A 111,476-nucleotide genomic window follows, 5' to 3' on the forward strand; every position below is an offset into this window, starting at 1 on the left:
GGGGGAGGGGGGGGGGGGGGGGTGGTGCGGGGGGGGGGGGGGCGGGGGCCCCCCCCCCCCCCCCCCGGTGCACCGCCGGCCGGGGCGGGAAGTCCACAGTGGACACCGCCTCGGCCGGCGTCGTTCGCTTCGGCGGCCGACGAAGCGTCGCGGGCCTAGGTTCGGGGCATGGACGAATTCCGTGCCCTGCACGTCCCCGGGTCCCCGCTGCTGCTGCCGAACGCGTGGGAGTTCGGCGTCGGCGCCTTCCTCGCCGCCCAGGGGTTCCGCGCCCTCGGCACGACCAGCCTCGGGGTGTCGGCCGCGGCGGGGGAGCCCGACGGCGCGCCGTCGACGCGGGACACGACCGTCGCGCTGGCCGCGCGCCTGGCCCGGCTGGACGCGCTCGTCAGCGTCGACATCGCCGACGGCTTCAGCGCGGATCCCGCCGCGGTGGCCGATCTCGCCGAGGAGCTGGCCGGAGCGGGCGCGGTGGGCGTCAACCTCGAAGACGGCCGCGCCGACGGCTCCCTGGCTGCCGTCGACGTTCAGTCCGCGCTGGTCACGGCGGTGAAGGAGCGCGTGCCGGGGCTGTTCGTCAACGCCCGGACCGACACGCACTGGGCGGGTGACCGTTCGGTGGCCGAAGCGGAGACGCGGGTGCGCGCGTACGCGGCGGCGGGCGCCGACGGCGTCTTCGTGCCCGGCCTGGCCGACCCGGCCGACGTCGAGCGGATCGTCGCCGTGGGCCTGCCGGTGAACCTGCTGTTCCTACCCGGGAAGGTGACGCTCGCCGAGCTGGCGGAGCTGGGCGTGGCCCGGGTCAGCCTGGGGTCGCTGCCATACCGGATGGCGCTCGCGGCGGCGGCCGAGACGGCGTCGGCGGTGCGGGACGGCCGGGAGCTGCCGCTGAGCCCGCCGAGCTACGGCGACGTCACCGCGCTGCTCCCCGTGAACCCGTAATCGGCTTGCCCCGGTCTGCTTCGCTCGGAGCATGCACGCCTTCGGAAGCGACTTCGCCGTCCCGCCCGGTTACCTGAACACCCCCAGCGTGGGCGTCCCGCCCGCGCCGGTGGCCGCCGCGGTGGCCGAGTCGGTCGACCGCTGGCGGACCGGCGCGAACCGGCCGGGGGACTTCGACGAGCACGTCGCGCGGTCGCGGGCCGGGTTCGCGCGGCTGCTGGGGGTGGACGCCGGGCGGGTCGCGATCGGCGCGTCGGTCTCGCAGCTGGTCGCCAACGTCGCCGCCGCGCTGCCCGCCGGCACCCGCGTGCTCGCCGCCGAAGGCGACTTCACCAGCGTGACCTTCCCGTTCGCGGCGCAGGACGTCTCGATCACCGAAGTGCCCCTCGAGCTGCTGCCCGAGCGGGTCGAGGGGCACGACGTCGTCGCGGTGAGCGTCGTGCAGTCCGCCGACGGCCGGATCGTCGACCTCGCGGCGCTGCGCGCGGCCGCCGAAGCCGCCGGGGCGGCCGTCATGCTCGACGCGACCCAGGCGGTGGGCTGGCTGCCGCTGGACGTCGCCTGGGCGGACTGGGTCGTCGCGGCGGGGTACAAGTGGCTCCTCTCGCCCCGCGGCAGCGCGTGGCTCGCGGTGCGCCCGGACGCCCGGCAGCGGACACGGCCGGTCGCGGCGAACTGGTACGCGGGGGAGGACCCGTGGACGACGGTCTACGGCCTGCCGCTGCGCCTGGCCCGCGACGCCCGCGCGTTCGACCTCTCGCCGGTCTGGCTCGCCCAGGTCGGCGCCGCGGCGGCGCTGGAGTACCTCGGCGGGCTCGACCTCACGCAGGTCAGGGCGCACAACACCGGCCTGGCCGACCTGCTGCTGGAGAAGCTCGGCCTGCCGCCGCGCGGCACCGCGATCGTGGCGCTCGACGCCGACCCGGAGCGGGTCGCGGCGGCCGGGATCGTCTCGAGCGTGCGGGGCGGCCGGGTGCGCGTCGGATTCCACCTCTACAACACCGCTGACGACGTCGAACGCGTCTTACACGCATTCGAGTGAACGCCGCCGAGCCGGTGAACTACCGTATGGCCCCGTGGTTGGTGCGCATTTCACCCCAGGCCCGTCCGACACGGCCCCGCTGGGCGCGGTTCCCCCGCAGCCCCGCCCGCCGGCGCCGGGCCCGCCGGCGCGTGACACCCGGTCCCTGCTGCTCAAGGGTGCCGGGCTGGTCGCGATCGCCGTCGTCTCCGGCCTGCTCTGGTTCCTGATCCGGCACGACTCGACGCCGGCGGAGCCGGTCGCGCAGCCGCCGGCGCAGAGCACCGGGCAGTACCAGTTCACCAAGGTCGCCGGCCCGGACCGCGTCAACGACTGCACGGCGAAGGCCTACGGCCAGACCCAGAAGTTCTTCCAGGACACGCCGTGCCAGTCGCTGGCCCGCGCGCTGTACACGACGGAGGCCGGCGGCGCGAAGGCGCTGGTGTCGGTGGTCGTGGTGGGGATGCCGGACTCGACGAAGGCGAAGGCGCTCAAGACGCTGACCGACAAGGACGACACCGGCAACGTCACGGACCTGGTGCGGGACAAGACCTACACCGGCGGCGGCGCCCCCAGCGTGAGCGGCAAGAACTCGGCCTACTCGTCGAAGGTCGAGGGCACGAGCACGACGATCGTGCTGGCCGACTTCTACGACAAGCACACGGACAAGAACCTGATCGAGAAGATCGCGGACGACGCCCTCCGCCTGTCCGCCGAGCTCCAGGGCTGACCCGCCCCGAGCGCCCCAATGTGGCCTTCGGTGCGTTCAACGCACCCAAGGCGGCCTTCGGTGCGTTGAACGCACCCAAGGCCACATTGGGGCGCTTGACCGGGCCGGTCAGCTCGCCTGGCCGGGCATGGCGATCGCCACCGGTTTCTCGCCCGCCTCGGACCGCCACGGCGTCCCGCGCCGCGAAGCCGCCACCAGCGCGTGCAGCGCCGTGGTCCGCAGGCCCGCGTCGTCGGTGTGGTTCACCACCGCGAGCCAGGCCGACGCGCAGTCCGCCTCGGCCGTCGCGACCACCAGGGCCGCCGACGCCGAGTCCGTCACCGGCTTCTTCGGCACGTACGCCGCCTCAGGAGCCACCGGGGTCGCTCCGGACGCCGCGAGCATCGTCTGCACCAGGTCACGGCGCAGGGCGTGCTCGGCGGCGCCGCTCTTCTCGGCGTCCCCGAAGTCGGCCGGCAGGAACGCGCCGACCAGGCCGTACACCCAGACCGCCGCGTGCTCGGCCGCGAGCGCGACCTGTAGCGGGTCGACGGCCTCGGCGGGCACGGCGCCGCCGGACCCGGTGAGCGCCGGGGCGTCCTCGCCGGGGCCGAGCGCGGGTGCCGTGCGCTGCAGCGCCGCGCACCCCGCCGCCACCGCCGCGACCAGGCCGGCGCGGTAGCGGGGCAGCCCGCCGACGAGGTCTTCGGCCTGCTTGCGCGCGGTCGCCAGCCGCTCCTTCAGCTCGCTCAGGGCCGCCGGCGCGGGCGGCGGCGCGGCCGACGTCCGGGGCCGGTTGAGCCGCTCCACTTCGGACTTCAGCGCGGCCGCGTGCGCCGCGCGGGCGTCGGCCAGCTGGCCCGCGGCTTCGGCGTCGGCGCCCTTGGCCAGCGCCCGCGCGGCGGCGGCGTCCGCCTCGGCGGCGGCCAGCAGCGGCTGCAGCGGGTCGGGGCTTTCGTCGTAGCCGAGCCCGCACGCGGCCAGGGGGACGGCCAGCGCGGCCAGCGCCCCCGCGCGGAGGGCGGCTCGACGGGTCAGGTCGGTCGGTCTTCCGGTCACGTCGGCCCATCCTGCCAGGCCCCGGGCCGCCCCCGCCGCTCGCGCGTGCCGAGGGGGCGACCGGATAAGCTGGTCCACCACCGACCCGAACGCCCGGACCCGAACAAGGAGAGCCCCACGTGCCAGGAGAACTCGCCAGCCGGCTTCAGCCGATAGTGGCCGAAGCCGTCACCGCCGCGGGTTTCGACCTCGACTCCTTCGAGGTGCAGCAGGCCGGCCGGCGGCAGCTGGTCAAGGTCGTCGTCGACTCCGACGACGGGATCGGGCTGGACGAGGTCGCCGAGATCAGCCGCACGGTCTCCGCGGCGCTCGACGAGAACGACCACGTGCTCGCGAGCGCGTACACGCTGGAAGTCACCTCGCCGGGCCTCGACCGGCCGCTGACCCAGCAGCGGCACTGGCGCCGCGCGCGGTTCCGCCTGGTGAAGGTCACCCCGGCCGAAGGCACGGCCTTCGTGGGCCGGGTCGGTCACGCGGGCGAGGACGCCGCCCGCGTCCTCGAGGGTGGCAAGCTCCGCGACGTCCGCTACGCCGACGTGGCGAAGGCGGTCGTGGAGATCGAGTTCAAGCAGCCGCCCGCCGAGGACCTGAAGCTGTTGGAAGACGACGCGTCCGGCATGATCGGCGCCGGTCAGGCCGAGACGGAGAAGGGGTCGAAGTGAACGTCGACATCGCCGCGTTGCGGGCGATCGAACGGGACAAGGACATCCCCTTCGAAACGGTGATCGAGGCCATCGAGACGGCTTTGCTCACCGCGTACAAGCACACCGAGGGCCACCAGCCGCACGCCCGCATCGACATCGACCGCAAGACCGGCCTGGTGCGCGTGCTCGCGCGCACGCTGACCCACGACGGCGAGACCGACGAGGAGTGGGACGACACCCCCGAGGGGTTCGGCCGGATCGCCGCCACCACCGCGCGCCAGGTCATCCTGCAGCGGCTGCGCGACGCCGAGCACGAGAAGACCTTCGGCGAGTTCTCCACCAAGGAGGGCGAGATCGTCGCCGGTGTCATCCAGCGCGACGCCCGCGCCAACGCGCGCGGCATGGTCGTGGTCCAGGTGGGCGACACCGAGGGCGTGCTGCCCTCGGGCGAGCAGGTGCCGGGGGAGTCCTACGAGCACGGCAGCCGGATCAAGGCCTACGTGGTCACGGTGGCGCGCAGCAACCGCGGCCCGCAGATCACGCTCTCGCGCACGCACCCGAACCTGGTGCGCAAGCTCTTCGCGCTCGAGGTGCCCGAGATCGCCGACGGCACGGTGGAGATCGCCGCCGTCGCGCGCGAGGCCGGGCACCGCACGAAGATCGCGGTCAAGTCGACGGTGCCGGGGGTCAACGCCAAGGGCGCGTGCATCGGCCCGGTCGGCGCCCGCGTGCGCAACGTGATGAGCGAGCTGGCCGGCGAGAAGATCGACATCATCGACTTCTCCGACGACGCGGCCCGCTTCGTCGGGAATGCGCTGTCGCCCGCGAAGGTTGTTTCCGTCCGAGTGGTGGACGAGCGGGCCAAGACCGCTCGTGTCGTGGTGCCGGACTTCCAGCTGTCGCTGGCGATCGGCAAGGAGGGCCAGAACGCCCGCCTCGCCGCCCGGCTGACCGGCTGGCGGATCGACATCCGCAGCGACGCCGCACCGGTGGACGACGAGGGTGATCAAGACCACGCCAGTCCGTCGCGGCCCGCCGCGACAACCGGTTCGGCTGAGTGAAGGTCGAAGCGCTAGACTCAGGAGTGGTTCAACGCCCGCGGCGGGTAGCCGAGCACCAGCCCCACCGGAACGCTCCGGTGCGGACTTGTGTCGGTTGCAAGCGGCGGGCATTGATCGGTGAGCTGCTGCGCGTGGTCGCGGTGGCCGGGCGGGTGGTCGTCGACGAGCGTCGGCGGCTGCCGGGCCGGGGAGCTTGGCTGCACCCCGACCCGGACTGCCTGGTCAAGGCCGAACGGCGGCGAGCCTTCCCGAGAGCCTTGCGGGCTCCCGGGGCGCTCGACGCCCGCGAGGTCCGCGAGCACGTCGGGCGCACCACTACGCACCACGAAGCCGGGACGCTCCCGGCTTCGCGAGGAACCAAGGAAGCAGGTCGACCCGTCATGAGTCAGCCGTGAAGCTGAAGCCATGAACGCGAGACAATAAGGACGAGGTCAGCGGGTTTTCCGCCTGGCCTCCCCTAGATGAGGAGAGCTGTGCCAGGCAAGGCCCGCGTACACGAGCTCGCTAAGGAGCTCGGCATCACCAGCAAGGACGTTCTCGCCAAGTTGAAGGAACAGGGCGAGTTCGTGAAGTCCGCGTCGTCCACGGTCGAGGCGCCCGTCGCCCGCCGTCTCCGGGACGCGTACGCGCCCAAGGGCGCCAAGAAGCCCCCCACTCCCGGTCCGTCGGCCCGTCCCGGGCCCCCGGCCGCCAAGCCGGGCGCTCCCGCGCCCAAGCCCCCGGCGCCCGCGCCGCAGCAGCAGGCCCCGGCGGCGAAGGCCGCCCCCGCGCCCGCTCCGCAGCAGCAGGTCCCGGCTTCGAAGCCGGCCGCGAGCTCCGGTTCCCGTCCCGCGGGCCCCGGCCCCCGGCCCGGTCCGCGCCCGCCCGCGCCCGCTCCGCAGGAGCAGGTCCCGGCGGCGAAGGCCGAGACACCGGCCGCACCCAAGCAGGAGACCCCGGCCGCGCCTTCGGGCAACACCGGTTCGGTCGTCCCGCCCAAGCCGCAGGGCCCCAAGCCCGGCGGTCCCAAGCCCGGTCCGCGCACCCCGCGGGTCGGCAACAACCCGTTCGGCGTCGGTTCCGGCGCCCCGCCGCGCCCGCAGGGCCCGCGCCCCGGTGGCGGTCAGGGCGGCGACACCCGCCCGCCGCGTCCCGGTGGCACCGGTGGCGGCGGTGACCGCCCGGCTCCGCGTCCCGGCGGTGGCGCCGGTGGCAACCGGCCGAGCCCGGGCAACATGCCCCCGCGGCCGAACCCCGGCATGATGCCGGGCCGCACGCAGCGTCCCGCCGGTCCCGGTGGCGGCGCTCGTGGTGGACCCGGTGGCGGCGCCCGTGGCGGCCCCGGTGGCGGCGGCGGTCGTCCCGGTGGCGGTGGCGGTGGCTTCCGCGGCGGTCCCGGTGGCGGTGGCGGCGGCGGTGGCTTCCGCGGCGGTCCCGGTGGCGGCGGTGGCGGCGGCGGCTTCCGCCCGGGTGGCGGTGGCCCCGGTGGCGGCGCCCCGGCCGGTGGCGGCGGTTTCCGCGGCGGCGGCGGTGGCCGTGGTGGCCCCGGTGGCCGTGGCGGCACCGCGGGTGCCTTCGGGCGCCCGGGTGGTCCCTCGCGCAAGGGCCGCAAGTCGAAGCGGCAGAAGCGCCAGGAGTACATGGACAACATGCAGGCGCCCAGCGTCGGCGGCGTCCGCCTGCCCAAGGGGCAGGGCGAGACGATCCGGCTGCCGCGTGGCGCTTCGCTGACCGACTTCGCCGAGAAGATCGACGCCAACCCGGCTTCGCTGGTGCAGGTGCTCTTCCACCTCGGCGAGATGGTCACCGCGACGCAGTCCGTGTCGGACGACATCCTCGAGCTGCTCGGCGGCGAAATGAACTACAACGTTCAGGTCGTCAGCCCCGAGGAGGAGGACCGCGAGCTGCTGGAGACCTTCGACATCACCTACGGCGACGACGCGGGTGGCGAAGAGGATCTGCAGGTCAGGCCGCCGGTCGTGACCATCATGGGTCACGTCGACCACGGTAAGACCCGCCTGCTCGACACGATCCGGAAGACGAAGGTCCGCGAGAGCGAGGCCGGCGGCATCACGCAGCACATCGGTGCGTACCAGATCGAGACCGAGCTCGAGGGCAACCCGCGCCTGATCACCTTCATCGACACCCCGGGTCACGAGGCGTTCACCGCCATGCGTGCCCGTGGCGCCAACTCGACCGACATCGCGGTGATCGTGGTGGCGGCCGACGACGGTGTGATGCCGCAGACGGTCGAGGCGATCAACCACGCGCAGGCCGCCAAGGCCCCGATCGTGGTCGCGATCAACAAGATCGACAAGGAAGGCGCGAACCCGGACAAGATCCGGCAGCAGCTGACCGAGTACGGCCTGGTCGCCGAGGAGTACGGCGGCGACACGATGTTCGTCGAGATCTCCGCGCGGCAGAACATCAACATCGACGGCCTGCTCGAGGCGATCCTGCTGACCGCCGACGCCGCTCTGGACCTCCGGGCCAACCCGGACATGGAGGCCCAGGGTGTCGCGATCGAGGCGCACCTCGACCGCGGCCGCGGCCCGGTGGCCACCGTCCTGGTCCAGCGCGGCACGCTGCGCGTCGGTGACTCGGTCGTGGCGGGTGACGCCTACGGCCGCGTCCGCCGGATGGTCGACGAGCACAACGTCGACGTCACCGAGGCGCTGCCGTCGCGGCCCGTCCAGGTCATCGGGTTCACCTCGGTGCCGGGTGCGGGTGACACCTTCCTGGTGGTCGACGAGGACCGCGTCGCCCGGCAGATCGCCGAGCGCCGGTCGGCTCGCACGCGGAACGCGCTCAACGCGTCGCGCCGCAAGCGGGTCAGCCTCGAGGACCTCGACTCCGCCTTGAAGGAGACGAACAGCCTCAACCTGATCATCAAGGGTGACAACTCGGGTACGGTCGAGGCCCTCGAAGCCTCGCTGCTCCAGCTGGACGTCGGCGACGAGGTCGAGCTGAACGTGGTCCACCGCGGTGTCGGTGGCGTGACCGAGTCGGACATCGACCTGGCGACCGCGTCCGACGCGATCGTCCTCGGGTTCAACGTCCGCGCCCAGGGCAAGGCGACCGAGCGGGCCACCCGCGAGGGCGTCGACGTCCGGTACTACACGGTCATCTACCAGGCGATCGACGAGATCGAGCAGGCTCTCAAGGGCATGCTCAAGCCGGAGTACGAAGAGGTCGAGCTGGGCCGCGCGGAGGTTCGCGAGGTCTTCAAGTCCTCCAAGATCGGCACGATCGCGGGTTGCCTGGTCATGTCCGGCGAGATCCGGCGCAACGCGCGGGCCCGGCTGCTGCGCGACGGCACTGTCGTCGCGGAGAACCTGCCGATCAGCTCGCTGCGGCGGTTCAAGGACGACGTGGTCGAGGTCCGCGAGGGCTACGAGTGCGGTCTGACGCTCGGTTCGTACGGCGACATCAAGGTCGACGACCAGATCGAGACGTACGAGCAGCGCGAGAAGCCTCGCGCGTAAGGAAGTTCGACACCGGGTGTGCGTTCTCGCGCACACCCGGTGTTTCCCTACTACACCACCAAAACTGCTTATGTTCGTCGGAGCCCTCGAGCTCGACATCCTGCTCGGTGACGTTCACTCGCTGAAGCAGAAGCGATCCGTGGTCCGTCCGGTGCTGGCCGAGGTGCGCAAGCGCTTCGCCGTGTCGGTGGCCGAAGCCGGTCACACCGACCTGCACCGGCGGACCCTCATCGGGGTGGCCGTGGTCGCCGAAGGTGGCGAGCACGTGCGCGACGTGCTCGACTCGTGTGAGCGGTACGTGGCGAGCAGACCGGAGTTCGAGCTGCTCACCGCACGCCGCCGGCTGCTCGGTCCGGAAGACTAGGAGAGAGACATGGCTGATCCTGCTCGGGCTCGCAAGCTCGCCAAGCGGATCTCGCAGATCGTGGCGTCCGCGATCGAGCACGAGGTCAAGGACACCCGGCTGGACTACGTGACCATCACGGACACGAAGGTCACCGGCGACCTGCACGACGCCACGGTGTACTACACGGTGCTCGGCGAGAAGCTGGACGTCCCCCCGGACTTCGCCGGCGCCGCCGCCGCGCTCGAATCGGCGCGCGGGATGCTACGCACGAAGGTCGGGCAGGGCACCGGGGTCCGCTACACGCCGACGCTGACGTTCGTCGCGGACACGATTCCCGAGGAGTCGAAGCGGATCGAGGACCTGCTCGCGAAGGCCCGTGAGGCCGACGCGGAGGTCGCGCGCCGCTCGGCCGGCGCGCAGCACGCCGGTGAGGCCGACCCGTACAAGGCGCCTCGCGAAGAGGCCGAAGACGACGAGTTCGCGGAGGAGGAGAGCCGGGGCTGACCCCGTGCTCTCCCGCCGCGGCCTGCTCGCCGGCGGCGCGCTGGCGCTGCTGGCGGGCTGTTCGGCTGCCCCGTCCGGGCCGCCGCCCGGCCCGTCGGCGGTGGACGCACCGTCCCGGCCGACCGCGCCGCGCGACCCGGTGACGGTCCAGCGCATGCGGTCGGTGGCCCGCGGCGCCGACGTCGACCTCGTGCTGATCACCCCCGCCGGGGTTCCGGCGTCGGGGCTGCCGGTGTGCCTGGCCCTGCACGGCCGCGGCGCCCGTGCGCGAACCTTCCTCGAGCTGGGCTTCCCGGACCTGCTGACGGCGGCCGTGCGAGCCGGCGCCCCGCCGTTCGCCGTGGCCGCGGTCGACGGTGACCACTACTGGGTGGACGTCGGCTCCGGCGACGACCCGCAGCGCATGCTGACCGAGGAGCTCCCGGGCTGGCTGACCGCCCGCGACCTGCGCCCGGCGTCGGCGGTGCTCGGCATTTCGATGGGCGGCTTCGGCGCACTCCGGTTCGCCCGCGCCCACCCGGACCTCAAGGCGGTGGCCACGGCGAGCGCGGCCTTGTTCGTCAGCTGGCCGGATGCCCGCAGCCGCAAGGTGTTCTCCGGTGAGGACAACTGGCGCGCGGAAGAACCCTTGCTGCACCCCGGTGAGCTGCGTCCGGACGCGCTCGGCGTCTGGTGCGGGGAGTCCGACCCGTTCCTGGGCGCGGACCGCAAGCTCGTGAAGGCGGTTTCCCCGGCGGTGTCCCGGTTTTCCCCCGGCGGGCACGAAGACGAGTACTGGCGCGGCATCCTGCCGGACGTGCTGAAGTTCGTCGGACAGCGGCTAGCGTGACGCGAAGAGGATCGCCTGGGGCACTTCGGCTCCCGGGTTCAGCCGCCACTCGGCGTCGACGGTGAACCCCGCGTTCCGCAGCCACCGGGCCAGGTGCGCCGGCTGTCGCAAGTGGACGTTGACCCGCATCGGATGCCCGTAACCCTCGGTCTTGAGCCGGGTTTCGTCGCCGACGTGGAAACCGATCACCAGCCGGCCGCCGTGGCGCAGCACTCGCCGGAACTGGCCCAGGGCCACCGGGACCTCGGCGTCCGGCACGTGGATCAGCGACCAGAACACCAGCACCCCCGCGACGGACGCGTCCGGGAGGGCGAGGTCGGTCATCGAGCCGACCTCGAACCGCAGCTCGGGGTGGTTCCGCCGGGCCAGGTCGACCATCGCCGGGGACAGGTCGACGCCGGACGCGTCGACCCCCAGCCCGGCCAGGTGCGCGGTGAAGTGCCCGGGACCGCAGCCGACGTCCACCACCGGCCCGTCGGCCTGCGCGGCGAACACCGAGAGCGCCGCGCGCATGTGCGGGTGCTTCTCGAGGGCGTCCGACACAAACTCGGCGTAGTTTTCCGCCACCGTGTCGTAGGACGAGCGGGTGTCCGCGAGCCAGGTCACCGGGCGCGCAGCCCGTCCAGGACCATGCCGAGCGCGCGCCGCCAGTCCGGGGTCGCCGTCGCCGCGGCGAACACGATCGCCAGGTCCGCACCGCGGAAGTCCCGCCGCAGCGCCCCGGCCTCCTGGGCCCGGGTGATGATCCGGTTCATCCGGGAAGCGTTGTCCTGCTTGGCTTTCTCCAGCCCGGACGTCGGGTCGAAGGCCCGCGAGCAGATCTCGGTGAAGCCGCGGTCGGACACCTGCATCAGGACCGACCGTTCGAGGAAGAGCACAAAACCGTCCCAGGGGTCGTCGCCGGCGAGCGCCTCGTCGGCGACCGCCCGCGCTTCCTCCAGCGTCGGCAGGAACGCGGCCTCGACGAGGTCGGCCCGCGTCGGGAACCGGTTGTAGAGCGTGCCGATCGCGACCTCGGCGCGGCGGGCGATCTCGTCGAGCGGGGCGTCCACGCCCTTGGCCCCGAACACCTCGCGCGCCGCCACGACCAGCGCCTCCCGGTTGCGCCGGGCGTCCGCGCGCAGGGGGCGATGCTCGACGGTCACCTCCGGAGCATACCCAAGGTGGCGGCACCCTCGGGTTCGGTTCGTGACCTCGCGCTGCGGCGCGAGGTCGCCCACCGGGAGCACAATGGGGTCAGCGGGAGTGGCCCGCACCGAGGCAGCCCACCGAGGGGAGGTCGGGTTCGTGCACTCCGATCTCTCGCCGTCGGGCCGCACCGGAGTCCTCCTGGTCGGCACCCGCGGGCAGCGTGGTCCCGGGGAGGTGCTGATCAGGATCCGGGGTGGCTTGGAAGCCTTCCTGGCCTGGTCCGACACGGAGCTGCCGAAGGGGACGACCGTCCTGGTCGTCGAAACCCGGGGCCGGCGCACGGTCGATGTCGTGGCGTGGGACGCCTCGGATCCCGTTTCCTGAGTGTTCGCAGAAGGACAGGCCATGTTCGGTTACCGCGTTCCGGCCCCCAACGAGGCCATGCTGATTTCGGGCGGCAAGAACAGCAAGGGTTCGTCGCCGTTCCGGGTCGTCACCGGGCACGGCGCGTTTGTCATGCCGGTCTTCCGGAAAGTCCGGTTCCTCACGCTTTCCATGTGTGAGGCCGAAGTGACCGAAGTGTGCGTCACGAAACAGGCGATCGCCCTGACCGTGCGGGCGGTGATCGCGTTCAAGGTCGGCAACGACACCGAGAGCATCGTCAACGCCGGGCAGCGCTTCCTCTCCGACCAGGACCAGATGTCGGTGCTGACCGGCCGGATCTTCTCCGGGCACCTGCGTTCGATCATCGGGTCGATGACCGTCGAGGAGATCATCACCGAGCGGCAGAAGCTCGCCACCGAGGTGCTGGACGGCTCGGCGGTGGAGATGGCGAAGATCGGCCTGTCCGTCGACGCGCTGCAGATCCAGTCGATCGACGACATGAAGCTCGGCTACATCGCGGCGATGGCCGCGCCGCACAACGCCGCCATCCAGCGGGACGCCCAGATCGCCCAGGCCGTCGCGAACAAGGCCGCGGCCGAGGCCGAGCAGGAGTCGCAGCGGACGCAGGCGGAGTACGCCCGGCAGACGTCGATCGTGCAGGCGCGCTACCGCGCCGAGGTCGAGGCGGCCCAGGCGCAGGCCGCCCAGGCCGGGCCGCTGGCGCAGGCCAAGGCACAGCAGGAGGTCATCGACGCGCGCACCGAGCTGGCCCAGCGCGAGGCCGAGCTGCGGCAGCAGCAGCTGGTGGCCGAGGTGATCAAGCCGGCCGACGCGGAGGCCGAGCGGATCCGCATCCTCGCGCTGGCCGACGCGGAGAAGATGCGCGTGCAGGCGGAGGCGGCAGCGTCGAACAACCGCGTCGCGCTCGACCGGATGCTCATCGACCAGCTGCCGATGATCGTCAAGGAGGCCGGGCGCGGGCTGGCCGGCGCGAACGTCAACATCCTCAACGGCGCCGACGGCCTGGGCGAGATGGCCGCCGGGCTCGTCGGCCAGGGACTGTCCATTCTGGACTCGGTGAAGCGCGGGCTGAGCACCCCGCCGCCCGAGCCCGCCGGGGCGCCGGAGGAGAACGGGCAGGCGCCGGTGCCGGGTGAGCTCACCCAGTAGCGCTTTGTCGACTCAGGAGGCGGGCTTCACCGCGACGACCAGGTCACGCAGGATGGCCTGGTCGACCCGGTGGGTGAACTCCGCCCACGGGCCGCCCTCGCGGACGTCGAGCCCGGCCTTGCGCAGCACCTCGGTGAGCTCTTCGCGGGGCAGGACCGTGGTGTTCCAGGAGATGCCGAGCGCGCCGCCCGGGCGCAGCACCCGCGTCCACACCGGGACCGCCGCTGCCAGCAGGTCACGCGGGCTGCGTTGCAGACCGGCTTCGCGGTGGCTGCCGTGCTGCACGCCGTACGGGGCGTCGGTGACGATCACGTCGCACGAGTTCGCCCGCAGCACCTCGTCGGTGGTGAGCGTGTCGGCCTGGAAGTAGGTGAGCTTGCGGGTGTCGCCGGTTTTGTAGTCTTCCTTGCTCAGGGCGTACTCGATGTCGAGCCGGCGGCCGAGGCGGACCTTGTTGCGCCGCAGCTGTCCCGAGTCGGCCGTGTGCTTGACGCGGTTGTTGCGCAGCCACGTCTTGATGAACGCCTCGTAGGCCTCGAAGTCCTTGGCGTCGACGTCCAGGCCGGTGGCGTGCAGGCCGTACATGATCGCCTGGTTCAGCGTGGTGCCGCGGCCGCACAGCGGGTCGAGCAGGTACTTCGGCTTGTCGCCGAAGGGATCCGCGGTGGCCAGCAGCGTGACGTTCAGCAGGAGCTTGGTGAACGACTCGTTGGTCTTGCCGGCGTACTTCAGGATGGTCAGCAGGTCCGAGCCAGCCTTCGCCAGCGGTGTCACGGTGACCGGACGGAGGACGCCGTCACCCAGCTCGAACAGCGCGTAGAGCGAAGACAGGTTCGACAGCAGCGCGATGTCGGGCTCGCCGAGCGCCGCCGAGCTGGTGAACCGGGCGTAGCCGACCCCGCCGAGCTCGACGTCCTCGATCCCGGACAGCTCGGCCGACAGCGCCGCGCCGAACACCGCCAGCTCGGCCCGCAGCAGCGCGGGCGCGGAGGCGGCGTAGACCCGGTTGGCGGACGGGTGGACCAGGATCACGTACTCAGGCATCCCGCAGAGCGTAGCGTGACGCACCGTGACCCCTACTTTGGCGCAGGACATCCGCGACGCGGCGGCGCTGCTGCGGTCGGCCACCGACGTGACCGTGCTCGGCCACGTGCGCCCGGACGCGGACGCTCTCGGTAGCGCGCTCGCCCTCGGCCGGGCACTGCGCCGGCGCGGCGCTCGCGTCCGGGTGTCCTTCGGCGAGCCCGACGAGGCCCCGGAGACACTGCGGTGGCTCGACGAGGACGGCCTGCTCACCCACCCGGACGACCTGCCGGACACCGAGGCGCTGCTGGTCTGCGTCGACACGCCGGTGCCGAAGCGGCTGGGCCGGCTGGCCGGGCGCGTCGAGCTCGCCGGGTCGGTGCTGGTCGTCGACCACCACGCGACCAACACGTTCTACGGCTCCTGCAACGTCGTCGACGAGACCGCCGAGGCCAGCGCGATCCTGGTGCTCCGGATCCTGGACGAGATGGGCGTCACCCTCGACGAGCCGATCGCGCGCGGGATCTACGCGGGGATCGTCACCGACACGAGTGGTTTCCGGCGGGCGAGTCCCGAGACGCACCGGATGGCGGCGCGGCTGCTGGAGGCGGGCGTCGACGCCGAAGCGGTGGTGCGGCGGATCGTCGACGAGCGGCCGTTCACGTGGCTGCCGATGCTTTCGGCCGTGTTGCGCGAGGCCGAGCTGGAGCCGGAAGCCGCGCAGGGCAAGGGTTTTGTGCACGCGGTAGTCCGCGTCGACGAGGCGCGCACGGTACGCGGCGAAGAGGTCGAGTCGGTGATCGACGTCGTCCGTTCGGTGCGCGAGGCGGCCGTCGCGGCGGTGCTCAAACAGGACGTGACGAACCCGGCGCAGTGGCAGATCTCGTTGCGCTCGATCGGAATCGACGTCTCGGCGGTGGCCTCGGAGTTCGGCGGCGGCGGGCACCGGCAGGCCGCGGGCTGCACGATCGCGGGCAGCGCCGAGGAGGTCCTGGCCGGGCTGCGGGCCGCGCTGGAGCGGGCGCCGCTGCTGTGAGATTCCCGTCAGCCGGAACTGTCGGTGGCGGCGGTTAGAGTCCGGTTCGTGGTGAACGTGGACGAGATCGAACGGGTGCCGGCGAAGCGCGTGCTGGGCCTGGCCGTGCCGGCGCTGGGCGTGCTGGCCGCCGAGCCGTTGTACGTGCTGGTCGACACGGCCGTGGTCGGCCACCTCGACGCGCTGTCGCTGGCCGGCCTCGCGCTCGGCGGGGTCGTGCTGGCCCAGGTGTCGAGCCAGCTGACGTTCCTGTCCTACGGCACGACGTCACGCACCGCCCGGCTGCACGGCGCGGGCCGGCGCGGTGACGCGGTGCGCGAGGGTGTGCAGGCGACGTGGCTGGCGCTGCTGGTCGGGCTCGTCGTGCTGGCCGCCGGGCAGCTGCTGGCCTGGCCGATCGCGCGGGTGCTCTCGGGCAGCGATGTCACGGCCGCCGCGGCCGTGTCGTGGATCCGGATCGCGTTGTTCGGCGCGCCGATGATCCTGGTCACGATGGCCGGCAACGGCTGGATGCGCGGGGTGCAGGACTCGGCGAAACCGCTGCGGTACGTCCTGGCGGGCAACGGGATTTCGGCGGTGCTGTGCCCGGTGCTCGTCTACTGGGCGGGGCTGGGCCTGGAGGGCTCGGCGATCGCGAACGTCGTCGCGCAGGTGATTTCGGCGTCGCTGTTCTTCGCGGCGCTGGTGAAGGAGAAGGTCGGGCTGCGGCCCGACTTCAAGGTGATGCGCGCGCAGCTCGGCCTCGGCCGCGACCTGGTGCTGCGCAGCCTCGCGTTCCAGGCGTGCTTCGTCTCGGCGGCGGCCGTCGCGGCCCGGACGTCGACGGAGGCGGTGGGCGCCCACCAGATCGTGCTGCAGCTGTGGTCGTTCCTCGCGCTGGTGCTGGACTCGGTGGCGATCGCCGCGCAGTCCCTGGTCGGCGCGGCCCTGGGGGCGGACTCGGCGCGTCAGGCGCGCGGGGTGGCCGGGCAGATCACCCGGTACGGGCTGCTGCTGGGGTGCTTCCTGGGGGTGGTGTTCGCGGCGCTGTCGTGGGTGCTGCCGCACGCGTTCACGTCCGACCCGGGGGTGCTGGCGGAGATCCCGCACGCGTGGTGGTTCTTCGTGGCGCTCCAGCCGATCGCGGGGGTGGTCTTCGCCCTGGACGGCGTCCTGCTCGGCGCGGGCGACGCGGCGTTCCTCCGCAACGCGACGCTCGGCAGCGCGGCCCTCGGTTTTCTCCCGCTGATCTGGGCGTCCCTGGGCTTCGGCTGGGGCCTCACGGGCATCTGGATCGGCCTCTCGCTGTTCATGGTCTTCCGCCTGGCGGCGGTCCTGGCCCGCTGGCGCTCCGGAAACTGGGCCGTCACCGGCGCCATCCGCCCGGCCTGACCGTGCGCCAAGAGGCGTCACACGTGATTGGGCGGGCATCACGCGTGATTGGGCGGGCATCACGAGTGATGCCCCTCTGATCACACGTGATGCCCCTTCAATCACGTGTGATGCCTCTCTGATCACGCGAGTTTCGGGGTCAGGTTCGGGACTGGCGGACCCGGCGGTCCACCAGGCGGCGCAGGATCGGGGCCGCTAGCGGGCCCAGCGCCGCGAGCAGGGCCACCGACCGGTCCGGGTACACCGCGTACCGCTCCCGCTCCACCGCCCGGACGATCGCCGACGCCACGGCCCCGGGCGCCATCGGGCGGATCGTGCCGCTGATCGCCGCCGTCGCCGCGGGCTTCCAGCGGTTCTCCTCCGCAGCTGCGGGGTGTCGACGTCCGGCGGGTACACACACGCGACGTGCACCCCGGCCGGGTTCAGCTCGTCGCGCAACGCCTCCATCAGCCCGCGCACCGCGAACTTCGCCGGTGCGTACGCCGTGTACCCGTAGATCCCCAGCACCGCGGCCGCCGACGAGATCGCGACGATCGAGCCGCGGCCCCGCCGGACCATCGGCGGCGTCACCGCACGGACCGCGTGCAGCGTCCCGAAGTAGTCGACCTCCACCATCCGCCGGAAGACCTCGTCGTCCAGCTCCAGGAACTCGCCCGGACGCGCCTGGCCCGCGCACGTCACCAGCACGTCGCACGGCCCCGCCGAAGCCACCAGCTCCGCGAAGACCGCGGACACCTCCGCCTGCACCGAGACGTCGGCGACGGCGGTCCGGACCGAAGCACCGCGTGACTTCAGCGACACCGCGGCCTTCCGCAGCCGCGATTCGTCCCGCGCCACCAGGGAGACCGACGCGCCGCGCGCGGCCAGCGCCGCCGCCGTCGCCAGCCCGATCCCGCTGGACCCGCCCGTGATCACCGCGTGCGCCCTGTGCAGCCCGGTCACGACACCACCCCCGAATGTGAAGAACATTCAGATACAACCATGTGGTGAACGCCACCGGGATCACAGCTATGTTTCGTCGTTGCTTAGGCGCTACAAGTAGTAGGGACGGCAGCGCAGGCGTCCGCACGGAACGAACGCCGAAACCCTGGAGGAACTTGTGCCGCCCGCCACCGGCCGCGCCACCGCCCGGTCCTGGCTCATCTGGCTCGCCGCCGTCACCGTCTACCTCCTCGCGGTCTTCCACCGCACCTCCTTCGGCGTCGCCGGCCTGCAGGCGGCCGAGCGCTTCGGCGTCGGCGCGGCCGCGCTCGGCACCTTCACCGTCCTGCAGGTCGGCGTGTACGCCGCGATGCAGATCCCGACCGGCGTCCTGGTCGACCGCTACGGCCCCCGCCGCGTCCTCACGGTCGCGGTGCTGGTGCTCGGCGCCGGCCAGCTCCTCCTCGGCATCGCCCACTCCTACGGCCTCGGCCTGCTCGCCCGCGGTGTGCTCGGCCTCGGCGACGCGCTCACGTTCGTCAGCGTGCTTCGCCTGGTCGCGGCCCACTTCCCGGGCCGCCAGTACGCGCTGCTGACGTCGTTCACCGCGGCCGTCGGGTACATCGGCAACCTCGCCGCGACCGTCCCGCTGTCGCTGCTGCTCGACTCCGCCGGCTGGACCCCCACCTTCCTCGCGGTCGGCGCCCTCACCGTCCTCTACACCCTGGTCGTGACGCTGCGGGTCCGCGACGTCCCGGCCGGCGTGGAGCAGCCGGCCCGCGAAGCCGTCCGTCCGCGCGAGCTCGGCCACCAGGTCGCCGAAGCGTGGCGGACGCCGGGGACGCGCCTGGGCTTCTGGGTGCACTTCAGCACGATGTTCGCGCCGAACGCGCTGACGCTGCTGTGGGGCGTGCCGTGGCTGGTGCAGGGCCAAGGCCAGTCGAAGGCCACCGCGAGCGCGCTGCTCACCGTGTTCGTCTTCGGCTCGATGGCGGGCGGCCCGCTGCTGGGCGGCCTGATCGGGCGCCGCCCGTCGCTGCGGATGCCGCTGGTCGGCGGGTACATCGGCGGGGCCGCGCTGGTCTGGGCGGTGCTGCTGAGCTGGCCCGGGCAGGTCCCGGTGGCGCTGCTGGTGCCGACGTTCGCGTTCCTCGCCCTCGGCGGCCCGGCGTCGATGATCGGCTTCGCGCTGGCCCGCGACTACAACCCGCTGGCCCGCGTCGGCACGGCGACCGGCGTGGTCAACGTCGGCGGTTTCGTCGCGACGACGATCGCCGCGCTCGCGGTGGGTGTCCTGCTGCAGTGGACGGGCGGCAGCTTCCGCCTCTCGCTGCTGGCGATCGTCGCGATCCTGGCGCTGGGCACCTGGCGGATGCTCACCTGGTGGCGCCGCACGCGCGCCCACCTGTTCCTGGCCGAGGCCCGCGGTGAGGAGCTCCCGGTCCGCATCACCCGCCGCCGCTGGGACGCCGCGCTGCCCGAGACACCGATCGTCGCCGCCTGAGCGCACCTGATCGTTCCGCGAGACCCGGCCGCTAGGGTTGCCGCGTGTCGAGCCCGAAACCGCCCCGCCGCCCCGCCCCGCCACCCGGCCTGCTCATCGTCGACAAGCCCGCCGGCATGACGTCGCACGACGTCGTCGCCCGCGCCCGCCGGATCATGGGCACCCGCAAGGTCGGGCACGCCGGCACGCTCGACCCGATGGCGACCGGTGTGCTGGTGCTCGGCATCGAACGCGCCACCAAGCTCCTGGGCCACCTCGCGCTCGACCGCAAGACCTACCTCGCCACCCTGAGTCTCGGCAGCAGCACCACGACCGACGACGCCGAGGGCGAAGTCCTCTCGAGCGCGGACACCCAGGCCGTGGAAGACGACGCCATCGCGCGCGGGATCGCCAAGCTCACCGGCGACATCCAGCAGGTGCCGAGCGCGGTCAGCGCCGTCAAGATCGACGGCAAGCGCGCCTACGCCCGGGTCCGCGCCGGCGAGGACGTCGTGATCCCGCCGCGTCCGGTCACCGTCTACCGCTTCGACGTCCTCGCGATCCGCCACGAGGACGCCCGCGTGGAGGTCGACGCCGTCGTCGAGTGCTCGTCCGGCACCTACGTCCGCGCGCTGGCCCGCGACCTCGGCGCGGACCTCGGCGTCGGCGGCCACCTGCGGGCCCTGCGCCGCACCACGGTCGGCCCGTTCACCCTGGCCAAGGCGAGGACCCTCGACCAGCTCGAGGAGACGCCCGAGCTGAGCCTGGACCTCGACGCCGCGGTCGCCGCGGCCTTCCCGCGGCGCGACCTCGACGCCGCGACGGCCAAGGCGGTCCGCCACGGCCAGCGCATCCCGGCGGCCGGCGTCGAGGGCACCTACGGCCTCTTCGGGCCGGACGGGCGGGTGCTCGCGCTGGCGGCAGATGAACAAGGTGTGTCCCGAGCAGTGGTCGTGTTGCTGCCCGCCTAGGGTGGGCCCGGAGAGACGGGAGTCTGACGTGCTGCGGTGGCGTGGGCTGGGGGACCTTCCCGGCGGCTGGGGCCGGTGCGTGGTCACCATCGGCGTGTTCGACGGTGTGCACCGCGGGCACCAGGAGCTGGTGAACCGGACGGTCGCGGCGGCGGCCGAACGCGGGCTGCCGAGCGTCATGGTGACGTTCGACCCGCACCCGTCGGAGGTGCTGCGCCCGGGCAGCCATCCGGCGCAGCTGACCACGTTGCGGCGCAAGGCGGAGATCGTCGAGAGCCTCGGCGTCGACGTCTTCTGCGTGCTGCCGTTCACCTTGGAGCTGTCCCGGCTGCAGCCGGAGGAGTTCGTGCACGAGGTGCTGGTCGACCGGCTGCACGCGGCCGCGGTGATCGTCGGCGACAACTTCACCTTCGGCGCCAAGGCCGCGGGCGACGTCGCGCTGCTGCGCACGCTCGGCCGCCGGTTCGGGTTCGCCGCCTACGGCGCGGAACTGCAGGGCAAGGAACTGTCCGAAGAGGACCAGTCCGCCATCACCTTCTCCAGCACGTACGTCCGTTCGTGCATCGACGCCGGGGACGTGGTCGCCGCCGCCGAGGCGCTCGGCCGCCCGCACCGCCTGGAGGGCATCGTCGTCCGCGGCGACGGCCGGGGCCACGAGCTCGGTTACCCGACGGCGAACCTGTCGACACCACGCTTCGCCGCCGTCCCGGCCGACGGCGTCTACAGCGCCTGGTTCACCCGCTCGGCGGACCCGTCGCGCCGCCTGCGCGCGGCCGTCTCGGTCGGCACCAACCCGACGTTCTCCGGGCGCGAGCGGACGGTCGAGGCGTTCGTCCTCGACGTCGACGAGGACTTCTACGGCCAGCACGTGGCGATCGACTTCGGCACCCGGCTGCGCGACCAGGTGCGGTTCGCCGACTCGGCCGGGCTGGTCGCGCAGATCGACGAAGACGTCGTCGCGACGAGAAAGGCACTGGAGCTGCCCCCGGACGCCCCGACCGGGGGCGAATAGGGGCGTTTCGCGTTCACGCACGTGACAGCGGTGGCAAGATGCTCAGGCAGAGCGGGCGAGCGGGTTTAGGGGAGCGGAACTGGTGGAGGACCACAAGATCGTCCAGCGGAACATCGCGCTGCAGCGGGAGTGGTACGGCGAGCCGCTGGGTGACCGGGTGCGCCGCCTCGTGGTCGCGTTCGACGTTTCGCAGGCGTTCCTGGCCGAGGTCCTCGGCATCAGCGCCCCGATGCTCAGCCAGGTGATGAGCGGACGCCGGGCCAAGATCGGCAACCCCGTCGTGCTGGCCAGGATGATCATGCTCGAGCGCAAGATCCTGGTGCCCGAGGTCGCCGCCGGCAACCGCGACGCGATGCTGGCCGCGCTCGAGGACGTCCGCGACTCCCGGCCCACCGTCGGCCGCGACAACATCCCGGTGGTCAACGACGACCAGGCCGTCCTCACCTACCTGCGCGACCTGGCCGAGGACGAAGACCTGGGCGAGGCCGCCAAGCGGCTCGACGACGACTTCCCGGCCATCGCCGACCTGCTCCGCCGGGCGGGCCACGGCGCCTGATGCCGGTCCTGTTCAGCGCGCTCGTCCCGCCCGCCGACGTCGTCGAGGCGGTCGCCGAGGCCCTGGCCGACCCGGACGACGGCCTGCGCTGGGAGCCGCCGGAGCGCTGGCACATCACGCTCGCCTACTACGGCCAGGACGACCTGGACGTCCGCGGGGCCTGGCTGGGCGAGCGCCTGGCCGGGCGGCCCGCGGTCGACGTCCGGCTGGAAAAGGCCGCGACGTTCCCCGGGGTGCTGTGGTTGACTGCCGCCGGAGCACAGCTGACGCCCCTCGCGCACGCCGCGGGGGCCGGCGCCGAAGCGAGGCCGTACCGGGCCCACCTGACGCTCGCGCGGTTCCCCCGGGAAGAACCGGAGCGTGCCGGACGTTGGACATCGGCGCTGGCCGGTTTCACCAGCCGGAGCTGGACCGCCACGCACGTCGTGCTGATGACCAGCGAGCGCCAGCCGGGCGGGAGCCGCTACCGGGTGGTTCGCTCGTTCGGGCTGGACGACGCCTGAAGGCCCTGCTCAGGGGCGCTTGCGGCCTGAATGGTAACGTCGTGACCGGGTCCGGCTGCAGTCCGTGGCGGCCGTGACCGTCTTCCCGGCGTTCATTCCGCGTCCGGGGCCGCACGGCACTGATCATCGAGGAGCAACACAAGTGGCGCTGTCCACCGAAGACAAGAAGTCGATCCTGGCCGAGTACGGCGTGCACGACTCGGACACGGGATCCCCCGAGGCCCAGGTCGCGCTGCTGACCAAGCGGATCGTCGGCCTCACCGAGCACCTCAAGGCTCACAAGCACGACCACCACTCGCGTCGCGGGCTCCTGCTGCTGGTCGGCCGTCGCCGCCGGCTGCTGAACTACGTGATGAAGGTGGACATCGAGCGTTACCGTGCGCTGATCCAGCGCCTCGGCCTGCGCCGATAGCTTGAACCCGAGGGGGAGTGACCACATCGGTCGCTCCCCCTCGGTCCGAAAAGAACAACGGCGCGAGCGCGCCCGAGGAACCGTCCGCCGGTCCTCGGTAGTGGTTCCCGGGAAGCGTCCCGGGGGCTTCGATCGAAGACCGGCACCTCTCCTCGAGCGTCCTCAGGCGAAACGGGTCCCAGGGTGGGAGACTCGCGCCGGATAGAAGGAACCAAAGAGGAGAAACATCTATGACCGACTCCACCGGAGTCACCGTGCACGAGACCGAAGCCGTGATCGACAACGGCCGGTTCGGCACCCGCACCGTCCGCTTCGAGACGGGCCGCCTGGCCAAGCAGGCCGCCGGCGCCGTCGTGGCTTACCTCGACGAAGAGACCATGCTGCTCTCGGCGACCACGGCGTCGAAGCACCCGAAGGACCACTTCGACTTCTTCCCGCTGACCGTGGACGTCGAAGAGCGCATGTACGCCGCGGGCCGCATCCCGGGCGCGTTCTTCCGCCGCGAGGGCCGGCCCTCCACGGACGCGATCCTGACCTGCCGCCTGATCGACCGGCCGCTGCGCCCGTCGTTCACCGACGGTCTCCGCAACGAGATCCAGGTCGTCATCACCGTCCAGAGCCTCAACCCGGACGACCCGTACGACGTGCTGGCCATCAACGCCGCTTCGGCGTCGACCCAGATCGCCGGCCTGCCGTTCTCGGGCCCGGTCGGTGGCGTGCGCGTCGCCCTGATCGAGGACCAGTGGGTCGCGTTCCCGACCTGGTCGCAGCTGGAGAAGGCGACCTTCAACATGGTCGTCGCAGGCCGCATCGTCGGTGACGACGTCGCGATCATGATGGTCGAGGCCGAGGGCACCGAGCACACGCTCGACCTGATCGCCGCGGGCGGCAAGGCGCCGGACGAGGTCTCGGTCGCCGAGGGCCTCGAGGCCGCGAAGCCGTTCATCAAGGTGCTGTGCGAGGCCCAGCAGAAGCTGGCCGAGGTCGCCGCCAAGCCGACCGGCGAGTTCCCGGTCTTCCTGGCCTACGAGCAGGACGCCTTCGAGGCCGTCGCCGCGATCGCGACCGACGACCTGGCGAACGCCCTGCAGATCGCCGGCAAGCAGGCCCGTGACGCCGCGACCGACGAGGTCAAGGCCGCCGTCCTGGAGAAGGTCGGCATCGGCGAGGGCGAAGCCTTCGAGGGCCGCGAGAAGGAGATCGGCGCCGCGTTCAAGGCGCTGTCCAAGAAGGTCATGCGCAAGCGCGTCCTCACGGACAAGATCCGCATGGACGGCCGTGGCCTCACCGACATCCGGTCGCTTTCGGCCGAGGTCGCCGTGATCCCGCGGGCGCACGGCTCGGCACTCTTTGAGCGAGGGGAAACCCAGATCCTGGGTGTCACCACGCTGAACATGCTCCGCATGGAGCAGCAGATCGACTCGCTCTCCCCGGAGACGCACAAGCGCTACCTGCACCACTACAACTTCCCGCCCTTCTCCACCGGTGAGACCGGCCGCGTCGGTTCGCCGAAGCGCCGCGAAATCGGCCACGGCATGCTCGCCGAGCGCGCCCTGGTGCCGGTGCTGCCGAAGCGGGACGAGTTCCCGTACGCGATCCGCCAGGTCTCCGAGGCGCTGGGCTCCAACGGCTCGACGTCGATGGGCTCGGTCTGCGCGTCCACCATGGGCCTGTACAACGCCGGTGTGCCGCTGAAGGCGCCGGTCGCGGGCATCGCGATGGGCCTCATCTCCGACGAGGTCGACGGCGAGACGCGTTATGTCGCGCTGACCGACATCCTCGGGGCCGAGGACGCCATGGGCGACATGGACTTCAAGGTCGCCGGCACCAAGGACATCATCACCGCCCTGCAGCTGGACACCAAGCTCGACGGCATCCCGTCGGAGGTGCTCGCCGCCGCGCTGAAGCAGGCGAAGGACGCTCGCCTCACCATCCTGGAGGTCATCGCCGAGGCGATCGACGGCCCGGACGAGATGAGCCCGTTCTCGCCGCGCGTCACCAGCGTGAAGATCCCGGTCGACAAGATCGGCGAGGTCATCGGCCCGAAGGGCAAGATGATCAACTCGATCACCGAGCAGACCGGCGCCGACATCTCCATCGAGGACGACGGCACGATCTACGTGGGCGCGGCCGACGGCCCGTCGGCGGAGGCGGCGATCGACCTGATCAACGCCATCGCCAACCCGCAGCTGCCCAAGGTCGGCGAGCGTTTCCTCGGCACCGTGGTGAAGACGGCCGCGTTCGGCGCGTTCGTCTCGCTGCTGCCGGGCAAGGACGGCCTGGTGCACATCTCCAAGCTGGGCAACGGCAAGCGGATCGCCAAGGTCGAGGACGTCGTCAACGTGGGCGACAAGCTCCGCGTCGAGATCGCCGACATCGACAACCGCGGCAAGATCAGCCTGATCGTCGTCAAGGAAGACGAGGCCCCCGCCGAGGGTGCCGCGCCCGCCGCCGACGCCGAGAAGGCCGACGCCTGATCAGCCCCGGCTAGTCCGGTTCAAGACAGTTCCGTCGAAGGCCTCCTCGTCGTTTCCGGCGAGGGGGCCTTCACGGCATCGTGAGTAAGGAACCCATGGCACGGCAGGTTTCCGGGCACGAGCAGCCCGTCGGCACCACCCGCACGCTGGAGTCCACTCCGGACGGCGCGGTCGTCAAGCGCAGTGTGCTGCCCGGCGGCCTGCGCGTGATCACCGAGCACGTCCCGGCGTCCCGCTCGGCCACGGTCGGGCTGTGGGTCGGCATCGGCTCCCGCGACGAGCCGGTGGCCGTCGCCGGCGCCGCGCACTACCTCGAGCACCTGCTGTTCAAGGGCACGAAGAACCGCGACGCCACGCAGATCGCCGAGGAGATCGACGCCGTCGGCGGCGAGTTCAACGCCTTCACGGCGAAGGAGCACACCTGCTACTACGCGCAGGTGCTCGACGCCGACCTCCCGCTGGCCGTCGACCTGGTCACCGACGTCGTGTTCGAGGCGCTGTGCACCGACCGCGACATGGACATGGAACGCAGCGTCGTGCTCGAGGAGATCTCGATGCGCGACGACGACCCCGAGGACCTGCTGCACGAGACGTTCGTCAGCGCGATCCTCGGTGAGCACCCGCTCGGGCGTCCGGTGCTCGGCACCGAGAAGTCGATCATCGAGATGTCGCCCGCCGCGCTGCGGAACTTCTACAAGCGCCGTTACACGCTGCCCCGGATGGTGCTGGCGGTGGCCGGGAACGTCGACCACAGCCAGGTGCTCCGGCTGGTGCGCAAGGCTTTGCGCGGCCGCCTGGACGGCACGGCCACGCCGGTCGCGCCGCGGGAGGGCCGCGCCCGGATCAAGACCCCGCCGAAGCTGGCCCTGCACACCGACGACACCGAGCAGGCGCACGTCATGCTCGGCCTGCGGTCGCTGTCGCGTCACGACGAGCGCCGTTTCGCGCTGTCGGTGCTCAACGCGGCCCTCGGCGGCGGCATGAGCTCGCGGCTGTTCCAGGAGATCCGCGAGCAGCGCGGGCTGGCGTACCAGGTGTACTCGTCGGTCGCGAGCTACTCCGACACCGGCCACATGTCCGTGTACGCGGGCTGCCAGCCGGAGAAGCTCGGCGACGTCGCGGGCGTGATCCGCGAGGTCCTCGACAAGGTCGGCGTCGACGGCCTGACCGAAGCCGAGGTGGCCCGCGCGAAGGGCCAGCTGCGCGGCGGGCTGGTGCTGGGCCTGGAGGACACGTCGTCGCGGATGTCGCGGCTCGGCAAGACCGAGCTCAACTACGCGCGTTATCTCGGCGTCGACGACACGATCGCCCGCATCGACGCCGTCACCACCGAGGACGTGTGTGCGCTCGCTCGCACTTTGTTCGCGCGGCCGGGCGGGGTCTCGGCGGCGGCGGTCGTCGGGCCGTACGCTCACGCCGACGACCTGCCCGACGACTTGCACGAGGTGATCGCTTCATGACCATCAACGTCGGTGTGCTCGGCGCTCGCGGCCGGATGGGCGCGACGGTGGTGAACGCCGTCGAGGGGGCAGGCGACATGAAGGTCGTCGCCGCTTTGGACGCGGGCGATGACTTCTCGGCGCTGGCCGAGGCCGAGGTCGTGGTCGACTTCACCCACCCCGACGCCGTGATGGACAACCTGAAGTACCTGATCTCGCACGACATCCACGCGGTGGTCGGCACGACGGGCTTCAGCGAGTCGCGGTTGGCCGAGCTGCGCGCGCTGCTGGAGCCGAAGCCGTCGCTGGGGGTGCTGATCGCGCCGAACTTCGCGCTCGGCGCGGTTCTGGCGATGCGGTTCGCGGCCCAGGCGGCCAAGTTCTACGCCTCGGCCGAGATCATCGAGCTGCACCACAACCGCAAGGCCGACGCGCCTTCGGGCACCGCCGCCCACACCGCGCGGATGATCGCCGCGGCGCGGGCCGAGGCGGGCGTGCAGCCGGGTCCGGACGCGACGACGTCGGAGCTCGACGGCGCCCGCGGCGCCTCGGTCGAGGACGTCCACGTGCACTCGGTCCGGCTGCCGGGTCTCGTGGCGCACGAGGAGATCCTGTTCGGGGGCGAGGGGGAGACCCTGACCATCCGGCACGACTCGCTCGACCGGACGTCGTTCATGCCGGGGGTGCTGCTCGGCGTGCGCACGGTGGTGGCGCGCCCCGGCCTGACGGTCGGCCTGGAGAACGTGCTCGACCTGTGAAGGCTCGCAACATCGCGCTGCTGATGACGGCGGCGCTGGTCGTCTACCTGGTCCTGCTCGCCGACCGGGCGTTCGCGCTGTTCGCGTCCGGCACCGGCGCGGGCATCGCGCTGGGCGTCGGGGTGCTGCTGCTGCCGATCCTGGGGATCTGGATCGTCGTGGTGACCTGGCGCAACGGCCTGCAGATCCAGCGTCTCTCGCGGCGGTTGGACTCCGAAGGCGAGCTGCCGGACGTCTCGGACCTGCCGCGCCGGCCATCGGGTCGTGTCGACCGCGACGCGGCCGACGCGTGGTTCCAGGACCGCCGTGCCGAGGTGGAAGCGGACCAGGAGAACTGGCGGGCGTGGTACAAGCTCGCGTACGCGTACGACATCGCGGGCGACCGGCGACGGGCCCGCGAGACGATGAAGAAGGCCGTGGAGCTGGAAGCCGCCGACCGCTGAGTTCCCGGGTGTCCCTGGCAGACTGGGATCAGTGACGCTGCTGCTGAAGCTCGTGCTCGCGCCGCTGCTGGTGGTCGGGTCGTCGCTGGCCGGCCGCCGCTGGGGGCCGGGTCTGACCGGTCTGCTGGTCGCGCTGCCGCTGGTGGCGGGCCCGATCCTGCTGATCACGTACTTGGAGCAGGGCGCGGCGTTCGTCGCGCGGGCGGCGTCGGCGTCGCTGCTGGGTCTGGTGTCCTTGGCGGCGTTCGCGGTGGTGTTCGCCCGGGTGAGCCGGACGCGCGCTTGGCCGGGCACGCTGCTGGTGGGCTGGCTGGTGTGCTTGTCACTGGATCTCGCGCTGTCGTTCGCACCGGTCCCGGCTTGGGCGGGGCTGGGCCTGGCCTGGGCAGCGGCCTTGGCGGGAGCGCGGCTGCTGCCTGCGCCGGGCGAGCCGAGACCGGTGACGCTCCCGTGGTGGGACCTGCCCGCGCGGGCCGTGGTGACGGCGGGACTCGTCCTGGCGGTGACGGCCGCGGCCGGCCGCCTGGGTCCGGACCTGACGGGTGTCCTGGCCCCGTTCCCGACGGCGCTGAGCGTGGTGGCGGTGTTCGCCCTGGCCCAGGGAGGCCCTTCGGCGGCGGCCGCGACGGTTCGCGGGGTCCTGCGCGGCCTCGGCGGGTTCGCGGTGTTCTGTTTCCTGGTGGCGGTGCTGGCCGAACCGGTCGGCGGGTGGGCGTTCGGGGTTGCGGCCTGCGGGGTTCTGGTGTGGCAATTCGCTTACAGTTGTCGTTCATTCGGGAAATGACAGCGCTTCGTACCATCACTGCCATGAAACCGACTTCTGCTTCGCCTGGTGCGAGGGCATTGTCCGCTTCGCTGCGCGAAGTACGTCAGGCGCGGAAATATGGGCTGCGTGAACTTTCACGCGCGCTGGAGATCGATCCGCAGTTGTTGTCCCAGTGGGAAAGAGGGCAGAGGGTGCCGCCAGTGGAGGAGGTGGCGCGGATCCTCGGCTATTTGCGCGTGGGCCGCGAAGTGACGAAGCGCTTGCTGCACTTGGCGAAGCACGCGAAGGACCCCAACTGGCTCGACTCGAACCCCTCCGACCTGCCCACGGCGCTCACCGGGATCATTGAATACGAGCGCACCGCCACGAAGATGACCAACTGGACTCCGGCGATCGTTCCCGGGCTCCTCCAGACCCCCGACTACGCCCGAGCCATCCTCAGCGCCGGGCGGATCGGCGAGGAAGAAGTCGACCGGCGCTTGGTGAAGCGTTTGCACCGGCAGGCGGTGCTCACCAAACCGGAACCCGTCCGCCTGCATGCCATCATCGGCGAAGCCGCGATCCGGACCAAGGTCGGCGATGAGGACATCATGTCCGACCAGATCGATCATCTCGTCGAAGTGGTGCAGCGGCCCAACGTCTCGCTGCGGATCGTGCCGTTGGATGCCGGTTACCATCCCGGCCTGATCGGTCCCTTCATCGTCTACGAGTTCGGCTCCCTGCCTGCCATCGTGCATCTGGAGCACCATCACGCGAGCGGCTTCCTGTACGAAGGTGACAGTGGCGGCACCTACCTCGCGCTGGCTAGGCTGATCACCGGCAAAGCTCTCGGCGAAGATGCCTCTCTCGCCTTGCTGCGGGAGGTCTCGCGATAGGTCGGAGGCAACGTGTTCACCTGGCGCAAGTCGAGTCACAGCGGAACCGAAACCGATTGTGTCGAGGTTTCGCTCTCCGGCACCGTCGGCGTCCGCGACACCAAGGCCCGCCGGCTCGGCCAGCTCACCGTAACCCGTGCCGCCTGGACCGCGCTCTGCTCCAAAGTCTTAGTGACTCAAGAAGTTCGGTGACTCCAAAGTCGACATGACTCAAGGGTCTTGGTGACTCCAAAGTCATCATGGCTCAAGAGGCTTAGCGGCTCCAAGCTTCCATGGCCAAAGGCTTAGTCGTTCCAAAGTTGCTGTGGCCAAAGGCGCCGTTTCTACGAAGTCCCTATGGCCAAAGACTTGGTTGCTCCGAAGTCTCTATGGCCCAAAAGTCTCAGTGACTCCAAAGCTTTAGCGACTCCAAGGTCTCAGCGACCCAAAAAGCTTAGTGATGCAACCATCCGGCGAACACCGCAGGTGAAGCGGCTATCAAACTGAAGCGGATCCACCTTCCGGCGAGCCCCGTGGTCAGGAACGTCGCGAGGCGCATCCGCACCAGCCCGGCCAGCACGCTCGTCGCCATGAAGGGCGGCAGGCCGACCAGCGAGCTCACCCCATAGGTGCCCGCCATCCAGTGCGGGTGACGATGACAGCGCTCGCGCAGCCGGTCGACCCAGCCCCGAATCCGCTTCGTCCGCAACTGCCAGCGCACCCGCCGAGCGGTCATCGGCCGTTCACGGTGCAGCCGGTCGTGCAGCGGCTTGGGCAGCTTGATCGTCCCGCGCGCGGCAAGAAAATACAGCGTCTTCCCGGCGATCTGCCCGATGGCCACCGCGGCCCCCAGCCACACCCAGTGCAGCCCGGGATGACTGGCGCACAGCCCGATCAAGAACACTTCGGCGTTGATCAGCGGCACGATGGCCGAACCGAACGCGACGCCCAGCGTCAGCAGGATCCAGCTCATCGTGTCACCTCCTGAAAAGCTCTCGTGTTCTCTTCACGTTATCAGTTCGAAATCTCCGGACACTGGGGTCAGCCCCCGTCTTCGGTGGGTGGTCAGCACCAGAAGATCACCTGCCCGACGGCTTCCGGACACCTCCCGCTGGAACGCTGGCGGCGTGGCCGCCGAGCAACTCCGTACGCCCGCTGACCGATTCGGCGCCCTCTGCCAGACCGTCGTGCGGGTGCTTCCGCTGGGTCTGTCGCGGATCGTGGCGCCGACGTTTCTGGGCTTCTGCCTCATCAACGGTCTGACGTTCGGCGTCGACCTCGGGTTGCTCACCGTTTTCCACGGCCTGCTCGGCTGGCCGGTGTGGCTCGCGATCACGGTCGCCTACGTCTGCGCGTTCGGGTTGAGCTTCGTGCTGAACCGGACGTTCAACTTCCATTCCCACGCCGCCGTCGGAATCCAGCTTGTCCTTTACATCGGTGCGATCGCTGTCAATTACGCGGCGTTTTTGCTGGGTGTGGGCGCGGGGCTGACGGCGCTGGGCGTCGAATACCACCTGTCGCGGCTGCTCGCGGGCGCCTGCGAGGGCGTCTTCATGTACTCCGTGATGCGGTGGGTGATCTTCCGGGACTCAGGTGAGGGCGAGATCGAGGGTGCCGGTGAGCCGGACCTCGCGCAGCAGCCGCTCGCCGGTGTCGAGGGTGCGGACGGTGGCGTCGGGGTTCCAGCCGGCCCGGCGGTAGAAGCCGAGCGAGGCGTGGTCGCCCTGGGCGACCCAGGTGATGCCGCGCGTGGCGCCGTCGGTCCGGAGGGCCGCGGCGGCGGTCGCGAGTAGGCGGCCGGCGTGGCCGCGGCGTCCCCAGCGCGGCTCGACGAGCAGCGTCGCGATCAGGCCGGTGGTGGCGGCGTCCTCGGGCAGGCCGCCCTCGGCGTCGGCGACCTCGCCGTCGGGCGCGCGGCCGGCGACGCAGAACCCGACGACGAACTCGCCCTCGGTGGCGACGTGGACGAGGCTGCCCGGGTAGTCGATGGTCTCGGTCCAGGTGCCGGCGAGGTCGGTCGCGTCCAGCTCGGCGAGCGCCTGCTTGCCGAGGAGGTCCTCGTAGGCGGCGTGCCAGGTGTCACGCTGGATGCGGGCGATCTCCGCGGCGTCGGACAGGTCGGCGGGGCGGACGGCGGCGTCGCTCATGAGTGCTGAATCTAGTGGTGCGCGTTTTTGTCGGTGGTGGGTGGCACCATGACGGGACCATGCAAACGATCAGCGTCACGACGGCCCGGAAGACCTTCCTGGCCGCACAGGGCTTCGCCGACCCCCGTCCGCCCGGTCCGGTTTCCCGGCGGCATCTCAAACGGGTGCTGTCGCGGGTCCAGCTGCTGCAGCTGGACTCGGTGAACGTCGCGGTCCGGGCGCACTACATGCCGGTGTTCTCGCGGCTGGGCGCGTACGAGCCGGCGCTGCTGGACAGCGCCGCGTGGGCGCACTCGGCGCGGCAGCCCCGGATGCTGGTCGAGACGTGGGCGCACGAGGCGAGCCTGCTCCCGGTCGAGGACTGGCCGCTGATCCGCTCGGGCGCGAAGCGGGATGGCTGGTGGAAGCACTACGGGCCGCTGATCGAGAAGTCCCCGGGCCTGGTCGACGAGATCCTGTCGGTGGTCAAGGAGCTGGGCCCGATCGGCGCGGGCGGCATCGAGCGCGAGGTCGAGGCGGACGCCCAGCGGCGCGGCCCGGGCTCGTGGTGGGAGCGGTCGGAGGTCAAGCGCGTCTGCGAGTACCTGTTCGGCGTCGGCCAGCTGACCACGGGCACCCGCCGCTCGTTCGAGCGGCTGTACGACCTGACCGAGCGCGTGGTCCCGCCGGAGATCCTGTCGATGTCGGTGACCCCGGAGGAGGGCGCGCGCGGGCTGATCGAGCGCTCGGCGCGGGCGCTGGGCGTGGCCACGGAGACGGACCTGCGCGACTACTACCGCCTGGGCCCGGCACCGGCCCGGCAGGCGGTGGCGGAGCTGGTGGAGTCGGGCGTCCTGGAGCCGGTCGCGGTCCAGGGCTGGAAGGCGGTGGCGTACCGGCATTCCGCTGCCCGGACCCCGCGTTCGGTGCCGGGCCGGGCGCTGTTGTGCCCGTTCGACCCGCTGATCTGGGAACGCGCTCGCACCGAGCGGCTGTTCGGGTTCCGGTACCGCATCGAGATCTACGTCCCGGAGCCGAAGCGGGTGTACGGCTACTACGTGTTCCCGTTCCTGCTGGACGGTTCCCTGGTCGGCCGGGTGGACTTGAAGTCCGACCGGGCGGCGGGCTTGCTGCGAGTCCAGGGCGCGTTCGCCGAGGAGGGCGCGGACTTGGCCCGGGTGCTCCCCGAGATGGCGGGGGAGCTGAAGCACATGGCGGAGTGGCTGGGGTTGTCCGACGTGGCCGTCGGAACGCGCGGGGAGCTGGCCAAGCCGTTGGCAAAACTGGTGCGCTGACCCGCTATCCCAGCAGCCGGCTGAGGGCCGCTCGGGCCCTTGCGGGGGCGCTCGGGTCGTGGTGCAGCTGCCGGAAGAGGTTGAGGGTGAGCATCACGCCCACGATGTCGTACAGCAGCTGGTCCGGGTCCGTTCCCCGGGGCAGCTCGTCCGCCGCCAGGCGGATCTGGAGGCGCAGGTCGCGGTGCCAGAGCTGGGTCATGCCCAGCACGGCGTCGCGGACCGGGCCCGGGCGTCCGTCCACTTCGGACGCTGCCGCCGTGAAGAAACACCCGCCGGGCAACACGTCTCGCTCGAGGTAGGAGACCCACGCCTCGCAGAGTGCCCTCAGCTTCGGCAGTCCCGGTGGCGCTGAGGCATGCACTTCGCGGCCGAAGAGCGCCGCTGCCGCGTCGATGACCGCCAACTGAAGGCCTTCCTTCGTGCCGAAGTGGCCCAGCAGCCCGGCCTTGCTCATGCCGAGCTCCGTCGCGAGACGGCCGATCGTCAGGCCTTCGAGCCCTTCGACGGACGCCAGCGCCAGGCTGTGGTCGATGATCCGCTGCTTCGTCTGGCGGGATTCGACAGCGGACTTCCGGGGGCTCATAACCGGTACTTTATCTTACGACCGATCGGTCGCTATAGTGTGCCGGGCATCGGACGAGCGGGGACGGGGGCACGAGTGAGCGAACTGGTGACGGGGGCGTCCCCACGATCCGATGCCCAGACGGCGCGCACCTCGCCCCGCCGCGAGGTGCGCGCCGTCCCCGGCGTGGTCTGCGTGCACGCGGCCATGAGCAGCCCGGCCACCTGGGAACCCGTGCGATCGGCGCTCGGTGGTGATGTCCGTTGCCCGGCCTTACCGGGACATCCGGGCGGCCCGCGGCTGGACGCCTACCCGCTGACCGCCTTCCGCGACGCGGTGCTGGCGGCCCTGCCGGACGAGGGCCGGGTGGTGCTGATCGGCCACTCGCTCGGCGCGTTGGTAGCGACCCTGGTGGCCAGGGAACGGCCCGGCCGGATCGCTCGGCTGGTCCTCGAGGAAATGCCCGTCCCGAGGCGAACCCGCGCCGACGCGCCACCGGCACGCAAGCGTTCGGCGGGTCTCGCGATGCGCGCGCTGGCGAGGGTGAGCGGAAAGTTCGACCCGGTGATGGTGCGGGACGTGCTGAGGGGACTGCGCGAACCGCAGCCGGAGTGGTGGGCGGGACTGGCGAGGATCACGGCGCCGACGCTGGTCCTCGCCGGTGGGCCGTCGAGCCACCTGGACCAGTCGCGGTACGAGCTGCTGGCGAAGGCCCTACCGACAGCCAAGACGACGACGATCGCGGTGGGCCACCGGATCCACGCGAAGGCGCCGCGGGAGTGGCTGGCGGCGGTCGCGGGATAGCGCAGTCGAGCGCTCAAGCCGAGCCGGAGTCTCGAAGCCGGCCGGTGCACGCACCGGACAGCCGCCAGGCGTGGCGACGGGCCGTTCCCGGCCCCACCGGAAACGGCCCGTCTTCCCCCTTACTCAGCCGGCCGCGCGCGTCACCACGGCGTTGCCGGAGCCCGTTCGCGCCCGGATCTTCAGCTTCACGCCGCCCTCCGGGGCGCTGTCGGACACGTCCAGCTCGCTCGACACCCGGCCGCCGCTGGAGGTCAGGTCGACCTCGGCCGCCGTGCCGGTGCGGATGCCGATCCGGACCTCGCCCGAACCCGTGATCAGGTCGAGCGTGCCCGAGCCCGCGTCGGCCACCGACAGGTCGCCGCTGCCCGTGCGGGCCATCACCTCGCCCGAGACCGCGCCCAGCCAGACGTCGCCCGTGCCCGTGGCCAGCGTCGCCGACCCGGCCAGCGAGGACGCCTCGACACTGCCGCTGCCGCTGCGCAGCTGGAGCCCGCCCAGCGTCGGGCCGAGCTTGATCGCTCCGCTGCCCGTGCGGATCGTCGCCGAGCCGTCGGCGCGGTCGAGCTTCACCTCGCCGGAGCCGGTCAGCAGGTCGACGCGGCCGGCCGAGCCCGTCACCGTGACGTCCGCCGCGCCCGCCCGGACCTCGACGTGCGAGCCCGCCGGCGCGTGCACCTTCACCGCGAGCGCCACGTTCCGCAGCTGCCACGCCTTGGGCGCCTGCACGACCAGGCGGTTGCCGAGCTTCTCGATCCGGCTCTGCCGCACCGCCTCGGCGGGGGAGGCGCCCGGGTCGACCCCCAGCTGGTCGCCGAACCGCTCGCCGACCCACGACAGCAGGCTGTTCACGCCCGCCACCCACGGCTGCTGCTCACCCTGGTCGTGCCGCAGCTCGACCCGCGCGCCGGAGTCCCCGTCGAGGACCACCTCGACGCGGCCGATCGTCACGCCCAGGTCCAGCTCCAGCGGCACGTCGGTCTCGAACTCGTCGACCCGCGCCAGCTCGTCGTTCGACGAAGGCGGCGGCGTTTCCCCGGCCGGCGGTGTGGTCTGGTCTTCGTCACTCATCGTCGTTCCCCTCAGCCTTCGACCCAGCCGTGCAGGCGCGAGCCGGACTGGCCGCCGCCCTTCCCGTGGTGCTTCGGGCCCGCGCCGAGCGAGCCGTGCCCCAGCGCCCCCTGCACCGCCTGGGAGACGAACGTGTTCAGCGAGACGCCCTGCGCCTGCGCCGCGCGTTCGGCCTGCCCCTTGATCTGCTCGACCAGGCGCAGGGTGATGCGCGAGATGTCACCGCCGTCCATCAGCGGTGGCATGGTGGTGTCACGTGGTGTCGCCCGGGGTGGCGGCTCCTCTTCGGCGGCTCCGGTGACGACCACGCGGACGTCCCGGCCGTCGAGCCGCACGTCCACCACCTGGCCCGGCAGCGCGGCCGTGACCTCGGCGGCCAGGTCGGCCAGTGCGTTCATCAGGGTCAGGCGGACGGCGGGTTCGAGAGCGGAGGACAGCAGCGCGGCCGCCCGCCGGGTCTGCTCGTCCCCGGCGGCAGCCGTGTTCGCGAGGTCCTCGCGAAGGTTGGCGATGTACGGCGTCAGGTCCATGACACCACTATGACGTCACTCGTGGTGTCAGTCAAGGAGCTCGTGTCCCCCGGGAGTGGGCGGCCGCGCGCGGATAGGCTGCGGGCGGGAGTCGTCGTAAGGAGTGCGGACGTGGCCGGAACTGGGGCACCGAGGGTGCAGCTGATCGCGAAGACGGAGTTCTTCCCGCCCGAGGACGTGCCGTGGTCGACCGACGCGGACGGCGGCGAAGCGCTCGCCGAGTTCGCCGGCCGGGCCTGCTACCAGTCGTGGGACAAGCCGAACCCGGTCACCGCGACCAACGCCGGCTACCTCGAGCACATCATCGACGTCGGCCACCTCGCGGTGCTGGAGCACGGTTCGGTGACCTTCTACCTCACCGGGATCTCGCGTTCGCTGACCCACGAGCTGATCCGGCACCGCCACTTCTCCTACTCCCAGCTTTCCCGCCGGTACGTGCCGGAGGGCGACGCGGCCGTCGTCGAACCGGCGGTGATCGCCCACGACCCGGCGCTGCACGCCAAGTTCGTCGCCGCGACCCGGGCGAGCGCCGAGGCCTACGCCGAGCTGCTCGCCGGGCTCGAAGAGAAGTTCGCCGACGCCCCGGCCGCGAGCCTGCGCCGCAAGCAGGCCCGCCAGGCGGCGCGCTCGGTGCTGCCGAACGCGACCGAGACGCGCATCGTCGTCACCGGGAACTACCGCGCCTGGCGCCACTTCGTCGCGATGCGCGCCACCGAGCACGCCGACGTCGAGCTCCGCGACCTGGCCGTCGCGTGCCTGCGGGAGCTGCAGAAGGCCGCGCCGAACGTGTTCGCCGACTTCACCATCTCGACGTTGCCGGACGGCACCGAGATCGCCACGAGCCCGAAGGTCCTGGAAGGCTGATGAAACGACTCGCGATCGACGTCCGGCCCGGCGAATACGCGGTGGTCCGGCTGCCCGCCGACGCCCCCGTCCCCGCGGAGCTGCTAGCTCCCGGTGAACCCGCGTTCGTCTCGGTGACGCGCACACCCGAAGAGCTTTCGGTGATCTGCCCGGCCGGGCGTGAGCCGGCCGGCAGCACGGCGGCCGAGGACGGCTGGCGGCTGCTCTCGGTCCGCGGGCCGCTGGAGTTCACGCTCACCGGCATCATCGCCGCGCTCGCGTCCGAGCTGGCCGGAGCGGGGGTGGCGCTGTTCTCGATGTCCACTTTCGACACCGACCACATCCTGGTCCGGGCCACCGACCTCGACGAAGCGGTGAAGGCCCTGCGCGAGTCGGGCCACGAGGTCTCCCACCCCTGATCCCGCTTCGCGGACCGGTTCACGGGTACCCCCGGCACGGGGGTGAGAGCCGTCACCCTTGAAATCGAAAGTTCGGCACGCCTAAACTTCGATTTGGGTTCCCCGACATCCGGTTGAGAGGCAGGCGCCATGGCTGTGACCGAGGCCGCGCGGCCGAAGCTGACGTCGCGCCTGCGCACCGGGTCGGCCCTGCTGGGCCCGGCGTTCGTCGCCGCGATCGCCTACGTCGACCCGGGCAACGTCGCCTCGAACATCAGCGCCGGCGCCCGCTACGGCTACCTGCTGGTCTGGGTCATCGTCGCGGCGAACCTGATGGCCGTCCTCGTGCAGTACCTGTCCGCGAAGCTCGGCCTGGTCAGCGGCATGTCGCTGCCGGAGGCCCTGCGCGCCCGGCTGTCCCGGCCCGCGCGGCTGGCGTACTGGCTGCAGGCCGAGGTCGTCGCCATCGCCACCGACCTGGCCGAGGTCGTCGGCGGCGCGATCGCGCTGAACCTGCTGTTCGACCTGCCGCTCGTGGTCGGCGGCCTGATCACCGGCGCGGTCTCGCTGACGCTGCTGGCGGTCCAGGACCGCGGCGGCCAGCGGACGTTCGAACGGGTCGTCACCGGCCTGCTGCTGGTCATCGCCATCGGGTTCCTGGCCAGCCTGTTCGTCGAGCCGCCGTCCGCGGCCGAGACGCTCGGCGGGCTGGTGCCGCGGTTCGACGGCTCCGGCAGCGTCCTCATCGCCGCGGCGATGCTCGGCGCGACCGTCATGCCGCACGCCGTCTACCTGCACTCGGGCCTGGTCCGCGACCGGCACGGGCTCCCGGACGTCACCACGCGCCGCCGGCTGCTGCGCGCCACCCGCGCCGACGTCGGCCTGGCGATGCTGCTGGCCGGCGCGGTGAACCTCGGCATGCTGCTGCTCGCCGCGACGAACCTCCAGGGCCAGGAGGGCGTCGACAGCATCGAGGGCGCGCACGGCGCTGTCGCGCAGGCGCTCGGCCCGGGCATCGCGCTGATGTTCGCGATCGGCCTGCTCGCCTCCGGCCTGGCCTCGACGTCGGTGGGCGCGTACGCGGGCGCGATGATCATGCAGGGCCTGCTGCACAAGCGGATCCCGCTGGTCCTGCGCCGGCTCGTCACGCTCACCCCGGCGATCGTGGTGCTGGCGCTGGGCGCCGACCCGTCCGCGGCGCTGGTCGTCTCGCAGGTCGTGCTGTCGTTCGGGATCCCGTTCGCGCTCGTGCCGCTGATCCGGCTGACCGCCGACCGCGACCTGATGGGCGCGGACGCCAACCACCGCTTGACGACGGTCGCGGCGTGTCTCATCGCGGCCGTCATCATCACCCTCAACCTGGTTCTGGTCTACTTGACGTTCACCGGCTGACCAAGAGCAGGGAGGCCGCAGCCATGGCCTGGATCTTCGCGCTGAACGCCGAATGCGGAGGGCGGGAGACCCACGCCCGGGACCTCGCACGCCACTTCGACGGCTGGCCGGCGCGTGTCTTCTCCGACGGCTCCGGCTGGTGGTGCGGTGTCGCCCCCGAAGGCGTGAGCCAGTCCGGCCCGCAGTCCGGCGAGGAGGCCACGGCGATGACGGCGGCCGGGCGGCGGCTCTACTGGCAGCTCCGCACCGCCCCGCCGGTCTACCGCTACGCCCTCGCCGGCGTCGAGACCGACCGGTTCCGCAGCTACGACGAGCTGATGGCCGAGGGCGCGAACCTGACGCGGTTCCCCGGTCTGGTCGTCAGCGAGGACATCTGGGCCGCGACCGGCCGGCGCGCCGAGTTCAGCGACTTCGCCCCCGGCTACCGGTGGCTCCCGTACCGCGGGGAGACCTTCAAGCGGACCTGATTTCGTGGAACCTTCGGCGGCGCGCGACGGTCCGACTAGCATCTGCGCGACCGCCGCTTGAAGGAGCACCGTGACCGACGAACAGACCCGGCCGTACCCGCCGCAGGCGCCCGTCACGCCTGGTCAGCGGGTTGTCGCCGGCCGTTACGCCCTGCTCGGTGAGCTCGGCCGGGGCGGCATGGGTGTCGTCTGGCGGGCCCAGGACCAGGTCATCGGCCGCCAGGTGGCGGTCAAGGAGCTGCGGCTGCCCGACGCCGAGTCCGCCGCGGTGTTCTCCGAGCGCGCGCTGCGCGAGGTGCGCACCGGCGGGCGGCTCAACGACCCCGCCGTCGTCACGGTCTACGACGTCGTCACCGACGGCGGCACGACGTTCATCGTGATGGAGCTCGTCGAGGCACCGTCGCTGGCGGACCTCGTGCGCCAGCGCGGCCCGATGCCGGCCGCGCAGGCCGCGCTGATGGGGGAGCGGGTGCTGGCCGCGCTGCAGGCGGCCCACGCGGCCGGGATCGTGCACCGCGACGTCAAGCCGGCGAACATCCTGGTCGGGCCGGACGGCCGCGTGAAGCTCACCGACTTCGGCATCGCCCACGCCGTCGACGACCCGCGCCTGACCACCAGCGGCATGATCGTCGGCTCGCCCGCGTTCATGGCGCCGGAGCGCGTCGAAGGCCGCGAAGCGCTGCCCGCGTCCGACCTGTGGTCGCTCGGCGCGACGCTGTTCTTCGCCGTCGAGGGCTCGATCCCGTTCGAGCGCGCGACCACCGCCGCGACGCTGCACGCGATCATGACCGAGATCCCGTACCTCACCCGCGGCCAGGGCCCGATCGCCGCGGCGATCCTCGGCCTGCTCGTCGCCAACCCCGACGCGCGCCTCACCGCCGCCCAGGCGCAGAACCTGCTGACCACGGCGCAGGGCGTGCGGCCGACCCCGCCGGGCGGCACCGCGATGGTCCAGCCGGTGACGCGGATGGCGCCGCAGCCGCCGAAGCGGAACCTCCGCGTGCTGTGGCTCTCGCTCGCCGCGGTGGCGGTCGTCGCGGCCCTGGCCGGCGGCTTCTTCGCGGGCAAGGCGTTCGAGACCCCGGCCGTCGACGAGCAGAAGCTGCCGACGGTGACGTTCGGCCTCGGCGGCCAGATGCGCGTCGACGCCAGCTCCAGCTACCCCTGCTACAACGCGGCGGTCCAGGACGGCGGGGTCATCAGCGGGGACAACGACGGGGACTGCAAGGACAGCCACACCCTCGAGATCTACGACGCCGGCGACGTCATCGGCACCACGAACTGGAACGACACCGACGCGGCGGTCGCGGCGTACCCGGGGCAGGCCGCCGCCACCGCGGCGGCCGAGGCGCGCTGCGCGACCTCGTTCCGCTCGTCGCTCGTCCCGGAGGCCAAGCGCGACGGCCTCAAGTACCGGGCGCTCGTGCCGACCCAGCAGGAGTGGCAGAGCGTCCCCACCGAAAGCGGCGAATACCCCACGCGCGAGTTCTACTGCGTGCTCGCCAAGGCCGACGGCGGCCCGATCTCCGCGCCGATCGTGACCAAGGTCAAGTAGAAGTTCCGCGACGAGCGGCCGACTCGCGGAAATCCTCCGCACTTGGCCGGGGGTGACCAGGTCGGCGCGGTTTTCGCCGGGCGGACGGGGTACCGTCTGGGCATGTCCACCCCACCTACCGCAGCGCCCGGACGGCCGTTCGGGCGTGTGCTCACCGCGATGGCGACCCCCTTCGACGCCGAGGGCGCACTGGACCTCAAGCGGGCGCAGGAGCTCGCCGAGCACCTCGTGGAGCTGGGCAACGACGGTCTCGTCCTCAACGGCACCACCGGCGAGAGCCCGACGACGAGCGACACGGAGAAGCAGGAGCTGATCCGCGCGGTGGTCGAGGCCGTCGGCGACCGGGCGACGATCGTGGCCGGCGCGGGCACCAACAACACCGCGCACAGCATCGAGCAGGCCCGGCAGGCCGAAGCCGCGGGCGCGCACGGCCTGCTGGTCGTCACCCCGTATTACTCGCGGCCCAGCCAGGCCGGGCTGTACGCGCACTTCACCACGGTCGCCGACACGACCGAGCTGCCGGTGATGCTCTACGACATCCCGCCGCGCTCGGTCGTCCCGATCGAGGTCGACACGCTGCTGCGGCTGGCCGAGCACCCGCGGATCGTCGCGGTCAAGGACGCCAAGGGCGACCTGATCGCCGGCTCCGAGGTCATCGCCAACACCCACCTCGCGTACTACTCCGGTGACGACGGGCTGAACCTGCCCTGGATCTCCGTCGGCGGCACCGGCGTGGTGAGTGTGATCGGTCACGTCGTCGCGGGCCGGATCCGCGCGATGATCGACGCCTACGAGAACGGCGACACCTCCACCGCGCGCACCAACCACCGCGGCATGCTTCCGGTGCTGCGCGCGATGTCGCGGGTCGGCGGGGTCGCGTTCAGCAAGGCGGCGCTGCGGCTGCGCGGCTTCGACATCGGCGCCCCGCGGCTCCCGATCGTGGCGCCGACCGCCGACCTGACCGCCCTGATCGCCGCCGATCTGGCCCAGGGCGGCGTGCCGCTGGGCGACACGGCGGCCCAGGACTGGCATGGTGAGCGGGTGGCACAAGCAGATTCGAGGGCCGCCTACGTGGCGCCGACCTCGCACACCAGCGTTGGGACCCTGCCTCGGTGAGCTCACTTCCCCCCGGTCCAGGCCCCACCAACGCCCCGCCCGCACTGCCCGCCGGAGCCCTGCGCGTAGTCGCGCTGGGCGGCATCGGCGAAGTCGGGCGCAACATGACCGTCTTCGAGTTCGGCGGCCGGCTGCTCATCGTCGACTGCGGGGTGCTCTTCCCCGAGGACGACCAGCCCGGCGTCGACCTGATCCTGCCGGACTTCCGCGCGATCGAAGACCGCCTCGACGACATCGAGGGCCTCGTGCTCACCCACGGGCACGAGGACCACATCGGCGCCGTCCCGTTCCTCCTGCGCCTGCGGCCGGACCTGCCGATCTACGGCTCGCGGTTCACCAACGCGCTGCTCGCGGCGAAGGCCAAGGAGCACCGGCAGCGGCCGAAGCTGATCGAGGTCCGCGAGGGCGAGCGCCGCGACGTCGGCGTGTTCAACCTCGAGTTCTTCGCGGTGAACCACTCGATCCCGGACGCGCTGGCCGTCGCCATCCGCACCCCGGCGGGCGTCGTCCTGCACACCGGCGACATCAAGCTCGACCAGCTCCCGCTGGACGGGCGCCTCACCGACCTGGCCGGGTTCTCCCGGCTCGGCGACGAGGGTGTCGACCTGTTCTGCGTCGACTCGACCAACGCCGAGGTCCCCGGGTTCGTCATGCCCGAGCGCGACATCGGCCCGGTGCTCGACGACGTCATCCGCCGCGTCGACCAGCGCGTGATCGTGGCCTGTTTCGCCAGCCACGTGCACCGCGTCCAGCAGGTCCTCGACGCCGCGGTCCGGCACGGCCGCCGGATCGCGTTCGTCGGCCGGTCGATGGTCCGCAACATGGGCATCGCGGCCGAGCTGGGCCTGCTCAACGTCCCGGACGGCCTGCTGGTCGACCTCGACCAGGCGAGCACCCTGCCGGAGAGCAAGGTCCTGTTCGTCTCGACGGGTTCCCAGGGTGAGCCGCTCTCGGCGCTTTCGCGCATGGCGCGTGGTGAGCACCGGCAGATTTCGATCCGCGCGGGTGACACCGTCGTGCTGGCCAGCTCGATGATCCCGGGCAACGAGACCGCGGTGTTCGGCGTGGTGAACGGCCTGACCCGGCTCGGTGCGAACGTCGTGCACCAGGGCAACGCGAAGGTGCACGTGTCCGGGCACGCGTCGGCGGGGGAGCTGCTCTACCTGTACAACGCGGTGCGCCCGAGCAACGTGATGCCGGTCCACGGCGAGTGGAAGCACCTGAAGGCCAACGCCGAGCTGGCGATCCGCACCGGCGTCGCGGCGGACAACGTGGTGATCGCCGAAGACGGCGTGGTGGTCGACCTGGTCGACGGCAAGGCCTCCCGCACCGGCCGCGTCGAGGTCGGGCACGTCTACGTCGACGGCCTCTCGGTCGGCGACGTCGGCGAGTCGACCCTGTCCGACCGGCTGGTCCTCGGTGAGGGCGGGTTCATCTCGATCAGCGTCGCGATCGAATCGGCCACCGGCCGCCCGGTCAGCGCCCCGACGGTGTCCGGCCGCGGCTTCTCCGACGACCCGAAGGCGCTCGCCGCCGTCGTGCCGCTGGTGGAGATGGAGCTGGCGCGCACGGAGGCCGAAGGCATCACCGACACCCACCGGATCGCGCAGGCGGTCCGCCGGGTGGTCGGCCGCTGGGTGGCCGACACCTACCGCCGCCGCCCGATGATCGTCCCGACGGTCATCCCGGTCTGAGTTCGGTCCGCGGAACGCCCTTCGCCTCCCCCTGGAGCGCGGAGGGCGTTCCGCGTTTCACCCGGCCAGCTTGCTCACCAGCAGCGCGAAGGCGACGGTGACGCTCTGGCGCACCAGTGCCCGGCGAGCCCGGCGCCGGTCGGCTCGTGTCGGCTTCATGCGGACCAGTGTTTCGGGCCCGCCGGGCGCGGACATCCCGCTCCGGGAGGGGCCGGATCCCTCCGCAGGATGAGGATTTCCCCTAAGGGGTACGGCTGTTAGGCCGTCCGGAGCACGTGGTGGCAGTCGGCCGCGGGCTAACCTGGGTCCCACCTCGCCTCGCGTAGAGAGGCCGCGCCGATGGGACGTCACTCGCCGGACGGAAGACGACGCCGGCTGCTGGTTCCCGTCGTGGCCACGGCGCTGGTGCTCGTCCTCGGGGCCGGCGCCTGGGTCACCGTTTCGGTCGTGACCGCGAAGCCGCCGTGTCAGCAGCCCGTACAGGTGCTGGTCACCGCGTCCGCCGACATCGCGCCTGCGCTTTCGCTCGTCGCGCGGGGTCTCGACCTGTCGTGCGCCTCGGTCGCGGTGGAGACCCGGGAGGCGACGCCGGCCGCCGAGCGGCTCGCCCTCTCCGACGGCAGCCCGCGGGCGCAGGTCTGGGTGCCGGACTCCACCCTCGCCCTGCGCCGCGCGCGTCAGCTCGGCGCCGCCGACGTGCCCGAGTCCGGGGCGTCGGTGGCCAGCTCGCCCGTCGTGCTCGCCGTCGCCGAAGACGTGGCCAAGGGCCTCGGCTGGCCCGAGCGCACGCCGAGCTGGACCGACGTCCTGGGTGCACCGGGGGCCGTCCCGGGGATCCCGGACCCGGCCCGCGACGCGGTCGGCGCGTCGGCGCTGCTCGGCCTGCGGGAGACCGTCCGGACGGCGGCCGAGCCCGCGGCCGCCTACGTCGCCCTGCTGCGGCGGTTTTCGGCGAACACACTCGGCGGCGAGACCGACCTGATCGCCCGGCTGCCGGGCTCGGGCGACCCGAGCGGCACGGCCGCGGTGACGACCTTCCCCGTGTCGGAGAACTCCTTGCTGCGCCACAACATCGAGGACACGGCGTCGCCCCTCGTCGCCGTCTACTCGACCGCCGTGCCGACGCTGGACTACCCGTTCGCCGAGCTGGGCGGGATCACCCCGGCGCAGCGACCGGTCGTCGAGGCGCTGCGGGACGCGCTGCTCGGCGACGCGGGCGCCGACGCCATCACGAAGACCGGCCTGCGCGCCGCGGGTGGGCAGGCGCTGCGCGACCACGCCGACGACCCGCGGGTGGCCCCGGCCGGCATCCGCACCGCGAACCTGCCGCCCGCCGCGAGCGTCGACGAGCTGCTCGGCCAGTGGGCCGGGGTCAACCTGAGCGCGCGGGTGCAGGTGCTGCTGGACGTCTCGGGGTCGATGAACGCGCAGGTGCCGGGCACCGGGCTGAACCGGATGCAGCTGACGACGCAGGCCACCGCGAAGGCCCTGCACCTGTTCCGGCCGACGACCCGGCTGCGCATGCTGGCGTTCTCGACCCGGCTCGACGGCGACAAGGACTACCGCGAGATCCTGCCGATGGCCGCGGTGTCCCAGCACCTGGCCGGCGGCGCGCTCGAGAAGCTGAGCCAGCTCAAAGCCACGCCGGACGGCGGAACCGGGCTCTACGACAGCATTCTCGACACGTACCGCACGGCGCGGCGGGAGTGGGAGCCCGGCCGGCTGAACCTGGTCATCGTGATGACCGACGGCCGCAACGAGGACCCGCACGGCATCTCCCGCGCGGACCTGCTGGCCGAGCTGGCGAAGCTGCAGGACCCGCGCCGCCCGATCCCGCTGATCGGCGTGGGTGTCGGCCCGGACGCGGACCAGCCCGAGCTGGACCAGCTGACCGCGGCGACCGGTGGGCAGGCCTTCGTCGCCCCGGACCCGGCGAAGATCACGGGTGTGTTCTTCGCGGCCCTGAGCCGGATCGCCGGTGGTTAGAGGTGCGGAATGACCTTCGCGAATTCTTGGTGGTCGGCCTCGATCACCGAGAAATAGCTGAAGCCGAACTTCCGGTGGTTGTACCGGACCTGCTCGGCGATTTCTTCGACGGTGCCGATGAGCAGGCTCGGCGCGTGGGAGATCTGCCGTGTCTCCATCCCGAGCAGGTTCGCGAACTCGGCGGCGGCCGTTTCGCGGTCGTCGGTGACGATCACCTTGGCGATCTGGAGGTTGAACTCGACGTCGCCGGCGCGAGAGCCCAGCGCTTCCTGGGCCACGGCGACGTGCCGCGCCACCTCGTCGTGCTCGGCGATCCGGAGGGTGACCCCGTCGGCGGCTTTCTCGATCCCGGTGAAGCCGATGATGTCCGCCACCGAAGCGGTGTAGCGCAGCATGCGGGGACCCCGGGCGCCGATCAGCAACGGCGGCGGGGGTGCGCCGGCCTCGGTCACGGCCGCGTGGATCGCGTCGACGATCGCCTCGAGGTGGGTGATGCGCTCGCCCGGGCTCTTCCACTGCAGGCCCGCGGACTCGACCTCCGTCCGGTCGTACCCGGTGCCGAGCCCCAGTTCGAGCCGGCCCCCCAGCAAGGTGGCCGTCGTCGCGACGTCCCGCGCGAGGATCAGCGGGTTGTAGAAGGCGGTGTTGAGGACGAGCGTGCCGGCGCGGGCCTTTTCCGTCGCGGCGGCGGCGAGGACCAGACCCGGGAAGGGCGACGGCGTCGCCGGGTGGTCCCGCGCGACGCGAGGGTCGGGCGCCACCAGGTGGTCGGGCATGGAGATCACGCTGTAGCCGGCGGCCTCGGCCGCGCGGCACTTCTCCGCCCACTTCGCGCCCGGCGCGGGGTAGGTCATGTTCACACCGAAGCGAAGCGGCCGCTGCGTCGGGTCGGTCATCACGCGCTCCTCAGTGTTGTGCGCCGGCGCAACGGGAACCCGGCCGCGTGGTACACCGCGTCGATCAGCTCGGCGGTGGCCACGGTGTCGTCGAGCCCGTACGGGAACTCCGCTCCCGAGCGCAGGTGCGCCCGGAGCGCTTCGAGCTGGAAGTAGTAGCTCGCGTCGGTGCCGAGCCGCTCGGTGCGTTCGCCGTCCGGTCCGGTGACGACGATCCGGTCGTCGAACTGGGGGAGGACCGGGTCGCAGACGAGCGCCTCGCCACGCTCACCGACCACCCGGGCGCTGCTCGACCAGACGACGTCGGCGTCCATGTCGCAGTGCAGGTAGCCGGTCGCGCCGTCGGGGAACAGCAGGTCGGCGGTGATCGAGCTGTCCACGCCGGGCGAGCGCTCGGTGCCCGAAGCCGTGACGACCTTCGGTTCCCCGCCCGCGAAGGCGCCCAGCTGCCGCTGGAGGTGCAGCGCGTAACAGCCGAGGTCCATCAGCACCCCGCCGGCGAGGTCCCACGACCACCGCAGGTCGCCGTCGGGCGGCGGGAGCATGCGCACCGACGTCTCGACGCGGGTGATCCGGCCGAGCTCACCGGAGCCGACGATCTCGAACAGCCGTCGCAGCACCGGGTGGTGCATGTTGTGGACCGCTTCCACCACAACGACTCCGGCGTCGCGGGCGACCGCGGCGACCTCCGCGGCCTCGGCCGCGTTGGCCGCGAACGGCTTCTCGACGAGGACGTGCTTGCCGGCGGCGATGGCCGCGCGGGTCCACGCGCCGTGCATGCCGTTGGGGAGCGGGACGTAGACCACCTCGACCTCGGGGTCGGCGAGGACCGCCGCGTAGTCGTCGTGGACCTTTTCCACCTTGTGGGCCGTGGCGAACGCCTGGGCCCGGCCGCGGTCCCGCGCGGCGACGGCCACCAGCCGGTCGCCGCTCGCCGCCGCGGCCTGGCCCATCGCGTAGGTGGCGATCGTGGCCGCGCCGAGGATCCCGAACCGCAGCGGATCGCCGCCGGGAGCTTTTGCGTCACTCACGAGCTACTCCTTCGGTCGGCGGGTCGCGTCGACGGTAGGGCGGCCGGATCCGCACCGGCGACTCCGTGAGTGCTCAAAATGGCGTCGAGTGAATCACTAGCGCCGGAAATTATGCTCACAAAATGACAATTCAGCGACTCGACCACGTCGGCGTTGTTGTCGATGACCTTCCGGCAGCGATCGCCTTCTTCCTCGAACTCGGCATGGAAAAGGAGGGCGAGGCGGCCCTGCGCGGCGACTGGGTCGACCGGGTCGTCGGGCTCGACGACGTCCGGGCCGAGATCGCCGCCGTGCGGACACCGGACGGCCACGGCCGGATCGAGCTGACGAAGTTCCTGACTCCGCCCGCCCACGACGGCAACCCGGACGCGCCCGTGAACACCCTGGGCGGCCACCGCCTGACGTTCGCCGTCGAAGACCTCGACGACGTCCTCGCCCGCCTGGCCACCCACGGCGCCCGGCTCGTCCGCGAAGTGGCGCAGGTGGAGGACTTCTGCCGCTACTGCTACGTCCGCGGTCCCGAGGGCATCATCGTCGGGCTGGTCCAGGAGCTCTGAGCCACGCTCAGAAGGTGGCGATCGGGTTGACCGGGCTGCCGGACGTGCCGGCGAACCGGATCGGCGCGAGCGCGAGCTGGAAGTCCCACTGACCCAGCTCTTCCGCCGTCGTCGCGCACGCCTCGAGGTCGCAGTTGTCCAGCAGCCACAGGCCCATCGCGACCAGGCCCACGGCGTGCACCGGCATCAGCACGTCGCGGTAGCCCGACGGCTGGACGTCCTGCGGGGTGTCCGCGCCGATCAGCGCGACCCCGCGTTCGTGCAGCCACGGCAGGCAGGAGGCGTGCCAGCCCGCCTGGGTGAACCCGCCGTCCGGGCCGGACTCGTGCCGGGAGCGGCCGTAGCCGGTCCGCAGGAGCACCGCGTCGCCGGGCTGCACACGCACGCCCTGGCGGCGCTCGGCTTCCTCGAGGTCTTCGGGGAACACCCCTTCGCCCGGTTCCAGCCACGGCACGTCACGGACCTTCGCGACGTCCAGCAGGACACCCCGCGTGACGATCCCGTCCGCCGCCGCCGTGACGGCGCCCCACTCCGAGCCCGACTCTTCGTCGACCAGCGAGTGCGGCCGCCCGTTGTACATCTTCCCGTCCCAGAAGATGTGGCACGGCGAATCGACGTGGGTGATCGTGTTGCCGTGGAACAGGATGCCGAGGTGCTCGTTCGAGTAGCCCCAGCGCCGGTCGTTGCGGAACAGCGCCGGCATGTGCTCGGCGCCCGGCATCTCGGCCGAGCACGGGCACGACGTCGTCGACCGCGCCATGTCGTCCGGGACGGCGACCTCCCACGCGCACGACACGCTCCTGCCGTGGCGCACGGCCCGCGCGGCCGCCAGCCGGACGTCGTCGGTGATGTGGTTCAGGGTGCCGATTTCGTCTTCGTCGCCCCACCGTCCCCAGTTCGACAGCGTCTCGAAGTAGCCGAGCACGTCGTCCTGAGTCGGCATCAGCCGCCCTGCCGTCATCCGAGCCTCGACTCCTCCGGTCACGCTGCCGGCGGTCGCCGGTCACAGAGAGCGTAGGGCACGCGCGCGGACCCCGCGTCCCGGCGGGGGGCCGCAGTCCAGGAGATGCCCGGGGGGCCGGGCGCGCCGGAGACTGGCCTGGATCTGACACGCGTCGACACTCCTGATCCGGGGTCCGGGCTTCGATGCACATCGCCACCCCGCCAACCAGAACGTCGCCACCACGATCCGATCTCCCACCACCACAACAGCACTCCCCGGCACCTGGATTCCCCAGCGCCCGAAAGACGTCCAAGGAGTTCCACCATGCGCGTGGCTTTCACCATCTGGCCGGCACCGGCACACCTGTACCCCATCGTCCCGCTCGCGTGGGCGCTCAAGGCGGCCGGCCACGAAGTGGTCGTGGCCACCCACCCGGCGATCGCCGCGGAGACGGCGTCGATGGGCCTGACGCCTGTTTCGGTCTGCGAAGCCGACAGCACCCCGCTCCTCGGGCCCGCTTCGCCGTACGTGACCGAGCGGGAGGACCTCGCGAAGATCACCGCGGGGCTGGACTTCGGCCCGGACGACCCCGACCGCGAGCACTGGGACGTGCTGACCCAGTACTACGTGCCGTCGATGTGGGACTTCCTGCCGTACCGGGCCGACCCGGCCACGGAGATGCCCGCCATGGACGGCCTGGTGAGCTTCTTCCGCACCTGGCAGCCCGACCTCGTGCTCTGGGACCCCTGCATGCCCGGCACCGCCGTCGCCGCGGTCGCGGTCGGCGCCGCGCACGCCCGGTGGTGGACCGCGCCCGACGTCTTCTGCCGCAGCATGGACACGATCGCCAAGGTCAACGCCCGCCCCGGCGGTGAGCACGTGGACAACCCGATCGCCGAGACCATCCGGGGGATGGCCGAGCGCTACGGCGTCGAGGTCAACCAGGAGCTGCTGGTCGGGCAGTGGACGGTGAACCCGCAGCCGCCGGCCATCGGTCCCGAGATCTCCGCCCACGTGCTGCCGATGCGCTGGATCCCGCACGTCAAGCAGCAGGTCCTCCCCGACTGGATCTACCCGAAGCCGGAGCGCCCGCGCGTCGCCATCTCGCTCGGCCTGTCCGAGCGGTCGTTCATGGCGGGCGGCTGGTCGCACATCCCCGCGCTGCTCGAAGCCGTGTCCACCTTGGACATCGAGGTCGTCGCGACCCTCAACGACAAGCAGCTGTCCGAGGTCACCAAGATCCCCGACAACGTGCGCGTGGTCGAGTACGTCCCGCTCAACCAGCTGATCTCGACCTGCGACCTGCTGATCCACCACGGCGGCATGGGCACCGTGCTGCCCGCCATCGCCAACGGCATCCCGCAGATCGTCGTCGACTTCGTCGGCAACGCGATCTTCGCGACGCCGGACTCCGGCGAGGGGAAGATGGGCCGGTCGCGGTACAGCCTCGGCCCCGCGCTGGCCCGCTACGCCACCGACTCCGGCGCCGGTCTCGTCATGAACATCACCGAGCCCGACCCCCTCGAAATGCGCCGGCAGATCCTCGAGGTCCTCGACGGCGAGTCGTTCAAGGAAGGCGCGAAGAAGATTTACCGGAACTGGCTCTCCACGCCCAGCCCGAGTGAGTTCGTTCCCGTTCTCGAGCGCCTCACCGCCGAACACCGGACCCGGTGACGACGGCCTGCCGATAATTGCAACGGCGAAGCAATAAGCGAGACGACGGCGGAATTCGGTCGCCGTACGGTGGCTCTACCGCAGAACCGTACGGCCCGAGTCGCTTCGCGCTGTCGTCCACCGAGTTTCCCATTGTCCAAAGGAGTTACGTCGTGAGTGACGGAAGAACATTCTGCCAGACGTGCGGGGACGTCGAGGTCCGCGAGTTCCTGTCGCTCGGCCTGCAGCCCGCGGTCCACTTCCTGGCGAACCAGGAGGAAGCGGAGAACGAGCAGGCCTGGCCGCTCGCGCTCGGTTTCTGCGAGCAGTGCAGCCTGGTGCAGGTCATGGAGTCGGTCAGCGAGCGCATCCTGTTCGCCGGCGACGACTACCACCACATGGCCGGGCTGACCGCCGGCTACCGCAAGCACCTGCAGGGGCTCGCCGACAAGCTCGCGGAGCTGTACACGGGGGCCACCGGCCGGACCGTCGTCGAGATCGGGAGCAACGACGGCAGCCTGCTGGACGCGCTGGCCGAGCGCTCGTTCGACGTCCTCGGGGTCGACCCGGTCGGCACTCCGACGGCCGCCGGCTCGCCCGTGGTCCGGGACTACTTCGGCTCGGCGCTCGCGGCGGACCTGCGCTCGAGCCGCGGACCGGCGAACCTGGTGCTGGCGCTGAACACGTTCGCGCACGTCACCGACCTGCGTGACGTCCTCGACGGGGTCACCGCGCTGCTCGCCGGCGACGGCCTGTTCGTCACCGAGTCGCACTACCTGCCGGACCTGCTCGAGGACCTGCAGTACGACTTCGCCTACCACGAGCACTCGCGGTACTACTCGCTCACGGCACTGGACGCGGTGTTCAAGCTCCACGGTCTCGAGGTCGTCCGGGTCGAGCGCATCCCGACCCACGGCGGGTCGATCCGGGTCTACGCCGGGTTCGAGGGCGCCCACGAGATCCACGAGTCGGTCACGCAGCTGCGTGAGTTCGAGAACGGCCTGAAGCTCGCGGACTCGATGATCTACACCCGGTTCGCCGACCGGGTGAAGGACCACCGCGACCGCCTGGTCGGGCTGATCCAGGAGCTGAAGAGCACCGGCGCCCGGGTGGCCGCGGTGTCCGCGCCGGCGCGGGCGATCACGATGTTCAACTACTGCGAGCTGGGGCCCGACAAGATCGACGTGGTCTCCGAAATCAGCCCGCGCAAGGTCGGCAAGCTGTTCCCCGGCACCCACACCCCGATCATCAGCCAAGAGGAGCTGTGCGGGGACGGGCAGCCGGAGTACGCGCTGCTGATGTCCTGGCACATCGCGGACGAGGTCATCGCCAACCTGCGGAAGTCCGGCTTCCGCGGCGCGCTGATCCAGCCGTTCCCCGAACTGAAGATCATCGACGGCTGAGTCCCGCGGTTGCCGCCCGGCCGCGTCCCGGCGGCGGCATCGACCCCGGTCCTCCGGACGGTTCAGGCACTGTGCCGTCCGTTGCCGGTCCGGCCTGCTTCAGGCCGGACCGGCAACCGGTCGAGCTTCGGCGGCGCCCCCGCCGAAACTCGACCGGGAGGTCCGCCGGCGACGCCTGGCCGGTTGAGCGTGTTCCACCATCGGTCGATCGCCCGCCTCGTGTCGGAAACCAACATCACCACCCACTGATTGTTAGTGTCTGACTACACGCGGAAAAAGTCAACCGTCTCACCGGCGAAAAAATCACGACTTTGGGACAGGGCCTGGGGGCTCGGACCTGGTGGTCGCTTCTCCTCCTTTGCCCGGTCGTCGTATTACCGGAAAAAAATGTGCCCGGCAAGTCGAAAGATGGACCGCACCACGCTCGGGCCGACAATTGTTCGACCGTTTTGCCCGGCATCCACGGTGTGACGACTTGACCGGCTGCCAAACGATTGTCAGACCGAGCTTTTTCTCTCGATGGAGACGAGATGCGAGCTGTATCCGACTACAAGGATCCCTCGGTGGCCGTCCTGGGCTTCGGCTACGTGGGGTCGTGCATCGCGGCCACGCTGGCCGACCTCGGGTTCGACGTCGTCGGCGTGGACGCCAACCCGGAGCTGGTCGAGGAGTTCGACCGCGGCCACTGCCGCTTCCAGGAGGCGGGCCTGGCCGAGGCGATCTCCCGCGCCCGCGCGGCCGGCAAGCTGCGGATCACCACCGACACCAGCGCGCTCGGCACCACCGACGTCGTGCTGATCACGGTGGGCACCCCGGTGCTCGAGGACGGGTCCCTGGCCGACGAACAGCTTCGCGGAGCCTGCGTCGAGGTCGGCAAGCACCTGCGCGAGGGCCAGCTGGTGGTGCTGAAGAGCACCGTCCCGCCGGGCACCACCCGGGGCGTGGTCCGGCCGATGCTGGAGGAGCAGAGCGGGTTGACCGCGGGCGCCGACTTCGGCCTCGCGTTCACCCCGGAGCGGCTCGCCGAGGGCACCGCCATGCGCGAGGTCCGGACGCTCCCGATCGTGGCGGGCGGCCTGGACGCCGACAGCACCCTCGCGGTCACCCGGTTCTGGCGCGAGACCCTGGGGGTCGAGGTCATCCCGCTGGACAGCATGGAGGCGGCCGAGGTCGTCAAGCTGGCCAACAACTGGTGGATCGACCTGAACATCGCCCTGGCCAACGAGCTGGCCAAGTTCTGCGCGCTCTACGGCGTGGACGTGCTCGACGTGGTCCGGGGGGCCAACACGATCACGAAGGGCAACGGGCGCGTCAACATCCTGCTGCCCAGCGTCGGCGTGGGCGGCTCCTGCCTGACCAAGGACCCGTGGATGGTGTGGGCGTCGGCTCGCCGGCACGGCGTCGACATCCGCACGGCGGCCGCGGGCCGGGACGTCAACGCCGGGATGCCCGAGTACACCGCGCAGCTGGCCATCGACACGCTCGCCGAGCTCGGCAAGGACCCGACGCAGGCCACGGTGGCCGTGCTCGGCCTCGCGTTCAAGAACAACACCGGCGACCTGCGGGCCACGCCCACGCAGGGGATGATCGAGGTGCTGCGCAAGACCGGCGCCACGGTGCGGATCCACGACCCGCTGGTCGACCCCCGCCTGGCCGAGGACCTGTTCGGCTTCGCGCTCACCGAGAACCTCGACGACGCCGTGCGCGACGCCGACTGCATCGCCGTGCTGGCGCTGCACCGGGACTTCGAGGACATCGACTTCGCGGCGCTGCCGGTCGCGGAGTCCTGCCTGGTGCTGGACGGCCGGGCCTACTACGGCAAGGACAAGATCGACGCGCTCAAGGACCTGGGCTACGTCTACCGGGGGATCGGCCGGGGCACCACGCCGGCCGTCGCCGGCAGTGCCCTGGGTGCGGCCGAAGAAGGGGAGTTGGCGGCATGACCAACGTCGTCGAGTTCTCGACCGGCCGCCGGGCCGTGGTCACCGGGGGCAACGGGTTCATCGGGGGCCACCTGGTGAAGCGGCTGGTCGAACGGGGTGACCGGGTCACCGTCTTCGACGGGGCGCCGCCCGCGCGGCCGGTCGCCGGCGGCCGGGTCCAGTACGTCCAGGGTGACATCCGCGACGCGGCCGCGATCTCCGCGGTCATCTCCGACGACGTCGACGTCGTCTACCACCTGGCCGCGGTGGTCGGCGTGGACCAGTACCTGGCCCGCCCGCTGGACGTCATCGACATCAACGTCATCGGCACCCGCAACGTGCTGGAGGCGGCCCACCGCGCCGGCGCGAAGCTGATCCTGGCCAGCACCAGCGAGGTGTTCGGCAAGAACCCGGCCGTGCCGTGGCGCGAGGACGACGACCGGGTGCTCGGCTCCACCTCCTCGACGCGGTGGGTCTACTCCTCCACCAAGTCGGTGACCGAGCACCTGACCTTCGCGTTCGTCCGCCAGCTCGGGCTGGACGCGACGATCGTGCGCTTCTTCAACGCGTACGGCCCGGGCCAGCGGCCCGCCTACATCGTCAGCCGGTCGGTCCACCGGGCGCTCAACGGCGAGTCGATGGTGGTCTACGACGAGGGCACGCAGACGCGGTGCTTCACCTTCGTCGAGGACGCCGTGGAGGGCACGATCCTCGCCGCGACCCACCCGGACTCCCGGGGCGAGGCGTTCAACATCGGCAGCATGGTGGAGACCACGGTCGGGGAGGTCGTCGGCCTGATCGGCGAGCTGACCGGGGCCCGGACCGAGGTCATCGACGTCGACACCACGAAGAAGCTGGCCTCCTACGAGGACCTGCCGCGCCGGATTCCGGACACCACCAAGGCCCGCGAGATCCTGGGCTGGGAGTGCCGCACGTCGCTGCGGGACGGCCTGGCCGCCACGATCGCGTGGGCCCGGGAGAACGACTGGTGGCTGCAGCAGCCCGACAGCGGGGCCGCCTGAGCGCTCATTCCCGCGTGATGCCCGCCGGACCGCGGGCATCACGCGGGGACCGCCGCCGGAGCACGGCGTACACGGCCAGGATCACCGCCAGGCTGACCAGGCTCAGGTACAGCTGGGCGCGGGTGTCCGCGTCGACGAACAGCATCGAAGCGACCACGACGAGCGTCAGCGCCAACGTCAGCCGGCTGAGCCATGGGTAGCCCCACATCCGGAGCTTCAGCTTCTCCGGCGCCGTTTCCTCCAGGCTGCGCCGCATCCGCAGCTGCGAGCCGCAGATGATCGCGTACACGAACAGCGCCACCGCGCCCGCCGAGTTGATGATGAAGGAGAAGATCTTGTCGGGGGAGACGTAGCTCATCACCACGGCGACGTAACCGACCGAGGTGGACACCAGGATCGCCTTCCACGGCACACCGCGGCGGTTCGTGTCCGCGATCCAGGACGGCGCCCAGCCGTGGCGGTGCAATGCGAACAGCATCCGGGATGCCGTGTACAGCCCCGAGTTCAGCACCGACAGCGCGGCCGTCAGGACGACCGCCGACACGATCGTCGCCGCCGCCGGGACGCCGAAGCGGCCGAACGCGGCCGCGAACGGGCTCGTCTCGCTCGGCACCTCGCGCCACGGCGTGATCATCACCAGCAGCGCCACCGAGCCGACGTAGAACACGATCACGCGCCAGACGATCGTCGACGTCGCCTTGCGCACGGCCGTCTCCGGCTGGTCCGACTCGGCCGCGGCGATCGTCACGATCTCCGCGCCGAAGTAGGAGAAGATCACGATCACCACGCCGTGGACGACGGAAAACCCGCCGTTCGGTACGAAGCCGTCGAGCCCGATGTTGCCCACCGAGAAGTGCGCGCCCGGCCAGAGCCCGAGCACGAACAGCAGGCCCAGCACCAGAAACACGACGATGGTGGCGACCTTGATCGAGGCCAGCCAGAACTCCGTCTCGCCGAACGAGCGCGCCGACGCCAGGTTCGTCGCCGTCAGCAGCAGCATCAGCCCCAGCGAGAACACCCATTGCGGCACACCGGGAACCCAGCCCTGCAGGATCTTCGCGCCGGCGACCGCTTCGAACGCGACCACGCCGACCCAGAAGTACCAGTACAGCCAGCCGATCGTGAAACCCGCCCAGCCGCCGAGCGCGTCGCGCGCGTACTCCATGAACGAGCCCAAGGACGGCGCCGCGGTCGCCATCTCGCCGAGCATCCGCATGACGAGCACCACGAGCAGCCCGCCGAGCGCGTAGGAGAGCACGGCGGCCGGGCCGACGGTGTGGACCACCGCGCCGCTGCCGATGAACAGGCTCGCGCCGATGATGCCGCCGAGGGCGATCATCCGGACGTGCCGCTGCCGGAGCTCGGGCTTCAGGCCCTGGGTCTTCGCCGTCACGGTCGGGAATTCTCGCACCTACGCGCAACCCCGTGAAGAGATCAGCTCGTCAGGATCTCCGACTTCCGCTGCACCAGGTACGCGCCGCCGAGCAGGATCGCCGAGCCGAGCAGCTGGACCCAGGTCAGCTCCTCGCCGATCAGCGCCCAGGCCGCGACGGTGGTGATCACCGGCTCGACCAGGCCGAGCACACTGGCCACGGATGCGGGCAGGTGCCGCAGCGACGAGATCCCGAAGACGTAGGCGAGCACGGTCGCGACCAGGATCAGCAGGACCATCAGCAGCCACACGGGCGGGCGCCAGGAGCCGAACTCGACATCGACGGCGAGCAGCTCGACCGGCCACGTCCACGGCGGCGCGACGAGGCTGATCAGCACCGCGCCGATCACCATTCCCCAGGTGACCAGGCCCAGCGGGTCGATGTCGGCGACCGCGCGTTCGCCCAGCAGGAAGTACCCGGCCGAGCACACCGCCGCGCCGAGGCCGGCGAGCAGCCCGACGCCGTTCAGCGTCACGCCCTGCCAGACCTGCGCGACCAGCGACAGGCCCACCATGGCCAGCGCGATGCCGCCCCAGACCGAGCGGGGCAGCCGGTGCCGCCGCACGAACCGCACCCACAGCGCGATGAGCACCGGCGAGATGAACTCAAGCAGGATCGCGATGCCGACCGGGATCCGGCCCGCGGCGACGAAGTAGAGCAGCTGCACCCCGGCGACGCCGAGCAGGCCGTAGCCGGCCAGGACCGGGAGCTCCGCCCGGCGCACCCGCAGCTTCCGCGGCGCGACCAGCGCCACGCCGGCGAGCAGGACGACGCCGGCCAGGCCGATCCGCATCGCGGCCACCTGCTCCGGGGTGAACCCGGCGGACATCGCGGACTTGCCCAGCGTGCCCGACGTGCTGAAGAACAGCGCCGCGAGCAGGACGAGCGTGGTCCCGCGGCCGCGGTGGGCGACCCGGGGTGGCGCGAGGACGGGGAGCTCGGTGGTCACCGTCGCGACTCTAGGGCCCGCGACGTCACTGCCGAAACGCTTTTTCCGGTTATTCCGCCTGCTTCAGCCCGGTCGCGACGTGCGTGGTGATCGTCGCGAGCCGGCGCCCCTGGACCCGCAGCGCGCCGAGGGCGAGCTCGTCCGGCGCGGCGGACTTGCGGGAGACGAACGAGCCGCCGTACGGGTTGCCGGACTCCATCAGGTGCGGGTCGGTGTAGCCGAGCGGGACGACGATCGCGCCCCAGTGGTAGAAGACGTTGTTGATCGCCAGCAGCGTCGACTCCAGGCCGCCGTGGCGGGTGGACGCCGTCGTGAACGACGTCGCGACCTTGTCGGCCAGCTTTCCCTTCGCCCACAGACCACCCGTACTGTCCAAAAAGGACTTCAGCTGGGCGGCCGCGCCACCGAACCGGGTCGGGCTGCCGACGGCGAGCCCGTCGGCCCAGACGAGGTCGTCGAACGTGGCCAGGGCGTGGTGCGGGCCCGAGTCGATCCAGGCCTGCCACCGCGGGTTCTGCGCGATCGCCTCGGCGGGCACGGTCTCCGGCACGGTCCGCACCCGCACGTCGGCCCCGGCCTCCCGCGCACCGGCGGCGAGCGCCTCGGCGAGGGCGGCGGTGTTCCCGGTCGAGCTGTAGTAGACGACGAGTATCCGTGTGCTCACGTCCGCCGACTCTAGGTGTTCGAAGAGGGTGTCTCAGGATCCGGACGGCGGCCGCTGCGGCTTCCACGGGCTGACGGTGTCGGTCGGCCGCGTGGGGTCGTGGAAGCGCGGCCGGTCGAACTCGCCGGCGCGCAGCGGGACGAGGCCGTCGGCGATCGCCTGCATGATCTTCGCGTGCGCGCGCACCCCGGCGCCGGGCCGCGCCGGCTCGACGTCCGAGAGGTCGACGGGGTCGCCGAAGTGGACGCGGAACTTCGGCCGGCGCAGGGGAGCGCTAAGCCCGGAGCGGGCGAGCGGCACCAGGTCGGCCGGGCCGTTGACGGTCTCGGTGCCCCAGTAGACGGCCTCGTGCGCGCCCCACTGGCTGATCGGGATCACCGGCACATCCGCGGCCAGCGCGAGCCGCGCGGCGCCGGTCTTGCCGCGCTCCGGCCACAGACCCGGGTCGTGGCTGATCCGGCCCTCGGGGTAGACAATGAGCGGCTCACGGGTGGTCTTGAGCGCGTCGACGGCCTCGGCGAACTGCCCGATGGCGGTGCTCGCCTGCTTGCGGTCGACCCGCAGGTGGCCGCTGACCCGCAGCGCCGGACCGATGACGGGGGCGTCCAGGATGCCGCCGGCCAGCATGAACCGCGGGTTGATCCCGATCCGCTTGCAGGCGGCCATCAGCACGAAGGCGTCAAAAACGCCGATGTGGTTCGCGGCCATCAGCAGCGGCTTGCCCCGCAGCTGGGCGGGGATCTGCCCGCTGACGGTGAGCCGCCCGACGAGGTTCACCAGCCCCCGGTCGATGTTCAGCATGGTCCGCCAGATGGCCGGGGCACGGCGGGACGAGTCGTCGGTGCGCAGCGCGAACATGCGCAGAGTTTGGCAGACGCCGATTTCACCCGGATGCGCACTGGCTGGTGGGTGTGGGTGGTCGGTTCGCGCAGGCGGGGCAGAGCGCGAGTGGCCCTTTCGTGCGGTTCGGCGGGCGCGAGTGGCCCTTTCGCGCGGTCGGCGGGGCGCGAGCGGCCCCTTCGCGCAACCCAGCAGGCGCGAGCGGCCCTTTCGTGCGGCCCTGGCCGGTACGACTGGCCCGTTCGTGCTCTGGTGCGGCGCGACTGGCCCTTTCGCGCGGTCCGGCCGGTGCGAGCGGCCCGTTCGTGCGGCTCAAGCGGGCGCGAGCGGCCCGTTCGTGCTCCGGCTGCGGCGCGACCGGCCCGTTCACACTCCCCACCGGCGCGAACGGCCCTTTCGCGCAGCCCACCCCTTCACCCGGATGGCCCCCTCACCCCCGCCGTGAGGCAGAAGTTCACCCTGCGCTGAGAGTGGCGCATGGGACGAAAGGCAACGGCCGGTTACCGTTGAAGGCATGGCTGGGTCGGCGACGAGGAAGCGAAGCACGGGAAGCGGCGCGAAGGGGGCAGCGGCGCGTAAGCCGCGTACACCTGCGAAGCCACGTACCTCCGCAACCCGCAAGCCGGCCCCCCGAGCGCGCCGCAAAACGCCCGGGATCTTCGGCAAAGGGGTCCGCGGGACCTGGAACTTGCTGGCCAAAGGCATCGGCACGCTGGCCAGGACGGTCGGCCGCACCCGGGAGCTCGAACCCGAACACCGCCGGGACGGTCTCGCACTCGGGCTGATGGCGCTGGCCATCGTCGCGGCCGTCGGGGTCTGGTGGCGGGCGGCCGGCCCGATCGGCGCCGGGGTCGAGATCGCGACCCGGACCGTGCTCGGCGCCGGAGCCGTGACTCTCCCGCTGGTGCTGGTCGTCGTCGCCGTTGCGCTCATGCGGTCCGAACCGCATCCCGAAACGCGGCCGCGGATGGTGATCGGCACGATCATGGTCGTGCTGTCCGTGCTCGGGATGCTGCACATCTTCACCGCGCTCCCGGCCACCAACGACGGCCGGATGTACGCCGGTGGTGTCATCGGCGCCTTCTCCGGTGGGCTGCTGACCATGGGCGTCACCACCTGGGTCGCGGTGCCGATCCTGATCCTCGCGCTGGCCTTCGGTGTGCTCGTCTTCACCGGGACGCCGGTGCGCGAGATCCCGCACCGCCTGCGCAACTGGGGCCTCGACGAGGACGAGATCGCCGAGGCGGACCCGAAGTCCGGCTTCGCCACCGACGAGGACGCCGTCACCGAGGCCGACCCGAAGTCCGCGCGGCTGCGCAAGCCGTCGCGCCGCCGGCAGGCCGCCGACGCCAACCCCGAGCAGCTGGACATCGACGCGATGCTGGCCGAGGCGCCGACGCCGATCAAGCCGCCGAAGGCCGCGCCCAAGCCGGTCGAGGTGCCCGAGAAGAAGCCGAAGAAGGCTCCGGAACCGCCGCTGGCCGTCACGCGGACCGTCGAGGGCGACTACCAGCTCCCGCCGCCTGACCTGCTGAAGCTCGGCGACGCGCCGAAGTCCCGCAGCAAGGCCAACGACGCCATGATCGAGGCGATCACCGGCGTGCTGGAGCAGTTCAGCATCGACGCGCAGGTCACCGGCTTCACCCGCGGCCCGACGGTCACCCGCTACGAGGTCGAGCTCGGCCCGGGCGTGAAGGTCGAGAAGATCACCGCGCTGACCAAGAACATCGCCTACGCCGTCGCGACCGACAACGTCCGGCTGCTGGCGCCGATCCCCGGGAAGTCCGCGGTCGGCATCGAGGTGCCGAACTCCGACCGCGAGATGGTCCGCCTGGGTGACGTCCTGCGCGCGCCGTCCACGGTCAAGGACAACCACCCGATGGTGATCGGCCTCGGCAAGGACATCGAGGGCCACTTCGTCACCGCGAACCTGACGAAGATGCCCCACCTCCTGGTCGCCGGTTCGACCGGTTCCGGTAAGTCGAGCTTCGTCAACTCGATGCTGGTGTCGCTGCTGGCGCGGGCGACGCCGGACGAGTGCCGGATGATCCTGATCGACCCGAAGATGGTCGAGCTGACGCCGTACGAGGGCATCCCGCACCTGATCACGCCCATCATCACCCAGCCGAAGAAGGCCGCCGCCGCGCTGGCCTGGCTGGTGGAGGAGATGGAGCAGCGCTACCAGGACATGCAGGTCAACAAGGTCCGGCACATCGACGACTACAACAAGAAGGTCAAGTCCGGCGAGATCACCGCGCCGCCGGGGTCCGAGCGCGAGTACCGGCCCTACCCGTACATCATGGCGATCGTCGACGAGCTCGCCGACCTGATGATGACCGCCCCGCGCGACGTCGAAGACGCGATCGTCCGCATCACCCAGAAGGCCCGCGCGGCCGGCATCCACCTGGTCCTGGCGACGCAGCGGCCGTCGGTCGACGTCGTCACCGGCCTGATCAAGACCAACGTGCCCTCGCGGCTGGCCTTCGCGACGTCGTCGCTGACCGACTCGCGGGTCATCCTCGACCAGCCCGGCGCCGAGAAGCTGATCGGCATGGGCGACGCGCTCTACCTGCCGATGGGCGCCGGCAAACCGGTCCGCATCCAGGGCGCGTTCGTCGGCGACGAGGAGATCTCCTCGGTCGTCAACTACGCCAAGGAGCAGGCGCAGCCGGACTACCAGGACGGCGTCACGGCGCAGAAGGCCGGCGAGAAGAAGGAGATCGACCCGGACATCGGGGACGACCTGGACGTACTGCTCCAGGCGGCGGAGCTGATCGTGACGTCCCAGTTCGGCTCGACGTCGATGCTGCAGCGCAAGCTCCGGGTCGGCTTCGCCAAGGCCGGGCGGCTGATGGACCTGCTGGAAAGCCGCGGGATCGTGGGCCCGTCGGAGGGCTCGAAGGCCCGCGACGTGCTGATCAAGCCGGAGGAGCTGGAGTCGGTCCTGTTCATGATCCGCGGCGGCGACCCCGTGCCCTCGGATCCGGACGACGAGTAGTGCAACCCGCCCCCGGACCCGTTCCGTCCTGAGCACATGGACCTGCAGCGCATCGCAGCCGGACTGTTCGCCTTCGCCGTCGTGGCGGCCGGCGCCGGGAGCGCCGTCGCCTCGGGGCAGGCTCCGGCCCTGCCCGGCCGGCCGCCGGCGTCGTCGACCGTGAGCACCGCTCCCGCCGGGGATGTCACCCTGCGCCTCGGCCAGGAGGCCGCCGTGCAGGGGAAGGACCTGAGCATCCGGTACACGCGCGTCGTCAGCGACTCGCGGTGCCGGCCGAACATGACCTGCGTCTGGCAGGGCGAGGCCACCCTGGCCTTCCTGCTCAGCGAGCCCGGCCGCGGCGAGAGCACCACGGCCGAGCTGCACAGCGGGCCGCGCACCGGCCCCCAGGCCACCACCTTCGCCGCCAGCCACGTCGAGCTGGTCTCGGTCAGCGAAGACGGCGGAGAGGCGACCGTCCGGATCAGCTGAGCGGCGTGCCCCAGTGGTCGAGGTAGGCCACCTCCGCCAGCGGGACCCGCGGGGCCGGCTTGAAGTCGGGCACCGTCGTGTACGCCACCGGCAGCAGCCCGGCCTGCGTGTACCCCTCGGGCACCCCGAGGATCTCGGCCGCCTCCGCCTCGCGGGAGAGGTGATATGTCGTGAGCGTCGAGCCCAGGCCGCGTGAGCGCAGCGCCAGCTGGAAGTTCCACACCGCCGGGAAGATGCCGCCGTAGAAGGCCGCGTCCACCGCGTTCTCCCCGGCCGGTCGCCCCTTCAGGCACGGGATCACGAACACCGGCACCCGCTCGATCACGTCGACCAGGTGCCGTCCGGACGTCAGCGCCCGGGACTCGCCCTCGCCCGCCCGCTCGGCCAGGTACGCCTCGCCGACTTCACGGAAGAGCACGCCCAGCCGGTTCTTGACACCCTGGTCGCGCACCACCAGCCAGCGCCACGCCTGGACGTTGCCCGGGGTCGGGGCCTGCAGGGCCAGGTCGAGGCACGCTTCGAGGACCTCGGGCTCGACGGGCCGGTCGAGGTCGAGCTTGCGGCGCACCGCGCGGGTCGTGCTGAGCAGGTGATCGATCTCCATGCCCCCATCCTGGCCCGGACCGCGCCGGCCCGGGCCAGGGGAGGACTCAGCCGCCGAACTTGCGGACCGCCTGGTAGTACGTCCAGGCCGCGCCCTTGCACGCCACGTTGGACCCGCAGACGCTCTTCAGGTCGGAGTACAGGTTGTCGTCGATCTTCAGCCGGTTCGCCTCGCTGAACCGGCCCTGCTTCTTGTAGTTGCGGTAGCCGAAGTCGTGCCGGTGGCAGCCGGGCAGGAACTGCCAGCCGAACGGCGTGTCCGGCGACCAGGAGCAGCCGTCCGACGACCAGTCGAGCTGGCCGTTGTAGGGCGCCTGGTTCCGGATCGACTCGAAGCCGGACAGGGAGGTGGAGAAGAGGTACTGGTCGGTGACCGTCGGAATGTCGACGGCCGCGGCGGTGCCGGTGCCCAGCAGGGCGCCCGCGCCGACAGAAACGGCCACCGTCAAGGTGGCCCCCAGGTTCCGCAGTGTCGTGCGCATCGTGTGTTCCCTCGCCGATCAGGTGGACGATTGCCTGATCAGCTTCGGGCCTCGGGTGGCGCTCGTCACCGCCCGAAAGAAGGTTGTTCGGAAAATTTCCCTCAGAGTTCGAGCAGCATGCGTGAATTGCCCAGGGTGTTGGGCTTGACGTAGGGCAGGTCGAGGAACTCCGCGACGCCGGTGTCGTGCGAGCGCCGCATCTCCTCGAAGACCTCGTGCGACACCGGGGCGCCGTCGATCTCCACGAAGCCGTGCCCGGCGAAGAAGCTGGTCTCGAAGGTCAGCACGAACAGCCGCCGGAGACCGAGCTCACGCGCCTCGTCGACCAGCCGGCCCACCAGCACCCGGCCGATCCCCTGGCCGCGGGCGGCCTTGTCGACCACGACCGTGCGCAGCTCGGCGATGTCTTCCCAGAGCACGTGCAGCGCGGCCGCGCCGACGACCTCGCCCGCGGTCTCGGCCACCCAGAACTCCTGGACCGCCTCGTACAGCGTGACCAGGTCCTTCTCCAGCAGGACGCGGCCCGCGTCCGAGTCGACGAGGTCCTTGATCTTGCGGACGTCGGCGATCCGCGCGCGGCGGACGGTCGGGCGGGGCGAGTCGGACGGCACGATCGTCAACACTGCCACATCGCCCGGCGGCCGCGCCGACACGACCGGGCTACGCCGTCGTCGGCGCGCCGGGACCCGGCGGCTACCCTGAACGTCGTGCCTTCTCCCACCACGGATCCCAGTGCCACCCGACGCGTCTCCCTGCTGACCCTGGGCTGCGCCCGCAACGAGGTCGACTCGGAGGAGCTGGCGGGCCGGCTGGCGGCCGGCGGCTGGGAGCTGGCGGCCGATCCCGAGGACTCCGACGTCGTGGTGGTCAACACCTGCGGCTTCGTCGAGTCGGCCAAGAAGGACTCGGTCGACACGCTGCTGGCGGCCTCCGACACCGGCAAGAAGGTCGTCGCCGTCGGCTGCATGGCCGAGCGGTACGGCCACGAGCTGGCCGACAGCCTGCCCGAGGCGGACGCCGTCCTCGGTTTCGACCACTACGCCGCCCTCTCCGACCGCCTCGACGACGTCGTCGCCGGGCGCAAGGTCGAGTCGCACACGCCGGGCGACCGCCGCAAGCTGCTGCCGATCAGCCCGGTGCAGCGGCCCGCCGCGGCCGAGACCGTCGAGGTCCCCGGCCACGCCCAGCACGGCTGGGGCCCGCGGGTGCTGCGCACGCGCCTGGACGACTCGCCGGTGGCCGCGCTGAAGATCGCCTCCGGCTGCGACCGGCGCTGCTCGTTCTGCGCCATCCCGTCGTTCCGCGGCTCGTTCGTGTCCCGGCAGCCGGACGAGATCGTCGCCGAAGCGATGTGGCTGGCCGAGCACGGCGTCAAGGAGCTGTTCCTGGTCAGCGAGAACTCGACGTCCTACGGCAAGGACTTCGGCCGCGACGGCGCCACCGCGCTCGAGCGGCTGCTGCCGCGGCTGGCGGAGATCGACGGCATCGAGCGCGTCCGCGTCTCCTACCTGCAGCCGGCCGAGACGCGCCCGCAGCTGGTCAAGGCCATCGCGACCACGCCGGGCGTCGCCGAGTACTTCGACCTGTCGTTCCAGCACTCGAGCGAGCAGGTGCTGCGCCGGATGCGCCGGTTCGGCTCGACCGACTCCTTCCTCGCGCTGACCGAGCAGATCCGCGAGTACGCGCCCGAGGCCGGCATCCGCACCAACGTGATCGTCGGGTTCCCCGGCGAGACCGAGCACGACCTGAGCGAGCTGGAACGCTTCCTGACCGGCGCGCGCCTCGACGCGGTCGGCGTCTTCGGCTACTCCGACGAGGACGGCACCGAGGCCGAGACCTTCGACGGCAAGCTCGACCCCGAAGAGGTCGCCCGGCGCGTCACGCGGATCTCCGCGCTGGTCGAGGAGCTGACCGCGCAACGCGCCGAGGACCGCGTCGGCACCTTCGTCGACGTGCTCGTCGAGCTGGACGACGACGGCGAGCTCACCGGCCGCGCCGCGCACCAGGCCCCCGAGGTCGACGGCGAGTGCGTCATCCTCGACGCGCCGGAGAAGACCGAGGTGGGCGACTTCCTGCGGTGCGAAGTCGTCGACTCGGCGGGTGTCGACCTGGTCGTCCGCGCGGTGCCGGACGCCGACCGGTGAGTGCGCTCCCCAGCGACGCCGCCGACGAGGGCCTGAGCCCGGACGCCCCGGCGCCCGCCCAGGTCCCCGAGCCGACCCCGGTCCCGACCCTGAACATCGCGAACCTCCTGACGCTCTCGCGCCTGGTGCTGGTGCCGCTGTTCGTCGTCGCGCTGTTCACCGGCGACGGCGTCGACACGACCTGGCGCGCGATCGCCACCGGGCTGTTCGCCGTCGCCTCCGCCACCGACCAGCTCGACGGCTGGGTGGCCCGCAAGTACGGCCTGATCACCGACTTCGGCAAGATCGCCGACCCGATCGCGGACAAGGCGCTCACCGGCGCCGCGCTGGTCGGTCTGAGCATCCTCGGCATGCTCGGCTGGTGGGTCACGATCGTCATCGCCGTCCGCGAGATCGGCGTGACGCTGCTGCGGTTCTGGGTGATCCGCCACGGCGTGATCCCGGCCAGCCGCGGCGGCAAGGCCAAGACGATGGCCCAGATCGCCGCGATCACCGCCTACCTGCTGCCGCTGCCCGCCGGGGCCGACCCGGTCCGCTGGGCGCTGATGGGACTCGCGCTGGTGCTGACCGTCGTCACCGGCGTCGACTACCTCGTCCGGGCGCTGCGGCTGCGGGCGGCCGGCCGCCGGGTCACCGGGAGCTGAGCGGTGGCCGACGAGCAGGCCGCGGCGCTGGTCAAGGCCTTGGTCGCGCGCGGGGAGACGGTCGCCGCCGCCGAGTCACTGACCGCGGGGCTGGTCTGCGCCACCCTGGCCCAGGTGCCCGGGGCGAGCGCGGCGCTGCGCGGCGGCCTGGTGGTCTACGCCACCGAGCTGAAGACGCGACTGGCCGGGGTGGACCCCGAGCTGCTCGCCGAACACGGCGCCGTGCACCCCGAAGTGGCGGCCCAGCTCGCCGAGGGCGCCCGCGACCGCTGCGGCGCGACGTGGGGCCTCGGGCTCACCGGCGTGGCCGGGCCGTCGCCCCAGGACGGCGTCGGGCCGGGGACCGTGCACGTCGGTCTCTCGGGGCCGGGAACACGCACACCCCGTCTTTCGGGGGTTCGGGTGGCGGAGCCCCCGGCTCAAGGCGAAGCCTTGTTTGTCACAGTCCGTACGCTGGCCTTGAGCGGTGATCGCGACTTGATCAGGACCCGATCGGTCCAGGCGGCGTTTGCCCTGCTCGGGGAACATCTGGCGTGAACCGGGCGTTCGCCCTTGGCGTACGGGGACACCAACTCCTGCGCTCGGGGGGCCGCTCTGGGTAACGTAGGGGGTACTTGTACGGAAGGGAGGCGCGTGATGACCGTGCTGTTGCGTGAGGCGATCGGTGATCGGCTCCGTCATGCCCGCACCAACCAGCGTCGTACGCTGCGCGACATCTCCCGCGCCGCCAGGGTCAGCCTCGGCTACCTCTCGGAGGTGGAACGGGGCCAGAAGGAGGCGTCGAGCGAGCTGCTCGCGTCCATCTGCCAGGCTCTGGACCTTCCGCTCGGCGAACTGCTGCACAAGGTGGCGGCGGACGTTTCGGCCCTCGACAACGTCGAGGTCGCACCGGTCGACGAGCGGATCGTGGAGGGCGCGCCCCGGGAGAAGGTGCCCGAGCGCGGCGCCAAGGCCTCCGCGGCGGGCATCGAAGGCGGCCGCCTGATGTCGGAGCTGATCGGCAACGACCTCGCCGACCTGCGGGTGTCCCCGCCGCCGCGGATGAACACCACCCTGCGCACGACGATCGGCCAGCCGAAGCTGGCCTCGACGATCGCCGCGTAAGTCACGAATCGGACACGACGGACGGCCTCGGGCAGTGTGCCCGGGGCCGTTTCGCGTGGGTTCGGCTGATCCGGGGGCCGCTCTGGCGGCTTTCGGGAGGTCGAGGGCCGGGCGGGTGCTCGCCAAGTCGCCGTGGTGGCTTTTGGGAGGCCGCGCGGGTGCTGGTCGGGCCTCCCGGAGAGCCTGATTCGGCCGCCCGGCCTGGTCCGGGGCATCGCCTCGGCAGACCACGGCCCCTTTTCCGCAGGATTTCCGCGCCCCATCCCGGGCAACCCGTCCGGGGCCGGGCGCGTTACCTACCGGGGTGATCAGGGGCGAACCCTGAAATCCCCCGGGGTCGCCTGGAATGGACGTGGCCGACCTGACACGATGGAACCCGACGCCGGGGTCGGTGCGTTGCTAGTGCAGGGGAGTGACGCCCCACCCCGAGGACTACTCAAGGCCCGTGGGACGCAAGAAGGCAGGCGGAGGAGATGGCCAACCCGTTCGTGAAGTTCTGGAAGTACCTGATGGCGTCGTTCTCGTCGAAGATCGACGAGCACGCCGACCCCAAGGTGCAGATCCAGCAGGCCATCGAGGAGGCACAGCGCAACCACCAGGCGCTGACGCAGCAGGCCGCCTCCGTGATCGGCAACCAGCGCCAGCTGGAGATGAAGCTCAACCGGCAGCTCGGCGACGTCGAAAAGCTGCAGGCGTCCACCCGGCAGGCGCTCGTCCTCGCGGACGAGGCGCGCGCGAAGGGTGACGAGCAGAAGGCGACCGAGTTCGAGACCGCCGCGGAGAGCTTCGCGACGCAGCTCGTCACGGCCGAGCAGAACATCGAGGACCTCAAGACGCTGCACGACCAGTCGCTGCAGGCGGCGGCCCAGGCCAAGAAGGCCGTGGAGCGCAACTCGCAGATGCTGCAGCAGAAGCTGGCCGAGCGCACGAAGCTGCTCTCGCAGCTGGAGCAGGCGAAGATGCAGGAGCAGGTCTCCGCTTCGCTGAACCAGATGAGCCAGCTGGCCGCGCCGGGCAACACGCCGTCGCTGGAAGAGGTCCGCGACAAGATCGAGAAGCGCTACACCACGGCGCTGGGGCAGGCGGAGCTCGCCCAGAACTCGGTCCAGGGGCGCATGATGGAGGTCCAGGCCTCCACCACGCAGTTCGCCGGGCAGTCGCGGCTGGAGCAGATCCGCGCGTCCATGCGCGGTGACTCGGTCGCCCAGGTGACCGACGGCGGTGCGGCGGCGGCCGCGAAGCCGGCGAGCAGCTCGGCCGACATCCAGCGTGAGATCCAGGCGCGCGTGCAGGCGGAGCAGGGCAAGAACCCGGCCTGACCGCGGGCCACGGAGTTCGAAGGGGGCGAGCATGGGGCAGCAGGGCAGGCGACGCGACTTCAGCGAGTTCAGTGCGAAGCTGGAGAAGCACATCGAGAAGCTGCCCGACTACGCCGTGCGCGCCCAGGAGAAGCTCCAGAAGGTGCAGCGGTACTTCCCGCCGGCCGACCAGGCCGGCGGGAAGCCCGCCGCCCCGCCCCCGAACCCCCTGCGACGGCCGCCGGTGCGGCGGCCCGACGTGGCGACCTCGCTGACGTCGATGGCGAGCCAGGTGCCGGCGTTCGCCGAGGCACGGGCCAAGTGGGATCGCTGGAACCACCCCGCCGCGAAGCTCGAGCGCCGCAAGCGCCGGACATCGCGCGCGATGACGCTGTGGATCCTGCTGACGATCCTGTGCGGCGTGCTCACCGTGGCCGCCGGGCTGGGCTGGATGAGTGCCACCGGCGCCCCGATGATGCCGCAGGCGATCATGGCGTTCGCCGGGGCCGTCGTGTTCGGCACGTTCGGCGTCCGGTCCGGTTTCAAGCTGCGTGAACTGAAGCGCACCCCGATCCCGGCCGCGCCGGCCGGGCCACCGCCGTTGCCCGCGGCCGGATCCGCCGCGCGCGAGCCGATGGAACGGCTCGCCGAGTGCGAGGCCTCGCTGACGGAGCTGCTGCGTCAGCTCTCGGTGCCGTCTTCGGTCGGCACGGTGCCGGTGTCCGAAGTGTCCGTCGCGGACGCCCGGCAGACCGCCGTCGAAGCCGCCGCGGCCCTGCGCGGCCTGGCGGCCCGCATCCAGGCGATCGAACGCGGCCGCAACTCCGCGCCCGCCCGCGAACAGGCGGCCCTGGACGCGGCGGTCGGCAAGCTCCGCGAACAGCTCGACGACGGCCTCGAGGGCTACCGCGGCCTGGTCGCCGCGGCCGGCCACACGGTCGCCGCCTCCAGCGACGGCCTGGTCACGTCCAAACAGGCCCTCACCGACGCGACGGACCACCTGGCCGGCCTGGCCATGGCCCTGCGCGAACTCTCCTGACCCGAGCCGTCCACTCAGGCCCGTGATCCGGGCCGGAACTCACGTGATCAGACCCGTAACTCGCGTGATCAGAGCCGTAACTCGCGAGTTCCGGCTTCAGTCACGCGAGTTCCGGGCCCAGTCACGTGAGTTCCGGGCTCCATCACGCGGATTCGGGCGTTTTTGCGCCGTTCGGATTTGAAACTCGGCCGTTCGGGTGCAGGTATCCGGGTGTTCCGGGCCTTGGTCACCCGGCGTGCGTGATCGTGCGTTTCACCCCGGCGTCGCCCCCTGTTCACCTCTTGGTGCCGAAACACGGGCGTAATCGGAAACTGATGGCTACGGAAACGTGGGCGATCTAACGTTTCTGTCATGCATGCAGAGGTGTCACTCGCCGGGAGGCCCGCCGTGCTTTGAGGATCGCCGGCGCCGACCGTACACAGTGGACTTTCTCGACCGCCGAGGAAAGGACGCCCCGTGAACACGCTCCCGCCGGACCCGGATCCCGTCCCCGTCACCCCGCCCACCGCCTCCGAGCGCGTCATCGCGGCCTTCGATCGCATCAGCGCCGTCGGCCGCCCCGAACTCTGGTCCACCCTCCGCGCCGTCGAAGACGTCCTGGTCGACGCCAAGGCCGTCGACGAGCGGGTCAAGGCGGGGGAGGACCTGCCGCTGGCCGGCACCGTCTTCGCCGTGCCGGAGCTGATCGACGTCGCCGGGCAGCCCTCCGGCCGGACCGTGCCGGAAACCAGCGCCACGGTCGTCTCGCGGCTCACCGCCGCCGGCGCCGTGGTGCTCGGCAAGACCGGCGCCGCGCCCGTGGCCTCGGCCTGGGACCGGACCAAGGCCGGCGGCCGCGGGGCGGCGGTCGTCGTCGCGCTGGGCGTCGTCGACCTGGCGCTGAGCACGGCGGGCGCGGTCCCGGCCGCGCTGAACGCCGTCGTCGCGCTGAAACCGACCCGCGGCCTGCTGCCGATGACGGGCGTCCGGGCCGGTGAACCCCTGTCCGTGTACACGAAGGGCCTGGTCGCCGGCCGTCGCGCGCTCGCGCTGATGACCGGACCGGACGGCGTCTCCCCGGCGCGCACCTGGCCCGAAGACGTCCGTCTCGGCGCGGGGGAGCACCCGCGCATCGCGTACCCGCACGACCTGCCCCTGAGCCCCGCCGCGGCGATGGCGTTCGAGGGGGTCGTCCAGCGGCTCACGGCGGCCGGAGCCGTCCTCGAGCCGGTGTCGCTCGACGAGCACACCTTCGGCGACGCCCTCCTCCTGCCCACCATCGCGGACAGCCCCGGCTGCACGGCGTTCGCGAACCTCCTGGACGTCGCGGCGGTCACCGTCCCGGTCCAGCCGGGCGACACGCGCCCCTTCGGGGTCACCTTCCTGACGCGGGCGTTCGAGGACCAGATCGGCCTCGACCTCGCGACCGTCTGCACCGACGAACCCATGACGCCCTACCCGGAGCCCGGCGAGGACGTCGTGGTGTTCGGCGCCCACCTGCGCGGGCAGCCGCTCAACCCCGAGCTCACCGGCCTCGGCGCCCGCTTCACCGCGCCGGTCCGGACCACCGGGAGCTACCGGATGGTGCTGCTGGACACCGAACCGCCGCAGCCGGGCGTTCTGGACGCCGCCGAGGGCGCGACGCTCGACGGGGAACGCTGGCGGCTGTCGCCGGCCGCGTTCGACCGCTTCGCCGCCACGCTGAAGCCGCCGTTCGTCCTGGACCGCGTCGAGCTCGAGGACGGCTCCCGGCCGCTCGCGGTGCGGTGCGACCCGGGCGTGGAAGGGAAGGGTCTGGACCGCTACGAATCCTGGCGCGGTTACGTGCGCTTCACGTCTACCGCCGGGCCGCGAGACCCCGGCTGATCCGGCGCACCAGGCCCGGCCCGTGCAGCGCGAACCCCGTGTAGAGCTGCACGAGCGACGCTCCGGCGTTCACCAGCCGGACCGCGTCGTCCGGGCCCAGGATCCCGCCGACGCCGATGATCGGCAGGCTCCCGCCGGTGTGGTCGTGCACGAACCGCACGACCTGCGCCGCGCGGGTGGTCAGCGGCCGGCCGGACAGGCCTCCCCCCTGCCCGGCCAGGCTGCTCTCCGCGGGTGCGATGCCGTCGCGGGCGAGCGTGGTGTTCGTGGCGATGATCCCGGCGACGCCGTGTTCGAGCGCGACCTCCAGCAGCTCGGCGAGAGCGTCGTCGGTCAGGTCCGGGGCGACCTTCACCAGGATCGGCGTCGGGGTGCGCCCGCCGGCCAGCTCGGCGGACGTCGAACGCAGCTCGCCGAGCAGCTCGGCCAGCGCGGTGCGGTCCTGCAGCTGCCGCAGCCCCGGTGTGTTGGGGGAGCTGACGTTGACCGCGAAGTAGTCGGCGTACGGGTACAGCGCGCGCAGCGAGAACCGGTAGTCCTCGACGGCTTCTTCGAGCGGCGTGACCTTCGACTTGCCGATGCTGACCCCGAGCGGCACACCGGGTTTGCCGTCCCGGGCGAGCTTGGCGGCGAGGGCCTGGGCGCCGTTGTTGTTGAACCCCATGCGGTTGATCACCGCGTCACTGGCGGGGAGGCTGAACAGCCGGGGTTTCGGGTTGCCCGGCTGCGCGAGCCGCGTCACCGTGCCGACCTCGACAAAACCGAAGCCCAGCGCGGCCCACGCGGGCAGCGCGCGGCCGTTCTTGTCCATCCCGGCGGCGAGGCCGACGCGGTTGGGGAACCGCAGGCCGAGCACGGTCACCGGGTCGTCGACGCGGTAGACGCCGCCCAGGGCGGGCGCGACCTTGCCGAGCCGGGACAGGACGCCGATCGTGCGCTCGTGCACCAGCTCGGGATCGTGGTAGGACAGCCGGTACAGCGCCGGGCGGACGATCTTGTCGAAGAACACGCCCCCATGCTGCCAAACCGCCCGGGAGCCGCGACCGGAGCGTCACCCGGGCGTGAAGGCGCCCGCTATTCGGTGGCTTCGCGGGCCTTCCACTCGTCCTCGAGCATCGCGTAGACCAGCTCGTCGGTCCACTCGCCCTTGACGATCTCGTTCTCCCGCAGGTGCGCTTCCTCGCGCATCCCGAGCCGCTCCATGAGCGAGGCGGAGGCGGTGTTGCGGCCGTCGCACCGGCCGATCACGCGGTGCAGCCCCAAGTCCTCGAACGCGAGCCGCAGCAGCTCGGTCGTCGCTTCGGCGGCGAGGCCCTTGCCGTGGTGGTCGGGGTGGAAGACGAACCCGATCTCGCCCTGCCGGTGTTCGCTGCTGAGCCACTCGAGGTTCAGGTCGCCGATCAGCTGCCCGGTCGAAGCCAGCTCGACCGCGACCGCCAGGAACTGCCCTTCCTTCGTCAACGTCGAGCTGTGCACCCGCTTCGCGAGGGCCGCGGCCGATTCGGCGCGGCTGCGCGGGCCCCAGTACAGGTAGCGGGCGACGTCGGCACGGGACTGGAAGGAGTTCAGCGCGTCGAGGTCGTCGGGCGTGAACGGGCGCAGGAGCAGGCGAGCCGTGGTGATCGGGTAGTCGGGCCTGAGCATGCCATCAGGCTAGCGACGCGTGACCCATCCGGGGGATGGAACGGCGAAAAGCAATCGGCGAAACCGGAGGTTTGGTCGCCGGACGGTCGTCCGCCGCGGATGGGCGGTCTGACCTGCACAAATGAGCGCTTTGAAGGGGTGCCTCCAGGGTGCCTCTCGAGCGCCGTCAAACGCTCGAGCCCGGGCCGGACCGGTGCCCGGGAACCCTGGAGGCCCGGTGACTGCCTGGTATTCGCTCTCAGGCAAACACGTGAAGCAGGCGATGAGCCGAAGGTGGCTCGTGTTGTATCGCTGCTCAAAGTCCCATCACGTGCCATCCGCTAGCGGACAGTCACCTCACGAGTCCTGTTGGAATACAACTTAGGACCACCTCCTCTCTCGTGTACTTCCACGCTAGGCGAAGATCCCGCCGTCCGGCAACGTCATTTCGTTCATCTCACGCCGTAGCACGGCTTTCCGGGATTCGACCAGGAACGACGCGTCGACCGCGTGCTCGGCCAGCCGGACGAGCTCGGCCGCGGTGAGCCCCAGCGTTTCGGCGACGGCGACGTACTCGCCGGTCAGCGTGGCGCCGAACATCGGCGGGTCGTCGGTGTTGAGCGTGACGACGACGCCGTGGTCGAGCATCCGCCGCACGGGGTGCGCGGCGATCGAGGGCACCTGGCCCGTGCGCACGTTCGACGTCGGGCAGACTTCGAGCGGGATCCGGTGTGCCGCAAGGTGTTCCAGCAGGGCCGGGTCGCCGGCGCAGCTGGTGCCGTGGCCGATCCGCTCGGCGCCGAGGTCGTGCAGCGCGGACCAGATCGTGGCCGGGCCGGTGGTTTCGCCGGCGTGCGGGACGCTGTGCAGCCCGGCTTCCCGCGCCCGCGTGAAGAACGGCTCGAACTGCGCCCGCCCGACCCCGAGCTCCGGTCCGGCGAGCCCGAAGGACACCAGGCCTTCGGGGCGTTCGCGGAGCGCGAACACGAGGGTTTCCCGCCCGGCCTTCGTGCCCTTTTCGCCGGGAATGTCGAAACACCAGGCCAGGTCCACGCCCAGCTCGGCCGCGCGCGCCCGGCCGGTTTCCAGCCCACTCAGCAGCTCGTCGCCGGGCACGCCGTCGAGCAGGTGGTTGTACGGCGTCACGGTGACTTCGGCGTAGCGGCAGTTCTGCGCGGCGAGATCGGCGGCGAGGCCGGTCACGAGGGTGTGGATGTCGTGGCGGTCGCGCACCAGCGACGTGACCGCGAGGTAGACGGTGAGGAAGTGGGCGAAGTCGCGGAAGGTGAAGAACTCCGCGAGCTCGCGTTCCTCGGTGGGGACGCCGGCGGCCGGGCGCCGCCGGGCCAGTTCGAGGACGGTCGGCAGGCTCGCCGAGCCGACCAGGTGGACGTGCAGCTCGACCTTGGGCAGGGCGTGCGCGAAGGCGCGCAACGCCGGCTCGGTCAGGATTTCGGGCATGACGAAGCTCCCTGGATGGGCGAAAGGGTGACGGAGAGCGCGCGGACGGCTCAGGGAGCGAGGTCGCCGCGTTCGGTGTCGGTCCCGTAGAGCGGGAGCTTGAACATCGTCACGGGGTCAGCCTACTGCGGTGGGTACGGGCCTGTCTGGTCCTTCGGGCAGAACCACGTCGGCCGCCGCTGGACGTCGTGGCCCTGCTGGCGGACCTGGACCCGGCCGCCGCAGCGGAAGCAGCCGAACCGGGTGCGCTCGTACACCCAGTTCTTCCGGGTGCGGTTGACCTGACCGGTGGTGCTCTGGGCGAAGGTCCCGGCCCGGACGTTGGTCGTCAGCAGCTTGCGGGCCAGCGCGACGGCCTGCGCGGCGTCCACTTCGGACACCGGGGTCCACGGCGTGACCCCGAGCAGGAAGGCGATCTCGCACTTGTAGAGGTTGCCGACCCCGGCCAGCACGCGCTGGTCCAGCAGGGCCAGTCCCAGCTCGCGCGCCGGGTCGGCGGTCAGGTTCGAGACCGCGCGCTCGGCGTGCTCGTCCGTCCACTGTGGATCGAGCAGGTCCGGGCCGAGGTGCGCGACGAGGTCGTGTTCGTTCGGGGTGGCCACGAACTTGAGGTCGTGGACGCTGAACCCGATCACCTGGACGTCGGCCGCGGTCAGGATCACCCGGGCCTGGTGGGCCGGACGGTGCCACCGCCCGCCGCGGACGTTGACGTCCCACATGCCGTCCATCATCAGGTGCGAGTGCAGGCTCAGGTCGCCGGAGAAGCGGGTGAAGAGGTGCTTGCCGACCGTGCCGACGCCGAGCACTTCGCGTCCGGCGAGGTCCACTGTGGCCAGTTGCGGCACACGGAACTCCCCGCGCAGCAACGTCTTCCCGGCCAGGGCCTCGTCGACGCGTCGCGCGACGAGGTACACGGTGTCACCTTCGGGCACGGCTCACCCCGTGGTCTCGGACACCTCGGCGGGAGCCTCCGGGGTCTCCGGCGCCGGGCCTTCGGGCCAGTCCGGGCCCTCGGGCTCCGCGCCCTGGACGCGGTGGCGGCCCGCGCGGTTGGAGCGCAGGATCTTCGCCAGCACCATGTTGAACGTCAGCGCGATCTCCTGCGCGCCCGGGGAATGCCACTCGTGGATCGGGCTGCACGCGCCCTGGGCCTGCTGCACCGCCAGCCGGTCGGTGATCGCCGTCGGCATCACCAGCGAGCCGAAGTTCTCGCGCAGCTCGGCGATCCGGAACTGGTGTTCGTAGGAGCGCACCCGCAGCTTGTTCACCAGCACGCCGATCGGGCGCAGGTCCGGGTTGAGCTCCTTGCGGATCTTCTCGATCGCTTCCAGGGCCCGGTTCGCGCCGGCGACCGCGTAGATCGTCGGCTCGGTCACGATCAGCGCGCTGTCCGCGGCGACCAGCGCCGACTTCGTCAGCCGGCCCAGCGACGGCGGGCAGTCGAGGACGACCAGCTCGTACGGCGTTTCGCGCAGCGGCTCGCGGTGCAGCTCGTCCAGCGCGCGGGAGAAGTTCGCCAGCCGTTCGGGGTCGGCGTCCGGGTCGTTGAGCAACTCCAGCTCTTCGGCGCCGACCAGGACGTCGACGTCCTCGCTCCAGACACTCGGCGCGATCGCGCGCTCCAGGGTCTCCCGGGTGGGGGTCTCGAGCACGTCCGCGAGGGTGGCGTCGGTGTAGGGCGGGTCGAGCGAGGTGGTGGCGTTGCCCTGCGGGTCGAGGTCGACCACCAGCGTCCGCGTGCCCCTACGCAAGGCGGCGGACGCGATACCGAGAGCGACCGTCGTCTTGCCGACGCCTCCCTTGAGGCTGAGTACGGCGACCGTGTGCACGTTCACCAGCCTACGGGTGCGGGCGAGGGGCGCCGCCGGGCAAGGGGCGTTCACTCGAAGGGAGGAGCCCGGGAGGTGGCCGGGGGTGGGCACTACCCTGTGCGGCATGAAGACGGAGACCGTGGCCGCCCGGGGTTCGGGCGCCGTCCGCCGGGTGCTCGAGGCCGAATTGAAGGCCGCCCGCGCCCGGGGCGCCGAGCACCCCCTCGTCGTCGACGTGGGTGGCGGCAGCGGCGGCTGGGCGGTGCCGTTCGCGGCGGCGGGCTGCCGGGTGACCGTCGTGGAGCCGAGCCCGAACGCGCTGGCGACGTTGCAGCGCCGGGCCGAAGAAGAAGGCGTCGCCGAGCGGATCACGGTCGTCGCGGACGACTCCGACGCGCTCGGCCGGCACGTCGAGGCCGGCTCGGCCGACCTGGTGCTGGCGCATGGCCTGCTGGAGATCGTCGACGACCCGGCCGCGGTGCTCTCCGCGCTGGCGACGGCGGTCGCCCCCGGCGGCGCGGTGTCGGTGCTGGTCGCGAACCGCCACGCTTCGGTGCTCTACCGCGCTTTGTCCGGCCGGGTCGCCGAGGCGCGCCGGCTGCTCGAGAGCGCGGACGGGATCGTCCCGGGTGACACGGTGCTGCGCCGGTTCGACGCCGATGGCCTGCGCGCCCAGCTCGTGGCCGCGGGCTTGGACGTGACGCTGCTGCAGGGCGACCGGGTGATCTCGGACCTGGTCGGCGGCGACGTCCGCGAGGACGAGCTGACCGAGTTCGAGCGGGTGGCGGCTGGGGTGCCGGCGCTGCGGGACGTCGCGAGCCGGCTGCACGCGGTCGCGCGGCTCGCTCTTTCGTAGCGGTTTTCCGCCCTGGCGCTCGCGCTCGCCGAAACTGTCGGTGCCGGCCGGTAGCGTCCTGGTTCGTGGGGCGAAACGCTGAGCTGCCGGGCGGCATGGGCCGGTTCCGGGTCCGGCCGGGAGAACCGCCGCCGGACGACACCGGGTGCGGGATGCTGCACGTCGACATGGACGCGTTCTTCGTGTCGGTCGAGCTGCGCACCCGGCCCGAGCTGGCGGACAAGCCGGTCGTCGTGTCCGGCGGCGGGCCGCGCGCGGTCGTGGCCGCCGCGAACTACCCGGCGCGCAAGTTCGGCGTGCGCTCGGCGATGCCGTTCTCGACGGCGAAGCGGCTCTGCCCGCACCTGATCAACATCCCGCCGACCGCCGGGCTGTATGGCGAGGTCTCCCGCGGGGTGATGGGCATCTTCCGGGAGCTCACGCCGCTCGTCGAACCGCTGAGCCTGGACGAGGCCTTCCTGGACGTCGGCGGGGCCCTGCGCCGCCTCGGCGCGACCCCGGCGGGGCTGGCCGCGCGGATCCGGGCGCGGGTCGCGGCCGAACACGGGATCACCTGCTCGGTCGGGATCGCGAAGGTCAAGTTCGTCGCGAAGCTCGCTTCGGGCATGGCGAAGCCGGACGGCATGGTCGTCGTGCCGGCGGCGGAGACCCTGGCTTTCCTGCACCCGCTGCCGGTGTCGGCGCTGTGGGGCGTCGGCGCGAAGACCGAGGAGCACCTGCGGCGGCTGGGCCTGGACACGATCGCCGACGTCGCCACGTTCCCGCCGGAGCGGCTGAAGAAGTCGCTGGGCGCCGCCGTCGGCGAGCACCTGCACCGGCTCGCGCACGGCGTCGACGAGCGGTCGGTGGTCGTCGACTCGCCGGACAAGTCGATCGGCGCCGAGCACACCTTCGACGTCGACCGGCACGACCGGGCCGAGCTGGGCCTGGAGCTGCTGCGGCTGGCCGAGCGTGTCGGCGCCACGCTGCGGTCCCGGGGCGTGCGCGGCCGGACCGTCTCGATCAAGGTGCGGTTCGCGGACTTCCGGACGATCACCCGGGCCCGCACGCTCGTCTCGGCCACCGACGTCGCCCGGCAGATCCACGCCGTGGCCGTGGCGTTGCTCACCGAGCACGCGCCGACCGGGGCCGTCCGGCTGATCGGCGTCCGGGTCGAGGGCCTCGACACCGGGGAGGCGGGGGAGCAGCTGGTGTTCGACTCGCCGGCGCCGCGCTGGCGGGATGCCGAGGTCGCGGCGGACGTCGCGCGGTCGAAGTTCGGGTCCGCGGCCGTGCGGCCGGCGTCGTTGCTGGCGCCGCGGGAGCCCTGAACGGGTGGTGGTGACCGTCCGCAACCCCGCGCGGGAGGGAATTAGCCCAATTCGATCCCTACTGGATGCGGGATCGGGTAGTCGTCCGGGCGCGGGCCTCGTATCCTGGACAGTGCCACCCCGCCTGGGGTTGGCTGTTGGGTCCAGGACGTTGCGCGGCCCGGCGCCCGCGACAGCTGTGCCGGAGGAGGAAAGATGCCACTCTCCGAGCATGAGCAGCGGCTGCTCGATCAGATCGAGCGCGAGCTCTATGCCGAGGACCCCAAGTTCGCATCCACGGTGCGTGGCACCCGGTTGCGTCGCCCCGCTCGCCGACGGCGTATCCAGGGCATCGCCCTGTTCGTAGTGGGCGTGGCCCTGCTGGTGCTGGGCGTGGTGGTGCCGCAGTTCCGGGTGGCCGACATCCCGCTGATCAGCGTGCTCGGGTTCCTCGTGATGTTCTTCGGGGTCATGTTGGCCGTCACATCGATCCGGCACGGCGCCGAATCGGACGGCAAGGGCGGTGGATCGGGCCCGCGCGGCGGCAAGCAGCCCGGCCGCCGCAGCTCCTTCACCCAGCGGATGGAGGAGCGCTTCCGCCAGCGCTTCGAAGAGCAGTAGCGCCCGCAAGACCACAAGATCCGCGTCCCGCCGCCCCGGTGGGACGCGGATCTCTTTGTGTGCTCAAAAGCCCTGGCGAAGGTTTGAGACCCCCCGGTGACAGCGGGTGACGCCCACCCGGGTGACCCACGCCCCGGCCCCTGTGCCGCCCAAGGCATCACCCGTGATCAGAGAGGCATCACGCGTGACTGAAGAGGCATCACCCGTGATTGAAGGGGCATCACCCGTGATCGAAGGGTCGACACGACCCCGACCAGCCCCTCCGCCGCCGTGTCGACCCTCTGATCACGGGTGATGCCCGGCTGATCACGGTGATGCCTGCTCAGACACGGGTGATGCCCGGCTGATCACGGGTGATGCCTGCTGGATCACGGGTGATGCCTGGTTCGGCACACCCGGCGGGGTCAGTCGGTGCGGTTGCGGAAGATCGAACGGGGGAAGAGGCGGCCCTTCCACGAGAGCGGCGCGTTGCGGCGCAGGCTTCGCCGCACCTCCTCGAACGCCGGGGGCAGCTCCGGCTGGGCCGTCTCGTCCTCGCCGTACCAGGAGCGCTCCAGCACGCCGATGACCGTGCGCAGGCCTTCGCGCCCTTCGTCGTCGAGGTGGTGCTTCGCCGCCAGCTTCTGGCCCGCCACCCGGACCGTGTCGCTTGTCGGGATCGGCAGGCCGCGGTCCGCGCACTCCGCGCTCAGCTCCGCCCAGGCCGCGTCCGCCGCGCCCGGCTGGTGCCGTTCGATCTTCTGGATCCGCCGGCGCCGGACGAACTCGCGGCCCGAGGCCGGGCCGGTCACCCCCACCAGCAGGACGACCACGATCACGCCGAGCCACCAGGCCACGCTCGCCGCGAGGAACCCGACGGCGACGATCCAGAGGCCGACCGCCAGCAGCGGCAGCCAGTTGGCCAGGGTCTGGAGCGCGGACGGCGGCGCGGCCACCGGCGCCGGGGCCCGGACCAGCAGGTCGCCTTCGCTGCGGGTCCCGGGTGGGACGCCGTCCGGCTGGGGCGGCGCGTGCGGACGTGTCTGCCGGACCCGCCGGCGCAGGACCGCCCCGACGATCAGCGCGGCCGCGCCCAGTGCGGCGAAGACGCCCACCACGGTCATCAGCCAGTCGTCGTTGCCGGTGGCTGCCTTCGTGTCCTGCTGCGCCTGGTTCTGCTCGGTGTCGCGCGGCGCGCCCGTCGCCGGGGCGCTCGTCCGGACCGTGCTCGGGGCGACCTGGGTGTCGTCCGGGGTCTGGCCGCCCTGGGTGCCGGCCTGCAGGTACGGCGGGGTGATGCCACGGCCGTCGGACAGCGGGGTCGGGTCGAACGTCACCCAGCCCTTGTCGCCGAAGTACACCTCGACCCACGCGTGCGCGTCCTGCGTGCTGATCGACTGGTAGTCGTTGACCGCGACGCCGGGGGTGAAGCCGATCGCCACCCGCGACGGGATGCCCGCCACCCGCAGCATGACCGCCATCGCCGACGCGAACTGCTCGCAGAAGCCGCGTTTGCCGTTGAGGATGAAGTCGGCGAGCGCGTCGGAGTCGTTCGCCGGCGCGGTCTTCGTGTCGTAGACGAACCCGTTCTGCGCGGTGAAGTACCGCCAGATCGCCGATGCCCGGTCGAAGTCGTTGCCCGCGCCCTCGACCAGCTGCTGCGTCTTCGCGCGGACGCGGTCGTCGACGCGGTCGATCTGCGTGTAGCGCGGCGGCAGGTCCTCGACGCGCGGGGTCACCCGCAGCTCCGCGGCCGTCGGCTCCTTCAGCGACGCGTATTCGGTGTAGGCCGGCGGCGCCTCGCTGCGCGTGGTGAACACCGTGCCGCTGACCTGGTCGTAGAGGTACCCGTTGCCGGTGCCGTCGATCATCCGCGGCGCGCCGTAGACCGGCAGCCAGTTGTCCCGCCAGCTGGTCGGCTCGACGTCGATCCGGCGGGCGGCGCCGCTGCCGTCGTCACCGGGCGCGGGCGGCAGCTGCGGCCCGACCGGGACGCCCTGCTGCGAACGGCCTTCGTCGTGCAGGCCCCAGCCCTTGTTGGGGTAGAAGGTGTCCAGCGTCATCGCGCGTAGCAGCCGCCGGTCGGTGCCGAGGCCGCGGACCTTGAACAGCTCGCGGTTGGCCCCCTGGTCGAGCATGCCGCGCAGCTCGGTGAACGGCTGGATGCCGAATCCGCCGGAGCCCGCGCCGGGGCCGTCGCCGCTCTGCCCGAACGGGATCCGCCCGACCGTGCCGACCCAGGTGATCGCCCCGCCGAACAGGCCGAGCACGATCGCCGCGGCGACCACCGCGACGGGCGCGGACAGCACGCCCGGCTTGCCGCTGCGCCCGGGCGCCTCACGGGTGCGCCAGCGCTGGTGCCGGTGGTTGCCGTCGACGGCGAGCAGGCCGGCGAAGGCCGCCCCGCCGAACAGGAACGTCCACCACGGCAGCATTTCCTCGGAAAGCGCGGCCGGCACGGCGTAGACGCAGAGCAGCACGAGCCCGGTCGCGGCCGGGGCCGCGGCGGCCACCGTGAGCGTGTCGACCAGGACGGCGACCAGGCCGATCAGGATCGTCACCAGGCAGAGGATCGGCTGGGTGCCCTCGACCGGCGGCAGCCCGACGCGGATCTGGTCGGCGGCGGCCGAGAGCGTGTTCCCGATCTCGCCGAACGCGTCCGGGCCGGGGATGATCTGCAGGATCCCGTGCGTGGTGAACGCGCCGGTGATCAGGAAGAGCAGCACGAGCAGCTGGCCGAGGCCGACCAGCACGGTCGGCACCTGCAGCGAGCGCAGCGCCAGGCCGGTCGCGGCGATCAGCAGGACCGCGACGAACAGGTAGCCGAACCAGGCCAGGCCGGTCACGACGCTCGAGACCGACGTCGCCGCGCAGAGCGTCGCCACCCCGGCGGCCGCCGGGGCGAGGACGCTGCTGCGCCAGGTCGCGAGCGAGCGCCGCGGGGCGGGCCGGTCGAACTTGCGCGGCGGGGCGGCGGTGCTCATCGCGGACCGCCGATCAGCGTGCCGCGCCGCGCGCCGCTGCGGCACAGCTCGGCCCACACCTGCGGCATCGGCGAGCCGGGCCCGGCGATCACCACGCCCCAGCCGGCCGCGCGCAGCAGCGCGGCGGAGTCTTCGGTGGCGGCGGCCCGCTGCTCGGGCGCGCTCACCCCCGCCGACCACGTGGGCGTGTCGAGCAGGACGGCGAGGCTGCGGATGCCGCGCGGGCGGAACTGGGTCAGCTCGTGCACGGCCTCGGTGCTCACGGTGCCGAGCACGGCGACCAGCTCCTGGCCCTCGGCCGGGTCCCGGGCCAGCGTGATGTCCCGCTGGTGCGCGGGCTGCAGCGCGGCCAGCGCGTCGAGCACGACGTTGTCGTAGTGGTCACCGCCGTCGCCGGGGGTGTCGGCGAGCGTGACGCCGTGCTCGCTGACCAGCCGGACGCGGTGCCCGGACCGGCGCAGGTGCAGCCCGGCCGACGCGGCGAAGGACACCGCCCACTCCAGGCTGGCGGCCGGGCCGGAGCCGTGGTGCGCGGCGGCGCGGTGGTCGAGCAGCACGGTGGTGCCGCCGCGCCACGGCCGTTCCTCGACGCGCACCATGATCTCGTCGCGGCGGGCGGTCGAGCGCCAGTGCACCTTCCGCAGGTCGTCGCCCTGCCGGTACTGCCGGACGATCACGTCGGCCTCGCCCTGCCCGGCGTGCAGCCGGACGGTGCCGTCGTCGCCGACGCCGATCCCGGCGCCGCTCGGCAGCCCGAACAGCGGGACCACCCGGGGCACGACCACCAGCCGGGAGTGCCCGATCAGCTCCCGCTCGAACTCGCACAGCCCGAACGGGTCGGTGATGGTCGCGCGCAGCGGCCCGACCTGCTGGATCCCGCGCAGCACCGGCTGCAGCGGGTAGCGCAGGGCGACCCGCCGGTCGTGGGGGAGGCGCTCGACGACGAACCGCGGCCGCGAGCCCAGCGCGTACGGCACGCCGTCCTCGAGGAGGATCTCGCCGGCCGGCAGCCGGCCGCTGCGCCACAGCTCCAGCTGCACCTCGCCGTTGCCGCCCACCGCCACCCGCTGGGGCCGCAGCGCGCGCGTGGCGCCGATGCGCAGCCGGGTCGCCGAAAGGAACACGGCCACCAGCAGCGGCAGCGCCACCACGAACAACGCCACCCGCAGCAGGTCGCGTTCGTTGAGCACGAACGAGCACACCGCGGCCGCGATCCCCGCGGCCAGGAGGCAGCGGCCGCGGGTGGTCAGGCCGGACAGGGCACGCAGCATGCCGTTCTCTTCCCCTTCGCCGGCGACTAGGGCCGGGAGCCCTGCGGCACCGGCACCCGGTGCAGCACCGCGCGCACGACGTCGGTCGCCGACCGGCGCGCCGCGTGGGCCTCGGTGGTGAGCATCAGGCGGTGCGCCAGCACCGGGACCGCGACGGTGTGCAGGTCGTCCGGGACGACGTAGTCGCGGCCCGAGAGCGCCGCCTGCGCGCGCGCCGCGCGGACCAGGTGCAGCGTCGCCCGCGGCGACGCGCCGAGCCGGATCTCCGGGAGCTGCCGCGTCGCCGCGACCAGGTCGACGGCGTAGCGGCGGACCTCGGGGGCCAGGTGCACCCCGCGGACGGTCTCGATCAGGCGGTGCACGGTCCCGCCGTCGGACACCGGCTGCAGGTCCTCGATCGGGTTGTGCCCGGCGTGCTCGTCGACCATGGCCAGCTCGGCCTGCTGGTCGGGGTAGCCGATGGAGACCCGCGCCGTGAAGCGGTCGCGCTGGGCTTCGGGCAGCGCGTACGTGCCCTCCATCTCGATCGGGTTCTGCGTGGCGATCACCATGAACGGCTCTTCGAGCCGGTAGGTCGAGGTGTCGACGGTGACCTGGTGCTCTTCCATGCACTCGAGCAGCGCCGACTGCGTCTTCGGCGACGCGCGGTTGATCTCGTCGCCCACCACGATGTTCGCGAACACCGGGCCGGGGCGGAAGTCGAAGTCGCCGGACTGGCGGTTGTAGATGGAGACGCCGGTGACGTCGCTCGGCAACAGGTCCGGGGTGAACTGGATGCGGCTGACCGTGCAGTCGATCGACCGGGCGAGCGCCTTGGCCAGCGACGTCTTCCCGACGCCGGGCACGTCCTCGACCAGGAGGTGGCCTTCGGCGAGCAGCGTGACCAGCGCGATCCGGATGACGTCGGGCTTGCCGACCAGCACCCGCTCGACGTTCGCGGCGATCCGCCGCGCGGTCTCGTGCAGCTCGTCCAGCGACACTCTGGCCGGGCGGTGCCCGTTGACCGAGGCCTCCGCCGGGTAAGGCGGTCGCTCGGATGCCTGCTCGCCCGATCCGGGCGCCGCAGACTGGATTCTCGACGTCACTCGACCTCCTGGTGGCGCGTGGCCGCGCGCACTGTGCGCACCGCCGGGCCCGAACGGCCCCCTCGCTGCTTGTCGCGCGCAGCGACAGCCTTCCATCCAGTGTGTCAAACCCGGGCGAACCTGGGGCCGGAACCCCGCGAAGCCCAGGGCCGCACACCCGGCACGTCGGTCGATGACACTGCGCAAGCAGGGACGATACCCCGATCGGGTGTGTTGTCGCCTGATTCTGGGCGCTCCCGATCACGCCCCGCTCTGTCGTATGCTGCGGTTCGAGGTCGCTCAGCTACGGAGAGGCGTAACCGCTCATGAGCGAGGTGCAGACGCAGCCCCCGTTCGACGTCCGCGGGTTCGCGGTCGCGCCGGAGCTGGCGACCGACGCGTACGCGAAGCTGGGTCAGCTGCAGGACGTCGTCGGCGAGATGGTCCGCGAAGCCAAGGTGCTCGGCCGGACCGTGCCGCTCGGCGGCGGGTACGCGGGGGAGATCGGCAAGTTCATGGCCGAGTACGGCATCGGCGGGCGGGGCTCGGCCGTGCAGCAGCTGACCGCGTTCGGCAAGGAGCTGGAAACGCTGAAGCGCCGGATCGGCCAGGCGCTGGCGAAGTACCAGCACGCCGACGAGACCGCCGCGGACGGGGTGGACTGCACGGGTGGCTGACCGGACACGCGGGACGGAAGCGGGCCGGTCGCCCGCGCGGCTCCTCTTCTTTTGCCTGCTCTTCGCGCTCGCCGCGTGCGGGCAGCAGCCCGCGCGGCCGGCCGCCGCCGGGCACACCTCGGCGCAGGCCACCGCCACCGCGGCCGAGCCGCCCGTCGCCGCGTGGACCGGGCTCGCCGCGATCGACCCCTGCACGCTGCTCGGCCCGCAGGACCGGTCGTCGGCCGGGGTGAGCGTGCTCGGCAAGCCCAAGAACATCGCGGGCTACCGCGCGTGCGACTGGACCGTGCCCGGCACCTTCGGCGTCACGGTGACCCTCAGCGACACCGACGGCCTGGCCGACCTCGAGGTCGCGAAGAAGACGGCCACCAGGACGAAGGTGGGCGCGCACCCGGCGCTGCAGGTGGCGGACAAGAAGGTCGCCGACGGCACCTGCGCGGTGCTGCTCGGGGTGGGCGACACGGCCAGCGTCCAGATCGACGTCAGCAACACCGGCTTCTCGGACACCCCGCTCGCCTGCCGCCGCGCGGGCACGGTGGCCGGGCTGGTCGAACCGAAGCTGCCCTGACCAGGAGGTGCGCCGTGTCCGAACCCCCGTTGCCGACCGCGCGGTACGAGTCCTACAGCCACGAGGCGATGGCCGCCGAGGTCGAGCGGGACAACGACCCGGTCGCCGCGGGCGAGGCGGGCGCGCGCTGGGACAGGCTGGCGAAACGGCTGCACGAGTCGACCGCCGACCTCGCCGCGCTGGTCGCCTCCTCCCAGGAGAACTGGCAGGGCGCCGGCGGAGACGCGGCGCGCGCCTCGCTCGACCGCGCCGCGCGGTGGCTGTCCCACTCGGCCGCCGTCTCGGCGTCGGTGGGCGGCTCGATCGGCGCGCAGGCGGACGCGGCCGCGCGGGCCCGCGCCGACATGCCCCCGCCGGTGACCTACGACCCGGCGTCGATGATCCGCGAGGCCGCGTCCTCCGGGAACGTGCTCGTCCTGGCCGGGCTGGCCGGCGAGATGGCGGCCCGCCGCGCCGAGGCCGAGGCCGCGCGCCAGAAGGCGATCGACGTCATGCACACCCGGGACGCTGCGCTGCGCGGGCACGTCCCGGCCTCGGCGTTCGAGGACCCGCCGACGCTGGGGCCGGCTTGATCCGCGTCTCCGCGTCGGCGTTCGACATCCTCTGGACCGACCTCGGCCACGACCGCCCGCCGGAGCCGCTCGGCGTCCGCAGCGTCGGCGGCACCGAAGAGGAGCGCGCCGAGGTGCGGAAGGCCGTGTACGAGAACCTGGCCGAGCGCGGCCTGTACGACGGTTCGGTGCTGGAGCCCGCGCTGGCCGCGCGCCTGGAGCTCCTGGCGAACGGCGAGGTGTTCGTGGCGTGCGAGGCGTTGGCGGACATGACGGCGTCCACGCCGTTCCGGGCGGTGACGGCGGCCCGTGGCCGGCACGGTGTCCTGGCGACCCAGCCGGAGCAGACGATCGCCCTGGCGTCGATCACTCCGGGCGAGGTGTGCTCGGCTCTGGTTGACGTGCTGCCGGAGCTGACCGCGGGGCCGGGGTATGGGATCAGCCTGGCGGCTTCGGCGCTGTCGGAGGGCTCGGCGTCGTCTTCGGTTCAGCTTCAGGAGGCGCTGGCGATCCAGGCGCGGCCGGTTTACGCGGCGGGGCAGTTCAGCGTGAGCCGGCGTTCGCCGTCGGGGCGGGTCGAGCGGGTCGGCGGGCTGACGTGGTTCGACACCGACGTCGGCGCGTACTGCGCGACGAAGACTCCGGCCCGGGGTGGGCAGGAGTGGGTGAACGTGAGCCCGGTGGACAGCGCCCGGCTCTCGGCGCGCATCGCCGCCCTCCTCGCCCCCGAGAGCTGAGCGCCCTGGGGCATCACGCGTGTCCGGATAGGCATCACGCGTGTCTGGAAGGGCATCACGCGTGTCTGGAGGGGCATCGAGGGTGATGCCCGCTGGATCACGGGTGATGCCCGCTGGATCACGGCCGGGTCCGCAATCGACCCCACCGGGGTCCCCACCGACCCCCACCGATGTCCCCACTCGACCCCACTCGGGTCCCCACCGGGCCCCACTCGAGGCGTGCCGAGGGTTTTCGCGGCCGTTATGCGGACGCATAGCCTACAGCTGAGGTTGCTCCGGCCCCCGGCAAGGGGGATCTTGCGCACCGTGCCCCACCGCACCCCCCACCGGCCCCCACGCTGCTGACCTGCGCAAACAAAGCACACGACGGAGTGAGGCGCCGGTTTCACGCGTTGACTGTGGTGAAAAGTGGGGTACGGTGGTGGCCAGTGGGGCGGAAGGGAAGCCCCGTAGCCGTTCAAGGTAGTTCGCTGCCGCGGGCGGTAGGGAGGTGGAGGCCGTGTTCCTCGGCACCCACACCCCGAAGCTGGACGACAAGGGGCGGCTCGCGCTGCCCGCGAAGTTCCGCGACGCCTTGGCCGGCGGGCTGATGCTCACCAAGGGGCAGGACCACTGCCTCTTCGTCTTCCCCAGGGCCGAGTTCGAGCAGATGGCGCGCAAGGTCGCCGACGCCCCGTTCACGAACGAGGCGGTCCGGGCCTACCAGCGTTACCTGTTCGCCGGGACGGACGAACAACGTCCGGACGGGCAGGGGCGCATCAGCATCGCGCCCGAGCTCCGCCGCTACGCGGGGCTCAGCAAGGAGTGCGTGGTGATCGGGGCGATCACCAGGCTGGAGATCTGGGACGCCCAAGCGTGGCAGGGCTACCTGGAAGAGCACGAGGACAGCTACGCGAAGGCTCGAGAGGAAGTACTGCCGGGCGTCTTCTAGGCGCGTGGTCGCGGTGCACCTTCGTCGTCGGGGGACGAAGAGGTTCGCCGTCCGCGCGGTGAGGGGAAGCCCACCCGGATGCCGTGAGGCCTCTGTCCGCTCAATGGCCCTGGTGCACCTTCCCCGGTACCAGGTCAGCAGCGGGCGGACAGGGACCTGACGGCATCCGCCATATTTCCCCCGGGCCAGGCGAGAAAGGGGGAGGGAACACATGACGGCACCCGAGCACGTCCCGGTACTGCTGGGCCGCATCGTCGAGCTGTTCACCCCCGTGTTCGCCGACCGGGACGGCGTCCTCGTGGACGCGACCGTCGGGCTCGGCGGGCATTCCGACGCTCTCCTCGACGCCTTCCCGCGCCTGCGGCTCGTCGCCTTGGACCGCGACCCCGCCGCGCTCGAGAAGTCCGGCGAGCGCCTCGCCCGCCACGGTGACCGCGTCGACTTCGTGCACACCGTCTACGACGGACTCCCGGACGCGCTGGCCGGGCTGGGCATCCGGAAGGCCGACGGCATCCTCTTCGACCTCGGCGTCTCCTCGATGCAGCTGGACCGCGCCGAGCGCGGGTTCGCGTACTCGAAGGACGCGCCGCTGGACATGCGGATGGACCCGACCACCGGGTTCACCGCCGCCGACGTCCTCAACACCTACGCGCCCGGCGAGCTGATCCGGATCCTGCGCGACTACGGCGAGGAACGGTTCGCCCAGCGGATCGTCCGGTCGGTCGTCAACGAGCGCGAGAAGGAGCCGTTCACGATGAGCGGACGGCTCGTCGAGCTGCTCTACGACGCCGTCCCGGCCGCCAGCCGGCGCACCGGCGGGCACCCGGCCAAGCGGACGTTCCAGGCGCTGCGGATCGAGGTCAACGGCGAGCTGGAGGTGCTGCGCCGGGCCATGCCCGCGGCGCTGGGCGCGCTCGCGACGGGCGGCCGGATCGTCGTGGAGTCCTACCAGTCGCTGGAAGACCGGTTGGTCAAGCAGGCGCTGGCCGAGCTCGCGAAGTCCCGCACGCCGGAAGGACTTCCGGTGGAGCTGCCGGGGCACGGACCGGAGCTGAAGCTCCTGACCCGCGGGGCCGAAAAGGCCGGCGAAGAGGAGACCGAACACAACCCGCGCGCCGCTTCGGTGCGGTTGCGGGCCGCTGAGAGGATCGGAGAGCCGCGATGACCGCTCCCACGAAGCGCCGGGCCGGCGGGCCCGCGACGCGCAAGCGTGCCGAGCCCGCGCGCGGGACCACCGTCGAAACCGAGCCGCGGACCGAAGAACCGGGCAAGGCCGCGCCGCGCCGCGCGTCGCGGGGCCGCACCACCGCGGCCGAGCGCGCCTACGCGCGCCGCGCCCAGCGGGCCGACCTGCTCAAGGAGCGCGAGCCGCGGCCCGAGCCGAAGAAGGCCGAGGTTGCCGAGCCGGGAACCCCCAAGGTGCGGCTCAAGCTGCGGCTGCCGAAGTCTCGCGCGTCGTTCGTGCTGCTGATGATGGCGCTGCTGGCCGTCGGGGTGGCGACCACGCTGTGGCTGACCACGCAGGCGATCGCCGACTCCTACCGGCTCGAGCAGCTGCGCACCACCAACGCGAACCTGGCCGAGACGAAGGAACAGCTGCAGCGCGACGTCGCGAAGGCCGAGTCACCCGCTTCGCTGGCCCCTTCGGCCCAGCAGCTGGGCATGGTGCCCGGCGGGGACCCGGCGCGGATCGTCGTCGGCCCGGACGGCAAGACCTCGCTCGTCGGCGAGCCCAAGAAGGCCAAGGCGGACGCGCCGCCGGTCCAGGCCGCGCCGCCCGCGGCGCCGGCCGAGGGCACCCAGTCCCAGCAGGGCGCGCCGATCGAGGGTGACCAGCCCGCCGTGCCCGCCGAAGAGCAGCCCACACCGCCGGCGGGCCAGTGATGGCGTCGTCGAGCCGGGGACAGGTCCGCGCGCGCTCCGCCGGGAGCGCGCGCCGGACCTACGCCGCCGGGACGCGCAGCGCCGCCGCGCGCCGGGGCAACGGCGGGAACCGCAGCCGGTTCTCCGCCGTGCGGCTCATCCTCGTCGCCGTGCTGCTCGTCGCGGGTGTGAAACTGGTGCAGGTGCAGTGGTTCGAGGCCGGCGCGCTCTCGGCCGCGGCCGAGCGGCAGCGCGCCCAGACCATCGACATCCCGGCCCAGCGCGGGTCCATTGTGGACCGCAACGGCGCCAAGCTGGCGTTCAGCGTCGAGGTGCGCTCGCTGTCGGTGAACCTCAAGGCGCTGCACAAGAACATGGACGACTTCGCCGCGAAGAACCCCGGCACCAAGAAGACGTTCGACGCCGAGACCGCCGCGGCCGCCAAGTACATCGCGGCGAAGGTGCCGAACCAGCTGACCGAGCAGCAGCTGCTGGACCTGTTCCACAAGCCGGCGTCCTTCACCTACCTCGAGCACAACGTCGAGCCGTCGGTGGCCGCCGACATCGTCAAGAACTTCGCGTGGATCGGCGTCGAGAAACGCGCCCTGCGCGAGTACCCGGGCGGGAGCCTGGCCTCCAACATCGTCGGCGCCGCGAACTGGCGTTCCGACGACCCGGACGTGTCCAAGCACAACCTGCACGGCCTGGTCGGGCTCGAGCTGGTCCGCGACAACGACCTGGCGGGCACGCCGGGGCGGATGATGGTCAACACCAAGAACGGCAGCGACAACGTCGTCATCCCGGGCACCGAGCGCGACCTGCAGGCCGCCGTCCCCGGCTCGGACCTCGAGCTGACCGTCGACTCCGACCTGCAGTACGAGGTGCAGCGCCAGCTTTCCGACTACGTCCAGCAGTCGCACGCCAAGGGCGGGCAGGCCGTGGTCATGGACGCGAAGACCGGCGAGGTCTACGCGCTGGCCAACGACAAGACGTTCAACCCGAACGACCAGACGACCTGGACCGCCGACGACCTCAGCAACCCGGCGGTCACCACGCCGTTCGAACCCGGCTCGGTCAACAAGGTCGTCACCGCCACCGGCGCGATCGACTACGGCGTCGCGACCCCGGAGTCGACCGTCTCGGTGCCCGGCTCGCTGCAGGTCGCCGACAAGACCGTGCACGACGCCTGGACCCACGGCACGCAGAACTTCACCACCGCCGGGATCTTCGCCAAGTCGTCCAACATCGGCACCCTGCTGCTGGCGCAGAAGATCGGCGAAGAACGCTACGCCGACCTGCTCAAGAAGTTCGGCCTCGGCCAGCGCACCGGCGTCGGCCTGCCCGGCGAGAGCGCGGGTGTGGTGCCCGCGCGCAGCCAGTGGTCGGCGACGACGTTCGGCAACCTGCCGATCGGACAGGGCCTGTCGATGACCGTGCTGCAGATGGCCGGGATGTACCAGGCCATCGCCAACGACGGCCTGCGCGTCGAACCGCGGATCGTCAAGGCGAAGGTGAACCCGGACGGCACCACGGTGCCCGAGCCGGCGCCGAAGTCGGTGCAGGTGGTCAGCCCGCAGACGGCCAAGACGGTGCGCGACATGATGCGCGCGGTCGCCCAGAACGGCAAGGGCCTGCAGAAGGGCACCGCGCCGACGGCGGCGGTCGAGGGGTACCAGATCTCCGGCAAGACGGGCACCGGCCAGCAGGTCGACCCGCGGACGAAGGCCTACAGCGACCACCTCTACAACATCACCTTCGCCGGCATCCTGCCCGCCGACCACCCGCGGTTCGTGGTCGGGATCCGGCTGGACGCGCCGGACACGACGCTGCCGGTGGGCCACTCCGCCGCGCCGCTGTTCCACAGCATCGCGTCCTACCTGACGCAGCGGTTCCAGATCCCGCTGTCGGACGGCCCGTCGCCGGAGGTCCCGCTCATCGTGCCGTGACCCACGGCCGGAGAAAGCCCCCTCACCGGTGAGGGGGCTTTTTCGCGTGCATCGTCCACTTCGGCCGGCCGTCGCCGGGAAAGCGTTGCGCCGCAAGAAGGTGCGTGCGGCCGTTTAGCACATGTGCCGTGGCCGCCCGTCATCGCCGTACCGCGTGCGGGCCCCCGAACCGGCCGCCGGTAGCCTCTTGGCCGTGTCCGTGTCCTCGTCCAGTTCCCCGGTGCCGGAAAGCCCGGTGAAAGCGGTCCCCGCGCCGCCGCGCCCGGCGCGCATCGTCCCGGTCCCGCTGGCGACGCTGCTCGCCAGGGCGGACGCCCGGCTGATCGCCGACTCGCCCGACGCCGCCGACCTCACCGTCACCGGCACCACCCTGCGGGCGCAGCACGTGCTGCCCGGCGACCTGTTCGCCGCGCTGCCCGGCGCCCGCGCGCACGGCGCCGACTTCAGCGACCAGGCGGTCGCCGCCGGCGCCGTCGCGGTGCTCACCGACGCCGAGGGCGCCGAGCGGCCCGCGCTGCGCGACGCCGGCGTCCCGATCCTCGTGCACGCCGACCCGCGTGCCGCTCTCGGCGAGATCGCCGCCTGGATCTACGGCGAGCCGTCGCTTCGGCTGTCCGTGCTCGGCGTCACCGGCACCTCCGGCAAGACCACGACCTCCTACCTGGTCGACGCCGGGCTCGAGGCCGCCGGGCTGACCACCGGAATGATCGGCACGGTCGAGACCCGGATCGCCGGCGAACGCCTGGTCAGCGGGTTCACCACGCCGGAGGCCCCGGACCTGCAGGCGCTGTTCGCGGTGATGCTCGAACGCGGCGTCACGCACGTGGCGATGGAGGTCTCCAGCCACGCGCTCGCGCTCGGCCGGGTCAACGGCACCCGGTTCGCGGTCGGCGCGTTCACCAACCTCTCCCAGGACCACCTGGACTTCCACAAGGACATGCAGGAGTACTTCGCGGCGAAGTCCCTGCTGTTCGACGGCCGCTCGACCACCGAGGTCGTCGTGGTCGACAGCGCGTGGGGCCAGGCGCTGCTCACGCCGCAGACGGTCACCGTGACGACCGACGCGGGCACCGACGCCGCCTGGAAGGCCACCGACCTCGAAGCCACTCCGCACGGTGAGCAGACGTTCACCCTGCACGGCCCGGACGGCGTCACCACGCCGGCGCGGATCCCGCTGCCCGGCGAGTTCAACGTCGCGAACGCCGTGCTCGCGGCCGCGATCCTGAGCACCGCCGGGGTGGGCCTGGAGCACATCGTCACCGGGCTCGCCCAGGTGCAGGTGCCGGGCCGGATGGAACGCGTCCACGTCGGCCAGGAGTTCACCGCCGTCGTCGACTACGCCCACAAGCCGGCCGCGGTCGCCCAGGGCCTGGACGCGCTGCGCGCCCGCGCCGAGGGCCGGATCATCACCGTGCTCGGCTGCGGCGGCGACCGCGACACCGCGAAGCGCCCGATGATGGGCGAGGCGGCGGCGCGGCGCAGCGACGTCCTGATCGTCACCGACGACAACCCGCGCTCCGAGGACCCCGCGGCCATCCGCGCCGCGATGCTCGCCGGCGCCCGCGCCGTCGGGCCCGCCGAGGGCGGTGAGGTCGTCGAGATCGGCGACCGCCGTGAGGCCATCGAGCACGCGGTCTCGCTCGCCGAGCCGGGCGACATCGTCTTCATCGCCGGTAAGGGGCACGAGTCCGGCCAGGAGGCCGGCGGTGTGGTGCACCCGTTCTCCGACCGCGACGAGCTGGCCGCGGCCATCCGCAACAAACTCGAGGTGAGTGTGTGATCGTGCTCAGCCTGGCCGAGATCGCCGACGTCGTCGGCGGCCGGCTGCACCGCGCCGACCCGGGCGCGCAGGTGACCGGCAGCGTGGAGTTCGACACCCGGCAGCTCACGCCCGGCAGCCTGTTCGTGGCCCTGCCGGGGGAGAAGGTCGACGGCCACGACTTCGCCGCGAAGGCCGTCGAAGCCGGCGCGGTCGTCGTGCTGGCCGCGCGTGAGGTCGGCGCGCCCGCGATCGTCGTACCGCCGCTCGCTCCCGGCGAAGCGCACGAGCGGTCGGTCGCGCTGACCGGCGACAAGGACGGCTCCGGCGCGGCCGTGCTGGCCGCGCTGGCCAAGCTCGCCCGGTTCGTCGTGCAGCGGCTGTCCGAAGGCAACCTGACCGTCGTCGGCGTCACCGGCTCCTCCGGCAAGACGTCCACGAAGGACGTCATCGCGCAGCTGCTCGAGCCGCTCGGCCCGACGGTCGCGCCGCCCGGCTCGTTCAACAACGAGCTGGGCCACCCCTGGACGGCGCTGCGGGCCGACGCCGAGACCCGCCACCTGGTGCTGGAGCTGTCCGCGCGCGGGCCCGGGCACATCGCCCACCTCGCCGAGATCGCCCCGCCGAAGATCGGCGTGGTGCTCAACGTCGGCAGCGCGCACGTCGGGGAGTTCGGCTCCCGCGAAGGCATCGCGAAGACCAAGGGAGAGCTGGTCGAGGCCCTGCCCGAGGACGGCGTCGCGGTCCTGAACCTGGACGACCCGCTGGTCGCGGCCATGGCGAGCCGCACGAAGGCCCGTGTGGTGTTCGTCGGCGAGACGGCGTCCGCGCAGGTCCGCGCGGAGAACATCACCCTCGACGACGAGGCCCGCGCGTCCTTCCGGCTGGTCACCCCGGCCGGCGCGGCCGACGTCAAGCTCCCGCTGCACGGCGAGCACCACGTCGGCAACGCGCTCTCGGCCGCCGCGGTGGCGCTAGAGCTGGGCGCGACGCCGGACGAGATCGCCACGCGGCTCTCGAGCCTCGAACGGCGCTCCGCGCGGCGCATGGAGGTCGTCACCCGCGAAGACGGCGTGACGATCCTCAACGACTCCTTCAACGCCAACCCCGAGTCGATGCGGGCCGGCCTGAAGGCCCTGGCCGCGATGACGCGGGAGAGCGGCCGCCGATCCTGGGCCGTGCTCGGCGTGATGGGCGAGCTCGGCGCGGACTCGGTCACCGCCCACGACGAGATCGGCCGGCTCGTCGTCCGGCTCAACATCGCCAAGCTCGTCGTGATCGGCCCCGAGGCGGCGGCGATGCACCAGGGGGCGTTCCAGGAGGGCTCCTGGGGCGAGGAATCGATCCTGGTACCCGACGTCGAGGCCGCCGCCGCGCTGCTGCATGATCAGCTCCGTCCCGGGGACGTCGTGCTGGTCAAGGCCTCCAAGGCCGCCGGTCTCTGGCGGGTCGCCGAGGCCCTGCTCGAACCCCGGGAATCCGACAACTCCGAGAATCGCTCGAACGGTGGTGACGCGTGATCAGCATCCTGATCGCGGCCGCGGCGGGCCTGCTGGTCTCCATCATGCTGACGCCCTACCTGATCCGGGTCTTCTCCCGGCAGGGCTTCGGCCAGGAGATCCGCGAGGAAGGCCCCCAGGGACACAAGTCCAAGCGCGGTACCCCGACCATGGGCGGTGTCGCGATCATCATCGCGATGGTCGTCGGGTACTTCGCCGCGCACCTGATCAACTGGATGCTCAACTCCCGCAGCGGCGCGCCGACGGTCTCCGGGCTGCTCGTGCTGATGCTCGCGGTGGGGCTGGGCGTGGTCGGGTTCCTCGACGACTTCATCAAGATCCGCAAGCAGCGCAACCTCGGGCTGAACAAGACCGCGAAGCTGGTCGGCCAGCTGGTGGTCACGGTCGCCTTCGCGGTGCTGGCGCTGAACTTCCCGAACGAGCAGGGCATCACGCCGGCGTCGGAGAGCCTCTCCTACGCCCGTGACCTCGCGCTGATCACGTTCCCGTCGATCATCTTCGTGATCTTCTGCTACATCGTGATCTCGGGCTGGTCGAACGCGGTGAACTTCACCGACGGCCTCGACGGCCTGGCGGGCGGCTCGGCGGCGATGGTGCTGGCGACCTACGTGGTCATCTCGTTCTGGCAGGAGCGGCTCTCCTGCGCGAACGGCCCGGCGCAGGCCTGTTACTACGTGCGAGACCCGCTGGACCTGGCGGTGGTCGCCGCGGCGGCGACCGGCGCGTGTGTCGGGTTCCTCTGGTGGAACGCGGCCCCGGCGAAGATCTTCATGGGCGACACCGGTTCGCTGGCCCTCGGCGGCCTGGTCGCCGGGCTGTCGATGACCACCCGCACCGAGCTGCTCGCCATCGTCATCGGCGGCCTGTTCATGGTCGAGATGATCTCGGTGGTCGCGCAGATCGCGGTCTTCCGGACGACGCGGCGAAGGCTGTTCCGGATGGCGCCCTTCCACCACCACTTCGAGCTCGCCGGGTGGGCGGAAACCACGGTGATCATCCGGTTCTGGTTACTGTCGGCGATCTGCTGCATGTTCGGGCTCGGCCTGTTCTACAGCGAGCAGCTCGGAGGCTGACGTGGATCTTGCCGGTTCGCACGTCCTGGTCGCCGGTGCCGGGGTCACCGGCAAGTCGATCGTCCCCGTGCTGACGGAGCTGGGCGCGCGTGTCACCGTCACCGACGGCAACGCCGAGCGCCTGGCCGAGCTGGAAGGCCTGGGCGCCGAGCTGGTGCCCGGGCTCACCGAACCGCCGTCCGACGTCGTCCTCGTCGTCACGAGCCCCGGCTGGCGGCCGACGTCGCCGCTGCTGGTCGCCGCGGCCGAGGCGGGCGTCGAGGTCATCGGCGACGTCGAGCTGGCCTGGCGGGCCGGGCAGCTGCGCGAGCACCCGCCGTCGTGGCTGGTGATCACCGGGACCAACGGCAAGACGACCACCGCGGGCATGCTCGAGTCGATCCTCAAGTCGGCCGGCGCCAACGCCGTGGCCTGCGGGAACATCGGGTACGCGGCGCTCGACGCGGTCCGCGCGGGTTACGACGTGCTGGCGGTGGAGCTCTCGAGCTTCCAGCTGCACTGGTCGTCCACGCTGGCGCCGGACGCGGCCGTGGTGCTGAACCTGGCCGAGGACCACATCGACTGGCACGGCTCGATGGACGAGTACGCGGCGGCGAAGGGGCGGGCCTACGACCGCGCCCGGGTCGTCGTGCACAACGCCGACGACGACTGGTCCGTGAAGATCGCCGACGACCACGCGCCCGAGGGTGCCCGGCGGGTGGCGTTCCGGCTGGACACCCCGGCCGTCGGGGAGCTCGGCCTGGTCGAGGACCTGCTGGTGGACCGGGCTTTTGTCGCCGACCCGGCGACCAGCGCCGAGGAGCTGGCCACGCTGGCCGACGTCCGCCCGGCCGGCCCGCACAACGTCTCGAACGCCCTCGCGGCGGCCGCCCTGGCCCGCTCGCACGGCGTCACACCGGAGGCCGTCCTCAAGGGCCTGCGCGAGTACCAGCCGGCCCCGCACCGCGCGGTCGAGGTCGCCGAGGTCGCCGGGGTCCGCTACGTCAACGACTCGAAGGCGACCAACCCGCACGCGGCCGCCGGGTCGCTGCGGGCCCACCAGAGCATCGTCTGGATCGCCGGTGGCCAGCTTAAAGGCGCTTCGGTGGACGAACTGGTGAGCAGCATCGCCGGCCGCCTTCGCGGAGTTGTGCTACTCGGTGTCGATTCACCCGTGATCGCCGCCGCGGTTGCGCGACACGCGCCGGATGTCCCGGTGAACAGCCTCCGTCCGGGTGACCATGAACCCATGACTGCGGCGGTGAGTGCGGCCAGCGCGATGGCCCGGCCAGGTGACGTGGTGCTGCTCGCGCCCGCCGCGGCGTCGTTGGACATGTTCACGAGCTACGGCGAGCGCGGCGACGCGTTCGCCGCGGCGGTGCACGTCCTCCGCGACGACGCAGCGGGGGCGCCGAGTGACGGTCACTGAACCCAAGACCCCCGCCCCGAAGCGGCCACGCCGGGAGCGCAAGGAGAGCGGTTTTGTCGCTTTCCGCACGGCGCTGACCGCGTGGCTTTCGCGCCCGCTCGCGTCGTTCCACCTCGTGCTCGCCCTCACCGGCGTGCTCACGGTGATCGGCGCGGTGATGGTGCTGTCGGCGTCGTCGGTCGCGTCGTACAACCCGAAGACCGGCAGCGGCGTGTACTCGCTGTTCACCAAGCACCTGGTGTTCGTCGCGATCGGCTCGGTCGTGTTCTGGCTCGGCCTGCGCGTGAACCTGGAGCGGATCCGGCGGATGTCGGCGACCGCGACGGTGGTCTGCCTCGGCCTGCTGGTGCTCGTGCTGACGCCGCTGGGCTCGACGGTCAACGGCTCGCAGGGCTGGTTCAAGCTCGGTGAATTCACCTTCCAGCCGGTCGAGGCGGCGAAGGTCGCGTTGGCCTTCTGGGGCGCGCACATCCTGGTGATCAAGTACAACGTCATCCACCAGTGGCGGCACCTGCTGGTGCCCGTGGTGCCGATCGCGCTGCTGATGTTCGCCCTGGTCATGCTGCAGCCGGACCTCGGCGGCACGGTCACCCTGGCCGTGGTGCTGCTGGCGCTGCTGTGGTTCGCCGGCGCCCCGAAACGGCTCTTCGGCGTGATCCTCGCGGGCGGCCTGGCCGGGGTGCTCGTGCTCGCCGTCATCGCGCCCTACCGGCTCGACCGGGTCATGTCGTTCCTCTCGCCGGACGCCGACACGAGCGCCGAGGGCTTCCAGGCCAACCAGGCCAAGCTGGCGCTGGCCGACGGCGGCTTCTTCGGCAAGGGCCTCGGCCAGGGCACGTCCAACTGGGGTTACCTGCCGAACGTGCAGAACGACTTCATCTTCGCCCTCATCGGCGAGGAGCTCGGGCTGATCGGCTGCGTCGTCGTGCTCGCGTTGTTCGCCGGGGTCGCCGTGGTGGGCCTGCGGATCGCCACCCGCAACATCGACCCGTGGATCCGCATCGTCTCGGGCACGCTCACGGTGTTCCTCGTGGCGCAGGCCGGCATCAACATCGGCTACGTCGTCGGCCTGCTGCCGGTCACCGGCGTCACGTTGCCGCTGATCTCCTACGGCGGGACGTCGCTGGTGATCACCATGCTCATCATGGGCGTGCTCGCGAACGCCGCCCGGCACGAACCGGAGGCGGTGGCCGCACTGCGCACACAGGGGCCGGGTAAGTTCGGACGCCTGCTGCGGCTGCCCGCGCCCGACCCGTACCGCCCGCCCGCCACCCGCAAGGCGGCGGGGCGCAGTGGGGCGAAGGCGGCCAGGCCGGCGCCCCGTGCGGCGCGGCCCGCCCCGGCACAGGAACGACGCAGGTCGGTCCGCGAACCGGTGCGCCGCAGCGCGGCACGGACGAGCACGGCCACGTCTCGCGGGGCCGCGCGGACAACAGCGAGCCGTGGTACCCGGAGTACCGCGAACCGGAGAGGTCATTGGTGAGCAAGCCCGTCAAGGGAACCGAGCGGTCCGCCGCGGGCAAGGCGCCCGTCGTGGTGGTCGCCGGAGGTGGCACCGCAGGACACATCGAACCCGCCCTCGCCCTGGCCGACGCCGTCAAGCGGCTCCGCCCGGACGCGACGGTGATCGCGCTGGGCACCGAGCGTGGCCTGGAGAACAAGCTCGTCCCGGCCCGGGGTTACGAGCTGGAGCTGATCCCGCCGGTGCCGCTGCCCCGCAAGCCGACCCCGGAGCTGCTGCGGCTGCCGCTGAAGGTGCGCGACTCCGTGCGCCGCACCCGTGAGGTGCTGGACCGGGTCCACGCGGACGTCGTGGTCGGTTTCGGTGGTTACGTCGCGCTCCCGGCGTACCTCGCCGCGCGCGGGCGCGTCCCGATCGTCGTGCACGAGGCCAACCAGTCCCCGGGCCTGGCGAACCGGGTGGGCGCGCGGTTCGCGAAGCGGGTCGCCGTCGCCGTCTCGGGCACGCCCCTGCCGAACGCGGAGGTCGTCGGGATCCCGCTGCGGCGGTCGATCACGTCGCTGGACCGGGCCGCGCTGCGGGCCGAGGCGCGCGCGCACTTCGGGCTGGACCCGGACGCGCCGACGCTGCTGGTGTTCGGCGGTTCGCAGGGCGCGCAGTCGATCAACGCGGCCGTCTCCGGCGCCGCGAAGGACCTGGCCGACGCCGGGGTCGGCGTGCTGCACGCGCACGGCCCGAAGAACACGCTGGTCGTGCAGGAGTTCCCGGGCAAGCCGGCGTACGTGCCGGTGCCGTACCTGGAGCGGATGGACCTGGCGTACGCGGCCGCGGACGTCGCGGTGTGCCGGTCCGGCGCGATGACCGTCGCCGAGGTGACGGCCGTCGGGCTGCCCGCGGTGTTCGTCCCGCTGCCGATCGGCAACGGCGAGCAGGCCACCAACGCGCGGCCGGCGGTCGACGCCGGGGCGGCGCTGATGGTCACCGACGCCGAGCTCAGCCCGGCCAAGGTCGCCGACCTGGTCGTCCCGCTGGTCACCGACGCCGACCGCGTCGCCAAGATGGGCGCGGCCGCGGTCGGCATGGGCCACCGCGAAGCCGACGAAGCCCTCGCCCGCATCGTCCTGGAGGCCGCTGGTGCCTGAACTGCCTGAAGAGCTGCGCCGGGCACACCTGATCGGCATCGGCGGCGCCGGCATGTCCGGCATCGCGCGGATCCTGCTGGCCCGCGGGGCTTTTGTGTCGGGTTCGGACGCCAAGGAGTCGCGCGCGCTGCTGTCGCTGCGGGCCCAGGGCGCCGAGCTGTTCGTCGGCCAGAACGCCTCGAACATCTCGTCGCTGGCCGAGCCGCCGTCCGCGGTGGTCGTCTCGACGGCGATCAAGGAGACCAACCCGGAGCTGGCCGCCGCGCGCGCCGCGGGGATCCCGGTGCTGCACCGCGCCGAGGCGCTGGCCGGGCTGATGGAAGGCCACCGCGTGGCCTGCATCGCGGGCACGCACGGCAAGACGTCGACGACGTCGATGCTCACCGTGGCGCTGCAGCACTGCCGGCTCGACCCGTCGTTCGCCATCGGCGGTGACCTCAACGAGTCCGGCGCCAACGCCCACCACGGCGAGGGCGGCATCTTCGTCGCCGAGGCCGACGAGAGCGACGGCTCGTTCCTGACCTACTCGCCGTCGATCGCGGTCGTCACGAACGTCGAGCCGGACCACCTCGACCACCACGGCACGGCCGAGGCCTACACGAAGGTCTTCTCCGACTTCGTCGACCGGATCGAAGAGCACGGGCTGCTGATCGTCTGCGCCGACGACGAAGGCTCCGACGCGCTGGGCGACGCCGCCGCGAAGCGCGGTGTCCGCGTGCTGCGCTACGGCTACTGGGTCAGCGGGCCCGACGACGCCAAGATCATGTCCTACGAACCGCGTCCCGACGGCGGGGTCGTGCGGATCTCGCTGAAGACCAAGCTGATCGACGTCACGGTCGCGGTGCCGGGGGACCACATGGCGAACAACGCGATCGCGGCGCTGCTGGCCGGGCTCGAGCTCGGGGCGCCGATCGAGGGCATGGTCGAAGGGCTCGCGGCGTTCGGCGGGGTGCGGCGGCGGTTCGAGTTCAAGGGCCGGGCCGCCGACGTCCGCGTCTACGACGACTACGCCCACCACCCGACCGAGGTGTCCGCGCAGCTGCGCGCGGTGCGCACGGCGGCCGGGTCCGGGCGCGTGATCGTGGTGTTCCAGCCGCACCTGTACTCGCGGACCAAGGCGTTCTCGGCGGAGTTCGCCGAGGCGCTGTCGCAGGCCGACGAGGTCGTCGTGCTGGACGTCTACGGTGCGCGTGAGGAGCCTGAGCCCGGTGTGACCGGCGCGCTGATCGCGGACGCGGTGACCAAGCCGGTGCACTACGAGCCGGCGTTCGACGTCGCCGCGTCGCTGGTGGCGGGCCTGGCGAAGCCCGGTGACCTCGTGGTCACCATGGGCGCCGGGGACGTGACGCAGCTGGGCCCGGAGATCCTCGTCGAGCTGGACAAGCGCTGAAGCCATGAGTCCGACCAGGGAAAGCCGCCGTCCGTCCGAAGAGGACGAACGGGATCGAGCCGCCCTGGCCAGGGAACGCCGGGGGCGGCGCTCCGAAGAGGAGCGTCGCCGCACGCGCGCCGCGCGCCCGAAGCCCACTGGCCGCGCGCGGCCCAACCGGCAGGTGGAGATCCGCCGCCGCTGGGTCGCGCTGCTGACCGTGCTGACCGTCGTCGCGCTGGTCTACCTGCTGTTCTTCAGCTCGATGCTCGGGGCGAAGGACGTCTCGGTCAGCGGCTCGCGCACGGTGACCGCCGACCAGATCCGCGCGGTGGCGGCGGTGCCGGTGGACAAGCCGATGCTGCGGCTGAGCACCGACGAGATCCGCGACCGGGTCGCGGCGATGCCGGGCATCTCGACGGTCGAGGTGTCCCGCTCGTGGCCGAACACGGTCGAGATCACGGTCAGCGAGCGCACGGCCATCGCGTTCTTCGACAGCGGCCCGGGCGGCGACGGCGTCCACCTCGTCGACGGCGGCGGGGTGGTGTTCAAGACGGTGCCCGCCCGCCCGGCCGGCCTGCCGGAGCTCAAGCTGCCGAAGGTCTCGGCGGACGACCCGGTGACCCGGGCGGTGACGGCGGTGCTCGGCGTGATCCCGGAGCAGCTGCTCAAGCAGGTCACCACGGCGACGGCCCGGACGCCGGCGAGTGTCGAGTTCACGCTGTCCAGCGGGAAGATCGTCCGCTGGGGAACGGCGGAGCAGACCGACCGCAAGGCCAAGGTCCTGGCGGCGCTGCTCACCCAGGACGGCAAGGTCTACGACGTCGCCGCGCCTGAGCTGCCGACCATCACCTCCTGAAATTTCCTGTGCGCCTTCCAGGGTTTCCGTATACCGTACGATCTCGTATGGCGTACGGGAACGGGGAGGTTGTCATGACGATCCTGGTGACGGGCGCGACCGGCAGCGTGGGGCGGCTGGTCGTCGACGAGCTGGTCGCGCTGGGTGTGCCCGTGCGGGCGCTGACCGTGGATCCGGAGCGGGCTTCGCTGCCTTCGGAAGCGGAGGTGGTCGTCGGCTCGCTGGCGCGGCCGTCGACTCTGCCACTGGAGGGCGTCTCGGCGGTGTACCTGGCGCCGATGGCGCGGACCGTCGGCAGGTTCTGCGAGCTGGCGCGGGAAGCGGGGATCAAGCGGGTCGTCGCGCTGTCGGGCAGCAGCGTGGGGGACGACCACGAAGGCTCCAGTGGCAACGAGTACGCCGTGGTCGAGAAAGCCGTTCGGGACACAGGCTTCGCGTGGACCTTCCTGCGGCCCGGCGTCTTCATGAACAACACGCTCGACTGGGCCGGCATGGTGCGCGCGGGGGAGGTCGCCGTGGCCTACGGTGAGGCGACGCAGACCCCGATCGACCTCGGGGACATCGCGGCGGTGGCCGCCCGGGTGCTCACCTCGGAGGGGCACGTCGGCGCCACGTATGTCCTCAGCGGACCGTCGGCGCTCAGTCTGCGTGAGCAGGTCGCGACGCTGGGATCGGTGCTGGGCAAGGAGATCCGGTTCCGCGAACTGACCCGCGCCGAGCAGCGCGCGCAGTGGGTCGGCTACGGCGTCCCGGAGGCGGCCGTCGACTGGCTGCTCGACGGCTTCGAGGAAACCCTGCGGCACCCGCAGGCGCCGACCGGGGTGGTCGAGGAGCTGCTGGGCCGTCCTGGAACGACGTACGCGGAGTGGGCCGCGGCCCGGCGGGAGGTGTTCGCCTAGACCTCGGTGCGGGTCATGCCGGCCAGCCCGAGGAGCGGGAGCACGCCGGCGAAGACGACAACCGCCGTCCAGCCGCCGAGGTGGTAGGCGATCGAGCCCGCCTGGGAGCCGATCGCGCCGCCGATGAAGAACGTGCCCAGGTAGACGCTGTTGACGCGGGCGCGGGCCGACGGGTCGAGCTGGTAGATCACGTGCTGGCCGGTCACCAGTGTCGCCTGCACGGCCATGTCCACCGCGATCGCGGCGATCGCCAGCAGGACGACGCTGTGCGCGCCGAAGCCGGCGAGCGCGAAGGCGGCCGCGCACAGCACGAACGCGCCGGCGGTGAGCCGCCGGCCGTGGCCGTGGTCCGCCCATCGGCCGGCCAGCGGCGCCACCGCGGCGCCGGCCGCGCCCGCGAGCGCGAAGAGGCCGACGCCGAGCTGGGAGTAGTTGAACGGCGGGGCGGTGAGGACGAAGGCGATCGTCGTCCAGAACGCGCTGAAGGCCCCGAACATCGCCGACTGGTACAGCGCGCGGTGGCGCAGCGCGGGGTGCTTCCTGGCCATGGCCAGGGTCGAGCGCAGCAACTGTCCATAGGGGACGTCGGTCTTGGGTGCGCGCCGCGGCAGGGTGAACCGCAGCACCACCGCGAGCGCGGCCATCGCGCCCGCCGAGATCAGGAAGACCACGCGCCAGCTGGTCACCTCGGCGAGGAAGCTGGCGACCACGCGCGAGAGCAGTATGCCGAACAGCAGCCCGCTCACCACCCGCCCGACGATCCGCCCGCGGATGGCGTCGGGGGAGAGGTCGGCGGCGAACGGGATGAGGATCTGCACGACGACCGACGTCGCCCCGACGACGAGCGAGGCGATGAGCAGCACGGCGAACCCGGGCGCGACACCGGTGACGACGAGCCCGGCGCAGGTGAGGGCGAGCAGCGTCGCGACCAGGCTGCGGTTCTCGAGCCGGTCACCGAGCGGGACGAGCAGCAGCATCCCGGCGGCGTACCCGATCTGGGTGGCGGTGACAACACCACCGGCGGCGGCCTCGCCGACCCCGAAGGTCTGCCGAAGTTCGGCGAGCAGCGGTTGCGCGTAGTAGAGGTCGGCAACGGTCAGTCCACAGGAGACGGCCAGCAGCAGCACAAGCCACCCGGGCGGCGCCTGCTGTTTCGTCTCCGTCATCGTGCCCCCGTCGTGGAACCGGTTTGATCGGTTCCCGACGGTACCAGTCAAACCGGTTCCGGCGTACTGTGACCCGCATGACGGAAGGATTCCGCGTCGGCGCGGGCCGCTTGTGCCTCGACTTCATCCGGACGCTGCGCTACCGGGGAACATCGTCGGAGACGGAAGAGCTCCCGGACGCGGCGGCGTGGGGAGCGTGGATCCGGCAGTTCGGCCAGGTTTCGGCTTCACCTGCTTCGGCCCGGGACGCTTGGTCGGTGCGGGAGGCGATCCACGCGCTGATGACGGGATCGCTGCGCCCGGCCGAGCGGCAGCGGCTGAACCGGTTCGCGGCGTTGCCGGTGCCGGCGCCGTCGTTGACGCCGTCGGGAGAGTTGCGTTGGCAAGCAGCGGATCCGGCGTCGGCGATGTTGGCGCTGCTGGCTCGTGACGCGTTGGACCTGGTGACGTCCCCGGAGTTCGCGCGGGTTCGCCGGTGCGCGGGAGAGCGGTGCGGGGCGCTGTTCCTGGACACGTCCAGGCCTGGGAAGCGGCGATGGTGCTCGATGGAGATCTGCGGGAACCAGGCGAAGAAGTCGACTTATCGAGCCAAAGCGGCGGCTGGTTGATGCGGGCTTATGCGAGTACGCGACTAGGCGCCGAGTAGTCTTGCCTGCACTCTCCGTAGTCCTTACCGTGATGACCATGAAGCTCAGGAAGCTTGCCGGAACGTGCGACGATGGGACGTGCCCGAACGTCTATCTGTCGGACCGCAACACGCTCGTGGTGCAAGGTGATGCGGTGCCGGCTGCCGCGGGACTGGTCTTCGGACCGGGCGAGCAGGCTGTCGAGTTGTCGGTGAACCTGGTCGAGGAGGCATTGCGTGCGCTTGGGCGCTGAGTGGGGGAAGAAGTACTTCGACGAGTTCACCTCGTCGGCGTTCCGCCTGGAGGTGCGACAGATCTACACGATGCCGGCCGAGCGGCCGAACTTCGAGCTGTTCTTGGCCGGTGGTGAGAAACCTCCCGAGCACAACGCGGCATGGCGCGGACGGATCGCGGCGATCGTCACATCCGGGCGAACTGTCCAACGCGCCAAGCTGGTTCGCCGTCCGTTGACGGACTACCTTCGTTATCAGTGCGCCTGGGGCATACCGGGAAATACGGCTGCCGGTGAAGACTACCGGATGGTCGATATCACGGCGAGCGACTGGGGGCTACCGGCTCAGGATTTCTGGCTCTTCGACAGCGCGACGGTTGTGCGCCTCGATTATCATCCCGATGGCACTTTTGTCGGTGCTGAGCTGGTGGAGGATCCCGATTTGGGGAAATATCACGGCTGGCGAGACGTAGCTTTGAGTCACGGGGTGCCGTTTGGCGAGTGGGATGCTGGAGCCGGGTCGGCAGGATGAGCAGCGCGCGACGCTGGCGGAGATGCTTCGGGAGTTGCGTCGGGCCGCTGGTCTTTCGGGCGAACGGCTGGCTGCCCGCTGCGCGATGAGCCAGGCGAAGATCAGCCGCATCGAGACGGGCAAGGTGCTTGCCTCGGTGATCGATGTCGAACAGATCGTCGCGGCGCTGGCTGTTCCCGATGAAGCCGCCGAAAGGCTCGTAGCCCTCGCTCGTGTCGCGAACGTCGGCTATACGTCGTGGCGATCCTTGGCGCGCACCGGATTGTGGCGTGGTCAGCTGGAAATCAAGGCGTTGCACGAGTCGTCCCGGCTGGTCCGGCAGTTCCTCCCCGCCATCCCGAGTGGATTGCTCCAGACGCCGGACTACGCGCGCCAGGTGCTCACCTCGACGATGAAGGGGCGGCCGGGCCGAGACGTCGACAAGATGGTCGAGGCCCGGTTGGCCTGGCAACGGGTTCTCGACGACGTTGATCGGCAGTTCAAGTTCGTCTTGACCGAGCAAGCGGTCCGCTGGCGGCGGGCGCCGCTTTCGGTGATGGTCGGCCAGGCGGCGAACCTCCTTGCGACGGCCGAACGGGAAAACGTCGACATCTCGGTTGTTCCCCAGGCGGCCGAGGTCTTGGCGTCTCCGCTGAACATCTTCGTCGTCTACGACGAGCGGTTGGTGACGGTCGAGTTGTTCTCCGGCACCGTGGCGTTGCGCGATCCGCAGGACGTCGCATACCACGCCGAATTGTTCGAAACTTTCGCTCTCAGGCGTACCAGGGTGACGAGGCGGTCGAATTCCTCCAGTCGATCGCCGACGATTTTCGGCGAGCGGAGCGTTCTGGCAGCGCCGGGTAAGTCGATGCGCATTCGCGAGTAGGTCTGGCGTCGCCGATTGCTCGATCATATCTTCGAGTAATGGAGAACATCACTCGCGCTTGCGGTGACTGCAAGGGAAAGGGCTGCGGAAGCTGCGATGGCACCGGCACGATCACCATTGTCGAAGACTGACCCGCTGCTGAGGCCGGGTTTCGTCCCCGAAGAATTTCGTTTCGGCGCACGGACGCAGACCCTCTACCGCGCTCCCTATCCCGCCGAAGGACCGGTGGAGGCGGTGGACGCGTCAGGGTGCCGGGTATGGATGTACATGTACGCGCACTTCGTCTTCTGCTGGGCCGAAGGTGCCTCGGTGGTCCACATCAGCCACGGATCCCTGGCCGGGTCGAAAATGACCCTGTGGACCGATGTCCGGATCGCCGGGCGCTGGGCCGGCTCCACGCTGGCGGACTTCGGACGCGCCTGGGTGAGCAAGCACCTCGCCAAGTTCACGCACTGACGCGAAACGGCCCCCTCGGCCAAAAGGAGGGGGCCGCTCGCACCGGCGTCAGTTGAGCGCCGCGTCCAGCGTGATCGTCGTGCCCGACAGGGCCTTCGACACCGGGCACGTCTTCTCCGCCGTCTCCGCGTACTTCGCGAACTGCTCCGCCGACACGCCGGGCAGGGACGCCCGCAGCGTGATCGCGATGCCGCTGATCTCGAAGCCGCCGCCGGCGGCCGGGCCGAGGGTGACCTCTGCGCTCACGTCGATCGAGTCCGCCGTCAGCTTTTCGGCCTCCAGCACGCCCGACAGGTTCATCGCCAGGCACGACGAGTGGGCCGCCGCGATGAGCTCCTCTGGGCTCGTCTGGCCGTCCGGGTTGCCCGCGCGGGTCGGGAACGAGACGGAGAACGTGCCGGCGTTGGACGAGTCGAGCGTGACTTCGCCCGACCCCTTCTGCAGTCCGCCGGTCCAGTGGGTGGTCGCGTCACGGCTGGGCATCGGAGCCTCCATGGGTGTACGCGGTGGCCGACGCCGTCAGCCGCCGCAGCGTGGTGATCAGTTCCCGCCGCTCGGTGTCGTCGAGGCCCAGTGCGCAGCCGATGGCCGAGGGGACGGCGGCGGCGCGTGTGCGCATCGCCGTGCCCTCCTCGGTCAGGCCGACCACCACGGTGCGTTCGTCCGCGGGCAACCGCGCCCGCGTCACCAGCCCGTTCGCCTCGAGTCGTTTGAGCAGCGGGGAAAGCGTGCCGTAGTCCAGGTGCAGCGCCTCGCCGATCTCCTTGACCGGCCGGTCGTCGGACTCCCACAGCACCAGCAGCACCAGGTACTGCGGGTAGGTGAGACCCAGCTCGCCGAGCAGGGGACGGTAGGTGTCCGTCACCGCGCGCGACGCCGCGTAGAGCGCGAAGCAGGCTTGCTCGTCCAAGAGGAACTCATCCGGCACGCCCGTAAACCTAGCCCACGATTACATCGCGTGCAAGGTATTCCCGAAAAACTGTCGGTGACTCCTGGCAGACTCCGTCCCATGACCCGACCCGAACGCCCGAAGGTGCCGCTCACCGGCGGCGAGCGCGAGATCCTGACCAGCCTGCTCGACTACCACCGCGCCACCGTCGCGTGGAAGAGCCAGGGGCTCACCGAAGAGCAGATCCGCCGCGCCCACCTGCCCAGCGAGCTGACCACCGTCGCCGGCCTGCTCGCGCACCTCACGCTCAACGAGTGGTTCTGGTTCGCCGTGGTCGTCGACGGCGAGGAGGACACCTGGGCGGCGAAGCTCGAGCAGGACCCGGACGCCGAGTTCCGCGTCCCGCCCGAGGCGACCCTCGAAACGCTGCTCGCCGACTACGAAAAGCAGTGCGCCCGCAGCCGTGAGATCGTCACGAACCACGGCCTGGACGACGAAGTGACGCACAAGGACGAGACCTTCAACGTCCGCTGGGTCCTCACGCACATGATCGAGGAGACCGCCCGGCACGTCGGCCACCTCGACGTCCTGCGCGAGCTGACCGACGGCCTCACCGGGGAGTGACCTTCTTGGGCGGCAACGGGAAGAAGCCGCTGGTCCGCTCGACGTAGTGCGCGTACGCCGGGCGGGTCTTCGCCATGCCCTTCTCCAGCATGGGCTTCCCCGTGCCGCGGGCGAGGGTGAAGGTCATCGCGACGGGGGAGAGGATCGTCAGCGCGCCCGGCCACGTCGAGCAGGCCAGCAGGTACAGGCCCCACCACACGCACGCGTCGCCGAAGTAGTTCGGGTGCCGGGTGAAGCGCCAGAGCCCGGTGTCCAGGACCTTGCCGCGGTTCGACGGGTCGGCCTTGAACCGGCGCAGCTGCTCGTCGCCGACCGTTTCGAACCCGAACCCGACCAGCCACACGGCGACGCCGAGCCAGCCCAGGACGCCGAACCCGGTGCCGTACATGGCGAACTGCACCGGCAGCGAGACGAAGTACAGCACCACGCCCTGGAACAGGTACACGCGGACGAACATCCGCAGCGGCGCCTGGCCCATCCGCGCGTACCGCGGGTCTTCGGGCAGTTTGTGGTTGCGCAGGTGCAGGTGCAGCGAAAGGCGCCCGCCCCAGACGACCGTCAGGACCAGCACCACCAGCCGCAGCGTCAGCGGCCCGTCGCCGAAGGGGAACGCGGCGAGCGCGACGATCGCGAAGCCGAGCCCCCAGAACGTGTCGACCGTGTCGTAGCGCTTGCGCGCCCGCGCGATCGCGAAGGTCGCCAGCACCGCCACGAGCGTGACGCCGCCGGTGACCAGCAACGTGCTCCCGAGCGGCATCAGTTCCACTCCCGTGTCGCCGGCATCCCGCTCGTGCCGTCGGCGTGCGGCCGCACGGTCAGGATCTGGTCCACACCCATCCGGTTCTCCTCGAACGCCAGCGCCCCGCCCACCAGGTAGAGCCGCCAGACGCGCGCGCCCGTCTCCCCGATGAGCGCGACGACGTCGGCCCAGTTCTCCTCCAGAGTGTCGGCCCAGGCCCGCACCGTCCACACGTAGTGCTCGCGCATGGCGTGCACGTCCCGCACTTCGAGGCCCGCGGTTTCGAGGTGGTCGACCGTCCGGCCGACCGGGCGCATGGTCATGTCGGGGGCGATGTAGCGCTCGATGAACGCGCCGCCGCCGGGGGCGACGTTGCCGCGAGACATCTGCTGGATCAGCACCCGCCCGCCGGGCTTGACCATCTTGTGCAGCGTCGCGGTGTAAGTCGGGTAGTTCACCTCGCCGACGTGCTCGCCCATCTCGATCGAGGCCACCGCGTCGAACGGCGCGTCCGGCAGCTCGCGGTAGTCCTGGCGGCGCACTTCGACGCGGTCTTCGAGGTCGTGCTGGGCGAGCCGGCCGCGGATGTGCTGCAGCTGCTCGGCCGAGAGCGTGATGCCGACGGCGTGCACGCCGTGGTGCTTGGCCGCGTGGACCAGCAGCGAGCCCCAGCCGCAGCCGATGTCGAGCAGCCGCATGCCCGGGCGCAGGCCCAGCTTGCGGCAGATCATCTCCAGCTTGTCGTGCTGCGCCTCCTCGAGGCTTCGCGACTCGGAGGTGAAGTACGCGCTGGAGTACGCCATCGACTCGTCCATCAGCAGCTGGTAGAAGGCGTTGCTGAGGTCGTAGTGGTGCGCGATCGCGGACCGGTCACGCAGCAGGCTGTGCAGCTTGCCGGTCAGCCGGGCCTCTTCGGCGGGCGGCTTGGGCGGGAGGCCGACGACACCGAGCTTCGCGGCGAGCCGGACCGCCTCGGCCCAGTCGCGCGGGCCGAGCTTCACCCGGTTGAGCTCACCCGCGCGGGTGAGGGCCCAGATCCGGCGGAAGCCGTCGGCGAGATCACCCTCGACGTCCAGGTCACCGGTGACGTAGGCGCGGGCGAGACCCAGCTCACCCGGCGCGTAGAGGAGGCGGCGCAGGGCACGCCGGTTGCGCAGGACCACGGTGGGCGCGTCCACTGGGCCCGCGCGGGTTCCGTCCCAGGTCCGGAGGCCGACGGGGAGCTGCCCGCCGAGGAGCTTTTCGGCGAACGAGGCGAGGCGGTGCGCGGTGCTGTTCGGCATGTCCGGGATTCGCTCCGCTCTGCGACGTGGATTGGTCTCCGTGACAGCCAATCCAAGCGTGGCCCGGCGGCGAAGTACCGGTGTGGAGATCACGGGAGAACGCATCGCCGTCATCGGCAGCGGGGTGGCCGGGCTGACGGCGGCATACCTGCTGCAACGCAAGCACGAGGTCCTGCTCTTCGAGTCCGACGACCGGCTCGGCGGGCACGCGCACACCCACGACGTCCCCAGCGCCCACGGCGGCACCATCGGCGTGGACTCGGGCTTCATCGTCCACAACGAGCGCACGTACCCGACGCTGCTGAAGCTGTTCGCCGAGCTCGGGGTGCGCACCCGCGACACCGAGATGTCGATGAGCATCCGCTGCGACGGCTGCGGCCTGCAGTACGCCGGCGCGAAGGGGCTGCCCGGGCTGTTCGCCCAGCGCGGCAACCTCGTCCGCCCGCGCTACGTGCGCATGCTCGCCGAGGTGAAGCGGTTCCACCGGCACGCGAAGCGGCTGCTGGACGCGAAGGACGCCGGGGATGTGACGCTCGGCGCGTTCCTGGCCATCGGCGGCTACTCCCGCTACTTCGTCGACCACTTCATGCTTCCGGTGGTCTCGACGGTCTGGTCCGCCGACCGCAGCGACACGCTCCGGTACCCGGCGCGCTACCTGTTCGAGTTCCTCCGCAACCACGGCATGCTGAGCGTCAAGGACTCGCCGTCGTGGCGGACCGTCGTCGGCGGGTCCCGCGAATACGTCGAACGCGCGGCGAAGCAGCTCACCGCCGTGCACCTGTCCACACCGGTTCGCTCGGTGCTGCGGACCGCCCGCGGTGTGGAAATCCGTGACGACGCCGACACCCCGCACCGCGTCGACCGGGTCGTCATCGCCACGCACGCCGACCAGGCGCTCTGCCTGCTCGCCAACCCGACCGAGGCCGAACGCGAGGTGCTCGGCGCGTTCCGCTACTCCGAGAACGAAGCCTGGCTGCACACCGACACCAGCGTGCTGCCGTCGCTGGCCGACGCCCGCGCGGGCTGGAACTACCGGGCCCCGGTCTGCGGCGCGCCGACCGGCGCGGTCCAGGTCAGCTACGACATGAACCGCCTGATGCGCCTCGACGAGCCGACCGGCTACGTCGTCACGCTCAACCCCGGCGAGGGCACCGGCAAGGAAGCCCTCGTCGCCAAGATGCACTACGAGCACCCGGTCTACACCCCGGAATCCGTTGCGGCGCAACGACGGCTGCCCGAGCTCAACGACGGTGTGCTCGCCTACGCCGGCGC

111 protein-coding genes and 1 pseudogene (1 of these 112 only partly in view) are annotated in these 111,476 nt (G+C 71.7%); 79 read left to right on the plus strand and 33 right to left on the minus strand.

The window, feature by feature from the left end; translation table 11 throughout:
- The first annotated feature begins 168 nt into the window (after nucleotides 1-168).
- The 3 genes from ACZ61C_RS22675 to ACZ61C_RS22685 all read left to right on the plus strand — a co-directional run bounded on the left by ACZ61C_RS22675 (nucleotide 169) and on the right by ACZ61C_RS22685 (nucleotide 2,693).
- Nucleotides 169-942, plus strand: coding sequence for an isocitrate lyase/PEP mutase family protein (locus tag ACZ61C_RS22675; RefSeq protein WP_465309771.1), 774 nt, complete (start codon nucleotides 169-171; stop codon nucleotides 940-942).
- 31 nt (nucleotides 943-973) lie between these two features.
- Nucleotides 974-1,984, plus strand: a complete 1,011-nt coding sequence (locus tag ACZ61C_RS22680; protein WP_465309773.1) for an aminotransferase class V-fold PLP-dependent enzyme — start codon at nucleotides 974-976, stop codon at nucleotides 1,982-1,984.
- 79 nt (nucleotides 1,985-2,063) lie between these two features.
- Nucleotides 2,064-2,693 (plus strand): hypothetical protein, encoded by a 630-nt coding sequence (locus ACZ61C_RS22685; RefSeq protein ID WP_465310211.1) that lies wholly within the window; start codon nucleotides 2,064-2,066, stop codon nucleotides 2,691-2,693.
- 108 nt (nucleotides 2,694-2,801) lie between these two features.
- On the opposite strand, the gene ACZ61C_RS22690 is transcribed toward ACZ61C_RS22685, so the two are convergent.
- Complete coding sequence (locus ACZ61C_RS22690; protein WP_465309775.1) at nucleotides 2,802-3,731, minus strand: ferritin-like domain-containing protein; 930 nt, start codon at nucleotides 3,729-3,731, stop codon at nucleotides 2,802-2,804.
- A gap of 119 nt (nucleotides 3,732-3,850) precedes the next feature.
- Between ACZ61C_RS22690 and rimP the strand changes: the two genes are divergently transcribed.
- From rimP to ACZ61C_RS22725, 7 genes are all read left to right on the plus strand, one after another.
- Nucleotides 3,851-4,393 carry a ribosome maturation factor RimP gene (gene rimP, locus ACZ61C_RS22695; RefSeq protein WP_465309777.1) on the plus strand — a complete coding sequence of 181 codons (543 nt, stop codon included), beginning with the start codon at nucleotides 3,851-3,853 and terminating at the stop codon, nucleotides 4,391-4,393.
- Complete coding sequence (nusA, locus tag ACZ61C_RS22700; protein ID WP_465309779.1) at nucleotides 4,390-5,436, plus strand: transcription termination factor NusA; 1,047 nt, start codon at nucleotides 4,390-4,392, stop codon at nucleotides 5,434-5,436. The genes rimP and nusA overlap by 4 nt, the downstream gene beginning before the upstream one ends.
- Nucleotides 5,437-5,546: 110 nt before the next feature.
- Complete coding sequence (locus ACZ61C_RS22705; RefSeq protein WP_465309781.1) at nucleotides 5,547-5,831, plus strand: YlxR family protein; 285 nt, start codon at nucleotides 5,547-5,549, stop codon at nucleotides 5,829-5,831.
- A gap of 78 nt (nucleotides 5,832-5,909) precedes the next feature.
- Nucleotides 5,910-8,900 carry a translation initiation factor IF-2 gene (gene infB, locus ACZ61C_RS22710; protein ID WP_465309783.1) on the plus strand — a complete coding sequence of 997 codons (2,991 nt, stop codon included), beginning with the start codon at nucleotides 5,910-5,912 and terminating at the stop codon, nucleotides 8,898-8,900.
- Between the two features lie 70 nt (nucleotides 8,901-8,970).
- The gene (locus ACZ61C_RS22715) at nucleotides 8,971-9,264 is read left to right on the plus strand and encodes a DUF503 domain-containing protein (RefSeq protein ID WP_155545954.1); all 294 of its coding nucleotides are present in this window, start codon (nucleotides 8,971-8,973) and stop codon (nucleotides 9,262-9,264) included.
- Between the two features lie 9 nt (nucleotides 9,265-9,273).
- Nucleotides 9,274-9,750 (plus strand): 30S ribosome-binding factor RbfA, encoded by a 477-nt coding sequence (gene rbfA / locus ACZ61C_RS22720; RefSeq protein ID WP_465309785.1) that lies wholly within the window; start codon nucleotides 9,274-9,276, stop codon nucleotides 9,748-9,750.
- A gap of 4 nt (nucleotides 9,751-9,754) precedes the next feature.
- A complete protein-coding gene (locus ACZ61C_RS22725; protein WP_465309787.1) occupies nucleotides 9,755-10,579 on the plus strand; it encodes an alpha/beta hydrolase in 825 nt (274 codons plus the stop codon).
- Here ACZ61C_RS22725 and ACZ61C_RS22730 read toward each other — a convergent pair.
- Both ACZ61C_RS22730 and ACZ61C_RS22735 read right to left on the minus strand, forming a co-directional pair.
- Nucleotides 10,571-11,185 (minus strand): class I SAM-dependent methyltransferase, encoded by a 615-nt coding sequence (locus ACZ61C_RS22730; RefSeq protein WP_465309789.1) that lies wholly within the window; start codon nucleotides 11,183-11,185, stop codon nucleotides 10,571-10,573. The genes ACZ61C_RS22725 and ACZ61C_RS22730 overlap by 9 nt on opposite strands.
- Nucleotides 11,182-11,724, minus strand: a complete 543-nt coding sequence (locus tag ACZ61C_RS22735) for a TetR/AcrR family transcriptional regulator (RefSeq protein WP_465309791.1) — start codon at nucleotides 11,722-11,724, stop codon at nucleotides 11,182-11,184. The genes ACZ61C_RS22730 and ACZ61C_RS22735 overlap by 4 nt, the downstream gene beginning before the upstream one ends.
- A gap of 142 nt (nucleotides 11,725-11,866) precedes the next feature.
- Between ACZ61C_RS22735 and ACZ61C_RS22740 the strand changes: the two genes are divergently transcribed.
- Nucleotides 11,867-12,094 (plus strand): hypothetical protein, encoded by a 228-nt coding sequence (locus ACZ61C_RS22740; protein WP_465309793.1) that lies wholly within the window; start codon nucleotides 11,867-11,869, stop codon nucleotides 12,092-12,094.
- Between the two features lie 21 nt (nucleotides 12,095-12,115).
- The gene (locus ACZ61C_RS22745; protein WP_465309795.1) at nucleotides 12,116-13,264 is read left to right on the plus strand and encodes an SPFH domain-containing protein; all 1,149 of its coding nucleotides are present in this window, start codon (nucleotides 12,116-12,118) and stop codon (nucleotides 13,262-13,264) included.
- Nucleotides 13,265-13,276: 12 nt separating this feature from the next.
- Here ACZ61C_RS22745 and ACZ61C_RS22750 read toward each other — a convergent pair whose 3' ends face one another.
- Entirely contained in the window at nucleotides 13,277-14,308 is a 1,032-nt protein-coding gene (locus ACZ61C_RS22750) for a TRM11 family SAM-dependent methyltransferase (RefSeq protein ID WP_465309797.1), read from the minus strand.
- A gap of 25 nt (nucleotides 14,309-14,333) precedes the next feature.
- Between ACZ61C_RS22750 and ACZ61C_RS22755 the strand changes: the two genes are divergently transcribed.
- Both ACZ61C_RS22755 and ACZ61C_RS22760 read left to right on the plus strand, forming a co-directional pair.
- Nucleotides 14,334-15,323, plus strand: a complete 990-nt coding sequence (locus tag ACZ61C_RS22755) for a DHH family phosphoesterase (protein WP_465309799.1) — start codon at nucleotides 14,334-14,336, stop codon at nucleotides 15,321-15,323.
- Between the two features lie 51 nt (nucleotides 15,324-15,374).
- Nucleotides 15,375-16,694, plus strand: coding sequence for an MATE family efflux transporter (locus ACZ61C_RS22760; RefSeq protein WP_465310212.1), 1,320 nt, complete (start codon nucleotides 15,375-15,377; stop codon nucleotides 16,692-16,694).
- Between the two features lie 195 nt (nucleotides 16,695-16,889).
- On the opposite strand, the gene ACZ61C_RS22765 is transcribed toward ACZ61C_RS22760, so the two are convergent.
- Nucleotides 16,890-17,636 (minus strand): SDR family NAD(P)-dependent oxidoreductase, encoded by a 747-nt coding sequence (locus ACZ61C_RS22765; protein ID WP_465309801.1) that lies wholly within the window; start codon nucleotides 17,634-17,636, stop codon nucleotides 16,890-16,892.
- A 157-nt stretch (nucleotides 17,637-17,793) separates the two neighbouring features.
- Here ACZ61C_RS22765 and ACZ61C_RS22770 point away from each other — a divergent pair, with 157 nt between their 5' ends.
- From ACZ61C_RS22770 to ACZ61C_RS22830, 13 genes are all read left to right on the plus strand, one after another.
- Nucleotides 17,794-19,119 (plus strand): MFS transporter, encoded by a 1,326-nt coding sequence (locus ACZ61C_RS22770; protein WP_465309802.1) that lies wholly within the window; start codon nucleotides 17,794-17,796, stop codon nucleotides 19,117-19,119.
- Between the two features lie 44 nt (nucleotides 19,120-19,163).
- Nucleotides 19,164-20,069, plus strand: a complete 906-nt coding sequence (gene truB, locus ACZ61C_RS22775) for a tRNA pseudouridine(55) synthase TruB (protein WP_465309803.1) — start codon at nucleotides 19,164-19,166, stop codon at nucleotides 20,067-20,069.
- A gap of 28 nt (nucleotides 20,070-20,097) precedes the next feature.
- Nucleotides 20,098-21,081 (plus strand): bifunctional riboflavin kinase/FAD synthetase, encoded by a 984-nt coding sequence (locus ACZ61C_RS22780; RefSeq protein WP_465309804.1) that lies wholly within the window; start codon nucleotides 20,098-20,100, stop codon nucleotides 21,079-21,081.
- Between the two features lie 82 nt (nucleotides 21,082-21,163).
- Nucleotides 21,164-21,637 (plus strand): XRE family transcriptional regulator, encoded by a 474-nt coding sequence (locus ACZ61C_RS22785; RefSeq protein WP_465309805.1) that lies wholly within the window; start codon nucleotides 21,164-21,166, stop codon nucleotides 21,635-21,637.
- Complete coding sequence (gene thpR / locus ACZ61C_RS22790) at nucleotides 21,637-22,140, plus strand: RNA 2',3'-cyclic phosphodiesterase (RefSeq protein WP_465309806.1); 504 nt, start codon at nucleotides 21,637-21,639, stop codon at nucleotides 22,138-22,140. Before ACZ61C_RS22785 ends, thpR begins: the two co-directional genes overlap by 1 nt.
- Before the next feature lie 142 nt (nucleotides 22,141-22,282).
- Nucleotides 22,283-22,552, plus strand: coding sequence for a 30S ribosomal protein S15 (rpsO, locus tag ACZ61C_RS22795; protein ID WP_155545968.1), 270 nt, complete (start codon nucleotides 22,283-22,285; stop codon nucleotides 22,550-22,552).
- A gap of 230 nt (nucleotides 22,553-22,782) precedes the next feature.
- Complete coding sequence (locus ACZ61C_RS22800; RefSeq protein ID WP_465309807.1) at nucleotides 22,783-25,029, plus strand: polyribonucleotide nucleotidyltransferase; 2,247 nt, start codon at nucleotides 22,783-22,785, stop codon at nucleotides 25,027-25,029.
- Nucleotides 25,030-25,124: 95 nt separating this feature from the next.
- Entirely contained in the window at nucleotides 25,125-26,489 is a 1,365-nt protein-coding gene (locus ACZ61C_RS22805; RefSeq protein WP_465309808.1) for a M16 family metallopeptidase, read from the plus strand.
- A complete protein-coding gene (gene dapB / locus ACZ61C_RS22810) occupies nucleotides 26,486-27,226 on the plus strand; it encodes a 4-hydroxy-tetrahydrodipicolinate reductase (protein WP_465309809.1) in 741 nt (246 codons plus the stop codon). The genes ACZ61C_RS22805 and dapB overlap by 4 nt, the downstream gene beginning before the upstream one ends.
- Nucleotides 27,223-27,669, plus strand: coding sequence for a tetratricopeptide repeat protein (locus tag ACZ61C_RS22815; protein ID WP_465309810.1), 447 nt, complete (start codon nucleotides 27,223-27,225; stop codon nucleotides 27,667-27,669). The genes dapB and ACZ61C_RS22815 overlap by 4 nt, the downstream gene beginning before the upstream one ends.
- 31 nt (nucleotides 27,670-27,700) lie before the next feature.
- Nucleotides 27,701-28,453: a hypothetical protein gene (locus tag ACZ61C_RS22820; RefSeq protein ID WP_465309811.1), complete on the plus strand. Its 753-nt coding sequence runs from the start codon at nucleotides 27,701-27,703 to the stop codon at nucleotides 28,451-28,453.
- A gap of 23 nt (nucleotides 28,454-28,476) precedes the next feature.
- A complete protein-coding gene (locus ACZ61C_RS22825; RefSeq protein WP_465309812.1) occupies nucleotides 28,477-29,310 on the plus strand; it encodes a helix-turn-helix domain-containing protein in 834 nt (277 codons plus the stop codon).
- A gap of 12 nt (nucleotides 29,311-29,322) precedes the next feature.
- Complete coding sequence (locus ACZ61C_RS22830) at nucleotides 29,323-29,502, plus strand: DUF397 domain-containing protein (RefSeq protein ID WP_465309813.1); 180 nt, start codon at nucleotides 29,323-29,325, stop codon at nucleotides 29,500-29,502.
- Between the two features lie 241 nt (nucleotides 29,503-29,743).
- Here the strand turns inward: ACZ61C_RS22830 and ACZ61C_RS22835 are convergent, their stop codons facing one another.
- Nucleotides 29,744-30,262 (minus strand): hypothetical protein, encoded by a 519-nt coding sequence (locus ACZ61C_RS22835; RefSeq protein ID WP_465309814.1) that lies wholly within the window; start codon nucleotides 30,260-30,262, stop codon nucleotides 29,744-29,746.
- Between ACZ61C_RS22835 and ACZ61C_RS22840 the strand changes: the two are divergent.
- Nucleotides 30,216-30,812: pseudogene (locus ACZ61C_RS22840) on the plus strand (GtrA family protein); the annotation flags it as partial. The gene ACZ61C_RS22835 and the pseudogene ACZ61C_RS22840 sit on opposite strands and share 47 nt — an antisense overlap.
- Before the next feature lie 66 nt (nucleotides 30,813-30,878).
- Here ACZ61C_RS22840 and ACZ61C_RS22845 read toward each other — a convergent pair.
- The gene (locus ACZ61C_RS22845; protein WP_465309815.1) at nucleotides 30,879-31,436 is read right to left on the minus strand and encodes a GNAT family N-acetyltransferase; all 558 of its coding nucleotides are present in this window, start codon (nucleotides 31,434-31,436) and stop codon (nucleotides 30,879-30,881) included.
- 59 nt (nucleotides 31,437-31,495) lie between these two features.
- Here ACZ61C_RS22845 and ACZ61C_RS22850 point away from each other — a divergent pair, with 59 nt between their 5' ends.
- Nucleotides 31,496-32,710, plus strand: a complete 1,215-nt coding sequence (locus ACZ61C_RS22850) for a winged helix-turn-helix domain-containing protein (RefSeq protein WP_465309816.1) — start codon at nucleotides 31,496-31,498, stop codon at nucleotides 32,708-32,710.
- A gap of 4 nt (nucleotides 32,711-32,714) precedes the next feature.
- Here ACZ61C_RS22850 and ACZ61C_RS22855 read toward each other — a convergent pair whose 3' ends face one another.
- Nucleotides 32,715-33,296, minus strand: a complete 582-nt coding sequence (locus ACZ61C_RS22855) for a TetR/AcrR family transcriptional regulator (RefSeq protein WP_465309817.1) — start codon at nucleotides 33,294-33,296, stop codon at nucleotides 32,715-32,717.
- Nucleotides 33,297-33,371: 75 nt separating this feature from the next.
- Here ACZ61C_RS22855 and ACZ61C_RS22860 point away from each other — a divergent pair, with 75 nt between their 5' ends.
- Entirely contained in the window at nucleotides 33,372-34,079 is a 708-nt protein-coding gene (locus ACZ61C_RS22860) for an alpha/beta fold hydrolase (RefSeq protein ID WP_465309818.1), read from the plus strand.
- A gap of 123 nt (nucleotides 34,080-34,202) precedes the next feature.
- Here ACZ61C_RS22860 and ACZ61C_RS22865 read toward each other — a convergent pair whose 3' ends face one another.
- Nucleotides 34,203-35,147, minus strand: coding sequence for a DUF4097 family beta strand repeat-containing protein (locus ACZ61C_RS22865; RefSeq protein WP_465309819.1), 945 nt, complete (start codon nucleotides 35,145-35,147; stop codon nucleotides 34,203-34,205).
- Between the two features lie 11 nt (nucleotides 35,148-35,158).
- Nucleotides 35,159-35,677 carry a toxin-antitoxin system HicB family antitoxin gene (locus ACZ61C_RS22870; protein ID WP_465309820.1) on the minus strand — a complete coding sequence of 173 codons (519 nt, stop codon included), beginning with the start codon at nucleotides 35,675-35,677 and terminating at the stop codon, nucleotides 35,159-35,161.
- A gap of 111 nt (nucleotides 35,678-35,788) precedes the next feature.
- Here ACZ61C_RS22870 and thyX point away from each other — a divergent pair, with 111 nt between their 5' ends.
- From thyX to ACZ61C_RS22910, 8 genes are all read left to right on the plus strand, one after another.
- Nucleotides 35,789-36,541, plus strand: a complete 753-nt coding sequence (thyX, locus tag ACZ61C_RS22875; protein ID WP_465309821.1) for an FAD-dependent thymidylate synthase — start codon at nucleotides 35,789-35,791, stop codon at nucleotides 36,539-36,541.
- Nucleotides 36,541-36,939, plus strand: a complete 399-nt coding sequence (locus ACZ61C_RS22880; RefSeq protein WP_465309822.1) for an ACT domain-containing protein — start codon at nucleotides 36,541-36,543, stop codon at nucleotides 36,937-36,939. The genes thyX and ACZ61C_RS22880 overlap by 1 nt, the downstream gene beginning before the upstream one ends.
- 129 nt (nucleotides 36,940-37,068) lie before the next feature.
- Nucleotides 37,069-38,310, plus strand: coding sequence for an Nramp family divalent metal transporter (locus tag ACZ61C_RS22885; protein ID WP_465309823.1), 1,242 nt, complete (start codon nucleotides 37,069-37,071; stop codon nucleotides 38,308-38,310).
- Nucleotides 38,311-38,333: 23 nt separating this feature from the next.
- Nucleotides 38,334-38,777 carry a hypothetical protein gene (locus ACZ61C_RS22890; RefSeq protein WP_465309824.1) on the plus strand — a complete coding sequence of 148 codons (444 nt, stop codon included), beginning with the start codon at nucleotides 38,334-38,336 and terminating at the stop codon, nucleotides 38,775-38,777.
- A 70-nt stretch (nucleotides 38,778-38,847) separates the two neighbouring features.
- The gene (locus ACZ61C_RS22895; RefSeq protein WP_465309825.1) at nucleotides 38,848-40,332 is read left to right on the plus strand and encodes a serine/threonine-protein kinase; all 1,485 of its coding nucleotides are present in this window, start codon (nucleotides 38,848-38,850) and stop codon (nucleotides 40,330-40,332) included.
- Between the two features lie 102 nt (nucleotides 40,333-40,434).
- On the plus strand, nucleotides 40,435-41,448 hold the full coding sequence (gene dapA, locus ACZ61C_RS22900; protein ID WP_465309826.1) for a 4-hydroxy-tetrahydrodipicolinate synthase: 1,014 nt from the start codon (nucleotides 40,435-40,437) through the stop codon (nucleotides 41,446-41,448).
- Nucleotides 41,445-43,142 carry a ribonuclease J gene (locus ACZ61C_RS22905; protein WP_465309827.1) on the plus strand — a complete coding sequence of 566 codons (1,698 nt, stop codon included), beginning with the start codon at nucleotides 41,445-41,447 and terminating at the stop codon, nucleotides 43,140-43,142. The genes dapA and ACZ61C_RS22905 overlap by 4 nt, the downstream gene beginning before the upstream one ends.
- A gap of 339 nt (nucleotides 43,143-43,481) precedes the next feature.
- Nucleotides 43,482-45,128 carry a VWA domain-containing protein gene (locus ACZ61C_RS22910; protein WP_465309828.1) on the plus strand — a complete coding sequence of 549 codons (1,647 nt, stop codon included), beginning with the start codon at nucleotides 43,482-43,484 and terminating at the stop codon, nucleotides 45,126-45,128.
- Here the strand turns inward: ACZ61C_RS22910 and ACZ61C_RS22915 are convergent.
- Both ACZ61C_RS22915 and ACZ61C_RS22920 read right to left on the minus strand, forming a co-directional pair.
- The gene (locus tag ACZ61C_RS22915) at nucleotides 45,125-46,024 is read right to left on the minus strand and encodes a TIGR03621 family F420-dependent LLM class oxidoreductase (protein WP_465309829.1); all 900 of its coding nucleotides are present in this window, start codon (nucleotides 46,022-46,024) and stop codon (nucleotides 45,125-45,127) included. The two genes, ACZ61C_RS22910 and ACZ61C_RS22915, sit on opposite strands and share 4 nt — an antisense overlap.
- Nucleotides 46,024-47,055: a Gfo/Idh/MocA family protein gene (locus ACZ61C_RS22920; protein WP_465309830.1), complete on the minus strand. Its 1,032-nt coding sequence runs from the start codon at nucleotides 47,053-47,055 to the stop codon at nucleotides 46,024-46,026. The genes ACZ61C_RS22915 and ACZ61C_RS22920 overlap by 1 nt, the downstream gene beginning before the upstream one ends.
- 122 nt (nucleotides 47,056-47,177) lie before the next feature.
- Here ACZ61C_RS22920 and ACZ61C_RS22925 point away from each other — a divergent pair, with 122 nt between their 5' ends.
- On the plus strand, nucleotides 47,178-47,612 hold the full coding sequence (locus tag ACZ61C_RS22925; protein ID WP_465309832.1) for a VOC family protein: 435 nt from the start codon (nucleotides 47,178-47,180) through the stop codon (nucleotides 47,610-47,612).
- 7 nt (nucleotides 47,613-47,619) lie between these two features.
- On the opposite strand, the gene ACZ61C_RS22930 is transcribed toward ACZ61C_RS22925, so the two are convergent.
- A complete protein-coding gene (locus ACZ61C_RS22930) occupies nucleotides 47,620-48,573 on the minus strand; it encodes a cyclase family protein (protein WP_465309833.1) in 954 nt (317 codons plus the stop codon).
- A gap of 306 nt (nucleotides 48,574-48,879) precedes the next feature.
- On the opposite strand from ACZ61C_RS22930, the gene ACZ61C_RS22935 reads away from it, so the two are divergent.
- The 4 genes from ACZ61C_RS22935 to ACZ61C_RS22950 all read left to right on the plus strand — a co-directional run bounded on the left by ACZ61C_RS22935 (nucleotide 48,880) and on the right by ACZ61C_RS22950 (nucleotide 54,555).
- Nucleotides 48,880-50,229 carry a nucleotide disphospho-sugar-binding domain-containing protein gene (locus tag ACZ61C_RS22935; protein WP_465309834.1) on the plus strand — a complete coding sequence of 450 codons (1,350 nt, stop codon included), beginning with the start codon at nucleotides 48,880-48,882 and terminating at the stop codon, nucleotides 50,227-50,229.
- Between the two features lie 152 nt (nucleotides 50,230-50,381).
- On the plus strand, nucleotides 50,382-51,611 hold the full coding sequence (locus tag ACZ61C_RS22940; RefSeq protein ID WP_465309835.1) for a class I SAM-dependent methyltransferase: 1,230 nt from the start codon (nucleotides 50,382-50,384) through the stop codon (nucleotides 51,609-51,611).
- A 530-nt stretch (nucleotides 51,612-52,141) separates the two neighbouring features.
- Nucleotides 52,142-53,554 (plus strand): nucleotide sugar dehydrogenase, encoded by a 1,413-nt coding sequence (locus tag ACZ61C_RS22945; protein WP_465309836.1) that lies wholly within the window; start codon nucleotides 52,142-52,144, stop codon nucleotides 53,552-53,554.
- A complete protein-coding gene (locus tag ACZ61C_RS22950; protein WP_465309837.1) occupies nucleotides 53,551-54,555 on the plus strand; it encodes an NAD-dependent epimerase/dehydratase family protein in 1,005 nt (334 codons plus the stop codon). The genes ACZ61C_RS22945 and ACZ61C_RS22950 overlap by 4 nt, the downstream gene beginning before the upstream one ends.
- Nucleotides 54,556-54,559: 4 nt before the next feature.
- Here the strand turns inward: ACZ61C_RS22950 and ACZ61C_RS22955 are convergent, their stop codons facing one another.
- The 4 genes from ACZ61C_RS22955 to ACZ61C_RS22970 form a co-directional block, all read right to left on the minus strand.
- Nucleotides 54,560-55,894, minus strand: coding sequence for an amino acid permease (locus ACZ61C_RS22955; RefSeq protein ID WP_465310213.1), 1,335 nt, complete (start codon nucleotides 55,892-55,894; stop codon nucleotides 54,560-54,562).
- Nucleotides 55,895-55,989: 95 nt separating this feature from the next.
- On the minus strand, nucleotides 55,990-56,937 hold the full coding sequence (locus ACZ61C_RS22960) for an EamA family transporter (protein WP_465309838.1): 948 nt from the start codon (nucleotides 56,935-56,937) through the stop codon (nucleotides 55,990-55,992).
- A 49-nt stretch (nucleotides 56,938-56,986) separates the two neighbouring features.
- Nucleotides 56,987-57,601 (minus strand): NAD(P)H:quinone oxidoreductase, encoded by a 615-nt coding sequence (wrbA, locus tag ACZ61C_RS22965; RefSeq protein WP_465309839.1) that lies wholly within the window; start codon nucleotides 57,599-57,601, stop codon nucleotides 56,987-56,989.
- A gap of 33 nt (nucleotides 57,602-57,634) precedes the next feature.
- Nucleotides 57,635-58,459 (minus strand): lysophospholipid acyltransferase family protein, encoded by an 825-nt coding sequence (locus ACZ61C_RS22970; RefSeq protein WP_465309840.1) that lies wholly within the window; start codon nucleotides 58,457-58,459, stop codon nucleotides 57,635-57,637.
- Nucleotides 58,460-58,955: 496 nt separating this feature from the next.
- Between ACZ61C_RS22970 and ACZ61C_RS22975 the strand changes: the two genes are divergently transcribed.
- Together ACZ61C_RS22975 and ACZ61C_RS22980 are read left to right on the plus strand one after the other, a co-directional pair.
- On the plus strand, nucleotides 58,956-61,439 hold the full coding sequence (locus tag ACZ61C_RS22975) for a DNA translocase FtsK (protein ID WP_465309841.1): 2,484 nt from the start codon (nucleotides 58,956-58,958) through the stop codon (nucleotides 61,437-61,439).
- A 36-nt stretch (nucleotides 61,440-61,475) separates the two neighbouring features.
- Nucleotides 61,476-61,910, plus strand: a complete 435-nt coding sequence (locus tag ACZ61C_RS22980; protein WP_465309842.1) for a hypothetical protein — start codon at nucleotides 61,476-61,478, stop codon at nucleotides 61,908-61,910.
- Here the strand turns inward: ACZ61C_RS22980 and ACZ61C_RS22985 are convergent.
- From ACZ61C_RS22985 to ACZ61C_RS22995, 3 genes are all read right to left on the minus strand, one after another.
- Complete coding sequence (locus ACZ61C_RS22985) at nucleotides 61,903-62,514, minus strand: nitroreductase family protein (protein ID WP_465309843.1); 612 nt, start codon at nucleotides 62,512-62,514, stop codon at nucleotides 61,903-61,905. The genes ACZ61C_RS22980 and ACZ61C_RS22985 overlap by 8 nt on opposite strands.
- A 46-nt stretch (nucleotides 62,515-62,560) precedes the next feature.
- On the minus strand, nucleotides 62,561-62,995 hold the full coding sequence (locus tag ACZ61C_RS22990; RefSeq protein WP_465309844.1) for a phospholipase: 435 nt from the start codon (nucleotides 62,993-62,995) through the stop codon (nucleotides 62,561-62,563).
- Nucleotides 62,996-63,096: 101 nt separating this feature from the next.
- On the minus strand, nucleotides 63,097-63,615 hold the full coding sequence (locus ACZ61C_RS22995) for an amino-acid N-acetyltransferase (RefSeq protein WP_465309845.1): 519 nt from the start codon (nucleotides 63,613-63,615) through the stop codon (nucleotides 63,097-63,099).
- 87 nt (nucleotides 63,616-63,702) lie between these two features.
- On the opposite strand from ACZ61C_RS22995, the gene rimO reads away from it, so the two are divergent.
- The 7 genes from rimO to ACZ61C_RS23030 all read left to right on the plus strand — a co-directional run bounded on the left by rimO (nucleotide 63,703) and on the right by ACZ61C_RS23030 (nucleotide 71,069).
- On the plus strand, nucleotides 63,703-65,139 hold the full coding sequence (rimO, locus tag ACZ61C_RS23000) for a 30S ribosomal protein S12 methylthiotransferase RimO (protein ID WP_465309846.1): 1,437 nt from the start codon (nucleotides 63,703-63,705) through the stop codon (nucleotides 65,137-65,139).
- Nucleotides 65,136-65,783, plus strand: a complete 648-nt coding sequence (gene pgsA, locus ACZ61C_RS23005) for a CDP-diacylglycerol--glycerol-3-phosphate 3-phosphatidyltransferase (RefSeq protein WP_465309847.1) — start codon at nucleotides 65,136-65,138, stop codon at nucleotides 65,781-65,783. The genes rimO and pgsA overlap by 4 nt, the downstream gene beginning before the upstream one ends.
- 3 nt (nucleotides 65,784-65,786) lie before the next feature.
- Nucleotides 65,787-66,320, plus strand: coding sequence for a CinA family protein (locus ACZ61C_RS23010; protein ID WP_465309848.1), 534 nt, complete (start codon nucleotides 65,787-65,789; stop codon nucleotides 66,318-66,320).
- A gap of 99 nt (nucleotides 66,321-66,419) precedes the next feature.
- A complete protein-coding gene (locus tag ACZ61C_RS23015) occupies nucleotides 66,420-66,887 on the plus strand; it encodes a helix-turn-helix domain-containing protein (RefSeq protein ID WP_465309849.1) in 468 nt (155 codons plus the stop codon).
- 473 nt (nucleotides 66,888-67,360) lie between these two features.
- Nucleotides 67,361-68,206 (plus strand): PspA/IM30 family protein, encoded by an 846-nt coding sequence (locus ACZ61C_RS23020; RefSeq protein ID WP_465309850.1) that lies wholly within the window; start codon nucleotides 67,361-67,363, stop codon nucleotides 68,204-68,206.
- A 31-nt stretch (nucleotides 68,207-68,237) separates the two neighbouring features.
- The gene (gene pspM / locus ACZ61C_RS23025) at nucleotides 68,238-69,224 is read left to right on the plus strand and encodes a phage shock envelope stress response protein PspM (protein ID WP_465309851.1); all 987 of its coding nucleotides are present in this window, start codon (nucleotides 68,238-68,240) and stop codon (nucleotides 69,222-69,224) included.
- Nucleotides 69,225-69,680: 456 nt separating this feature from the next.
- Nucleotides 69,681-71,069: an allophanate hydrolase-related protein gene (locus ACZ61C_RS23030; RefSeq protein ID WP_465309852.1), complete on the plus strand. Its 1,389-nt coding sequence runs from the start codon at nucleotides 69,681-69,683 to the stop codon at nucleotides 71,067-71,069.
- On the opposite strand, the gene ACZ61C_RS23035 is transcribed toward ACZ61C_RS23030, so the two are convergent.
- The 5 genes from ACZ61C_RS23035 to ACZ61C_RS23055 form a co-directional block, all read right to left on the minus strand.
- Nucleotides 71,041-72,078, minus strand: a complete 1,038-nt coding sequence (locus ACZ61C_RS23035; protein WP_465309853.1) for a quinone-dependent dihydroorotate dehydrogenase — start codon at nucleotides 72,076-72,078, stop codon at nucleotides 71,041-71,043. The two genes, ACZ61C_RS23030 and ACZ61C_RS23035, sit on opposite strands and share 29 nt — an antisense overlap.
- A gap of 65 nt (nucleotides 72,079-72,143) precedes the next feature.
- Nucleotides 72,144-72,713, minus strand: coding sequence for a GNAT family N-acetyltransferase (locus tag ACZ61C_RS23040; protein WP_465309854.1), 570 nt, complete (start codon nucleotides 72,711-72,713; stop codon nucleotides 72,144-72,146).
- 393 nt (nucleotides 72,714-73,106) lie between these two features.
- Nucleotides 73,107-74,153: an adenosine deaminase gene (gene add, locus ACZ61C_RS23045; RefSeq protein ID WP_465309855.1), complete on the minus strand. Its 1,047-nt coding sequence runs from the start codon at nucleotides 74,151-74,153 to the stop codon at nucleotides 73,107-73,109.
- 122 nt (nucleotides 74,154-74,275) lie between these two features.
- Nucleotides 74,276-75,085: a DNA-formamidopyrimidine glycosylase family protein gene (locus ACZ61C_RS23050; RefSeq protein WP_465309856.1), complete on the minus strand. Its 810-nt coding sequence runs from the start codon at nucleotides 75,083-75,085 to the stop codon at nucleotides 74,276-74,278.
- Between the two features lie 3 nt (nucleotides 75,086-75,088).
- Complete coding sequence (locus ACZ61C_RS23055; protein ID WP_465309857.1) at nucleotides 75,089-75,982, minus strand: ParA family protein; 894 nt, start codon at nucleotides 75,980-75,982, stop codon at nucleotides 75,089-75,091.
- Nucleotides 75,983-76,088: 106 nt separating this feature from the next.
- On the opposite strand from ACZ61C_RS23055, the gene ACZ61C_RS23060 reads away from it, so the two are divergent.
- The 3 genes from ACZ61C_RS23060 to ACZ61C_RS23070 all read left to right on the plus strand — a co-directional run bounded on the left by ACZ61C_RS23060 (nucleotide 76,089) and on the right by ACZ61C_RS23070 (nucleotide 78,730).
- On the plus strand, nucleotides 76,089-76,820 hold the full coding sequence (locus ACZ61C_RS23060) for a class I SAM-dependent methyltransferase (RefSeq protein WP_465309858.1): 732 nt from the start codon (nucleotides 76,089-76,091) through the stop codon (nucleotides 76,818-76,820).
- A 95-nt stretch (nucleotides 76,821-76,915) separates the two neighbouring features.
- Nucleotides 76,916-78,130, plus strand: a complete 1,215-nt coding sequence (gene dinB, locus ACZ61C_RS23065) for a DNA polymerase IV (protein WP_465310214.1) — start codon at nucleotides 76,916-76,918, stop codon at nucleotides 78,128-78,130.
- 195 nt (nucleotides 78,131-78,325) lie between these two features.
- A complete protein-coding gene (locus tag ACZ61C_RS23070) occupies nucleotides 78,326-78,730 on the plus strand; it encodes a DUF3040 domain-containing protein (protein WP_465309859.1) in 405 nt (134 codons plus the stop codon).
- A 404-nt stretch (nucleotides 78,731-79,134) separates the two neighbouring features.
- Here ACZ61C_RS23070 and ACZ61C_RS23075 read toward each other — a convergent pair whose 3' ends face one another.
- The 3 genes from ACZ61C_RS23075 to ACZ61C_RS23085 are packed head-to-tail and all read right to left on the minus strand — an operon-like array spanning nucleotide 79,135 to nucleotide 84,049.
- Nucleotides 79,135-81,693 carry a transglutaminase TgpA family protein gene (locus ACZ61C_RS23075; protein WP_465309860.1) on the minus strand — a complete coding sequence of 853 codons (2,559 nt, stop codon included), beginning with the start codon at nucleotides 81,691-81,693 and terminating at the stop codon, nucleotides 79,135-79,137.
- Nucleotides 81,690-82,964 carry a DUF58 domain-containing protein gene (locus ACZ61C_RS23080; RefSeq protein ID WP_465309861.1) on the minus strand — a complete coding sequence of 425 codons (1,275 nt, stop codon included), beginning with the start codon at nucleotides 82,962-82,964 and terminating at the stop codon, nucleotides 81,690-81,692. The genes ACZ61C_RS23075 and ACZ61C_RS23080 overlap by 4 nt, the downstream gene beginning before the upstream one ends.
- Nucleotides 82,965-82,990: 26 nt before the next feature.
- On the minus strand, nucleotides 82,991-84,049 hold the full coding sequence (locus tag ACZ61C_RS23085) for an AAA family ATPase (RefSeq protein WP_465309862.1): 1,059 nt from the start codon (nucleotides 84,047-84,049) through the stop codon (nucleotides 82,991-82,993).
- A gap of 305 nt (nucleotides 84,050-84,354) precedes the next feature.
- Between ACZ61C_RS23085 and ACZ61C_RS23090 the strand changes: the two genes are divergently transcribed.
- The 17 genes from ACZ61C_RS23090 to ACZ61C_RS23170 all read left to right on the plus strand — a co-directional run bounded on the left by ACZ61C_RS23090 (nucleotide 84,355) and on the right by ACZ61C_RS23170 (nucleotide 102,792).
- Entirely contained in the window at nucleotides 84,355-84,705 is a 351-nt protein-coding gene (locus tag ACZ61C_RS23090; RefSeq protein WP_465309863.1) for a hypothetical protein, read from the plus strand.
- Nucleotides 84,698-85,273, plus strand: coding sequence for a DUF3558 family protein (locus tag ACZ61C_RS23095; protein WP_465309864.1), 576 nt, complete (start codon nucleotides 84,698-84,700; stop codon nucleotides 85,271-85,273). The genes ACZ61C_RS23090 and ACZ61C_RS23095 overlap by 8 nt, the downstream gene beginning before the upstream one ends.
- 14 nt (nucleotides 85,274-85,287) lie before the next feature.
- On the plus strand, nucleotides 85,288-85,845 hold the full coding sequence (locus ACZ61C_RS23100; protein ID WP_465309865.1) for a PPE domain-containing protein: 558 nt from the start codon (nucleotides 85,288-85,290) through the stop codon (nucleotides 85,843-85,845).
- A complete protein-coding gene (locus tag ACZ61C_RS23105) occupies nucleotides 85,842-86,561 on the plus strand; it encodes an ESX secretion-associated protein EspG (RefSeq protein WP_465309866.1) in 720 nt (239 codons plus the stop codon). The genes ACZ61C_RS23100 and ACZ61C_RS23105 overlap by 4 nt, the downstream gene beginning before the upstream one ends.
- Before the next feature lie 499 nt (nucleotides 86,562-87,060).
- Complete coding sequence (gene mraZ / locus ACZ61C_RS23110) at nucleotides 87,061-87,492, plus strand: division/cell wall cluster transcriptional repressor MraZ (protein ID WP_329044731.1); 432 nt, start codon at nucleotides 87,061-87,063, stop codon at nucleotides 87,490-87,492.
- 211 nt (nucleotides 87,493-87,703) lie between these two features.
- The gene (gene rsmH / locus ACZ61C_RS23115; RefSeq protein WP_465309867.1) at nucleotides 87,704-88,657 is read left to right on the plus strand and encodes a 16S rRNA (cytosine(1402)-N(4))-methyltransferase RsmH; all 954 of its coding nucleotides are present in this window, start codon (nucleotides 87,704-87,706) and stop codon (nucleotides 88,655-88,657) included.
- Nucleotides 88,654-89,376: a cell division protein FtsL gene (gene ftsL, locus ACZ61C_RS23120; protein ID WP_465309868.1), complete on the plus strand. Its 723-nt coding sequence runs from the start codon at nucleotides 88,654-88,656 to the stop codon at nucleotides 89,374-89,376. The genes rsmH and ftsL overlap by 4 nt, the downstream gene beginning before the upstream one ends.
- On the plus strand, nucleotides 89,376-91,301 hold the full coding sequence (locus ACZ61C_RS23125; RefSeq protein ID WP_465309869.1) for a peptidoglycan D,D-transpeptidase FtsI family protein: 1,926 nt from the start codon (nucleotides 89,376-89,378) through the stop codon (nucleotides 91,299-91,301). Before ftsL ends, ACZ61C_RS23125 begins: the two co-directional genes overlap by 1 nt.
- Before the next feature lie 235 nt (nucleotides 91,302-91,536).
- Nucleotides 91,537-93,081, plus strand: a complete 1,545-nt coding sequence (locus tag ACZ61C_RS23130; protein WP_465310215.1) for a UDP-N-acetylmuramoyl-L-alanyl-D-glutamate--2,6-diaminopimelate ligase — start codon at nucleotides 91,537-91,539, stop codon at nucleotides 93,079-93,081.
- A complete protein-coding gene (locus ACZ61C_RS23135) occupies nucleotides 93,078-94,580 on the plus strand; it encodes a UDP-N-acetylmuramoyl-tripeptide--D-alanyl-D-alanine ligase (RefSeq protein WP_465309870.1) in 1,503 nt (500 codons plus the stop codon). The genes ACZ61C_RS23130 and ACZ61C_RS23135 overlap by 4 nt, the downstream gene beginning before the upstream one ends.
- The gene (gene mraY, locus ACZ61C_RS23140; protein ID WP_465309871.1) at nucleotides 94,577-95,653 is read left to right on the plus strand and encodes a phospho-N-acetylmuramoyl-pentapeptide-transferase; all 1,077 of its coding nucleotides are present in this window, start codon (nucleotides 94,577-94,579) and stop codon (nucleotides 95,651-95,653) included. The genes ACZ61C_RS23135 and mraY overlap by 4 nt, the downstream gene beginning before the upstream one ends.
- 1 nt (nucleotide 95,654) lies before the next feature.
- Nucleotides 95,655-97,061, plus strand: coding sequence for a UDP-N-acetylmuramoyl-L-alanine--D-glutamate ligase (murD, locus tag ACZ61C_RS23145; protein WP_465309872.1), 1,407 nt, complete (start codon nucleotides 95,655-95,657; stop codon nucleotides 97,059-97,061).
- Nucleotides 97,048-98,544 (plus strand): putative lipid II flippase FtsW, encoded by a 1,497-nt coding sequence (ftsW, locus tag ACZ61C_RS23150; protein ID WP_465309873.1) that lies wholly within the window; start codon nucleotides 97,048-97,050, stop codon nucleotides 98,542-98,544. The genes murD and ftsW overlap by 14 nt, the downstream gene beginning before the upstream one ends.
- Nucleotides 98,541-99,665: an undecaprenyldiphospho-muramoylpentapeptide beta-N-acetylglucosaminyltransferase gene (murG, locus tag ACZ61C_RS23155; RefSeq protein ID WP_465309874.1), complete on the plus strand. Its 1,125-nt coding sequence runs from the start codon at nucleotides 98,541-98,543 to the stop codon at nucleotides 99,663-99,665. Before ftsW ends, murG begins: the two co-directional genes overlap by 4 nt.
- Nucleotides 99,658-101,055, plus strand: a complete 1,398-nt coding sequence (murC, locus tag ACZ61C_RS23160) for a UDP-N-acetylmuramate--L-alanine ligase (RefSeq protein WP_465309875.1) — start codon at nucleotides 99,658-99,660, stop codon at nucleotides 101,053-101,055. The genes murG and murC overlap by 8 nt, the downstream gene beginning before the upstream one ends.
- 4 nt (nucleotides 101,056-101,059) lie before the next feature.
- The gene (locus tag ACZ61C_RS23165; RefSeq protein WP_465309876.1) at nucleotides 101,060-101,893 is read left to right on the plus strand and encodes a cell division protein FtsQ/DivIB; all 834 of its coding nucleotides are present in this window, start codon (nucleotides 101,060-101,062) and stop codon (nucleotides 101,891-101,893) included.
- Between the two features lie 74 nt (nucleotides 101,894-101,967).
- Nucleotides 101,968-102,792: an NAD(P)H-binding protein gene (locus tag ACZ61C_RS23170; RefSeq protein WP_465309877.1), complete on the plus strand. Its 825-nt coding sequence runs from the start codon at nucleotides 101,968-101,970 to the stop codon at nucleotides 102,790-102,792.
- On the opposite strand, the gene ACZ61C_RS23175 is transcribed toward ACZ61C_RS23170, so the two are convergent.
- A complete protein-coding gene (locus ACZ61C_RS23175; RefSeq protein ID WP_465309878.1) occupies nucleotides 102,789-103,958 on the minus strand; it encodes an MFS transporter in 1,170 nt (389 codons plus the stop codon). The two genes, ACZ61C_RS23170 and ACZ61C_RS23175, sit on opposite strands and share 4 nt — an antisense overlap.
- A gap of 77 nt (nucleotides 103,959-104,035) precedes the next feature.
- Here ACZ61C_RS23175 and ACZ61C_RS23180 point away from each other — a divergent pair, with 77 nt between their 5' ends.
- From ACZ61C_RS23180 to ACZ61C_RS23200, 5 genes are all read left to right on the plus strand, one after another.
- Nucleotides 104,036-104,566, plus strand: a complete 531-nt coding sequence (locus ACZ61C_RS23180; protein WP_465309879.1) for a CGNR zinc finger domain-containing protein — start codon at nucleotides 104,036-104,038, stop codon at nucleotides 104,564-104,566.
- A 76-nt stretch (nucleotides 104,567-104,642) separates the two neighbouring features.
- Nucleotides 104,643-104,837, plus strand: coding sequence for a hypothetical protein (locus ACZ61C_RS23185; RefSeq protein ID WP_364382853.1), 195 nt, complete (start codon nucleotides 104,643-104,645; stop codon nucleotides 104,835-104,837).
- Entirely contained in the window at nucleotides 104,821-105,348 is a 528-nt protein-coding gene (locus ACZ61C_RS23190) for a DUF6879 family protein (protein WP_465309880.1), read from the plus strand. Before ACZ61C_RS23185 ends, ACZ61C_RS23190 begins: the two co-directional genes overlap by 17 nt.
- Nucleotides 105,323-106,213: a Scr1 family TA system antitoxin-like transcriptional regulator gene (locus ACZ61C_RS23195; RefSeq protein ID WP_465309881.1), complete on the plus strand. Its 891-nt coding sequence runs from the start codon at nucleotides 105,323-105,325 to the stop codon at nucleotides 106,211-106,213. Before ACZ61C_RS23190 ends, ACZ61C_RS23195 begins: the two co-directional genes overlap by 26 nt.
- 261 nt (nucleotides 106,214-106,474) lie before the next feature.
- Nucleotides 106,475-106,669 carry a hypothetical protein gene (locus ACZ61C_RS23200; protein ID WP_465309882.1) on the plus strand — a complete coding sequence of 65 codons (195 nt, stop codon included), beginning with the start codon at nucleotides 106,475-106,477 and terminating at the stop codon, nucleotides 106,667-106,669.
- 48 nt (nucleotides 106,670-106,717) lie between these two features.
- Here the strand turns inward: ACZ61C_RS23200 and ACZ61C_RS23205 are convergent, their stop codons facing one another.
- A complete protein-coding gene (locus tag ACZ61C_RS23205) occupies nucleotides 106,718-107,152 on the minus strand; it encodes an OsmC family peroxiredoxin (RefSeq protein ID WP_465309883.1) in 435 nt (144 codons plus the stop codon).
- Entirely contained in the window at nucleotides 107,139-107,597 is a 459-nt protein-coding gene (locus ACZ61C_RS23210; protein ID WP_465309884.1) for a MarR family winged helix-turn-helix transcriptional regulator, read from the minus strand. Before ACZ61C_RS23210 ends, ACZ61C_RS23205 begins: the two co-directional genes overlap by 14 nt.
- A gap of 81 nt (nucleotides 107,598-107,678) precedes the next feature.
- On the opposite strand from ACZ61C_RS23210, the gene ACZ61C_RS23215 reads away from it, so the two are divergent.
- A complete protein-coding gene (locus ACZ61C_RS23215) occupies nucleotides 107,679-108,182 on the plus strand; it encodes a DinB family protein (protein ID WP_465309885.1) in 504 nt (167 codons plus the stop codon).
- On the opposite strand, the gene ACZ61C_RS23220 is transcribed toward ACZ61C_RS23215, so the two are convergent.
- Both ACZ61C_RS23220 and ACZ61C_RS23225 read right to left on the minus strand, forming a co-directional pair.
- A complete protein-coding gene (locus ACZ61C_RS23220; RefSeq protein ID WP_465309886.1) occupies nucleotides 108,169-108,939 on the minus strand; it encodes a DUF1295 domain-containing protein in 771 nt (256 codons plus the stop codon). The two genes, ACZ61C_RS23215 and ACZ61C_RS23220, sit on opposite strands and share 14 nt — an antisense overlap.
- Nucleotides 108,939-110,204 (minus strand): class I SAM-dependent methyltransferase, encoded by a 1,266-nt coding sequence (locus tag ACZ61C_RS23225; RefSeq protein WP_465309887.1) that lies wholly within the window; start codon nucleotides 110,202-110,204, stop codon nucleotides 108,939-108,941. Before ACZ61C_RS23225 ends, ACZ61C_RS23220 begins: the two co-directional genes overlap by 1 nt.
- Nucleotides 110,205-110,286: 82 nt before the next feature.
- Here ACZ61C_RS23225 and ACZ61C_RS23230 point away from each other — a divergent pair, with 82 nt between their 5' ends.
- Nucleotides 110,287-111,476 carry the 5' portion of an NAD(P)/FAD-dependent oxidoreductase gene (locus ACZ61C_RS23230; RefSeq protein WP_465309888.1) on the plus strand. Its footprint extends 79 nt past the window's final position, so the window shows 1,190 of its 1,269 coding nt (coding positions 1-1,190); it begins with the start codon at nucleotides 110,287-110,289; the stop codon falls past the right edge of the window.

Source organism: Amycolatopsis sp. NPDC104587, assembly GCF_055583645.1.

What these genes read in the sequence shown, in the direction of transcription:
- ACZ61C_RS22675 (WP_465309771.1), top strand. Translation starts at nt 169, where the DNA reads ATGGACGAATTCCGTGCCCTGCACGTCCCCGGGTCCCCGCTGCTGCTG.
- ACZ61C_RS22680 (WP_465309773.1), top strand. Translation starts at nt 974, where the DNA reads ATGCACGCCTTCGGAAGCGACTTCGCCGTCCCGCCCGGTTACCTGAAC.
- ACZ61C_RS22715 (WP_155545954.1), top strand. Translation starts at nt 8,971, where the DNA reads ATGTTCGTCGGAGCCCTCGAGCTCGACATCCTGCTCGGTGACGTTCAC.
- rbfA (WP_465309785.1), top strand. Translation starts at nt 9,274, where the DNA reads ATGGCTGATCCTGCTCGGGCTCGCAAGCTCGCCAAGCGGATCTCGCAG.
- ACZ61C_RS22745 (WP_465309795.1), top strand. Translation starts at nt 12,116, where the DNA reads ATGTTCGGTTACCGCGTTCCGGCCCCCAACGAGGCCATGCTGATTTCG.
- ACZ61C_RS22750 (WP_465309797.1), bottom strand. Translation starts at nt 14,308, where the DNA reads ATGCCTGAGTACGTGATCCTGGTCCACCCGTCCGCCAACCGGGTCTAC.
- thpR (WP_465309806.1), top strand. Translation starts at nt 21,637, where the DNA reads ATGCCGGTCCTGTTCAGCGCGCTCGTCCCGCCCGCCGACGTCGTCGAG.
- ACZ61C_RS22800 (WP_465309807.1), top strand. Translation starts at nt 22,783, where the DNA reads ATGACCGACTCCACCGGAGTCACCGTGCACGAGACCGAAGCCGTGATC.
- ACZ61C_RS22805 (WP_465309808.1), top strand. Translation starts at nt 25,125, where the DNA reads ATGGCACGGCAGGTTTCCGGGCACGAGCAGCCCGTCGGCACCACCCGC.
- dapB (WP_465309809.1), top strand. Translation starts at nt 26,486, where the DNA reads ATGACCATCAACGTCGGTGTGCTCGGCGCTCGCGGCCGGATGGGCGCG.
- ACZ61C_RS22825 (WP_465309812.1), top strand. Translation starts at nt 28,477, where the DNA reads ATGAAACCGACTTCTGCTTCGCCTGGTGCGAGGGCATTGTCCGCTTCG.
- ACZ61C_RS22835 (WP_465309814.1), bottom strand. Translation starts at nt 30,262, where the DNA reads ATGAGCTGGATCCTGCTGACGCTGGGCGTCGCGTTCGGTTCGGCCATC.
- ACZ61C_RS22845 (WP_465309815.1), bottom strand. Translation starts at nt 31,436, where the DNA reads ATGAGCGACGCCGCCGTCCGCCCCGCCGACCTGTCCGACGCCGCGGAG.
- ACZ61C_RS22850 (WP_465309816.1), top strand. Translation starts at nt 31,496, where the DNA reads ATGCAAACGATCAGCGTCACGACGGCCCGGAAGACCTTCCTGGCCGCA.
- ACZ61C_RS22855 (WP_465309817.1), bottom strand. Translation starts at nt 33,296, where the DNA reads ATGAGCCCCCGGAAGTCCGCTGTCGAATCCCGCCAGACGAAGCAGCGG.
- ACZ61C_RS22865 (WP_465309819.1), bottom strand. Translation starts at nt 35,147, where the DNA reads ATGAGTGACGAAGACCAGACCACACCGCCGGCCGGGGAAACGCCGCCG.
- ACZ61C_RS22870 (WP_465309820.1), bottom strand. Translation starts at nt 35,677, where the DNA reads ATGGACCTGACGCCGTACATCGCCAACCTTCGCGAGGACCTCGCGAAC.
- ACZ61C_RS22880 (WP_465309822.1), top strand. Translation starts at nt 36,541, where the DNA reads ATGAAACGACTCGCGATCGACGTCCGGCCCGGCGAATACGCGGTGGTC.
- ACZ61C_RS22885 (WP_465309823.1), top strand. Translation starts at nt 37,069, where the DNA reads ATGGCTGTGACCGAGGCCGCGCGGCCGAAGCTGACGTCGCGCCTGCGC.
- ACZ61C_RS22890 (WP_465309824.1), top strand. Translation starts at nt 38,334, where the DNA reads ATGGCCTGGATCTTCGCGCTGAACGCCGAATGCGGAGGGCGGGAGACC.
- dapA (WP_465309826.1), top strand. Translation starts at nt 40,435, where the DNA reads ATGTCCACCCCACCTACCGCAGCGCCCGGACGGCCGTTCGGGCGTGTG.
- ACZ61C_RS22910 (WP_465309828.1), top strand. Translation starts at nt 43,482, where the DNA reads ATGGGACGTCACTCGCCGGACGGAAGACGACGCCGGCTGCTGGTTCCC.
- ACZ61C_RS22915 (WP_465309829.1), bottom strand. Translation starts at nt 46,024, where the DNA reads ATGACCGACCCGACGCAGCGGCCGCTTCGCTTCGGTGTGAACATGACC.
- ACZ61C_RS22925 (WP_465309832.1), top strand. Translation starts at nt 47,178, where the DNA reads ATGACAATTCAGCGACTCGACCACGTCGGCGTTGTTGTCGATGACCTT.
- ACZ61C_RS22930 (WP_465309833.1), bottom strand. Translation starts at nt 48,573, where the DNA reads ATGACGGCAGGGCGGCTGATGCCGACTCAGGACGACGTGCTCGGCTAC.
- ACZ61C_RS22935 (WP_465309834.1), top strand. Translation starts at nt 48,880, where the DNA reads ATGCGCGTGGCTTTCACCATCTGGCCGGCACCGGCACACCTGTACCCC.
- ACZ61C_RS22945 (WP_465309836.1), top strand. Translation starts at nt 52,142, where the DNA reads ATGCGAGCTGTATCCGACTACAAGGATCCCTCGGTGGCCGTCCTGGGC.
- ACZ61C_RS22950 (WP_465309837.1), top strand. Translation starts at nt 53,551, where the DNA reads ATGACCAACGTCGTCGAGTTCTCGACCGGCCGCCGGGCCGTGGTCACC.
- ACZ61C_RS22955 (WP_465310213.1), bottom strand. Translation starts at nt 55,894, where the DNA reads ATGATCGCCCTCGGCGGCATCATCGGCGCGAGCCTGTTCATCGGCAGC.
- ACZ61C_RS22970 (WP_465309840.1), bottom strand. Translation starts at nt 58,459, where the DNA reads ATGTTCGCGCTGCGCACCGACGACTCGTCCCGCCGTGCCCCGGCCATC.
- ACZ61C_RS22975 (WP_465309841.1), top strand. Translation starts at nt 58,956, where the DNA reads ATGGCTGGGTCGGCGACGAGGAAGCGAAGCACGGGAAGCGGCGCGAAG.
- ACZ61C_RS22980 (WP_465309842.1), top strand. Translation starts at nt 61,476, where the DNA reads ATGGACCTGCAGCGCATCGCAGCCGGACTGTTCGCCTTCGCCGTCGTG.
- ACZ61C_RS22985 (WP_465309843.1), bottom strand. Translation starts at nt 62,514, where the DNA reads ATGGAGATCGATCACCTGCTCAGCACGACCCGCGCGGTGCGCCGCAAG.
- ACZ61C_RS22990 (WP_465309844.1), bottom strand. Translation starts at nt 62,995, where the DNA reads ATGCGCACGACACTGCGGAACCTGGGGGCCACCTTGACGGTGGCCGTT.
- ACZ61C_RS23015 (WP_465309849.1), top strand. Translation starts at nt 66,420, where the DNA reads ATGACCGTGCTGTTGCGTGAGGCGATCGGTGATCGGCTCCGTCATGCC.
- ACZ61C_RS23020 (WP_465309850.1), top strand. Translation starts at nt 67,361, where the DNA reads ATGGCCAACCCGTTCGTGAAGTTCTGGAAGTACCTGATGGCGTCGTTC.
- pspM (WP_465309851.1), top strand. Translation starts at nt 68,238, where the DNA reads ATGGGGCAGCAGGGCAGGCGACGCGACTTCAGCGAGTTCAGTGCGAAG.
- ACZ61C_RS23040 (WP_465309854.1), bottom strand. Translation starts at nt 72,713, where the DNA reads ATGCTCAGGCCCGACTACCCGATCACCACGGCTCGCCTGCTCCTGCGC.
- add (WP_465309855.1), bottom strand. Translation starts at nt 74,153, where the DNA reads ATGCCCGAAATCCTGACCGAGCCGGCGTTGCGCGCCTTCGCGCACGCC.
- ACZ61C_RS23060 (WP_465309858.1), top strand. Translation starts at nt 76,089, where the DNA reads ATGAAGACGGAGACCGTGGCCGCCCGGGGTTCGGGCGCCGTCCGCCGG.
- dinB (WP_465310214.1), top strand. Translation starts at nt 76,916, where the DNA reads ATGGGCCGGTTCCGGGTCCGGCCGGGAGAACCGCCGCCGGACGACACC.
- ACZ61C_RS23070 (WP_465309859.1), top strand. Translation starts at nt 78,326, where the DNA reads ATGCCACTCTCCGAGCATGAGCAGCGGCTGCTCGATCAGATCGAGCGC.
- ACZ61C_RS23075 (WP_465309860.1), bottom strand. Translation starts at nt 81,693, where the DNA reads ATGAGCACCGCCGCCCCGCCGCGCAAGTTCGACCGGCCCGCCCCGCGG.
- ACZ61C_RS23080 (WP_465309861.1), bottom strand. Translation starts at nt 82,964, where the DNA reads ATGCTGCGTGCCCTGTCCGGCCTGACCACCCGCGGCCGCTGCCTCCTG.
- ACZ61C_RS23090 (WP_465309863.1), top strand. Translation starts at nt 84,355, where the DNA reads ATGAGCGAGGTGCAGACGCAGCCCCCGTTCGACGTCCGCGGGTTCGCG.
- rsmH (WP_465309867.1), top strand. Translation starts at nt 87,704, where the DNA reads ATGACGGCACCCGAGCACGTCCCGGTACTGCTGGGCCGCATCGTCGAG.
- ftsL (WP_465309868.1), top strand. Translation starts at nt 88,654, where the DNA reads ATGACCGCTCCCACGAAGCGCCGGGCCGGCGGGCCCGCGACGCGCAAG.
- ACZ61C_RS23125 (WP_465309869.1), top strand. Translation starts at nt 89,376, where the DNA reads ATGGCGTCGTCGAGCCGGGGACAGGTCCGCGCGCGCTCCGCCGGGAGC.
- ACZ61C_RS23165 (WP_465309876.1), top strand. Translation starts at nt 101,060, where the DNA reads ATGAGTCCGACCAGGGAAAGCCGCCGTCCGTCCGAAGAGGACGAACGG.
- ACZ61C_RS23170 (WP_465309877.1), top strand. Translation starts at nt 101,968, where the DNA reads ATGACGATCCTGGTGACGGGCGCGACCGGCAGCGTGGGGCGGCTGGTC.
- ACZ61C_RS23175 (WP_465309878.1), bottom strand. Translation starts at nt 103,958, where the DNA reads ATGACGGAGACGAAACAGCAGGCGCCGCCCGGGTGGCTTGTGCTGCTG.
- ACZ61C_RS23180 (WP_465309879.1), top strand. Translation starts at nt 104,036, where the DNA reads ATGACGGAAGGATTCCGCGTCGGCGCGGGCCGCTTGTGCCTCGACTTC.
- ACZ61C_RS23185 (WP_364382853.1), top strand. Translation starts at nt 104,643, where the DNA reads ATGAAGCTCAGGAAGCTTGCCGGAACGTGCGACGATGGGACGTGCCCG.
- ACZ61C_RS23195 (WP_465309881.1), top strand. Translation starts at nt 105,323, where the DNA reads ATGCTGGAGCCGGGTCGGCAGGATGAGCAGCGCGCGACGCTGGCGGAG.
- ACZ61C_RS23200 (WP_465309882.1), top strand. Translation starts at nt 106,475, where the DNA reads ATGTACATGTACGCGCACTTCGTCTTCTGCTGGGCCGAAGGTGCCTCG.
- ACZ61C_RS23205 (WP_465309883.1), bottom strand. Translation starts at nt 107,152, where the DNA reads ATGCCCAGCCGTGACGCGACCACCCACTGGACCGGCGGACTGCAGAAG.
- ACZ61C_RS23215 (WP_465309885.1), top strand. Translation starts at nt 107,679, where the DNA reads ATGACCCGACCCGAACGCCCGAAGGTGCCGCTCACCGGCGGCGAGCGC.
- ACZ61C_RS23220 (WP_465309886.1), bottom strand. Translation starts at nt 108,939, where the DNA reads ATGCCGCTCGGGAGCACGTTGCTGGTCACCGGCGGCGTCACGCTCGTG.
- ACZ61C_RS23225 (WP_465309887.1), bottom strand. Translation starts at nt 110,204, where the DNA reads ATGCCGAACAGCACCGCGCACCGCCTCGCCTCGTTCGCCGAAAAGCTC.